The following is an 89269-nucleotide window of genomic DNA, read 5'->3' on the forward strand; positions in this document are numbered from 1 at the left end:
GTCCATATAAAAGTACGTGATCTAACGTTTCTTCACGCATTTTCGCCGCTTCGATAAACACTTCTAAATTATGTTTCGCTTTATCTTGGCCAATATACTGACGGAGCGTCTGTGGCCGTAATGAATACTCTAAATCCGCATCTTCGTATCCAGATTCCCCTGAAAGGAGACGTTCGTCCATTATACTCACCTCTTACCATTTAGTAAAAGACTAAGTGCCTTTTTAATATATTGATCCGTTGTAAGTGATTCTTTTAATAATTCTGGTACAACGCGAGAAACTTCTCTCTCCGCGTAACCAAGTGCTCTTAGTGCTTCAAGCGCCTCATCAAGCTCAGTTGATGAACCTTTCTTCTGATCAAAACTTTCGACATCTGAGAACAGATCAACAAATGCATCTGGCACGACATCTGCTAGTTTTCCTTTTAAGTCTAAAATCATTTGGCGTGCCGTTTTCTTTCCGACACCTGGGAATTTCACTAAAAACTTCTCATCTTCATGTTCAATCGCTTGAACGACCTGTCCTGTTTGACCAGAAGCTAAAATTGCAAGAGCACCTTTCGGTCCAATCCCCGATACACCTAACAATTTTGTAAATAGTAAACGCTCTTCACGTGTTTTAAATCCGTAAAGTGCCATAATATCTTCTCTCACATAATGATATGTATAGACACGAATTTCTTGCTTACTTCTTTGAAATACATACGGATTTGGTGTGAAAATTTGATAGCCAATTCCATTATGATCAATTACGACATATTCCGGTCCTACATACTCCACGTAACCTGTAACATATTCAAACAAAATACGATCTCTCCCTCTCAAATCATGTATTCCATTTTAACATATTTAACAATAGAAAAGCGAGACTACCCCAACAAATGTTCCCTATTTGAAATTTCCGTTTTTTTCTATTGACATAAAGACAGAAAGAACATTACTATACAGATGTCGATAATGATTATCAATACTAATTAAAGGGGTTACATCAGGATGAAACAAAGGCTATTTATTTTATTTACTATTATGCTAGTTGTTCTTTCTATTGTTGGCTGTTCTTCTCAAAATGAAGAATCAAAAGCAAAAGAACAACCAAAAACGAAAGTTGTAAAACACGCTAAAGGGGAAGCGACAATTCCAGTTAATCCAAAGAGAATTGTTGACTTATCTGGATCAACAGAGGAATTATTAATCCTTGGACATAAACCTGTTGGCACAGCAAACACATATAAAGATAAAATCCAAAATCACTTAACAGACAAGCTAGACGGAGTAAAAGCAGTCGGCTGGTACTGGGCGCCTAAAGTTGATTTAGAAGCTGTTACTGCTTTAAAACCAGACTTAATTATTTTAAACAATCGTCAATTGAAAATTTATGATCAACTAGAAAAAGTGGCACCGACAGTTGTTCTAGAAACAAATCTAGAAGACTGGCGCGGTAAGTTTAAAGAAGTAGGTAAACTATTTGGCGAAGAAAAGAAAGCAGACAAATGGATTGCAGACTACGATAAAAAAGCAGACTCTTTATCTAAAAAAATTAAAGAAAAAACAAAAGATGAGAACTTTATGTTCGTTGCAGTAACACCACAAAACTTCCGTGTATACGGTAGCTTCGGGTATGGAGATATCATCTTTAATGATTTAAAGCTTCCAGCAACAAAAGGTACAGATTTAAAACAAACGATGGCACAAGTATCACTAGAAGGTCTTGTTGCATTCCAGCCTGATCAAATGTTTATTGTAAACTTCGGCGGAGAAGCTGATAAAGTATACGAAGACTATAAAAACAGTGCCGTTTGGAAAGATAATAAAGCAGTAAAAAACAATCACGTATATGAAGTATCGAATGAAGTCTTCAATACGAAAGCATTCAATCCAATCGGAAAAGATATGCTAATTGATGAAATCGCAAAAGAGATTTTAGCTAAGAATAAATAAGAAAAAGCAGCTCACCCTGAGCTGCTTTTTTTCTTATTTTGCACTGCGTACTGCTTCATTTTTTCGATTGTCTTTACAAAACCTTCTTTTGATTTTATGCGAATACCACGTTTCAATTCCGCACGCTCATAACTTTCAAGCTTTTTCATATCAATTTGAAAGAAGGAATGGATCGCGTTATCACTTTTCGGTACCCCTTTGAAAATTTGCAATATCCCTTCCTCTGAAACACCAAAATAACCGCTCGTTTTCAGTAAAGGAGAAATATCATCAACTTTCCTTTGTAATACGATTTGCACATCATCACGATCAACAAGTTGCCATTCTTTATACTGCTGCAAAAACTGCTCCAAATTCACTACTTTTTCCGTAAGTATTTCCTCACTTACTTCTCCATCAACATACATACGCTCTAATAAAATTGTAACTTCAGGTTCTTTTTCTGTTACTTCTGCCCTCACATCGGATCCATAAGCTAAGCAAAACATCACAACGAAAGCTTGCACTGCAATTAGCATCCATTTCATTTCCGTTCACCTCTTCTAGGCAAAATCATACTTTCATTTGTAGCTTTTCCGGAAATGGGGGTTTTATCCATATAAACAATTGCATTAAATTTCTAAGGAAAATAAAAAATGCAGATAAGGGTTAATCCTCATCTGCATGTATCATTTACTTTTATATAAAATGAAAGACGCCTGCAAAGCAGGCGTCTTGATGCGTTTACGGCGAGAAACCAGGCGACCACATTCGCGTGTTTAGCACTTAAGCATATCTCTCGTCTTACGTAAATTAGCTCATCGCTTTGCTAATATAACATTAATAGAGTATAAGTGCAACATGTTTATAAAAACATTTCATTTCCTCTTCCATCCAGATAATTTTATGTAAATTATAAATTGATAATTGTAACATATATGTTACAATTAGTATAACAGCGAAATCATAATAAACAGGGGATGGATATTGTGAAAAAAATAAGGGATGAACGTCTCATTCTTCAAACATTAAAAAACATACGTATTGTCTTTATTTTTCAATACATTGGAGTAATTGGAATTTTAGGCTATATCGGATTCACTGAAGGAATGGATCAAATTACGAAATCTCCACTATGGCTATTATTTATTCTTACAAGTATGTTATTTAGTTATTTACAGTTAAGTGTTTCAATAGATGTAGAAGAAAGTGAAAAGGAAATAAAGTTAACTCCTTATTACAAACTTGTCTTACGCTCTCTTATTGTTGGAATTATCATAGCTATTATTTATATCATTTTCAGTCCAGAAAGACCTCTGTTTGAAGCCATTCTAACAGGTAGCATTTTCTTCATATGCTTTTTAGTTTCTTACTCCGTTAGTTATTTTATTAAAAAACGTCGTTTGCAAGACGAAGATGAATAAAGAGGAAGGGCTATCCCTTCCTCTTTGATTTGTTATCGTACTGTACCAGTCAGACCGTAACGAATATCCCGGAACATATTTGTTATGTCACGATTAAAATCGTTTGTAGCTGTACCATTACGTAGACGTGTACTCATTGCGTCGACACGAGTAAACATGTCATTTCTTACAGAAACATATACGTTTCTATTTCCAACTTCATTCGCAACAGCTTGACGAATTTCGTTCGCCATCGCTGTTTCATTTGTCGCTGGATTACGTGGTTTTACCGCAATCGCTACATCGTTTCCATATACAACTGTAGAAACTCGATCTACGTTATTCATACGTTTTACACGATTCGTAATTTTCTCCGCAGTTTTACCATCATTGTTAATGTATGAATTATTCATTGTAATATTACGAGTTGGATGCGGATTAGCAATTTGCCCATTGTAATTTACATCACGGTAATAATTATTATATCCTGTATCGTTACGACCATTTTTATATGTTACATAATCTGTATAACGATCGTTACGCGCTACATTATCACGATACTGGTGTGTATCATTATAAGATGTACGCTCGTAATTATAGTTACGTCCATCCATCGCATTATTATCTTTCGGTGTACCACATGCAGCTAATGCACTGGTAACTAACAAAGAAGCAGCAATCACTTTTACTTTCGTATTCAATACAAAAACCCCCCTTGTTAGAATGAACTTCTCTTTCGAAAAGCTCCCCCTTATGATGAGTAACAAAGAGGGTTTTTACACTGTTAATATTTCACTAGGAATTTTCTAGCACTTAATGTAAATTCACCATATTCCTGACTATCATAAATACAAAAAAGGCGGGAATAACCCCACCTTTTTTAAACTTCCTCTTCGTCCTCTTCTTCTGAAACTGGTTCTCCAAATACATTTGGTGGGTCCGGCTGATAATACATCGTTCCTGGCTGCGGTGCATATGCTGGCTGAGTCGGTTGATAATATAAAGGATTGGCGTATTGTGGTCCACCCGGTTGCGGACTATATAACCTACTCTCTCCTCCGCATCCACAATTTTCTTCCCCTTGCACGAGTGGTGGCATATTATTATCCATTGGCATCATATTTGGATTTGGCATAGAAGTATATTGCGGCGCCATTTGTTGATACGGCATTTGATTGTATGGATTTTGTTGCTGATAATGCGGATATGGTGGCATCATTGGCTGTTGATACGGCATTTGATATGGCATCATATTCGGTGGTTGATTGTTATCCATTATTGGCATCATGTTCGGCATTTGGTTGTTATCCATTATCGGCATCATGTTTGGCATTTGGTTGTTATCCATTATCGGCATCATGTTTGGCATTTGGTTGTTATCCATTATCGGCATCACGTTTGGCATTTGGTTGTTATCCATTATCGGCATCACGTTTGGCATTTGGTTGTTATCCATTATCGGCATCACGTTTGGCATTTGGTTGTTATCCACTATCGGCATCATGTTTGGCATTTGATTATTATCCATTATCGGCATCATGTTCGGCATTTGGTTGTTATCCATTATCGGCATCATGTTCGGCATTTGATTGTTATCCATTATCGGCATCATGTTTGGCATTTGATTGTTATCCATTATCGGCATCATGTTTGGCATTTGGTTGTTATCTATTATTGGCATTATGTTTGGTATTGGATTATTATCCATTATCGGCATCATATTTGGTGGTTGATTATTATCCATTATCGGCATTATGTTTGGTGGCTGGTTATTATCCAACATTGGCATTATGTTTGGCACTTGAATATTTGGCGGTATTACTTGTGGGATAACGACATTTTCTTTTGATACGTTCGGCGATACCATATTCCCTACATTTTCTTTCTTTACTTGTGGCGATACTATATTTCCTACATTTTCTTTCTTTACTTGTGGCGATACTATATTCCCTACATTTTCTTTCTTTACTTGTGGCGATACTATATTCCCTACATTTTCTTTCTTTACTTGCGGCGATACTATATTCCCTACATTTTCTTTCTTTACTTGTGGCGATACTATATTCCCTACATTTTCTTTCTTTACTTGTGGCGATACTATATTCCCTACATTTTCTTTCTTTACTTGTGGCGATACATTTCCTATATTCTCTTTTTTCGTTTGCGGAGAAATGACGTTGTTAGGCTTCATTTTATTAATTTGAGGAGCAATTAACTCGCTTCCCTTTTTTATTACGTCTGAAATTTTATATTCTTTTTTCGATTTAATTGGCGGTTGCGGCGGTTGCGGTAATACATTAATGGAAAACTTAGTATTTTCTTTCGTAGTCGGTTTTAGTTTTTCTACTTTCTCTACAACAGGTGGTTTTTGAATGACAGGCGGCTTTTCAACTGGTTTCTCTTTTTGTACTTCTTTTTGTGGCTGCACCTGTACTTCTTTTTGCGGTTTCACTTGCATTTCTTTTTGTGGTTTTACCTGCATTTCTTTTTGCGGCTTCACCTGTATTTCTTTTTGCGGTTTTACCTGCATTTCTTTTTGCGTTTGTTGCATAGCTGGTTGCTGTGTAATAGGTGCTGATTGGTACATAATTTCATCTTCATCTTCTATTCCAAGTGGAGTTGGTGTTGATGCAAACTCTTTTTGCTGTACCTCTTTTACATATTGTTTCGGGGGCGCTGAACCCGATCCAGTCTGTTGTTTCACATGAACGCTATTCGATGGCACTTTAATTTTCATCCCTGGCATAATTAGGTCTGGATTACTAAGCTGTGTATTTGTTTTTTTTAGCGTTTCAAAATCCACTCCGTACTTTTTTGCAATTTTCCAAAGGGTCTCCCCTTTTTGCACGATATGAATTTTCAAATTTTCCCCCTCCTGTATAACTTATCTATAAGTAAAAAACACTTTGAAGTAACACTTTCTAAACAACATTAACTTCTTTTACTTTTATCACTTCTTCTATTTTCAATATGATTCGAAGTGGAATAAGCATAGAAAAATCGCAATGATTTCCTCAACACAATGTATGCCTCTTTCATTCTTGTTATGATTATATGTACGAAAAAAAGCAACGGAAATTCCGCTGCTTTAAACACGCTCTAACATACGATTTAATGCAAGAACTGCCTCTTCTGTTACTTGATTCTCTACACGAATAACGTTAATTTGTTCTCCTCTTTCTATGTTCTCAAGTGCCCATAACAGGTGAGGTAGGTCAATTCGGTTCATTGTTAAACAAGGACACATAAACGGATTTAGCGAAATAATTTCTTTATCAGGATGTTGCTGAATAATTCGGTTCACTAAATTCATCTCTGTACCAATCGCCCACTTACTTCCCGCTGGAGCAGCTTCAATCATATCAATAATATATTTCGTTGATCCTGCATAGTCAGAAGCGGCAACAACTTCATAACAACATTCAGGGTGAACAATAATATTCATATCCGGATGATTTTTTCGCACATTTTCAATATTTTTCACAGTGAAGTTTTGATGAACAGAACAATGGCCTTTCCATAAAATCACTTGAATTTCTTCTATATCTCCATCGTACTCTAATGAATCTGTATGCGGGTTCCACACTGCCATTTTTTCTAACGGAATACCTAAATCATACGCTGTATTTCTTCCTAAATGTTGGTCTGGTAAAAAGACGAGACGCTCTTTTTGTGTAAACGCCCAAGACACCATTTGTTTTGCGTTAGAAGAGGTTACTGTTGCCCCTCCATTACGACCACAAAACGCTTTGATTGCAGCTGTTGAATTTACATATGTTAATGGAATCATCGTATCCCCAAATAATTTCGTGAGCTCTTTCCACGCTCTTTCTGTTTGTTCAATATCTGCCATATCTGCCATAGAACAGCCGGCACGCATATCTGGTAAGATGACAATTTGATCATCTGTCGTTAACATATCTGCCGTTTCTGCCATAAAGTGCACACCACAAAACACAATATATTTTGCCTCTTTATTATTCGCTGCAACTTGCGCAAGTTGCAGCGAGTCCCCTGCTGCATCTGAAAATTGCACCACTTCATCTTTTTGATAATGATGTCCTGGAATAAATAGTAATGCCCCCATTTTTTCTTTAATTTCACGGACACGCTCTTCCATCTCTAATGTAGACATCGTTTGATAACGCTCTGGTAACATTACTTCGATTGGCTGAACTTTCTCTAAAATACCCATTTATGATTCTCCCCCTCTAAACCACTCTCATTACGCCTCAATATTAAAACTAATATCAAGTGCTTTCACTGAATGTGTTAACGCTCCAAGTGAAATATAATCTACCCCTGTTTTTCCATATTTTGATAAATCTTCAATTGTAATACCACCTGAAGCTTCCGTAACGATGGCACTTGGTACAATTTTTGAAAACTCACGAATCTCTTCTGGCGTACGATTATCGAACATAATAACATCTGCGCCGGCCTCTACCGCTTCTCTTACTTGCGCCTCTGTCTCTGTTTCGACTTCTACTTTCACCATATGTCCCAATCTTTCTTTCACCGATGTAACAGCTTTTGTAATCGAGCCAGCAAAAGCAATATGATTGTCTTTAATCATGACACCATCATATAAACCGAATCTGTGGTTAAATCCACCTCCGCACACTACCGCATATTTATCAAACATACGTAGTCCTGGCATCGTTTTTCTCGTATCACAAATGCGTGTATGACTGCTATCTAAAGCAAAAACCGCCTTACGTGTCATCGTCGCTATCCCGCTCATACGCTGAATAACGTTTAATATAACGCGCTCTGCCGTTAATAATGATGCGATTGGGCCTTGCACGGTTGCAATTATTTCACCTTTTTCTACAAGATCCCCATCTTTTTTATGAAGTTCAACTTCAATTCTCTGATCAATTAATTTAAATCCTTCTTCAATTACTAAGCGCCCTGCAAATACCCCTGTATCCTTTACAAGAAACGTTCCTTTCGCAAGTGCATTATCGGGAAAGATAAGCTGAGATGTTACATCTCTTTCTCCTATATCTTCTAGAAAAAATCGATTTAATGCTTCCTTAACTTTTAACGTATTCATAAAACCCCTCTTCCCCTTATTAAACAAGTTGTAGTTTTCTTCTCACTCGAATAATCTCTTTTTTCACGCTATTTCTTTCTGGATAATCAATGCGATAATGACCACCAATACTTTCTTCTCTTTGCAAAGCTGATACTGTTATAAGCTCACAAACTGTTAACATATTAATAAGCGTTATCTCTTCATTTGTCAGTGCATCGTATTGTAAAATCATATTTCGCACACCGTACCTACCAAACCATCTCTGAGCATATGATAAATTTTTCTCAGTTCGTACAATCCCAACATACTTCATCATGTATTCTTGTATTTCTTCTTTCAACGGTAAATCATTAAGAGCTATAAAACTTTTTTCTCTCTCTTCTGATATACTTTTTCTTTCTTGTGCTGGTTTAGCTAAAATGTATTTTCCTATTCGTCTTCCAAACACAAGACCTTCTAATAATGAATTACTCGCCAATCTATTCGCACCATGAACTCCATTACACGCCACTTCACCGACCGCATATAAGTTTGGAATGGACGTCTCTCCGTCACAATCTGTCTTCACGCCGCCCATATGAAAATGAGCACCCGGTACGACTGGAATAAGGTTTCCTTTTAAATCAACACCATTCTTTGTACATAATGATGAGACGGTCGGAAAACGTTGTTCAAAGTTTTGAATTGTTTCGATGTTTAAGTACACTGTTTCACCCGCAAGAAGTTGTTCATGAATAGCCCTTGCTACTACATCACGCGGTGCGAGATCTTTCCCGGGATGTATATCCATCATAAAACGCTGTCCTTTTGCATTTATAAGGACAGCTCCTTCACCACGGACTGCTTCAGAAACGAGACCACAACATCGCCCGTCCACGTATAACATTGTCGGATGAAATTGTACAAATTCTAAATCAACAAGTTCTCCCCCAGCTCGATATATCATCGCAAGTCCATCGCCTGTAATTGTCTCATCGTTCGACGTAAAGGAGTACAAACCACCAATCCCTCCTGATGCTAACACCGTATTATCAGCATAGTAACGCTTCAGCTTCCCTTCACTATTTCGCGTTAAAGCTCCTATGCATTTATTATTTTCTATAATAAAATCGAGCACCATTTCATGCTCAACGACAGTAACATTCGGAACTACTTCTTGTATTAAATGCTCTAATAAATTTTTACCAGTTGCATCTCCTCCCGCATGTAAAATACGCCGTTTTCGATGCGCTCCTTCTTTACCAAGGTGGAGCCCTTTTTCATCCCCATCAAATTTCATTCCATTTGTAATAAGCTTACTTATTTCTTTCGGCCCCTCTTCAACTAAATAACGAACTGCTTCTTCGTTGTTATAATGGCAACCTGCCACTAATGTATCTTCAAAATGCCCACTCGGATCGTCATATGTAGCAACAGCTGCTGCAATTCCTCCTTGAGCTAAATGTGTATTGTTATTACGTCCTGTTTTTTTTGTGATAATCATCACATTCTTTTCGTGACAAAGCTCTTTCGCAACACGAAGCGCTGCAACGCCACTTCCAATAATCAAGACATCTGCACTTGGCATAATTGTTGCCTCCTACTTTACACTTTTCAACTGTCTTGACACCTATATTTACATAGTTTTAAAATAATGACAAGAGTTTTTTTACAATTCTTATTTTCACTACCATTCTAAAAACGAAAATAAAGTGAAACTTTAATCAGTGGGGCTTTTACGGGCAGCCCGACTCCCACCTAACTTCCTCGCATTCGCCAAATTTTGAGGCGGGAGTCTTACTGCCCGTTAACGCGGGACAAATGTCACTCTTACTGAAGAGAGGAAATTATATGATGATATATCTAGATTATGCAGCGACAACACCTATGAGCGAAGAAGCTTTAGAAACATATGTAGAAGCAGCAAAGAAATATTTCGGAAATGAACAAAGTTTACACGATATCGGCGGAAGCGCATCATCTTTATTACAAGTTTGTAGAGAAACATTTGCAGAAATGATTGGGGGTAAGGAACAAGGTGTATTCTTTACAAGCGGCGGTTCAGAATCTAACTACCTTGCGATTCAATCCCTTCTAAATGCTAGAAATGGAAAGCACATTATTACGACACCTATGGAACACGCATCGATTCGAAGTTATTTTCACTCCTTACAATCGCAAGGTTATACTATTACTGAGATTCCAGTTGATAAAAGCGGGATAATTCATTTAGTAGATTTAGAAGCAGCTATTACGGAAAATACTGTTCTAGCAAGTATACAGCATGGAAACTCTGAAATCGGGACCGTTCAAAACATTGCAGAGATTGGAGCACTTTTAAAAAAATATAATGTTTTATTTCATTCGGATTGTGTTCAAACGTTTGGTAAACTTCCAATAGACGTTACAGCGATGGAGATTGATAGTCTCTCTGTTTCAGCCCATAAAATATACGGACCAAAAGGAGTTGGAGCTTGCTATATAAATCCGCAAGTTCGCTGGGAACAAATATTCCCTGGAACTTCTCATGAAAAAGGCTTTCGCCCTGGTACAGTGAACGTTCCTGGGATCGCTGCTTTTTTAACAGCCGCAGAGCATATATTAAAGAATCAAAAGGAAGAGAGCTTTCGTTTTAAACAATTACGATCTTATTTTTTAAAGCAATTACAAACACTTCCTCTAGAAATTGAAGTGAAAGGACATTCTACTTCTTGTTTACCACATATTATTGGGGTTACAATAAAAGGAATAGAAGGTCAGTATACAATGTTAGAATGTAACCGTCATGGTATAGCCATTTCAACTGGAAGTGCTTGCCAAGTCGGTAAACAAGACCCTTCAAAAACAATGCTTGCAATTGGAAAAACGTATGAAGAGGCAAAACAATATGTCCGCTTTTCTTTCGGACATCACACAACGAAAGAACAAATTGATACAACTATTCATGCACTACACACAATTGGAAATCAATTTTATAGAGGTGTTAAATCATAATGAAACAAAATGATCAAAAAAAGATTTTAGGCGAAGAAAGACGACAACTCATCCTCGAGTGGCTTCTTGCTGCAAATGAACCGTTATCAGGGAATGAGCTATCTAAAAAGACAAACGTAAGTAGGCAAGTTATCGTTCAAGACATTTCCTTACTAAAAGCACGAAATGAACCAATTATTGCAACTGCACAAGGGTATTTATATTTAAAACCACAAACAAGACAACAAGCTTTTGAACGCGTAATCGTATGCCAACATAAACCAGCCGAAGTACGTCAAGAACTTACCATGTTAGTTGACCACGGCGTTACAATTAAAGACGTAAAAGTTGAGCATCCTGTATACGGCGACTTAACAGCATCGATTATGGTAAGTAATCGCTTTGATGTAGAGCAATATTTACAAAAAATCGAAAACACAAACGCTTCCTATCTGTCGCAACTAACAGATGGTATTCACTTACATACAATCGAAGCAGATTCTAAAGAGAAATTAGATGCCGCTTGTGATGCACTAGATCGAGCTGGATTTCTCGTTTATTAATATAAAGCACAGAGTTTTTTATCATACTCTGTGCTTTATTTTTGTAAATGTTATAATATTGTAAACAATTATAAAGGGGATTAAATATGGGAATCGAACTCGTTCACTTTAGCACCGGTAAACCGAAACAAATGAAATATGGCGAAGATAAAGAAATGATTACTGGTATATGTAAAGAACTTACAGAAGAAGCTTTTCTCTCAAAAGACGGCTTCCGTGGTGATGATGTAGCAGATTTAAAGCATCATGGCGGGCCTGATCGTGCTGTTTGTGTGTATCCATATGAACATTACGCACTATGGGAAAAAGAATTTCAAACAACGCTCCCAGCTTCCACATTTGGCGAAAACATTACGGTAACAAATATGTTAGAGCGTGATGTATGCATCGGAGATACATATCAACTAGGCGAAGCAATCATTCAAGTAACACAAGCTCGCGTACCTTGTAGCACAATTTCAAAACGCCTCAGTATTCCTGGCATATTGCCACGTATTGTAGCAACTGGATATACTGGCTACTTATGCCGTGTTCTTCAGGAAGGTACTGTGCGTAAAGATTCTAAAATTACATTACTAGAGCGTCCATCAAACAATGTATCTGTTTTGTTCTCTAACGAAATTTATTTTCATAATAAGAAAGATAAAGATGGCATTGAGAAGATTCTTGCTGTACCAGAACTAGCTGATATTTGGCGTGGTCAGTTAGAGGATCGGCTTGTGAAGTTAAAATAAAAAATCCCACCTTTTATAGGTGGGATTTTATTAATCTATCAATATTGCATCTCTTGCTTCAATAGAATAGACTGCTTGCTCTGCGCCAAACCGATAATACGTTTGGATTAACTTCATACGTAACCGTTTTAAAAGCTTACGTGAAGGTATATTGGCCATTTGTGTTACTGCAATTACTTTTGATAAATGTAATTCCTGAAAACCATACTGAATTATTGCTTGAACAGCTTCTGTTGCATAGCCAGCTCCCCAAAACATCGGCAAAAATTGATAGGATACTTCAATATCCTGATTAACATCATTTAGGTCGAGCGATACTACTCCCAAAAACGCTTTTGTTTTCTTCTCCTTAACAATCCAATACCAACAGTTTTCTTCAGGATGCAACATATCATTCAAAACATCTCTAATCGACTCTTCTTCACGCGGTCCACCAAGATATTTTCTCACTTCTTCATTTAAATATAGTTCTCTTATATTTTCGTAATCTAATTTATGAACTGTGTCTAATAAACAACGTTTCGTTTCAAGCAAGTTTAACAGCCTCCCCGCTTCTTACAACCAATAAGAAGAATAACTCCCCAGCACAGTAACAGAAAAACCGAGTGCTTCAAGTTCCATCGTTACACCTGGCAATAATACGTCATCGTATGCTTTGTCGACATCGATTAAGAAAAAGTAATTTCCAAGACCTGTTTTCATCGGGCGAGATTCGATTTTTGATAAGTTTAATTTTCTCCATGCAAAAGCTGATAACACTTGATATAGCGCTCCTGCATAATCCGCAGGTAACGTTATCATAAGCGTCGTTTTCTCCCCGCGATTTTCTCCGTTGTTCGGGAGTACTGCTTTCTTTTTCTTATGCAGAACAAGGAAACGCGTATGATTGTTTTTGTGCGTATGAATGTCATGCCTTACAATTGTTAATCCGTATTTTTCTGCCGCTGCTTCATTTGCAATGGCGGCGATTTTTTCTTCAGGATGTTCTTTCACATATTGCGCAGCTGCACTGGTTGATGTCATATCTCGGACGGTTATCCCTTTTAATTCTTCATTTAAAAACTTATGACATTGTGCAATAGCATGTGGATGAGAATGCACTGCATATACTTCTTTCCACACTTCTGCATACTGCGGATGCACAAGTAAGTGTTGCTGAATTGGCACTGTAATTTCCCCTACAATAGAAAGCGGCTGCTCATGTACAAGATAATCAACCGTTATATTCACCGAACCTTCTATTGCGTTTTCTAGTGGTACGACTGCATAATCTACACTTTCATTTGCGGCTGCATCTATACAATCAGGAATCGTTCGATACGGTACATGCTCTGCTTCCGGAAAAAAACGACTCACCGCCATATTTGTAAATGTTGCTTCTGGTCCTAAATACCCTACTCGAATCATCGTCTTTTCCCCTCTTTTTCGTTTTCTTACTGTTATACCATACTTTTTTATATTCTTCTATGTAAATTTCGAATATTTAAAAAAGACTAGCATTTGCTAGTCTAAATGTTTCTTATATTCCCTTTGAGCAAAGAAGAAATAAATGGTGCATGCAGCGATATAATACAGAATAAACAAGCCTACTTTTCTTAATGAACCGTCCATAAAGACAGTATTATGAAATGTATATAACGCAACTGCACTATGCATACTTCCTACTATAATTGGCGCAAAAAATAGCATACATAATTGCCAACGAGAAACCTTCCACACTTCTTCCTTCGTCATTCCAAGTTTAGAGAGTGCTCCGTACTGCTTCCGATCCGATGCAATATTATGAAACCATTTAAAATATACGATGCTACATGAAGTAAGGAAGAATAATATACTAATGAACGAGCCTACAAATAGAGTAATATCACCGCCTTCTTTCATATTTACATAGAACTCCATATTACTTCGAAATGCATCATTTGTATCTTGTTTCATATGTTTCCGTAAATCTGCATTTAATTTCTTTGTATTTTCGATATTTGGTAATGTGTAGCCTCTATATATCATTTTTTCAGAATCCGGAATTGTATTTGCTATACTGTTAAAATCTTCATCATTCATGACGAAAAACAGACCATTAATGTATGAAGGGTGATAGTTAAATTGTACCCCTTCTTTCTGACCGTTAAATACGAATTGATACGTTTGATTCATTACTTGCAATTGAATCTCTTTTTGATTATATACATTCGAATGATTGTACATATTATAATAAATAAGTGTGGCTGTTCCTTTTTTAGGATGATACGTTTTCTGTTTTTGTTTTCTTGCCTCTTGATTGTATTCACTTTCCCTTATAAGCGGTGCTATTGTTGCTTCTCCCTTATTGGACTGAAAGGATGCATACACTCCAACAAAACTCATATATTGAAAATCATCATATCCATATTGATGTAATAAGTTTTCAACCTTGTCTTTCTCGAAAACTTCATGAGCAGAAGTACCTTTTTCTATGTATGAAAATGAGTGTACTCCTCCGCCACGCCACATATCTTGCATGCTAGAAAAATATAAGAACACCGTACCTGTCGCCGTAACGACAAACGTTGTTGCCATAGACAACAGAAAGAAAAAGCGACTATTTTCCTTCATTCGATGTGACAATTGATTCACTATAAATAAATACGGATATGTATACATAATCTTTTTATTTCGTTTTATCATTTCTAATATTTGTGTAACACCGTGTGTAAAAGAAAAATACGTTCCAAAAGAGATTAGTATAACAACAGGAAAAAAGTATAATGCTATCGTTGGCATTGTCGTTTGTAGCGCTAACGCATATCCTGTCCCTAAACAAGCGAAACCGAATAAACAAAGCCACTTTGATGTTTTCCTCTCTCGTTTATCTGTTCGAAATTCTTTTAATAACCGAATGATTTTTATATTCCATATACGTAAAGCACTTATAAAAGATAAGACAATAAAAACGACCATATATGTAACAAACGTTACACCAATCGCTCTCACGTCAAACATGACAGGGAGTTCTTTCGGAAGGCGAAGTAACATGCTAAATACCATAAAAAAGAGTTTCAAAAAGATCATGCCAAGCCCAATACCGAAAATATTAGCGGAAATCCCGATTAACATTTGCTCGGTCATAATCACTCCTATTACGTTAGACTTCGTCGCTCCCATTAACATATATAGTCCTAATTCTTTCTTACGTGCTTCTATGAAAATAGAAGTAGAGTACAAAATAAATACGACGAAAAAAGAAATAATTATAACATTACATACGATAAGTCCCCAGCGTACGTTTTGATACCACATCGTCTCTTGCATATACGGATGTACAATTACAGACATATATGCATAAGAAGCAAATATTGCAAAACAACTACTTAAGAAAAATACTTTATAATTACGCCAATTCCCCTTTATATTTTGCATCGCTAGTTGCCTAATGTTCATCTACCGTCCTCCTGTAACTTACTACACACGTAAAAAGCTAGAGGTTTCCCTAGCTTTTTACGTGTTTTAAATATCCTCTTTGAGCGATCATAAAGTAAATGGCAGAAGCTAAAATGTATGCTCCAATTACAATCGCACCTGATTTCCATAAATCAATATAAAGCATTTTCCCTAACGTATGAAGAGCAAATCCACTATGAATCGCACCAATTAAAATTGGGATAAAGAAGATAACACCCATTTGTCGAATTGCAATTTTACGAATTTCTTTATCTGTCATACCAATTCTTTTTAATGACTTAAATTGAATACGATCTTGTTCTTTATCATTAAACCATTTAAAGTATGTCATGCTACAAGCGAAGAAGAAAAACAGTACCGCTACGAAAAAGCCGATGAACATTGTAATTGCTCCACCTTCTCTTATATCTTTATAAGCAAACACTGAGTTTCTCAATTCCCCTTGCTTTTCTGGTGCAATTTCCTTTTTTAAATCTAGCACAAGGTCTTCAGTACTCTTCCAATCTTCAATATAATAACCATAATATTTCGTCTTTTCTTCATCTGGTACGATCTTTTCATATTTCTCAAAATCTTGATCATTTACAACGAGATATTCGCCATCATTAAAAACAGAATACGCCGTTGGCTCATTTAATTGAACAGACTGCTTTTGTCCGTTAATTTTAAATTCATACGGTTCCGTACGATCTATCTTCATAAATTCATTTGCCATATCAACCACAACCATTGTTGCGCTACCTGGTGCATTATGAACCTCTGTAACTTGCTCTCTCTTTTGTTTACGCACTTCCGCATTATATTCTTTTTCTGAAATAATCGTCATTGGTACTTCATGTTCACTGTTTAAGAACGTTACTTTCTGCGTTGCAGGTAGTTTTACGTAAGTTACTTTTCGAGCATCTTCAAACCCGTTTCTTTTTACAATCTCCTGTACTTTTTCTTCATTAATAAGGCTATGCGTATTTAACCCCTTTTCCTCATATGAAATAGCATGCGGCGTAAGCTCTACCGTTTTCGCACTCATATTTTCAAAATATACGTAAAGGGTGCCAACTGCTGAAGAAACAACTGCCGTAATGATAGAAATAACAAATAAAAAACGAGCATTATCTTTCATTTTATAAATAAGATTGCTAAGGACGAACATGTTTGGATATGTATAAAATGATTGTTTTCTTTTTTGCAATGCTTTTAATACGACTGTACTACCTTGTGTAAATAGTAAATACGTTCCTCCAATTGTCAGTCCGACGATTGGTAAGAAATACATTATAAAATTCATAATTGTTACTTGGAAACAAAGGACATACGCCGCAATAATACATCCTATTCCTGCTACACATAACCATGTAAATGCAAACGGCTCTATTTTTTGTTTTCTAGCTTCCCTTAATAAATCAATAATTTGCAAGCGTCCTACTGTCCAAACACTAAACAGCGATAGGATTAAGAAGAGAATAAAGTATATACCCGCTGTAATAAGAACTGCTTTACTATTCCATACGAGCGGAAGTGTTTTGTCAATTTTCAGTAATACACTCAGTGCTTGGAAAAACAGTTTTGAGCAAAGCATTCCAATACCAATACCTACTACAATCGCAATACTACCTAACATCAATTGCTCTAATATAATCATTCGGCCAAGTTGAGATTTCGTTCCGCCTATTAACGTTAATAAGCCGAATTCTTTTTTTCTTGCTCGTAAAAACGTTGAATTCGCATATAAAATAAAGAGTGCTGAGAAGATGACTACAATATAATTCATCGATTCTAACCCTTTTGTAATCATCGTCTTCATACTAATATTACCGCTTACGACATCTGGATGATAAATGAAGGAAGCATACATAAAAAATACGACAATCGATAAACAACTACTAATAAGAAACGCTTTATAATTACGCCAATTTCCTTTTACGTTATTAAGCGCGAGCTGGCGAAAGTTCATGATATTCCCCCCCTAGCATCGCAAGTACGTCTAAAATCTCTTGGAAAAAGGCTTGCTTCGTTCTTCCTTTATGTATTTCTGAGAAAATCTCTCCATCACGTATGAAAAGGATACGTTCGCAATAACTAGCTGCTACTGGATCGTGCGTTACCATTGCAATTGTCACTTTCTTTTGCTCATGTAAATCTTGAAGTGCTCCCATTAATGATTTAGCTGACTTAGAATCTAAGTTTCCAGTTGGCTCATCTGCTAAAATTAACGTCGGTTCATGAATAATCGCCCTTGCAGCAGCTGCACGTTGTTGTTGTCCTCCCGATACTTCGTATACTTTTTTATTTAAAATTTCTTCGATATTTAAAAACTTCGCAATTTCAAGTACTTTCGCATCAATTTCTTTTACAGACTTCTTCGCCATTACAAGCGGCAAAATAATATTTTCTTTAATGGATAACGTATCAAGTAAGTTGAAATCTTGGAAAATGAATCCTAAATGTGTACGGCGAAATTCCGCCAATTTTGCAGCACGCATTTGATTAATTTCTTCACCATTTACAAGCACATGACCTGAAGTTTGCTTATCAATTGTCGCTAATAAATTTAAAAGCGTTGTTTTACCGCTCCCTGAAGGCCCCATAATTCCTACAAATTCGCCTTCTTCAATTTTAAAATTTATATCATTTAAAGCAGTCGTCGCTACTGAACCTTTCGATTGGTACACCTTCGTTAACCCTTTTACTTCAAGAACACTCATTTCTAATCCCCCTATGTGTTTTCTTCTTACATTTACTATAAGAAAAATAAGAAAAAGAAACGAGTGATTTCCCTTACAAAACCATTTGTTATCTTACAATTTTGTCATTTTCCTCATTAATGTATGATATTCTTCATCTTTTGCAAATTGGAACGTAAATGTTGTCCCTTCATCTTCTGTTGATTGTACATAAATTCCATGATGTAAATTACCGCAAATTTCCTTCGTAATATATAAACCCATTCCAGTTGCTTCCCTCGTTTTACGGCCGTTTACTCCCGTAAAGAACGGATCAAATATACGCTTTACATCTTGCTCTGGAATACCGATTCCATTGTCCTTAATATGTAGTAACACCTTTTGATTTTTCTCTTCAATTTGAAATTGAATTTCTTTTTTCTCTGCTTCTGAAATTTTCGTATACTTAATTGCATTTACAACAATTTGACCTATAGCAATACTCAGCCATTTTCTATCAGATGCAACCATACAAGTATCTTCTTCAAACATCACTTTCGGAAATACAGAAGATTGAATGAACGACTTTCTATTTTCATTAATAATGCCTCGAATGACATCTATAACATTTACTACTTCTACTTTATAATCTTTCGAAAACTGATCTAACCTTGCCATATGTAACGCTAAATCTAACCCATTTAAAATACGGTTATTTTCTTCACGAATACTTTCAACCGTTCCCCTTGCTTCACGATGTTCCTTACCATATTTCTGTAGCAATAATTCAATAACAGATACCGGTGTTTTCATTTGATGAATCCATTGGTTCATAAAAATCATTTGCTGCTGCTCTTTCGCATGCTGTTTATGAATTTCATTCATATATTGCTGCCTTAGCAACGTGAACGCTTCAACGACCATTTCTTGCTCTGCCGTATAAGAAGTATCAATAAGTAAAGAGTCGTGTAATGTATTTCCGCCAGCAACATATTTTTCTATTCTATTTAAAAATACACTTCGTTTTCGGTAATCATAAATGAGGTATACAGCAAATACAACTGTCCCTAATAAAAGGCCATATAACCACGTACTCCAGTCGATTGATCTCTTTTCTAAAAGACTTTGCAACTGCAATACGAGCCCAAATAAACAAAGACTTACAATATAAGAAAGGATTAAGGAAAAACGGTCTATGAGGTAGCTTTTAACCTTCATGCCCTTCGCCCCACTCTGTAAGAAGCGCATAACCGTACCCGCGTTTCGTTACAATTGCATTTTTAATGCCTAGCTCCTCTAATTTCTTCCTTACGCGCTTTACATTTACGGTTAATGTATTATCATCAACAAAAGCTACTTCATCCCATAGGGCTTCTAATAGCTCTTCACGTGTTACGTATTGATTCGCTTGTTTCATTAAACATTCTAATAAATAAAATTCATTTTTTGTAAGTTCAGTTTGTTGCCCTTTCCACTCTACTGTGTGCTGTGATGGGAATAATAACAATCCATTAACACCTAAACAGTCACTTTCCGCGGCCAAAGCATATTCACCATACCCACGGCGAAGTGCACTCTTCACCTTTGCCATTACGATATCTAAATGGAACGGCTTTGTAATATAATCATCCCCGCCATTCTCAATCGCCATCACTTGATCCATTTCCCCTGTCCTTGCAGACACGAAAATAATTGGCGCATTCGATACAGTGCGGATTTGGCGGCACCAGTAGAAGCCATCAAAATACGGTAAATTAATATCAAGTAACACAAGATGAGGACTTACTTTTACAAACTCATCTTTTATATGACGTAAATCGCTTACTCTGAAAGATTGATATCCATACCTTTCTAAATGTTCCTCTAATATTTCTGCAATTTTTTCATCATCTTCTACAATTAATATTTTATACATGCTCTTTTACTCCCCATAAAATATTCTTCTAAAATCACTTCTTTTTCTATTATAAATTGAAAATTTAATTAGTGGGGATTTTTTCCTATCTTCACTATTTTTTAACTAGTAGCCCGATTCCCACCTAACTTCTTTGCTTCAGCCGAATTTTGAGGTGGGAGTCTTACTACTCGCAAATAGTGGGATAAAAAAAAAGACCGCCATATTTCGGCAGTCTTAATCGATAAATTCAAATTGATATTCAAGAATTTTCACAATATCTCCGTCTGTTGCACCACGTGCACGAAGGGCTTCATCGATACCCATACCACGCATTTGACGAGCAAATCGACGTACAGATTCATCACGTGAGAAGTCTGTCATCTTGAATGTTTTCTCAATGTCATAACCAGAAATGACAAATGTACCATCACTTTCGCGTGTAATTTCAAAATTAGCTTCAGATTCAAATTTGTACATTACACTTGCTTCAGATTCTTCTACATCATCGTACATTGGGAATTCTGGTGTTGTTTCTAATAAGTTCGCTACTTCAAATAGTAAGTCACGAACACCTTGTTTCGTTACAGCTGAGATTGGGAAAATTTTCACTTCGTCTCCCAATTTCTCTTTAAATGCTTGTAAGTTTTCTTCTGCATCTGGCATATCCATTTTGTTTGCAACAACAACTTGTGGACGCTCAGTTAAACGCATATTGTATTCTTTTAGTTCATTATTGATTGTGACATAATCTTCATATGGCTCACGCCCTTCTAAACCAGACATATCGATAACGTGCACAATTACACGTGTACGTTCGATATGACGTAAGAATTGGTGTCCAAGTCCAACGCCGGAGTGTGCGCCTTCAATTAGTCCAGGAAGGTCAGCCATAACGAAGCTGCGGTTATCACCAGTTTCAACAACACCAAGATTCGGAACGATTGTTGTAAAGTGATATTCTGCAATTTTCGGACGCGCTGATGATACAACAGATAATAATGTAGATTTACCTACACTTGGGAATCCAACAAGTCCAACATCTGCTAGCACTTTAAGTTCTAGCGTGACATCACGTTCTTGACCTGGTTCCCCGTTCTCAGCGATTTCTGGCGCTGGGTTCGTCGCTGTTGCGAAACGTGAGTTACCACGGCCACCACGGCCACCTCTTGCGATTACAGCTGTTTGTTCATGCGTTACTAAATCGGCAAGAATTTCACCTGTTTTTTCATCTTTCACTATTGTTCCTGGTGGAACCTTTACGATTAAATCTTCAGATTTACGGCCGTGCTGACCTTTACTCATTCCGTGCTGACCGCGATCAGCTTTGAAATGACGTTGGTAGCGGAAGTCCATTAATGTACGTAAGCCTTCCTCAACAACAAAAACAACATCTGCACCTTTACCACCGTCGCCACCTGCTGGGCCACCTTTAGGTACATACTTCTCACGTCGATACGCAACCATTCCGTTACCACCGTCGCCGCCTTTTACATATATCTTGACCTGATCTACAAACATTATTTCACCACACTTTTTTCGATTAGTTGTAATATAACTGAGACTTCTTCGTCTCGTACTGTATAAGAAATGGAATACCATTTATTGTTTTGGTTCGCAAGCCAGTTCTGTAGTTCTTCTACATTCGTTAGCTTTCCACGAAAATCAAAAAAGAAACGAGCATTCTCCGCGTCACATTCAATTGTGATACAAACATAATTTTCAACATATACGTCTAAACTATGCTGAAGCATTAAGAAAAACTGATTCGCCCATGTACATACAGTCTCATCTAGATGAGATAAGTTATGTAATTTCCCTAATACTTCGTACTCCAATAAGCACGGTTGCTGTTTCCAATTATATGTTAAAATCCACTCTGAAAATAAAGGCATTGATAGCCCCATCAGATTGGATTCTTGTCTCGCTTCTTGGACAAAACGATCGATGAGCCTATGAATCTCTTCCACTTTTCCAAGGGAAAGATTTCCTTTAACCATCTGCAAACGATTGAGCCAATCATGTCTTGAATGGCGCAACGCATCTATAATTGTCCATTTTTCATTCATTTAGATACCCCTTAATATAGAAAAACTCTAACCTGCACTCAGGTTAGAGTTTTCCGTGAGTTCTTATGCTTCTTGAGCAACAGGATATACGCTCACTTGTTTGCGGTCACGACCAAGACGCTCAAAGCGTACTACGCCGTCAACTTTCGCGTATAAAGTGTCATCGCCACCACGACCAACGTTAACACCTGGATAAATTTTTGTACCGCGTTGACGGTAAAGAATTGAACCACCTGAAACCGTTTGACCATCTGCGCGTTTAGCACCAAGACGTTTTGACTGAGAGTCACGACCGTTCTTTGTACTACCTACACCTTTCTTAGATGCGAAAAACTGAAGATCTAATCTTAACATACGTTACACCTCCTGCACTTTTTCTATTAAACGGATATACTTTCCGTAATCAAGTTCAATCGTCTTAAGCGAAACAACCAATCCTTCTAAAAGTATTTGTGCTTTTTCTGCTGCATGAACGTCTAAATCATTAGGCAATTCATACGTCAAGAATCCGCCATCACTTCCGAGTTCAATAGTTGCCTGCACTTTACAAAGTTCTTCCACTGCATTTATAGAACCAAACACGACCGCTGTAGTTCCAGCACAGACAAGGTCTTGTCCATGTGGCGCATAATTGGCATGTCCAGTCATTTTAAATGATTGGATACTTCCTAGTTTCGTGCGACTTATCGTAATCTTAATCATCTTAACCAGAATTAAGCGTTGATAGCTTCAACTACTAGCTTAGTGTAAGGTTGACGATGACCTTGTTTCTTACGATTGTTCTTTTTCGCTTTGTATTTGAAAACGATGATTTTCTTAGCGCGACCTTGTTTTTCAACTTTCGCAGTAACTGTTGCACCTTCTACAACTGGGCTACCAACTTTCACGTTTTCGCCACCAACGAAAAGAACTTTGTCAAAAGTAACAGTTTCACCAGCTTCAACATCTAATTTTTCAATGTAGATTGCTTGACCAGCTTCAACTTTAATTTGTTTTCCACCTGTTTCGATAATTGCGTACATACTTGCACCTCCTCTTAATTACTAAGACTCGCCAAAAACGAGGTAGACATAAAATGCCTTTAAGGAACCTGTCTTGTGCGGTTGTAGCATATAGCAGTTTAGGTGCTATAAACTATAACATAAAGATGTTACCATGAATCATTAACTATTGTCAATGAATGTTCTGCTAACTATTTTTTCCGTTCTACAATTTCTTTCTTACTTCCAAAACGGATAATAGCGTACTTTTCGATAATATCATCTTTGAAATAAATTTCAAATGGAATATTTTTTTGTAATTCTTTTTGTGAAAATATTTTTTGTACTTTTTTTGAAGCACCAATCAATACAGCTTCATCCTCTATATTACCATAAGTAATAAGCTCTCTCTCTAGCTCATACGCAATTGTTTCATTAGATATAACGTAACCTGTCGCTTTACAAGGCGCACACTCTTCTAATAATACGTCACGTAACGAATGTTTCTTGCGCTTACGCGTCATCTCTAAAATACCTAACTCTGTAAACCCAAGCACTCTTGTATATGTGCGATCATCTCGCATAGCAGCTATGAGGCGTTCTCTTACCTTCTCTTTATCTTCCCGTCTTTTCATATTAATAAAATCAATTAATATCATACCGCCAATATCACGGAGTCTTAATTGACGTGCAATCTCTTCGGCAGCCATTTCATTTGTGCGAAGTACCGTATCTTGTAAGTTTTGTTTTCCAGTAAACTTACCCGTATTCACATCAATTACAGTCATCGTCTCCATTTGTTCCACAATTAGATAGGCACCATTTGGCAGCCAAACAATTTTTTGAAGTGCTTTCTCGATTTCACGCTCTATTCCAAAATGATTAAACATCGAAGATTTTTCATTATAAAAGGATACTCTTTCTTCCCCTACTTTTTCGTCTAATTCTTTTACTATACTTCTCGTATCTACAACTACTTTTTCAATCGTTTCAATTGGGTTCTCCTGAAATACACGATCTAAAAACGTCGCTGGTCGATGAAGTAGTAAAGGTGCCTTCCCTTGATTTTCTTTTCTTTTTACTTCTTCATATAACTGCTGCAACCCTTGCATTTCAGCTTGTATTTCATCGATCGTTCCTTTTTCAGAAGCAGAACGGAAAATGTATCCACCCGTTCCTTCTACTTCAATTTCGAGTAACTGTTGTCTTCTTTTATTATTTTTTATTTTTCGAGAAACAGCGCGCATGTCATCATACGGCATGTAAACGACATATTTTCCGGTAAATTCTATCTTCGCCGTCAATTTTGGCCCCTTCGTATCAATTGCCTCTTTCACAACTTGTACAAGTATCGCCTGTCCTTCATGTATGCGATATGAAGATGGTACATCATCATACGAAAGATATGCATGTTTTTCTAATCCGATATTTACAAAGGCTGCGTTCATTCCAGCAATTGTTCTTACGATACGCCCAACATAAATATGTCCGACAATTTCCTGCTCTTCATTCCGTTTCCATAAAAGCTCGACAACTTTTTGCTTCTCTTCTATCGCAACACGCTTTTCCGAACCAGTATAATTTATATATAACGTCTTCAAAATTATTTCCTCACTTTTCACTTCTTTTCCTTACAATATAAAAGGTTAGTGTCGTCGTCAACACTAACCAATTAATTCTTCAACAGATGAGGTTGTTCGTTTTTCAGCAAAATACGCATACAACAATTCATTTTCATCCAATGTGTAATGCTCTTTATATTCTCCATGGACGATAATAGAATGTTTATATCCTCTGCGAAATTTTGTGAAAATCGTATACAAGCGATCTTCTGTTTTCACCTCAATAGGTGCAATTTTTTCAATATCTCTTTTATTCCCATAATAACGTTCTAATAAAAAACGCATAAATGCGTAACGTCTTTGTTTCCATTCTTGATATAAAGAAATCGCTAGAAAAACGAGTAATACCCACATCATAATGTTATTACTATTCCACAGTAACTGCCATCCTAATATTACACTAAAAAAAACACATGACAATTTCATCATCTTTTCATGTGCTTGTAAATAAGGAAAACGATATGATAATACATTAAATAATACTTTTCCGCCATCAAGTGGCCAAATAGGCAATAAATTAAACCCTAAAATAATGACATTATTCCATACAAAGAAATGGTACAAATCATCAGTTACCCAGCCCGCTTGATACAAAATATAAGCGACCGCAATCATCCATATATGCTGAATTGGTCCAGCTATAACGACAATTAATTCTTCTTTTAATGATTTATTCCCATGCTCTTCCATCTCAACTACGCCACCAAACGGCAAGAGCTGAATTTGTTTAATACGCCAATTATAATATACAGCGGCAAAAGCATGCCCAAGTTCATGAACTAAAACGATACAAAATAGTAATAGTAACTCTTTAAAACGTGCTGTAAAAATACCAATAACGATAATAACCCAAAACAATGGATGTACTGTAATTTTCGTTAAAACATCTCTATATTTAATCAAATGAAATCACCTGAATAGGATCAATAAATTTTTTATTCTTTTTCATCGCAAAATAAAATTTACCGTTTTTATTATTTTCGTCACTATTCACCGTTCCGATTTTTTGTTTTTTCGAAACGTAATCATATAACTTCACTGACATATCGTTTAAATTTCCGTACCAAGACTCCGTACCATCAGCGTGCTGAATTTGAACTGTATTTCCAAGTTCCTCTTTCTTTCCCGCAAAAACAACTATACCCTCATTTACTGACTCCACCGTTGCATTTGTAGCCGTTTGAACAAATACACCTTGACCATTTTTTTGAAATCCTTGCATCACCTTTCCAGAGGCCGGAATCGCATAATCCTTTTGCTGAATAGCCTCTTCTTTTTTCTCATTTGGAGAAAAGAACACGAGAGGTTTTCCAAACTGTTTTTCATACCATTTCGATATAGTAGCAAATTGAAATTCTTCTTGCATAACTTTTTCTGTAACAGCTCTAGTACCATCAAAAGAAGAAGGTGCGTTCTTAAATAAAATAGCAACTGAAAGAACTAATATTGCTGATAGCAAAACTTTGAAGAGAAAAACTTCTTTTCGAAATAGAGGATGAATTTCCTTCTCCCCCTCTTCAATAAAGACCGTTTCACTATCAAAATCTCCTCCCGCAAAATACCGCTCTTCCTCCATCCTTTCTTGCTCTGCTTTCCTTTTCGCAATCCGCTTTTTAATTTCTTCCACACGTCTATTCTTCATACTGTCTCCTTTCTTTAGTTAGCCTTATTCAAATAGAAACAGTTATATACAGTTTGTACATATGTATGAGTTATAGAAGGAAGATATTCATGCGAAGAAAAAAGAAAGCACTCCGCATTTAAGCGAAGTGCTTTTAACGGATTCCAAAGAAATTTTTCATCTTTGTAAATACCGATACTTTTTCTTGTTCAAATGCTTGTAATGGTACATTCTCACCTAACAAGCGTCTTGCAATATTACGATAAGCTATTGCTGCTTTCCCACTAGGTTGCAGTGCTACAGGTTCACCTGTATTCGTAGCACGAATAACTTCATCATCATCCTCGACAACTCCAAGAAGCTCGATTGACAGTGTACGTACGATTTCATCAACATCTAACATATCCTGTTCATGAAGCATATGACTACGCACACGGTTAATGACAAGTTTCGGTGGTTCAATATCCTCTTTCTCTAAAAGCCCGATAATACGATCCGCATCACGCATTGAGGATACTTCTGGTGTTGTTACAACGATTGCTTTATCCGCACCTGCTACAGCATTTTTAAATCCCTGCTCAATCCCCGCAGGACAATCAATTAATATGTAATCATAATCTTGACGTAATACTTGTATTAATTCATCCATTTGTTCAGGTGTTACCGCCGATTTATCGCTCGTTTGTGCTGCAGGTAATAAATAAAGATCATCAAAACGCTTATCTTTAATAAGAGCCTGAGGTAAACGACAACGCCCTTCAACGACATCAACAAGATCAAATACAATACGATTTTCCAGCCCCATTACTACGTCTAAATTGCGTAAACCGATATCTGTATCAATTAAACACACTTTTTTTCCAGATAACGCAAGGGCTGTACCAATGTTCGCAGACGTTGTAGTTTTACCTACTCCGCCTTTTCCAGATGTAATTACTATTGCCTCTCCCACAGCTATACAATTCCCCTTTCTAACTTTGTTAAATTAGGTCTAAGATGAGTGAGAAGTTGCAGGCGATCGACAACAATGTGATTGTTCTCATTAATGTACGCACATTCTGCCGCCTCTGCTCCGTCTTCTTTCTCTTCCGGAGCCCGCATTGTCACATCACTAATTCGGAGTTGCATAGGGTTCATAATAGATGCAGCAATAACAGCTTCTGAATCTCCATCATACCCCGCATGTGCAATTCCTCTTAGTGATCCCACGACAAAAATATTCCCCCCAGCGATAACCGTTCCGCCTGGATTAACATCTCCAATTAATAATAAATTGCCTTTTACATGTAACACTTGTCCAGAGCGAACAATTTTGGAAATAGGGACAATTTCTGTTTCTTCTTTCCAAGCTATTGCTTCTGCTTTTGTTATAACATCACTTTCAATTGATTCCACAACAAGGTTCTTCTTATTGCGAATTAACGTACGAATCTCTTCTTGTTGTACTTCTGTTAAATAGCGATTTCCTACTTTAACACGCACTTCAATTAAAGAACGTCCGTCACTCTCATAGTAATGTGTAGAAAGCTTTTCATCCAATTCTTTTAGTAACTCAGAGAATGAACAGCAATCATCTAAATGAAGTGTTATTCCATCTTTTGTCCCTTTTATCGTTACATTTTGTTGCTTTTTTTCTTCCACTAAAGTTCACCCCACCGATTCAATTCGACATAAAATTAGAAAATCCTTTTTTCTTTTTCTTCTATCGCTTTTGAAAGACGCACTAAATATCGTCTCAGTGGGAAACAAACTATTAATAAGAAAATTCCATTTAGCAATAAAGTAGCAAGGAGACGATCTGTGAAAAAGACAGACGCTGACATGTGAGTACGTCCTAACAAAGTTAAAAACCCATACACATAATACTCTAATGCTGCAATGCTAGCTAATACGATAGAAACAACAATAAATAAATTCAATTGCAATACCTTCATCGCACTATAAACTAAATAAGCTAAAATCGGATAAGCAAAAATATATATTCCGACAAGTTCCGTGTATACGGTATCAAATAAGAAACCAAATAATAGTCCGTAGTAAATCCCTTGAACCGGACTATAGTACACCGTAATAAAACATAACACAATTATAAAGAAATGCGGTGCTGCTATACTGCCTTTCCAAAAGACGTCTGTTGGAACAACAGTAGAGAACATATTTTCAAATAAAAAAACAAAAAGGAGCAAAAGAGGAAGAGCTGCTCTTTTTAAAATCGTCATCATCTCTTCTTCCCCTCCTATTCTAACGGCGCTGTAGGCGTAGCGCGTTTGGCAACCGTAATATGCTCTACGTCATTTAAATCAGCAGCAGGTTTTACATAAGCTGTTTTTGTTAAACCGTATGGATCTGGCTGAACATCAACGATTGTTCCGATCACAAGCCCTTTCGGGAAAATATCCCCAAGCCCAGACGTTACAACTAGTTGATCTTTTGCTACTGGTGCATCAGAGCCAATCTTTGTGAAAAGAAGTAATTGTTTTTCTTTATCATAACCTTCAATCAATCCAAAGATTTTTTCTTGTCCTTGTACAATAGCAGAAACACGGTTTGTTCGGCTCATAGAACTTAACAACTCTACTGATGATGTAAACTGCGATACACTTTTCACTCGTCCAACTAAACCTTGTGAAGTGATTACAGCCATATCTTTTTTAATTCCTTGCTGTGCCCCTTTATCAATTCCAATTAAATCGTACCATTTATCTGGATTACGAGAAACAACAGTAGCTGGAATTTCAGTATAATCGCTATTCAACTCTTTTTTACCAGTTAACTCTTGTAATTTCTTTTTATCATCTTCTAATTGCTTTACGTCACTTGATAACTTTGCATAGTTATCTAACTTTGCTTTTAATTCTTTATTCTCTTCATACGTGCGCTTTACATCTTCTACGTTTTCGAAGAATCCGGCAACATAATTCGCTGGCTTTTGGAATACACGTTCTACAACACCGACAGTATCTTTTATAAACTGCTCTGGCCATGATAAACTGTTCCGTTCTTTCAATGAGATTCCAATCAATGCCACGAGAAGAATAATACTAACTAACAAAACAATTAATCTTTTGTTTAAGAAAAACTGTGGCACGTTCACACCCTCTTAATTTTACTGATTTTTATTTTGCAATATTATCGAGCAGCAGTTTTGAAAAGATCGATATTGTCTAATGCTTTACCCGTTCCAATTGCTACGCAATCTAATGGGTCCTCTGCAACAAGAACTGGCATATTTGTTTCTTCACTAATAACTTTATCTAAGTTACGTAGTAATGCCCCACCACCAGTTAATACGATACCACGGTCCATAATATCTGCTGCTAATTCAGGTGGCGTTTTTTCTAACGTATTTTTAACTGATTCTACAATTGCATCTACTGTATCTTTTAATGCATCTGCAATTTCTTCTGGTTGAATAAGTACTGTTTTTGGTAAACCACTTACTAAATCACGACCGCGAATTTCCATAGGTTCAATACCTTCTGGCTCGCCTGCAGAACCGATTTCTAATTTTAATGCTTCTGCTGTTCTTTCACCGATCATTAAATTGTAGCTTTTCTTAATATACTGAATGATTGAATCATCCATATCATCACCAGCAACACGAACTGATTGACTTGTTACAATACCACCTAAAGAAATAATTGCAACTTCTGTTGTACCACCACCGATATCAACAACCATACTACCAGTCGGCTCCCAAACAGGTAAGTTTGCACCAATTGCTGCTGCAAATGGCTCTTCAATTGGATAAGCATCACGAGCACCAGCTTGACGAGTCGCATCGATTACCGCACGTCTTTCTACAGCTGTAATACCAGATGGTACACATACCATTACGTATGGTTTACGTGAGAAGAATCCATTTGATTTTTGAGCTTGTTGAATGTAGTATTTCATCATTGTTGCTGTTGTTTCATAATCAGCAATTACACCATCTTTCATAGGGCGAAGTGCCACTACGTTTCCTGGTGTACGGCCAATCATTTGTTTTGCATCGCTACCTACCGCAACGATTTGTTTCGTATCAGTTTGTAATGCTACTACTGAAGGTTCACGTAAAACTACACCTTTTCCTTTCACATATACAAGCGTGTTTGCTGTTCCTAAGTCAATTCCAAGATCGCGAGTAAATCCACCAAATCCAAACATATCATTTATCTTCCCTTCTTATTTTCACGGACTCATTTTTCTTACTTTATATTTATAAAAACAGTACGTTTTTTTATATCTGTATCCTTCTTGTAGATAATTTTCTACAAAAAACTCATAAATCACATTATAAAACAAAATAGGTAAAAAGAATAGTCTTAAATATGACCTTTTTCCTTTAAACTCACGAATTTATGGTCACCTATTATGATATGATCAAGCACTTCAATTCCAATAATCCGACCACATTCTACTAGTCGTTTTGTAACTTCAATATCTTCACGGCTCGGCGCCGGATCTCCTGAGGGATGGTTATGAAGACATATAATAGAGGCTGCTGCCCGACGGAAAGCTTCTTTAAAAACTTCCCTTGGGTGCACAATCGACGTATTTAAACTTCCAATAAAAATAGTTTGCCTATGTATAACTTGATTTTTCGTATTCAAATATAAACAAACAAAGTGCTCCTGTTGCAAAAAACGCATCTCTTCCATCATATAACTCGCACAATCTTCTGGACTTCGAATACTATATCTATTTTGATATTCTAAACGTACCATTCTTCTACCTAATTCAAAAGCAGCCATAAGCTGCGACGCCTTTGCAATCCCAATACCATGAATACTCATCAGCTCTTCTAACGTTGCATCCTTTAACATTCGTAAGCCGTCAAAATGATGTAGAATATTATCCGATAACGTTAAAACCGTTTCTTCTTTAGAACCCGTTCTGAGTAAAACTGCAAGAAGTTCTCGATTCGATAAACTTCCTGCTCCTTCTAACAATAAACGCTCCCGTGGCTGTTCTTCTTTCACAACATCACGAATACCGTTCATCTCTTCACCCCTTTTTTACGATTTCTCCTAAAGAAAACCCCATGCAATTTTACGCATGGGTTACATCGCTATCAAACTGTTTTAATTCACGGACAAGACGCGCAATTGGCAAGCCAACTACACTGTAGTAGTCCCCTTGAATATGTTGAACAAAAATAGACCCTTTACCTTGAATTCCGTAGCTTCCTGCCTTATCAAGTGGTTCCTTAGATGCAACGTATACGTCTATTTCCTCTTCTGTTAATTCCCAAAATGTTACTTCTGTACGTTCATAAAAAGTTATCGTTTTTTCTTTCGATATAATTGCAACACCTGTGTATACTTCGTGTGTTTTCCCTGATAATAATTGTAGCATTTCTTTCGCCTCAGCCTCATTAGACGGCTTTCCAAGAATACGTGAATCATATGTAACAATTGTATCTGCACCTAGTACAACGTGTTCACTATGATTTTCTGCCACAGCAGATGCTTTTTGCAAAGCAAGCGACATAACAATATCAGAAGGTGATGAATATGCACCAATCGTCTCTTCTACTTCACTAACAACGATTTCAAATGGCACATCAGCTAATTCAAGCAGTTCCTTCCTCCTAGGTGATCCTGAAGCTAAAATAATTTTCCTCATATTTTCTCCTTCCCTTCTCACATGAAGCAGAATAATTCAAATCAATCGTATCAAAGGAATAGTTTCCCCACAAATTCTAGAAATATCATTTTCTCTAAACAAAATAATAGTTCTTTTTAAATACGATTATATTCTGCCCATACAGAAAGCACTTTGCTCTAAATTCAAAAGAAAAGAAAGAAGTATATGTACTTCTTTCCCCTTCATCATTATCTTATTATTTTACTTTTTGTGAAACCATTTTTTCGTACGAAAGTAATCCATCAATAATAACTTGATTTAATTTAGCTACAGATTCCTTATCGCTCTTCCCTTCCTTGATCGTTTGCACCGCTACTGACGTATACGTATAAAGCTTCTTCGCATCTTCACGCTTCACACCCTTTCCTTCCTTTTCAATAGCTTTCCACTCTTTTTCAATCGCCTCTACATCTTTTGGATTACTTTTCCCACTAGTTTGTACGCTGGACACATACTTTGCTAAATGAGTATATAATGGCTGCACTTTCGCTAAAAACCCACCCACTTCTTTATCCGTTTTGAGCAACGCTTTATCTGTAATATCCCAATTTTTTTTCAAAACCGAAACACCGTCTTGCTTATACTGATCTATTAATTGATTAACAGCCTGTTCATCGCTCGTAATACCAACAACTAACGCATACTTATCACCACTCGGTTTCAAAGCAGCCACGCCTCCGTTACTTTTCCACTCTTCAATAGCAGCCTGTCCTTTTTCTTCAGAGGAATACAGCCCTCCTTGAACAAAAAATAGTTTCATTGGTTCTAATGCAGCTCCTACTTGCGCTTTTTGTTTTTCCTCCTTTGGTGTTGCTGTTTGTTCTACCGTTCCGCCCACCTTTTGTTCCTCATTACCTATCTGCTTCGAAGCCGTTACCTTACCTTGTCCTTTAAGTAAATGCAACATTCCCATTCCAAGCGCCGTACCAATAATAATTGCAATTGCAACGATTGTGATTATTGTATTACTCCATTTCTTTCTGTACTGTTCCATAGGCAGTGTCTTTGTTTTTTTAAAAGGCACAACGTTTTGTGACCTTTCACTTTCTACTACCATCCAGTCAAACTCATCCTTCTTTTTTTCCTCATACTTCGCCTCTGTTCCATTTACTTTCACCGAGATCGTTCGTGATTGCTTGTCCATACACTCACACCTCACCTCTTGTCGTTGTCCGCATCATATCATATTCATTCCACAAAAAAACGAGATATTTGTCAGAGGAATTCGTCAAATAACCCTATATTATTATCTTATATGTATGCATTTGACTTCATTTGTAGAACAAAAAACTAGATAGCAAAGACTATCTAGTTTTTCCCGCGAATATATTTTCTAACTTCGGAAATGAAATACAAAGAACCTGTTATGATAAAGACATCATTTTCTCCAATCATTTCAACCTTTGTATCAATTGCCTCTTTCCAATCTTCAAAAACTAATTTTGACTCTTGTTGTGAATACGAAGCAAGCTTGTCAGCAGAAATAGCACGATCAAAGGCGAATGTTGTAAAAATAATTTCATCTGCAATTGCATCTAGTTGCCCTACCATGTTATGCAATTGTTTATCACCAAGAGCTGTAAATAAAACTATTACATTTTTATCTTTGTAATGTGTCTCTACTGTTTTTACAAGACTTTCAATACCTTCTGGATTATGAGCACCATCTATTATAATATCTGGATTACTTTGTAACTTTTCAAATCGACCAATCCAATAGGCTTCTTGTAAGCCAGCTTTCATTTCCTCTTCATTAATTAAAAATGATAAATATGTTTTTAAATACATTACTGCCATAAGCGCTAGCGCTGCATTGCCTACTTGATGAATACCTTTCATGGAAATCCGAACATTTTCAAACGAGGCGAATGGACAAGCAAAATCAAAATGTTCTCCATCTTCATTAGAATGTTTATGTAATGTTGTAAACTGTTTTCCAAGTTCATATAAGCTTGCATGATTTTCCTTAGCAACCTTTTGAATTACCTGTAATGCTTCTTCATTTTTCACACCAGTAATAACTGGCACACCAGACTTAATAATTCCTGCCTTTTCATATGCAATCTCTCCTAGTGTATTACCTAAAATATGCATATGATCGTGACCGATATTCGTAATAATTGTGAGAACCGGATGAATAACATTTGTAGAATCAAATCGTCCCCCAAGCCCCGTTTCAAATAAAACAACATCACAGAAATTAACTTTACCGAAATAACAAATTGCCATTACTGTAATGATTTCAAACTCAGTCGCTTCTCCTAAGTCCGTCTCATCTAATTTTTCAACGACTGGCTTTACCATATTTACAAGTTCTGCAATCTCTTCATCTGCAATCGGTATTCCGTTTACACTAATACGTTCATTGAATGTTTCTATGTAAGGCGATGTAAACGATCCTACTTTATATTTCGCGTCTTCTAGCATGTAGCGCATATATGTTAAAGTTGAACCTTTTCCATTTGTGCCGGCAAGATGAACACATTTTATATGACGCTCTGGATTTCCGAGTTCTTCTAACATACATTGCATTCTTTCTAGTCCTGGTTTTATCCCAAATTTCAATCGGCTATGAATCCAGCTTATCGCTTCTTCGTATGTATGTATCACGTTTGCTATTCCCCTTTCAAAAGACAAACTTCGTAATTCTATTATACGCAAAGAAAAGAGACTCACCAATATAGTGAGTCTCTGAAAAACATTTTTATTTTTCAAGATCAGCTAGACGTTGACGAACGGCTTCGCGTTTTTCTAGATAATCTTGCTCTTTCGCACGCTCTCCGTCAATAACTTCTGCAGGAGCTTTCGCTACGAATCCTTGGTTTGAAAGTTTCTTCTGTACACGTTCTACTTCTTTATCGAACTTCTCAAGTTCTTTTTCAAGACGCGCTTTCTCTTCATCAAGATTGATAAGATCAGCTAATGGTAAGAATAACTCTGCACCTGATACGATTGCAGTCATCGCTTTTTCTGGCGCTTGTAAATCAATCTTAATTGTTAGTTCACTTGGGTTACAGAAACGCTCAATGTAAGAACTGTTTTTCGTAAGTTGAGCTAGTACTGCCTCATCTTTTGCTTTAATTTGCATTTGAACTTTTTTACTCATTGGTGTATTTACTTCCGCACGGATGTTACGAACAGAGCGAATGATATCAACTAGAAGGTGCATTTCTGCTGCCGCCTCTTTATCTTGTAAATCTTCGCGAACTGTTGGCCAAGCTGCTACTGTAATCGACTCGCCTTCATGCGGTAAATGCTGCCAAATTTTCTCTGTTACGAATGGCATGAATGGATGTAATAGACGCATCGTTTGGTCTAATACGTAAGCTAAAATAGAACGAGTTGTTTTCTTAGCTGCTTCATCTTCACCGTATAGTGGAAGTTTCGCCATCTCAATGTACCAGTCACAGAAATCATCCCAAATGAAGTTGTATAATGAACGACCAGCTTCACCGAACTCATATTTATCCATGTTACGTGTTACACTTTCGATTGTTTCGTTTAAGCGAGTTAAAATCCACTTGTCTGCAACTGATTTTTCACCAGTTAAATCGATTTCTTCATATTTCATGTCATCCATGTTCATTAATACGAAACGTGATGCGTTCCAAATTTTATTAATGAAGTTCCAAGTAGATTCTACTTTCTCCATGCTGAAACGTAAATCTTGGCCTGGTGCACTTCCTGTTGATAAGAAGTAGCGCATTGCATCTGCACCGTACTTCTCGATAACATCCATCGGATCAATACCGTTACCAAGAGATTTACTCATTTTACGTCCTTGCTCATCACGAACTAAACCGTGAATTAATACGTCTTTAAATGGACGCTCTCCTGTAAACTCTAAACCTTGGAAAATCATACGAGATACCCAGAAGAAGATAATGTCATAACCAGTTACTAAAGCATCTGTTGAATAGAACTTTTTAAAGTCTACTGCCTCTTCATTTGGCCAGCCAAGTGTTGAGAATGGCCATAACGCTGAGCTAAACCATGTATCAAGTACGTCGTTATCTTGATTCCAGTTTTCAATATCTGCTGGTGCTTCCGTGCCTACGTATACTTCACCAGTTTCTTTATGATACCAAGCTGGAATGCGGTGACCCCACCATAATTGACGAGAAATACACCAGTCATGAATGTTTTCCATCCAGCGTAAGTATGTGTTTTCAAAACGCTCTGGTACGAACGTTACTTTTTCTTCTTCTTTTTGTTGAAGCTCTACCGCTTTTTCTGCAAGTGGAGCCATTTTTACGAACCATTGTGTTGATAAGTAAGGCTCAACAACTGCACCGCTACGCTCACTATGACCTACTGAGTGCATATGAGGCTCGATTTCTACTAATACGCCAGCTTCTTGTAAGTCTTTCACTAACTCTTTACGGCATTCGAAACGATCCATACCGTTATACTTACCAGCTTTTTCGTTCATCGTTCCATCTTCGTTCATCACTAAAATACGTGGTAAGTCATGACGGTTACCTACTTCAAAGTCATTCGGATCATGAGCTGGTGTAATTTTTACAACGCCTGTTCCAAAGTCTTTTTCTACGTATTCATCAGCAATAATTGGAATCTCACGACCTACGATTGGAAGTGTAACTGTTTTTCCGATTAAATGTTTGTAACGATCATCTTCTGGATGAACTGCTACCGCTGTATCACCAAGCATCGTTTCTGGACGAGTAGTTGCAAGGCGAATGTGACCTGAACCGTCTGTTAACGGATAGTTCATATGGTAGAATGCACCTTGAACTTCTTTATGAATTACTTCAATATCAGAAAGAGCTGTGCGTGTTGCTGGATCCCAGTTGATGATATACTCACCGCGGTAAATTAAGCCTTTTTCATATAATTGAACGAATACTTTATTAACAGCGTTAGATAAACCTTCGTCTAATGTGAAGCGTTCACGAGAATAGTCTAGTCCTAAACCAACTTTCCCCCATTGTTGACGAATGTGAGAAGCGTATTCTTCTTTCCATTCCCAAGCTTTTTCAAGGAATTTCTCACGGCCAAGATCGTAACGTGAAATACCTTCTTCACGAAGTTTTCCTTCTACTTTCGCTTGTGTTGCGATACCAGCATGGTCCATTCCTGGAAGCCATAATACATCGTAACCTTGCATACGCTTTGTACGAGTTAAAATATCTTGAAGCGTCGTATCCCAAGCGTGACCTAAGTGTAACTTACCAGTTACGTTCGGAGGTGGAATTACAATTGTATATGGTTGTTTCTTCTCATCTCCTGTTGCTTCGAAATATTTGCCTTCAAGCCACCACTGATAAAGGCCTTCTTCAACGGACATATGATCATATTTAGTTGGTAAATTATTTTCCGTGTTTGACATTATTTTCCCTCCTTAAAATAAAAAATGCCCCTCATCCAAAAAAGGACGAGGGACATCGCGGTACCACCTTTATTTACAAACAAATTCAGAATTTGCTTATACTCTTAATTTGATAACGGACAAATCCGTCTTTTCCTAATGAGAATCATTCCGTTCAGAAAAGATGCTCCAGGGCTACCTTCTAACATAACTATCTAGAGAACCTCCCAGCCAATGGTTCCCCTCTCTGAAGACGTTTCATGTTATACTCTTCCCCTTCAATGCATTTATGTGATTGTTAATTATTATATACAATAGTGTAAAAAACGAAACCTTATTCGTCAAGATAAATTTGAAACTACGGCTTTTATCTCTTTATGGAATTAATAAAAAAAAGATAAGCAGGGTTCTTCCTACTTATCTTCTTTATCCGTTCCCTTGCTGGGCAGCTTGTAATTGCGTAAGGAAATATTCTGTATTGCTAACGAGCCAATGCGATTGCTGCAGGCTTTTCACCCCGCGGAGCTCATTTTCTTCATTACGACTCTTTCTTCTTTTCGTATACGACTGAATTTGCCGAATAAAACGCGACGGATACGTCATATATGCAAACATAAGAAGCTGCTCCTCTTTCGTAAACGGGAAATTTTTTTGATACATTTGATACCATTCAAAGCGGTCACTCCGTGCAATTGGATATGTGTTTAAAGACCGAGAGTAAAAACCTACTATATCTTGCACAGGCGTTGCAAACTGCGATTTTTCTAAACTAATAAAATAGCCGTTTCGCTCATAATCAAATAAGAAATGATTAAGCGATACATTCCCATGAACGAAAGTAGTACGTGTTGTTTCCTTTTCTTTCATCGCATCATGCCATTCATTTAATTGCTTCGTTGCAAACTCACGCGCTCTCATAACATGGTGATAATACGTACAATATTGTAATTCAAACGGAGACATATACCACTTCGCTTCAGATTCTACAAGAAACTCTTCTAACATCTCGCCATCATTTTCCCAACGGTCGGATATATTCGTATAATGTTTTTCTAAATCTTCTTCTGTATACGTCTCCTCTTTCACCGTTTTTTGATGCAACGTCCCGAGCGTTTGAAACATCTTATGGTATTGATCATTATCTTCGCCATTTCCTTCCGCACGTTCTAACCAAGGCATTAAATAATAACTATACGTCCCATCACTTAAAACATAGTTCCCGTCCGTCGCATGATAGATAGGTACATAATTCGAAAAACCTTTCTCCTTCAAATACTGAATATGGTGCAAAAAATTATTCCGCTCTAATTTTCTATCTTGTATTTTCTTTAACGCATACGGACCTTGATTCGTATAAATTTTCATTACACTTCCGTGCTCTTCCATATGCTGAGTGTCCAATCTATATTGCCTCACAATGGGTTCATAGCGATTTCGTAATTCAATATCCATACGAATAACCCTTTCTTATTCAAAACATAGCTTCTAGGAAAAGAGGTGAGTGAAAAAACTCACTCACTTATTTCACCTTTGCTTTTGAGACAGGAATATATATAATTTGCCCTGTAGTTAAATATATATCTTCTGATTGATTTACACGATATAAGTTTTGTACAGTCGTTTCATAACGTTCTGCAACAGATTCAATTGTATCTCCTTCTTGTACGAAGTACATTCTTAACTTCGTAAATTCTTCTTCTGGTTCTTTCGTAAATAATTTCGTTAAATAAAGTGCATTTTCATCTCGCTGTGAATATGCTTCTTCCTCTGGCTCTTCCTGCTTTTTCGCTTTTTCTTTCTTGAAATTTTTTCGCCCGAACAATTCAAATTGTGGCGTCGTTTCTTTCTCCTCTTCACGCTCCACAAGTTCATGTTCTTCTAATTCCTCTTCTTCTATTTCTTGCTCTTTTCTTTCTTCTAGCTGAAACGGTTCAAATGCATAATCTTCCCATCCATCTGATTCTTTATAGGCTGGTACCTCTTCGTGCGGCGCAGGTCTACTTTCATCCTCTTCAGCTGAATCAGCTTCCAACTCGGCATACACCGTCTCTTCCTCTTCATCCTCGGTTCTTTCCTCGTCACATAAGCCTGTAATAGATATATCCGCTAATAGTTGTAAGCAACCATTTTCCTTTAATTCATAATCAAATTCCTCGATTGATACATATAATTCTTCAATTACTTTCACTCGATTTCTTGGAATTGATATTTCAAGCGGAAAGGAATGGACAAGCTCATTAACCCCATCTGCCCTTGTTTCTACATAATCAATTGCCTTCGCTGGTGATAGCTCTCTTAATGAATAAGCTGAATCATCTTGCCTTGCAACGTACTCTCCCGTTAAATCTAATTGCCCTCTCACGATAACTTCATGATCGAGCTCCTCTATCTCAACGTCTGGATCTAACGAAATTGACAAAAGTTCTTCGACTTCCTGTCCCTTTTGGAACCAAACAGATTCTTTTAATGAAAATCGTAATGAATGATCTGTTGCCACTTCTTTTCCCCCTCCCAAACTATATGTCATTACAGATTTATGTTTCCTAAGGCTACTTTATGAATAAAAAAAATCGCTCCCCTAATGGAAAGCGATTTTCTCTAAGAAATTATGCTTTTAATTTTGACATTGCAATTTCGGCCGCCGCAATTGTCGCCTCAATATCTGCATCACTATGTGCTGTTGATAAGAATAAACCTTCAAATTGAGAAGGTGGTAAAAATACACCTTGTTCTACCATTTCACGATAGTAAGCCGCAAAGAATTCTAAGTTTGAAGATTTTGCTGCATCATAATTAATAACCTGTTCATCTGTAAAGAAAATACCAATCATAGAACCTGCACGATTAATGTGATGCGGGATATTATGCTTTTCAGCTGCCTTACGTAGTCCAGCCTCTAACATTTCTGCTTTACGCTCAAATTCCACATATGATTCTGGCGTTAACTGTACTAACGTTTCATAACCTGCTGTCATTGCAAGTGGATTACCCGATAATGTTCCGGCTTGGTAAATCGGTCCGCTTGGTGCAACTTGACGCATAATCTCTGCCTTACCACCGTACGCTCCTACCGGCAAGCCACCACCGATTACTTTACCTAAACAAGTTAAGTCAGGAATTACGCCGTAGTAACCTTGTCCACAATTATAAGCAACACGGAATCCTGTCATTACTTCATCAAAAATAAGTAGTGCACCGTTTTGCTCTGTCACTTCACGAAGTCCTTCTAAAAATCCTGGTTGTGGGGGAACAACACCCATATTCCCTGCCACTGGTTCTACAATTATACAAGCGATGTCATCACCGAATTGTTCGAAAGCATATTTTACACTTTCTAAATCGTTATACGCTACTGTAATCGTATTTTTCGCTACACCTTCTGGTACACCAGGGCTATCTGGTAAACCTAGCGTCGCCACACCCGAACCTGCTTTAATCAATAAAGAATCACCATGGCCGTGATAACAACCAATGAATTTCAAAATTTTGTTACGGCCAGTGTAACCACGAGCTAAACGCAATGCACTCATTGTCGCCTCTGTTCCAGAGTTAACCATACGCACAATCTCAATTGATGGTACACGCTCGATAACAAGCTGCGCTAATTTATTTTCAATTTCTGTTGGTGCACCAAAGCTTGTTCCTTTTTCAGCAACAGCTTTTAAAGCCTCAACAACACGGTCGTTCGCATGACCATGAATTAAAGGTCCCCACGATAATACGTAATCGATGTATTCATTCCCATCGATATCATATACTTTAGAGCCTTTTCCGCGCTCCATAAACAGCGGATTCATACCAACAGACTTAAAGGCACGAACAGGGCTATTTACGCCTCCAGGCATTAAATCTTGAGCCTCTTCAAACGCCGCAATCGACTTATCAAACTTTTTCATTATTTAGCGCCTCCTTCTTGTAACCATCTTGCTGCATCTTTTGCATGATACGTAATAATCAAGTCTGCTCCTGCACGTTTCATGCTAATTAATTTCTCAAGTACAACTTCTTTTTCATTAATCCAACCATTTTGCGCTGCTGCTTTAATCATCGAATATTCACCACTTACGTTATAAGCAACGACTGGTAAGTTAAAGTTATTTTTCACATCACGAACGATATCTAAATAAGAAAGAGCTGGCTTTACAATTAAGAAGTCGGCCCCTTCCATTACATCTGATTCTGCTTCACGGAATGCCTCCATACGGTTTGCTGGGTCCATTTGATATGTTTTACGATCACCAAACTGCGGTGCACCATGTGCTGCATCACGGAACGGTCCGTAAAATGCTGATGAATATTTCACAGCATACGACATAACTGGTACGTGCGCGAAACCATTTTCATCTAATGCATGGCGAATTGCTGTTACAAATCCGTCCATCATGTTAGATGGTGCAATAATGTCCGCCCCTGCTTTCGCTTGACTTACAGCTGTTTTTGCAAGAGCTGCAAGAGACTCATCATTTAAAATAACGCCATCTTCAATAACACCGCAATGACCATGGCTTGTGAATTGACATAAACATGTATCTGCAACTACTACTAGCTCTGGGAACTCATCCTTAATTTGCTTAATTGCACGCTGTACAATTCCATGCTCACAATATGCCGATGATCCAACTTCGTCCTTTTCAGCAGGTAAACCAAATACAATAACAGAACGAATACCTAAATCAACGACCTCTTGCATTTCAGCTTGCAATAAATCTAAAGACATTTGATATACGCCTGGCATAGAAGGAACTTCATTACGAGTATTTTCTCCTTCTAATACAAAAATAGGGTAAATAAAATCTTCTTTATGTAAAAATGTTTCACGCACAAGTGCACGCATGCCCCCGCTTTGTCTTAGACGACGATGACGATTAAATTGTAAAGAATTCATAGATTTCTATCCCCATTCTTTTATTTTATCCCGCATTAACGGGCAGTAAGACCCCCACCTCAAAATTCGGCTGGAGCAAAGAAGTTAGGTGGGAGATCAACTGCCCGTAAACGCCCGATTGGTTCAACTAATAATCAGTGGGGGATGAACAAAACCCCCACTGATTAAAGTTTCACTTTATAGATTCACAAATGCATCGCAGCAATGCTTCTACAGTGTACTCTTTTGGCACAATAACATGTGGAAAATAAAGGAGCGCCTCTTTTTCCGTAATAGGCCCTATACAAGCAATTGTACATTTTTTCGTCCATTCTCTCCAGTTTGTACCCTCAAGTAAACGAACAAAACTATCAACAATTGAAGGGCTCGTAAATGTAATAATATTTACTTCCCCTAATTTCAATGCTGCTATAAGTTCTTGTTTTTTCTCTACATTCACCTTCGTACCATATACGATTAGCTCATCTAGAAAAACACCAAATCCCCTAAGTTTAACCGGGATTACATCTCTTGCTAAATTCCCTTTCGGAAATAAAATACGTTCGTTTCCACTTAATTTTTTTAGAAACTCTTCGGCAAATGCTTCTGCAACAAATGAGGTCGGAACAAAATGAACTTGATAGCCCCTTTTTTCTAACTCTAATTTTGTTTTCACGCCTACCGCAGCGATTTTAATAGTTAATGGTATTTTTGTTTCTAGACCATCTAGAAAAAAAGCTACACCATTTTTACTCGTAAAAATAACCCAGTCATACGAATGTAGTTGCCTTGTTATACGTTGAATTTGCCTATGAGACGTGCCTTCCATACGCAAAAGCGGAATTTCCAATGGAATTCCGCTCCTTTCTTTCACTGCTACACTCATTTGTTTCGCTTGATGCTGGGCACGTGTAATCAATACTATTTTGCCAGCAAGAGCATCCATATTTATTGTTGCTCCTTATTCGCAGCAAGAATGAGCTCTTTTGCTCCTTGTTTAATTAAACGGTCCGCAGCCTCTAATCCTATTTGCTTCGGATCAGTGCCTACTACTATCTCTTTCAATAAAACAGAACCGTCCATAGAACCGACAAGCGCTGTTAATTCGATTGCATCATTTTCTTTAAGAGTTGCATATCCAGCGATTGGAACTTGGCATCCACCTTCAAGTTTATGAAGAAATACTCGTTCAGCAGCCACTGTTTTTTCTGTTACTGCATCATTAATATGCGCTAACAACTGAAGTAAATCCTTATCGTCTTCACGACATTCAATCGCTAATGCACCTTGTCCTACGGCTGGTACACATAACGTTTCATCTAAATGTTCTGTAATAACTTCCCCGTCCCAGCCCATTCTCTGCAATCCAGCTGTCGCTAAAATAATTGCATCGTAATCTTCATCTTTCAACTTACGTAAGCGTGTATCGATATTCCCGCGAATCCATTTCACTTGTAAATCTGGTCTCGCAGCTAGTAGTTGTGCACTACGTCTCAAACTACTCGTTCCTAAGATCGCGCCTTCTGCTAAGTCTTTAAACGATTCTCCGTTTTTAGAAATAAAAGCATCACGGGGATCAACGCGCTTTGGTGTACAACCAATCGTTAATCCATCTGGAAGTACAGCTGGCATATCTTTCATACTATGTACAGCCATATCAATTTCTTTCGTAAGTAACGCGTGTTCAATTTCCTTTACAAATAAACCTTTTCCGCCTACTTTTGAAAGAGTAACATCTAAAATAACATCACCTTTTGTGACGATTTCTTTCACTTCAAATTCATATGGTAAACCAAGCGCTTTTAATTGATCGATAAACCAATTTGTTTGTGTTAATGCTAGTTTACTCTTTCGTGAACCTACAATAATTTTGCGCATAATTCTCTCTCCTCATTATAAATACCAAAAGTGGAAATTAGATAAACTGCTTAATAGAAAAATGTTAACTAGCATTACGAGAAATGCCCCGATATTCCACTGCACAATTTTCTTACCTTGCAACACATCTGCCGCTCTTAAATATAAGCCCACGCAATATGTAAATAGAACGACAAAAGACCCGATTACTTTCGTATCATACCAATGGAAATTATCCAATTTTGTATATCCCCATATGCATCCTAATATAATTGCTAATAAGAAAAACGGAACAGAAAATAAATTTAATCCGTAAGACATAGATTCAAGCTTCGGCAAATTTCCTAATCTTCTTAATCTCGCATTCCATTTTTTCTTTTTTAATAGCCGATATTGCAATAAATACATAATAGAAAAAATAAACGATACAGTAAACGTTGCATAAGAAATAATCGCCATACCGACATGCACGTATACAAGTTCTGAAACTAATTGCTCTGCAAGTACTGGCGACATCTTTCCGAGCGGTGTAAAAATAGAAAAAGCGCTTACGCCAAATGCTACAACATTTGTAAAAAAGACTAAAAAATCAATGCGCATAAATCGATTAATGACTAATGACATCGTAATCAATAACCAAACATAAAAATAAATCCCTGACAATAAAGTTAAAATAGGATTCGTTTCTGAATCTGTAGCCCTCAGCAACATAAAGATAGACTGCAATACCCATACAATCGAAAGTAACCAAAAAGCAAATCGGTTCGCCTTTCGGTTACTTTGAAAATAATCTATAAAATATAAACTAATGCTACAAGCATATAAAATAATTGCAATATGATAAATAATACTGTTATTTAAAAAACTCATCCGATCATCCTTCCAAGTTATAAAGATGGAACGGATGGTGTCCACGCTCTTTTATGTTCTACTTCTTCCGTATTTCCCGCTTCTTCCACTTCTAAATCAAAAATCTTCGCAAATAAAGCTAATTTTTCACCAGCTCCCTCTTCAACAGCTAATTCTTTAGCTACTAAAATTGGGTCTTTTAACAATTGGTTAATAATACTTTTCGTATGTTTACTAATTACTTTTTTCTCACGATCACTAAGGTTTGGTATTTTTCGCTCAAGACTTTCCATCGTATCACTTTGAATTGCTAGCGCTTTATCACGAAGAGCTGATATTAACGGTACAACACCAAGCGTACTTAACCAAGTTTTAAATAAAACCATTTCCTCTTCAATCATAAATTGAATTTTCTCTGCTTCTTTTAAACGTTCAGCACGGTTTGCTTCAACTACACCTTGCAGATCGTCGATATCATATAAGAAAGAGCCTTCTAATTCATCAATCGCAGGATCAATATCACGTGGTACCGCAATATCAACCATAAATAACGGACGACCAGAGCGCATTCTCTCTACTTTTGTCATCATTTCTTTCGTAATGACATATTCTGATGCACCCGTTGAACTAATTAAAATATCCGCTTCTAATAATGCACATTGCAATTCACTTAAAGGCTTTGCATGTCCCATATATTTCTCAGCCATCACTTCCGCTTTCGTAAGCGTCCTATTCATAACTGTTACTTTACGAGCTCCACTTCCGTATAAGTTTTGCAGTGCAAGTTCACCCATCTTACCCGCACCAAGAATAAGTACATGACAATCTGTTAAATCGCCAAATATTTTCTTTCCGAGCTCAACAGCAGCATAACTAACAGACATCGCACTTTCACCAATCGTTGTTTCTGAGTGCGCACGTTTCGCTAATGTAACCACTTGCTTAAACAACTCATTAAAAATTGTACCTGTCGCTTTTACTTGTTGTGCTTCTAAAAAGCTATCTTTTATTTGACCTAAAATTTGCGTCTCTCCAACAACCATAGAATCTAAACCGCACGTTACGCGGAATAAATGATCTATTGCGCCATCTTGTTCAAAAATAGACAAGTATGGTGCGACTTCTTCTATTTCAAGCTGAAACCAATCAGCTAAAAACTTCTTAATGTAATACCGTCCCGTGTGTAATTGATCGACAACAGCGTAAATCTCAGTGCGATTACAAGTTGATACAATGACATTTTCTAGCACGCTCTTTTGGTTTTGTAATGTAGTCATTGCTTGCTCTAGCTCTGCTGCCTGAAATGTGAGTTTCTCACGAAATTCTACAGGGGCTGTTCGATAATTTACACTAACAACAAGAATATGCACGCAGCATGTCCCCCTTCACCCGTTTTATCACTTTATCTACTATCATAATACAACTTTCCTCTTATGAATCTGACAATCGTGTGAACAACTGATTATTTTTTATTTATTCTCCATATGTAATAAAGGAGCTTCAGTAAGATTAATAAAGAACTCTCTACTTTATAATGATTATAAAATAACAACTCTATTTGTACGTTACCAAAAAAAGTCCTCATAATCAAGTGATGGAAACTATTCCATATTAATTATAACATCATCTTTTCTATCTTCTTTCATCATGAAGGAAAATATGTATGATTGTTCCAAAATATAGTACTCACTTTCTCAATGCAATGCATTTGACATTGTATTTCTTTTTCGGTATATTGGTTTTACAACATTAAATTGTACACAATTTAAAAACACAAGGAGTTGCTTATGAAAGAAAATCCTTTGCATCTAGATAACCAACTTTGTTTTTCTATTTACGCTTGTTCTAGAGAGGTTACCCGTTTTTACCGCCCCTATTTAGAAGAAATGGGCATTACGTATCCCCAGTACATTACTTTACTCGTACTCTGGGAACAAGACGGACTAACAGTAAAAGAAATTGGAGAACGTCTATTTTTAGATTCCGGTACTTTAACACCTATGTTAAAACGGATGGAATCATTAAAACTTGTACAACGTGTTCGTTCAAAAGAAGACGAGCGAAAAGTTTGTATTGAATTAACAGAACAAGGTAAAGATTTAAAAGAAATAGCTTGTTCATTACCAACAACGATGGCTACAAATTTAGGAATTACAGAGCAAGAATATCATTCTTTATTAATCCAATTAAACACATTAATTGAAACAATGAAAAAAATTAATGACAGAAAAGGGGAATAAACATGGATAAATTATATACTGCTTCAGTAACAGCAACAGGTGGAAGAAACGGTAAGGTAGTTTCAGATGATGGCATATTAAATCTTGATGTAAAAATGCCAAAAGCACTAGGTGGCGCAGGCGGAGAGGCAACAAATCCAGAACAATTATTTGCAGCTGGTTATGCAGCTTGCTTTGATAGCGCATTGCAACTTGTAATTCGTACAAAACGTATGAAAGTAGAAAGTACAGAAGTGACTGCACACGTTTCTATCGGTAAAGATACAGATGGTGGTTTCGGACTATCTGCTGTGCTTGACGTACATGTTGCTGGTGTTTCTCATGCCGAAGCACAAGAACTTGTAGAAGCCGCTCACGGTGTATGTCCTTACTCTAAAGCAACAAGAGGAAATATTGAAGTTACATTAAACGTACGCTAAAAGTTTAGTAAATAAAAAAAAACGCGCGACATTCGTCACGCGTTTTTTGTTTTTGTCATTTTATGAATTGCTTTCCATGCTTCTTCTTTTCCAAGTCCTGTTTCAGAAGAGAATAGAACGATTTCATCGCCAATTTCAACAGCAAGCGTTTCTTTTACAACTTTTAAATGCTTTTGCCATTTCCCTTTCGGAATTTTATCGGCTTTCGTTGCAATAATAATTGTTGGGATTTCATAATGCTTTAAGAAATCATACATCATAATGTCATCCTTTGTTGGTTGGTGACGTAAATCAACTACTAATACAGCTGCGTCTAATTGCGTACGTGTTGTAAAGTAAGTCTCAATCATTCTGCCCCATGCCGCGCGCTCTGTTTTAGATACTTTCGCATATCCATAACCTGGAACGTCAACAAAATGCATCATTTCATTGATTAAGAAAAAGTTCAGTGTTTGCGTTTTTCCTGGTTTAGAAGAAATACGTACTAACTTTTTACGATTTAAAATTTTATTAATAAAGGAAGACTTCCCGACATTAGAACGACCTGCTAAGGCAATTTCTGGTAAATCACTGTCTGGATATTGTTCCGGCTTAACGGCACTAATTACAATATCTGCTTTTGTTACTTTCATTGTTTCACTCCTACTAATGCGTGCTCCAATACTTCGTCTAAATGAGATGCAAGCACAAACGTAAGGTTTTCTTTTACGCTCTCTGGAATATCATCTAAATCTTTCTCATTTTCCGCCGGTAAAATAATTTTTGTTAATCCCGCGCGGTGAGCACTTAATGTTTTTTCTTTCAAACCACCAATTGGTAATACACGACCACGAAGTGTAATTTCACCTGTCATACCAACTTCTTTACTTACAGGAATACCTGTTAGTGCAGAAATAAGTGCCGTTGCCATCGTAATACCTGCTGACGGTCCATCTTTTGGAACTGCTCCTTCTGGAACATGAATATGAATATCGTTTTTCTCATGGAAATCCGGATCAATATGAAGTTCTTCTGCACGAGAACGAATATAGCTAAACGCGGCTTGTGCGGATTCTTTCATAACATCCCCAAGTTTCCCTGTTAAAATTAATTTCCCTTTTCCTGGCGCTACAGACACTTCAATTGCAAGTGTATCGCCGCCCGCTGCTGTGTAAGCTAAACCTGTTGCCATACCAACTTGGTCTGTTTTTTCAGCTTGACCATAACGGAATATATGCTTACCAAGTAAATCAACAATATTTTTCTCTGTTACAACAATGCGCTTGCGTTCTGCTGTAACGATAATTTTTGCTGCTTTACGACAAACTTTTGCAATTTGACGCTCTAACGTACGAACACCAGCCTCGCGTGTATAATAACGAATAATTTCAAGAAGCGCTTCATCACGCACTTGCAAATTACCTTTTCGCAAACCGTGCTCTTTTAATTGTTTCGGCAATAAATGCTCACGAGCAATGTGCACCTTTTCAAGTTCTGTATAACCAGCAATCGAAATGATTTCCATACGGTCAAGCAATGGGCCCGGAACACTTGCAAGTGTATTAGCAGTTGCAACGAACATAACTTTCGATAAATCATATGGCTCTTCAATGTAATGATCACTGAAGTTATGGTTTTGTTCTGGATCTAACACTTCAAGTAACGCCGCTGATGGGTCTCCCCTGAAATCGTTAGACATTTTATCAATCTCATCTAATAAGAAGACTGGATTAACTGTTTTCGCCTTTTTCATACCTTGAATAATACGTCCTGGCATCGCTCCTACATATGTACGACGGTGACCACGAATTTCAGATTCATCACGCACACCACCAAGAGAAACACGTACAAAATTACGATTTAACGATGTTGCAATAGAACGTGCTAACGAAGTTTTCCCAACCCCAGGAGGTCCTACTAGACAAAGAATTGGTCCTTTTAATGAATTCGTTAACTTCTGTACAGCTAAATATTCAAGTACTCGCTCTTTCACTTTTTCAAGACCGTAATGATCTTTATTTAAAATTTCTTCCGAATGAGCGAGGTCAATCATATCCTCTGTTGCTGTTGTCCATGGGAGAGCTAATAACCAATCAATATAATTACGAATGACACCACTCTCAGCAGAACTTACAGGTAACTTTTCATAACGATCTAATTCTTTCAGTGCAGCCTTCATTGTTTCTTCAGGCATTCCCGACTGTTCAATTTTCTCACGAAGTTCTTCAACTTCCCCGCCCTTGCCTTCTTTATCACCAAGTTCAGTTTGAATCGCCTTCATTTGCTCACGTAAGAAATATTCTTTTTGCGTGCGCTCCATTGAACGTTTCACTTTTTGTCCAATTTTCTTTTCTAGGCTAAGTAACTCTTGTTCATCTTGAATAATTGAAATAAGTGTATGTAGTCGTTCTTTCACAGATACAATCTCTAAAATCTCTTGTTTCTGCTTCGTTTTAATCGGTAAGTGAGAAGCAATTAAATCAGCTAGTCTTCCGGGTTCTTCTACATCAGCTACCGTTGCAAATGTTTCATTTGAAACTTTTTTCGAAACTTTAATATATTGTTCGAAATGCTCCAGTAACGTACGCATAAGAGCCTTCTCTTCTAAATCATCTTCCACTTCTTCAGTTACCGTTCTAATAGAAACTTGTACTACATTTTCTTCTTCGATAAACTCTACTACTTCTGCTCTATGTAAACCTTCTACAAGGACACGAAGCGTACCGTTCGGCAATTTTAACATTTGCTTCACTTTCGCCACTGTACCTACACTATATATGTCATCTTCTTTCGGATCGTCGATATTCATTTCTTTTTGCATTGCTAAAAAGATGATATTTTCATCCATTGCCGCCTGCTCTAGTGCTTGTATCGATTTATCACGTCCTACATCAAGATGCAGAACCATCGTTGGATATACGAGAATGCCTCTTAATGGTAGGAGGGGCACAATTCTTTCATTCGTATTCATACTAGACATAGCACCTCCATAATAAATTAAACTCCTGTTCAACTATTTTATATTACAATACATCTAGATGCAATTGCAGAGATTCTTCGCAATTGTAAATCCCCTGTTTATTTGTGCCTCACGAAAAGAAAAAAGACTCCGCTTAAGCATACAAACTTAAACGAAGTCTGGCAAATTTTATTATTGTATATTCTCACATTGATTGTGCATCTGTTTCGTCCAAAGCAGTATGTGCATCAAGCTCACGATGCATATTTTCCTGCATAAATGTTAATTCAAATACTTCTTTTAATTTGCGAACAGGAATGATCTCAATTCCCTTTATTGTATACAGAAATGGTTGCATGTTTTCAGCCGGAATGATGACTTTCTTAGCTCCCGCTTTTTTCGCAGCTTTTATTTTTGCGTACACACCACCAATAGGCTTCACTTCTCCGTGGATACTTATCTCACCTGTCATCGCTACTTCATTATTCACATACGTACGATGCACGGCTGAATAGACACCTGTTGCCATAGCAATCCCTGCTGAAGGGCCATCAATCGGGATACCACCAGGAAAATTAATATGTATATCATACCCTTCTGGCAACACATCTAGAGAACGAAGAACCGTCAACACATTATCAACAGAACCTTTCGCCATACTTTTACGGCGGATTGATTTCGTTTGACTACCAATACTTTCCTCTTCTACAATTCCAGTTACATTTACTGAACCTTTATCTTTCGCAGGAATAGCTGTTACCTCAATTTCTAATAACGCACCTGTATTCGGCCCATATACAGCAAGCCCGTTCACAAGACCGATTCTCGGAATTGGATAAATACGTTTTTCGTACTTTGGTGTAAGCTGACTAGAATGAACAACCCACTCAATATCTTCATCTTTAATGAAAGGTCGTTCTTCATTTATCGCCATACCAGTAGAAATTTGCACGAGATTAATTGCTTCTCGTCCATTTCTTGCATACATTCCAATCATTTCGATACCGTTCTCACCTACTTGCATTTCCACTTTGTCAGCTGCATTTTTCGCTACTTTTTGAATTTCTTCTGTATCTAACTCACGGAAGAACACTTCTAAACAACGCGACCTAATTGCAGGAGGAATTTCCTCTGGTGAACGTGTCGTTGCACCAACTAAGCGAAAATCTGCAGGTAAACCTTTTTGAAAAATATCATGTATATACGTTGGAATCATCGAATTTTCTTCACTATAATACGCACTTTCCAAAAACACTTTCCGATCTTCTAACACCTTTAGCATTTTATTCATTTGAATTGGATGTAATTCACCAATCTCATCAATGAACAAAATACCACCATGCGCATCTGTTACAGCCCCTTTTTTCGGTTGCGGGATACCCGCTTGCCCCATTGCACCTGCTCCTTGATAAATAGGATCATGCACTGAACCAATTAATGGATCCGCAATACCACGCTCATCAAACCTAGCTGTCGTTGCATCAAGTTCGATAAATGTTGCATTTGTACGAAATGGAGATTTCGGATTTCGTTTCGCTTCTTCTAATACAAGGCGTGCTGCCGCTGTCTTTCCGACACCTGGCGGACCGTATATGATCACATGTTGCGGATTAGGACCACAAAGAGCCGCTTTTAACGACTTAATCCCGTCTTCTTGCCCTACAATATCTATAAAGGATGTAGGACGTACCTTTTCCGCAAGCGGCTCTGTTAAAGAAACCTCACGCATTTTACGAAGCTGCTCTAATTCTTTTTTCGATTCTCGATCAATTGAAACTTTTTGTGTTCGCTGATTTCGAAGTAAATGCCAAAAATACAATCCGACAATTACGCCAAAAACAAGTTGAACAAGTAAAAATATATTTGTCCAGCTCATAATTCATTTCCTCCCGCTATGTTTTACCTTTTAGTATTTCCTGGGAGGAATAGTGCTAAACATAAAGAAAAACAGCAATTATAAAAATTGCTGTTTCTTCTTCGCATTATGCAGATGTTTTTGTATCAAGTACAGTACCGTCTTGTAACACCAATTTCGGGGGTTCATTATCAGCTACTGTTTCTTTCGTAAGAATACACTTCTCGATATCTTTGCGAGATGGAAGTTCGAACATTACATCAAGCATCAAGCCTTCAATAATAGAACGAAGTCCACGAGCACCTGTTTTACGTTCAATTGCTTTTTTCGCAATCTCAACTAGTGCACCTTCTTCAAACTCTAACTCAACATCGTCAAGCTCCAATAATTTTTGGAATTGCTTAACAAGTGCATTTTTCGGTTTAGTTAAAATATCTACAAGAGCACCTTCATCAAGCGGCTCTAGGTTCGCAATAACTGGAAGACGACCGATAAACTCCGGAATTAAACCGAATCTTAAAAGATCCTCTGGTAAAACGTGAGATAAAACATGCTTCTCATTTACATCAGCATTTTTCTTCTCAGCACCAAATCCAATTACTTTCTCACCAAGGCGACGTTTAATAATAGGCTCGATGCCATCAAACGCTCCACCACAAATGAATAGGATGTTCGTTGTATCAATTTGAATAAACTCTTGATGCGGGTGCTTACGACCACCTTGAGGTGGAACGCTTGCTACAGTACCTTCTAAAATTTTCAGAAGTGCCTGCTGTACGCCTTCACCAGATACATCACGTGTAATTGATGGATTTTCGGACTTACGTGCCACTTTATCAATCTCATCAATATAAATGATTCCTTTTTCCGCTTTCTCTACATCATAATCAGCTGCTTGGATTAATTTTAGTAAGATGTTTTCTACATCTTCCCCTACATATCCAGCTTCTGTTAAAGATGTTGCGTCCGCGATCGCAAATGGAACATTTAAAATACGCGCTAATGTTTGTGCCAATAATGTTTTACCACTACCAGTTGGCCCAATAAGTGAAATATTACTCTTCGCCAATTCTACATCATCAATTTTGCTGTTAGAATTAATGCGTTTGTAATGGTTATATACCGCTACCGCTAGTGCTTTTTTCGCGTTATCTTGTCCGATGACATACTCATCTAAGATTTCACGAATTTCTACCGGTTTCGGTACATCTTTGAATTCTACTTCTTCGTCCTTCGCAAGCTCCTCTTGTACAATTTCAGTACAAAGCTCGATACACTCGTCACAAATGTAAACACCTGGACCTGCAACTAGCTTTCGAACTTGCGTTTGTGTTTTACCACAGAAAGAACATTTTAATTGACCTTTTTCATCATTAAATTTAAACATATTTTCACACCCCTTACAAAGTGCTAATCTCTTGCCTTCGTATGTACACGATAAATGTATCGTATGTAAATACATATTATGTCACTACGTGGCGAGAAATACAAATAATATGACTAGTTATGTACAAATAAAAAAATTTTTAAACTTTTGAAATATGTATATTCGACTTACAAAGGAACTTTTCCTTCTTCATCGAAAAGTTTTATAAATATATTTCTATATTTATAAAACAAGGCACGATTAAAATCGCGCCTTGTTATTTTATTATGCAGCGTTGTCTACTAAGAAGTCTACAGCTTTACGCACTTTAAGATCTTCAGATAAAGCGTCTACGCTTCCAAGAGCTTGCTTGATAGCGTCTACTGGCATACCGTACATTTCAGCCATTTTTTCAACTTCTGCAGTTACTTCTTCTTCAGTAACTTCGATGTTTTCAGCTTCAATGATAGCTTCAAGAACAAGATTGATTCTTACACGTTTTTGTGCATCCTCTTTCATTTGCTCTTTTAATTTGTCAGCGTCAGTACCTGTGAATTGGTAGTAAAGCTCCAGGTTCATACCTTGTTGGCTTAAACGTTGCTCGAATTCACGAACCATACGATCTAACTCAGTGTCGATCATAGCTTCTGGAATGTCGATTTCAGCGTTAGCAGCAGCTAATTCTACTACTTCGTCACGTACTTTGTGCTCAGCTTCGTGCTTTTTGCCTTCTTCTAAGTTTGTACGAAGTTTTGTTTTTAATTCATCAAGAGTTGCAACTTCTTCGTCAGCATCTTTAGCGAACTCGTCGTTTAACTCAGGAAGTTCTTTTGTTTTGATTTCATGAATTGTTACTTTGAATGTTGCTGGTTTACCAGCTAATTCAGCAGCATGGTACTCTTCTGGGAATGATACTTCAACTTCTTTAGAATCACCAGATTTAAGACCAATTACTTGCTCTTCGAAACCTGGGATGAAAGTACCAGAACCGATTGCAAGAGAATAGTTTTCGCCTTTTCCGCCTTCAAATGCTTCGCCATCAACGAAACCCTCGAAGTCGATTACAGCTGTATCACCATCTGCAACAGTTCCTTCTTCTTTAACAACTAGTTCAGCTTGACGCTCTTGTAAAGCTTTTACTTCGTTCTCTACATCCTCGTCAGTTACAGTTGTTTCAACTTTTTCTACTGCTAAACCTTTGTAATCACCTAATTTAACTTCAGGTTTTACAGTAACTTTTGCAGTGAAAATTAAGTTTTGGCCTTTTTCGAATTTCTCGATGTCAATCTCAGGATGAGCAACTGGGAAGATACCAGCTTCATCGATTGCTTCACCGTATGCTTTTGGTAAGATGATATCTAAAGCATCTTGGTATAAAGATTCAATACCAAAGCGTTGTTCGAATAATGGACGAGGCATTTTTCCTTTACGGAAACCTGGTACATTAATTGTTTTTACTACTTTTTTGAATGCAGCGTCGATAGAGTTATTTACTTCTTTAGCGTCAACTTCGATTGTTAAAACGCCAACGTTACCTTCTAATTTTTCCCATTTTGTAGACATTTATTCTTTCCCTCCAACTATAATAATGTATGCACATACCTCTATAGATTAAGATTTTTATTATCTCTTTTTTGAAATAACAAATGTACAAATAATCCTCTAGCAAAAGCTTTCAGATGCAATGTTCCAATCTACTAATTGTCTAAAAGACAACTACGGTATATTTTGTTCGAGACTAATATGAAACATATTAAGTAAGAGAATTATACTCCTCTTCTCTTACAAACAGACAGATTTCTGCCTTTTGCAACCCTTACATTATAACATAGAATGTGCTCGTTTCAATAACTGAACGATTCTTTTTCATAATTATACGGGCAAATACCCTTCTCTTTCAATGCGTAATAACCATTGATAGGCAATATGAAATTCCTCAAACTCAATATTGTACGCGGTCATAAGTTCTTCATCATCAATAGCCAATCCGAAACGCTTTCTTCCAATTCTCTCTAAGACGGCAGCCCAAATTTCTACTTTATCCATTAATAGAGGGAATGGGAAAATGCTAATTTGTAATTCTTTCCAGTATGTAACCATTGTACTAAATATATCTGGATAATTTTGCTCTAATCGGTTTGAGAATTTATGTATAATTTTATCGGATTGCTCCTCATTATGACCTGTAAATGCTGGAATCACCTTTATCGTATTTCCAAACTTCTCTACTTCAATCTCTTCTTCTATTTGATTTTCTACCATTTTATACAAAATAGAAGTTTTTAAATAAGGGTGCTGATCTTCGTCTATTAAAAATTTCTTTAAAGTAGGAAGTGCGAGATCCAGGTCTTTTAACGAAAGTTTCTGGATCACTCTTAGCTTGTGACCAAAGTTTTCTCCAAAAAGCCCATCGGTAAATTCTTCTAATTCAAAATTCGAATCCACTAGCGGTATACCTTCTTCATTCAGCATCCCTTGTGCAAATAAAGCAAGCTGCGCCAATTTTTCCCTTTGCTCTGGAATTATATCTTTCGTTTGCAAAACTTCCTCAACAGTTTCGATGACACCTTCATAATCATTTGTTTGAACTAAAATAGTTACATACGTTTCAAGAATATCACCAAATAATACAGCTCCTGTTTCAAGCAACTGCTCACATTTTTCTTTCGCTTCTTCCATACGTTTTAATTCTAGCAAACAAATAACGGAAGCTAATTCTGTTTGTTCCGTTTCTGCATTATACTGACGTAATATTTCAAAGCAGCGCAATGCATCTTCGAATTCCCGCTCTTTCAACGCTAAAAAACCTTTATCAATATAGCGTTCTGATAGTTGCGGAAACAATACGACCGTATTTTCTTTTTTATCCATACGTCCGCCTCTTTTTCTAGATTTTAATGATCTTCCAAGTAAATATATCAAATGCGTAATGAGAACACAACATTCCAAAATTATTTATTTGAAATATAGGAATATTCGATTTTTATAACAAAAAAGCAACAAACCTTTAAATAAAATTCATTTTTCACAAACAAAAACCCTCAGCAACAGACGCAGAGGATTCATCATTAATGGAAAGCTTTTATAATTGTGGGGTATATAACAAGGGTAATAATTTGGAGAACAATAATTGCCATAACAATCATGCTAAAATAGAAGATTGGCTTACTTCGCTTCATTAAAAACATAATAATAAGTATCGTACAAGCAAACAAACTTAAAAAGAACAAACTTGTTGTCGAACTAAGTATACCACTCGGGACAAAGAACAATAAAACTACACTACAAGTACCTATAATTCCAAATAACCATTCCATTCATTCACTCATTCCCTTTCCCTCTCATGGCAGTTTTTTCTACGCTACTAAATGTTTTACAACATCAATTACATATGTTAACTTTTCATACGCCACAAACCCAAAGGCTACTGTTAAACCCGTTACGATTAATCCTTTCATCATCTCTTCCTCCTCATTTATCGTTGTTATCTTCATTATAGAGGATTAGTAATTTGTTACCATCGAACTTCCTTACACTTACCTTACAGAATTGTAAGATTTCAAAACAAATAAAAAAACACCTCATGTAACTAGAGGTGACTTTATGGAATTTCTCTATAATCACTAGCGAAATTAACTTTTTTCTCTTGGTTATTTTTCGGAGAATCCACTCTTAAACTAATGGATTTATTAAATAATTTAGGATCGAAATAATAACATAAATCAGTTTGAGGACAATATATGCAATACACATCTATTTCTTCTTTATTCACTTCTTTTGTGGCGACTCCATTTGCCATAGAATAACTAGAACGGAATCTCACTTCAAGAATTCCCCTCGAATTCAATTCTCTATATTTCACTTGTATCCTCTTAAACACTCCATCTTTATACACTACAAGATCAAACGGAGAATGTTCTGTTTGCGGTGTTAAAATCATATATCCTTTTTCATACAAATCAACTTGAGCTTTTAAAACCGCCAAATCTCCCTTTGTTTTTGTATGGTGGTGCACTTTTACTCAACACCTTTTTACATATTTTCAAAATAATATTCGTTACTTTTCTTAACTTACCTTCAAATATTTTCGAATTACAAGAAAACAATTTATTGAAATCATGTTAAAATATTTTTGTACAATTAAGATTTTTTTTACAAGGGGGATTATATATGTTCAAAAAAGTAGCTGCTGATGTTTTAGGTTTAAGCGATGTAGGTTCTGTTATTACACCGAAAGATTACGATAAAGTCGATGCTGATGATTACGTGATGCATGAAGATGGAGAAAAAATTTACTTTCTAATTAAATCCAAATCAGATGAATATTGCTTCACAAACAAAGGGTTAATTCACTTAGATGGTAAAAGCGCAACAAGCAAAAAACGTACACTACGCCGCTTTAGTTATAGTAAGTATCAAATTAAAAACGTAGCACTTGAAACTGCAGGTACAATTGATTTAGATGTAGAAATTAAGTTTCAAATGGGAGATGAGTATTACTCAATTGATGTTCATAAAAAACATATTGAAGAATTAAAAGATTTATATAAGGCTTTACTTAAAATCGAAGAAATTTCATACGACAACGATATTACATTGCAGTATGCACATAAAAGTCTAGATATGGCATCTAACGCTTTCAGCCGTATTTCAAACGCACAAGTAAATTTAGCAGAACAATTTAAAGAGATAAACGAGATCGCTTTTAATTGGCTCGTTGATACAAAGAAACAATATAACGTGAAAGATTACGGTTTTGTCTTTGAAAAATTTATTAATAACTAATTTAAGACAAACAAAAAACCTTGTATCAAAAGATAACAAGGTTTTTTTAGCGTCCCAGGAGAGATTCGAACTCCCGACCGTACGCTTAGAAGGCGTATGCTCTATCCGGCTGAGCTACTGGGACATGGAGCGGGTGAAGAGAATCGAACTCTCGACCAGAGCTTGGAAGGCTCTTGTTTTACCACTAAACTACACCCGCATATGTTATTTTATTTTTCATCGTTAGCGCCGTTGCCCTATCGACAATATTTATTATATTCATAACGACTTATAAAGTCAACACTTTTTTAAAAGAGGATAATTTTCCTTATCCTCTTTTAAAAATTGCTTGTTCCACCAGCTGTCCGTCTAATGTTTCAAAACGAACTTCTATATGATTTTCATCCATTTCTAATAAAGCGAAAGTTTTTTCCACACGAGAGCGTGGGAGCAAAATACTTCCTGGATTAATAAATAAAATCCCATCAATTAATTCTGCCCCTAATACATGAGAATGTCCAAAGCATGCTACTTGCGCTCCTACTTCTTCTGCATGATACGCTAACGTTTGTAACGTCATTTTTACATTATGACGATGACCGTGTACAACTAAGAAACGAATTCCATCTACATCAGTTACAATTTCATCTTGAAAGTTAGCATAATCACAATTCCCTTTTACAACATGGAAACCTTGCAGCTCTTCGTGAGCAGGCGTTAGCTCTGAATCACCACAATGAATCATGACATCTACTTTCCCTTCGTAATTCTCTTTTAACTGCTGTAATTCCTTCACAGAGCTATGACTATCGCTTACGATTAAAGCTTTCATCAATCTCTCTCCCTTATTCTTCTAAAAACCATTCTGGGATTTTTTCTTCTAATTTACGAAGAGCACGCCCGCGGTGACTAATCGCATTTTTCTCATCTGAGCTTAGCTCCGCCATCGCTTTTTTATATTCTTCTACATAAAAAATCGGATCGTATCCAAAACCATTTTCCCCGCGGCGCTGTTCTAAGATTTTTCCTTCGCACGTTCCGTTTACAATAACCGGCTCTTTATCAGCTTCAGGGAAAGCAACTGCTAGCGCACAGTAAAAACGAGCTGTACGTTTTTCTAAATCGACGTCGGTTAACCCTTGTAACACCTTATCTATATTCGCCTGATCATCTTTCGGCTCTCCAGCAAAACGAGCTGAATATACACCTGGTTTCCCGTTTAAGGCATCTACAATAAGACCAGAGTCATCCGCAATTACGATGGAATTCAACTGTCTACTAAGACTGTCCGCTTTTAAAATTGCGTTTTCTTCAAATGTTTCACCAGTTTCTTCGACTTCTTCAATATGAGGAAAATCGTGTAAAGATTTCACTTCTAAGTCAAATCTCTCAAATAACTCAGCAAACTCACGTACTTTCCCAAGATTTTTCGTCGCTACAACAACTTGCTTCATATTTTCCACCTCTACTCTATATGAGATACGATGTCACCTAACGCTTCTTTTTGCTTTTCAACAAGTTGGAAAATCCCTTGTTCAGCAGCATCAAGTAGTTCATTTAATTCAGCTCTGCTAAACGTCGCTTCTTCTCCAGTTCCTTGTACTTCAACAAACTGACCTTTTCCAGTCATAATAACGTTCATATCAACGTCTGCTTTAGAATCCTCAGCATAATTTAAATCTAAAACGACACCTTGTTCTTCAACAATGCCTACTGACGTTGCTGCTAAATAATCTTTCACCGGAATTTTAGATACTTTGTCTGCTTGCAATAATTTTTCAAAAGCTAATACCATCGCTACATAAGCACCTGTAATTGAAGCTGTTCTCGTTCCGCCATCCGCTTGAATTACATCACAGTCAATCCAAACCGTTCTTTCGCCAAGCGCTTCTAAATCAACAACCGCACGTAATGCTCGTCCAATTAAACGCTGGATTTCCATTGTGCGCCCTGTTACTTTCCCTTTACTTGATTCCCTTATTGTACGTTGCTCTGTCGCACGTGGAATCATTGAGTATTCTGCTGTTACCCATCCTTTTCCTTCTCCGCGCATAAACGGCGGTACACGCTCTTCAATTGTCGCTGAACAAATTACCTTTGTATCCCCAACTTCAATTAGTACCGATCCCTCTGGATGTTTTAAATAATTTGTATGAATATGTATATGGCGTAGCTCTGCTTTTCCTCTACCATCTACTCGCATAAAAATAACCCCCTCATAACTACTCTTATTAGTATAGCCAAATTTAAATGTACGATATGTATAACAATAAAAGAAGGGGAACTCAAAAAGCAATTCCCCTTTCTTACATAAGTATATCAAATTATTCGCGATTAAAAACTACCTGTATTCACGTTTTGTGGACGATCAACAGGTTTTGTTAACTTTTCACCTTTCTCATCCATAAGATTTGCTTTCCCATTCACTTCAATAGAAACATTTTTCACACCTTGTTTTTCCGTTAAAGATAAGACTAACGATTTCAACACATAATTTGAAATCATATTTTTGTCTGGGTTCACAAATATATTTTCATTAAAGTTTAATGTAATATTTCCGTCCTGCACTTTCGGATTCGTAATAAGCTTAGCTCCTGGATTAAAATCATTTAGTAGCGATCCTTGAATCGGACCCTTTACAAGCTCATCCACAATTGTCGCGTAATCATTTTCTGTTCCTTCTGCAACGCGCCGTGTTACCGGTACGTAATATTGCTGCTTATTATTATTTTGCGCCATAAAGTAAAGTGTAACCGGTTTTGTATGCGTTACATCTGCTACTTGTTCATCATCAAAGTTAATTCCATTCGCACGACTTACACCTTCACCAATCGGTGTACCCGCAACAGGCATCTTCGCTAACTTTTCACCATTTATTTGGAACTGCACTTGTTTTATTTCTGTGAATTGAGTCAAAGTCCACGCTACTGATTCAACAATTTGACGCTCTTCTTCTTTTGAATAATTTTTCATTTCTTTAGAGAAATCAATTACTGCTGTCCCGCCTTTTTTCAAATTCAAGGTCATCGTCGTATTCGCTGGAAGGACTGCTCGAAATCCATTCGGCAATAAATTTGTGACTGGTCCATCTTTCACAAGATACTCTAACGTTTGCTGTACAACTTCATTCGCTTTCGGAGTAGGCATTGCAATAGTTTGCGGTACGACATATCCATTTTTATCAACGAGGTATAACTCTCTATTTACTGTTTGTCCTTGTTTATCTTTTTTAGCTGTTTCTTTCTTTTCACCTTCTGTATACGTAACTTTTTTCGGTGGATCAATTTGTTCTGTCGCTTTCTCTTGATTTAATAAGCCACACCCTGATAATAAAATCACACTCACAGTAGCACCAACAACCCATTTAAAAGTGGATTTAGGCATGCCATTCCCCCCTAAAATCTAAGTTTGTACTATTATGTATACGAGCTGTTTCATGTTTTAGAACAAGCTATGGCTACTTATACAGAAAAAACCCCTGATTTCTCAGGGGTTCTCTTATATGAATCTACTATTATTCTGTTTCTAAATTAATATGCTTCACGTTTTCAATCGGCTGACCGAACCATTTTGATGCAATTTCTTTAAATAAGCCTATTTTACCAGTTGTTAAGAAGAGGTGGTCACTTTGTTCTTCTCCCTCATTTAACATCTTACTATGGTATAAAATCGTACTTACCTCACGAGCTGTTTCATCACCCGAACTAATTAATTGCACTTGATCTCCCATTACCTTTTTTATAACAGGACCTAAAATCGGATAATGTGTACACCCTAAAATAAGCGTATCAATATCAGTACTTTTCAACGGTTGCAATGTTTCTCTTACAACTTCATACGCCATTTCACTTTCAAAATTTCCGCTCTCTACAAGCTCAACGAAAGGTGGACACGCTAAGCTTTCTACCATAACACGGTTATTAATAGACTTTAGCGCCTCTTCATAGGCACCACTTTTTACTGTTCCAATCGTTCCAATAATCCCAACATGATACGTATTTGTCACTTTTAAAGCTGTACGTGACCCTGGATGAATAACTCCAACTACTGGAATTGGCAACTGTTTCTGCATTTCTTCCAACACAACCGCAGTTGCTGTATTACACGCAATAACTAACATTTTGATATTTAAATCTAATAAATGCTCTGTCATTTCCCACGTAAATTGACGCACTTCTTCACGAGAACGCGGGCCATAAGGGCAACGTGCTGTATCTCCTAAATATATAATACGCTCTTTCGGCAACTGACGAATTAATTCCTTCGCTACTGTTAAACCGCCCACTCCTGAATCAATAACACCGATCGCTCTATTCAACTTAATCACCCGTTTTCTCATTCATCATCTTATTTTATCATTATATTTTACACACTTTAAGTTCGCTAACTTAAAATGCCCCTGTATAAAATTTTTCATTTGTACCTGTATAGACCAGGACCTTTTTTTATTTTGCTCCTTTTTTTCATAATTTGCAAGACAGAAAAATAACCGACCTTCTATATGAAAGTCAGTTTCTTCTATATAAAGTGCCCATTCAAAATAAAACTCCCGCTACCTTTATTAATAGCGGGAGTTTTATTTCTATATTTTACTTATCGCGTTCTTTATAGACTTACCTATTTATATATGAAACATTCTTATCATTCATATGGAGCATGAAACAAACAGAAAAATAGCCGACTCTTTGTATAAAAGTCGGCTGCTTTCTTATAGTTCGAGCTCTCCCATGCGAAGAAGCTCAACAACTGCTTGTGAACGTCCTTTAACCCCTAGCTTTTGCATTGCGTTAGATATGTGATTACGTACTGTTTTTTCACTTATAAAAAGTTCACCTGCAATTTCCTTCGTCGTTTTATCTTGAACGAGTAATTCAAACACTTCTCTTTCTCTCTTTGTGAGTAAAGGTTTAGATTGATACGCTTTTTCCTTCAACTGGTATAACCCTCCTTGCTTAAGCCAGAGCTGTATATGTGTAAGTTGGGTGTTTATTTAGTCAAGATATTGTATGAACGAAATGTGCAGGTGGTGAATGAAAATGGGCTTTATTTCTTATGTTATTTTAGACTTTTATACAGTGCGTACACTCGTTTTATCCACTTATTTTGCAGTACGCCATATTTGTTCTAGCAATATACTTACAACAGTACCTACAAACAAACCATTACCAAATATATATTGCATAACAGAAGGCAAAGATTGGAGTGCTACAGACGGTAAAAACATAACGCCGCAGCCAAATAACACCGCAACTCCTAAGATCGTTACATTCCGTTCGCTAAGTGGCACTTGTTTTATATTATGAAATCCAATTCCAATGAGCTGCACGAACGAAGCCATTAAAACCGCAGATGCGACCGCGGATGGCAGAGAGGCTAAGTAGCGGATAATACTTGGAAATAATGACATAACGACTAATAGTACACATGCAAATAAGAATGAACGCATGTACTTTTGATTTGTTAAACGTATGAAACCTGCCGTTGCTGGTAATGGAACGACACCTACAGTTGAAAATACGGAGGAAAGCATATGCGAAATCCCTCCGATCCACGTACCATTTCTCAACTGTTTTTGTTCAATAGTTGCTTTATGAATCGTAGCTTGATTAATCGCTATAATGGCTGCCACTGTATTTGAAACTAAAATACATACCATAACGAAACTTGATACCACCATACCTGTATTCCATTTTGGAAGTCCCCAAGCAAATATATGTGGAAATTGTACAAAATGAGTTACTTGAGATGGAATCGTCACTTTTCCTGCAATGAGAAAAATAATCCAACCGCTAATCAATCCTATTAAAACCGCATAACTTTTAACAAAACCTTTTCCGAAATTGGAGAGTATGACCACGAACAAAAATATGCAAAAAGCGATCAACGCTGTAAATCCATCAATTTGAGAAACAGTAGCTGTAATTCCTAACATCCCTTTTAAAAACACACCACTTAATTGCAAGCATAATAGAAGTAAGAACGTCCCTGTCACGAGCGGCGTAAATAAAAATAAAATACGCCCGATAAACCCCGTTACTCCTAGTCCTATTAAAACAACTCCCGCAACCATCATTCCTAACTCTAAAATTTGCAACGTACTATGTAATTGATCCTGCCCTACAGTTGCATAAGCAAGCACGGTAAATACACCAACCCAAGATCCAGCTGGTCCATCCGCAATCGGAAGCTTATGTCCAAGCCATCCTTGTAAAAAAGAAGATATACCAACTACGAAAAACGTACGCTGCATTAAATAAAACACTTCTTCCGTCGTAAGATGAAATAATCCGCCAACGACAATTGGTAGTGCGATTGAGTTTGCTAATAAAAAAATAAACCATTGCAAAGTTCCCATAATATGATTTTGATTATGTTGATTGTCCAAACTTTTCATCCCTTCTAGCTTCCCTATAAGGAAGTATAACGTTAACCTATTTCTACTAAACAGCAAAGAAGAGTTCTATTTTTACAATTAGAACCCTTCTCAAAACACTTAAACGATTCTTCTATACAAGATTATCTGATTTCACTTGCTCTAAATTCCCTATAACAATATTCCCTTTATACATAACTACACGCTTCTCTGTTTGACGAGCTACTGCCTCAGCGGCGCATGTCGCGTCCGTCAAAACAAAACTCGCCTCATCTCCTACATTTGGCCATACTCGCTTCCCTTCATTATTTAACGTCTCTTTCCCTCCTGTAATAAAGCGAAGAGCTTTCCCTAAAGATCTTTCATCACTCCAACCAAATCGTTCCGCCAATCGATTTGCTTTTTGTAGCATATCACCTGTTCCGAACGGTGACCAATGATCTGTAATACTATCATTTCCTAATGAAACTTTAACACCTTTTTTATCTAATAATGGAATTGGGATTACCTGCTTACCAATTGGAACGGTTGAAGTGATATCAATCTTCAAGGCTGATAGTCTTTCTGCCACTTCTTCAGCTTCTTTATCAGTAACGCCCCCAAGCCCAAGCGCATGACTAATTGTTACACGCCCTTGCCATCCTGCTTCCTCTGTTAGGCTTGCCAATCTCTTCATCGTAAACGTTCCAAGGTTATTCGCATCATGCAAATGAATATCAACATCCGCATTAAATTCTACCGCAATATCCATAATCGTATGTAATGATTTTTCGATGTCATTATCTACTGTAGCTGGGTCTACTCCGCCAACTAATTGTGCTCCCATACGCATCGCATCTTTCACAAGTTGTACAGAATTACTGCGCAATAATCCATGTTGCGGAAATGCGACTATTCTACCAGACAGCCGATCTTTATATGTTTCTAAAGCCGCTAACGTTGCCTCCAAATTACTAAGTCCAATAATCGGATCAACATTACAATGCGTTCTAATATTCGTTGCGCCGTTTCGGAGCAGTAACTCTAACATGTTCTCCGCTCTACGTTGAGCAGTTGCTAATTGCTTTGGCAAAATCGTTTCTTCTTCACTGAAACGTGTAAAAATATTTTCTGCTGGCATACAAGCTTTCCAAGGACCACTATAATACGTTTTATCAATATGAATATGCATCTCTTCGAAAGCTGGTAAAACTAATAAACGATTGGCATCAAAAATTAACATTCCTTCCTCTTGAATGATCCCTGATCTAATTTTTTTAATTATGCCATCCTCAATTAGAAGACTACATACCTCTGTTTCCGTTTGTGAAATTTTCGCTTCTTCATATGTATAACCTGTTTCAAGCTTTACATTAGTCAACCAATACAATGTCATTACCATTTCCCCACCTTATATTAGAAAATACGTCAACGTCACACCCTCATTTTCATTTTAATATCAACTGAAAATTAAGACAATTAATTTGCTATATTGCCCTTTCACAAAAAAATGTAATATAACCTAATAGTCTTCTCATAAATTTCCATATAGAATAAAAGAATACTGTATCACTCATACATAACAGCGGTGATATGAAAAGGAGAGGGTCATTATATGTCGAAGAAATTATGTAAATCCGAAACTGATAAAATGTTATTTGGTATATGCGGTGGTTTAGGAGAATATTTTGATATTAGCTCTACTCTCATCCGTATTATTTGGGTCATTGCTATTCTATGTTTTGGAACGGGTTTTTTAGTTTATCTCATTTGTTTATTACTCATGCCACGTTCTTACTAATATTATCCTGATTAGCAATACTCTTTTCACTATACTTAAGCAGAACATACAAATTGAAAAATCACCTATAGAATTCTTTTCTATAGGTGATTTTTTCATGAAGAATATTTCATCGTTAAATGTAATACCGCCACTTCATCCTCTTCATTTTTATAACTATGTTTCTTATTCGCTTCAAATTGAATCGAATCAAACTCATTTAGCACGTACACATCGTTCTCCACTTGAATAGATACTTTCCCTTTCATTACTGTTACAAGCTCAATTGCTCCTTCATGATGAGCTTCAGGTTCATATATACTATTCGCTCTTAAACAAGCTCGGTGCATTTCCATCCCCGTTTCTTTCGTGTAACGGAACATTGTTTCTAAGCGCCACGCTTGTCCTACATCTACCGCAAATCCTTCTCCGCAGCGCGCAACAGCTACGGGCTCTCCAACAACCATTAACCTCGATAAAGGAATTGATAACCCTTTCGTAATTTTCCAAATGACAGCTAATGTTGGATTCGTTTCGCCTCTTTCAATCTTTCCTAACGTTAATTTACTAACACCTGTTTTTTGTGCTAATTCTTCTAAACTTAATTTTTGTTCATTTCGAATTTGTCTTAATAGCTGACCTACTTGCTGAATGACTTCTTTCGTTTGCATATCTTCATTTTCTTTCATATATAAAAACCACCTTAAAGTATAAAATAGTTTACTTTTATTATATTAAAGTATATTATACTATACATAATAATTTAATTCCAAAAGGAGTGTTATACTTCATGCGCGCAATATTATTAGGTCTTTTATCCTCGGCCTTTTTTTCTGCAACCTTTATTATTAACAGAGCAATGAATGTATCTGGAACAAGCTGGGCTTGGACTGCTTCCTTCCGTTTTTTATTTGCTCTCCCTATTTTATTCCTTATCGTTTTATTTCGCAAAAACTTAGGAGCTTTATGGGAAGAGTTAAAGAAACATCCATTAGCATGGATCGGATGGGGTTCCGTTGCAGGTATTGGTTTCTATTCTTTATTAAGTTTCGCCGCTGTCTTCTCTCCAGCTTGGCTCGTTGCTGGAACTTGGCAAGTTACGATATTAGCAGGTTTACTACTATCACCATTATTTTTCGTTAAAATAGAAACGAAATCAGGTACAAAACTTGTACGTGGAAAAATTCCACTTCGCAGTTTATATGTAGCATTATTTATTTTACTTGGTGTAATTTGTATGCAAGCGACTGCAGCAGGTCATATTACAATGACTCAGTTCATCTCGGGATTTTTACCTGTCGTATTAGCGGCTTTCTTATATCCGTTCGGTAACCGAAAAATGATGGAACTTGTTGATGGGCGCCTCGATACATTCCAACGTGTATTAGGAATGGCAATTGGAAGTCTTCCTATAACGCTTTTACTTGGTATATACGGATTTTCCACTACTGGTATTCCATCATCAAGTCAAATGTTGCAAGGATTTTTATTAGCATTATGTTCCGGAGTCATTGCGACGATGACATTCTTCTTTGCTACTGACTTAGCAAAAGACAATCTTGCTTTACTTGGAGCTGTTGAAGCAACACAAGCTGGAACGATGGTCTTTACCGTGCTTGGTGAGATTATTTTCTTAAATGGCTCATTCCCTAGTGGTCTGTCACTGATTGGGATGATGATTATCATGCTAGGAATGGTTGTAAATAGTGTTTTAAACCGTTCTGTTCCAGTCATTAAACAAAAAAAATCAGCATAAAAATAGATATGGTTCTTCTTCATAGAACCATATCTATTTTTATTGTCCCCCTATTTCGCCTTATCAGAATAGTATTTTATTAGCTGTTTATACTAAAACCTATGTTATAATACGTTTCATGTGCATTAATAGGAGGTAAATTATGTTAAAAAAAGCAATCGCTGAATTTATTGGTACATTTGTACTTGTATTATTCGGAACTGGAGTAGCTGTCATTGGCGGCGGAATTGAAGGAATCGGAACTTTAGGTATCGCTATGGCTTTCGGATTATCTATCGTGGCTATGGCATATAGCATTGGAACAATTTCTGGATGTCATATTAACCCAGCGGTATCAGTAGCTATGTTCATCAACAAAAGAATGAACGCTATGGAACTTTGTTATTATGTATTAGCTCAAATTTTAGGTGGTTTATTAGGAACTGCAACGTTAGTAACAATTTTACGCTCTGCTAAAACACCTTTAGATAATTTAGGACAAAATGGTTTTGGAACTCTTGGTTTATCTGGAGCATTTTTAGTTGAATTTATTTTAACTTTCGTATTTGTTTTAGTTATCGTTGCTGTAACAGGTAAAAAAGGAAGTTCTTCTTTAGCTGGATTAGTAATTGGTTTCACATTAGTTTTAGTTCACTTATTAGGTATTCCGTTAACTGGAACATCTGTTAACCCTGCTCGTAGTATCGCACCAGCTTTATTTGCTGGCGGAGAAGCTCTTTCTCAACTATGGGTGTTCATCGTTGCCCCAATTCTTGGTGGTATCGTAGCAGCTGTTGTAGGAAAGTTTATTTTAAATACTGAAAAATAGAATTTTCAATATTTCCGAATATAAAAAAGCGAGCCCTCATTATGAGGAAGCTCGCTTTTTTATTCTTTAATTTTCGACTTTAAATTTGTAACTAACTGCTGCACCGTTACATTTGCAAGTACGTTTTCCATCGCTTCTTGCGATTGTATTAAAACAATCTCTAATACCGATTGAATATTAGCTCCTACTGGACATTCAATGTTGGGATTTTCATGGAAAGAAAATAGATGTCCTTCTTCTACAACTTCCACAGCTTTATATACATCAAGTAATGTAATTTCATCTAAATCACGAGCAAGTGTCGTACCACCTTTACCAGCTTGTACATCAACAAGTCCCGCTCTCTTCAACATTCCTGTAATGCGACGAATCACAACTGGATTTGTATTCACACTACCAGCAATCCATTCAGAGGTACAGCGAGAGTTTCGATCTATTGCAAGTAACGTTAACATATGAACACCTACTGTAAAACGACTACTAATTCCCATCTGCACACCCTCCTTTTTATTCATTCTATTAAAAGACGACTCTTGTTATTATATACTATTTTTAATTTATACATAAAGAAAAAGCATGATTCCATTAGAAAATCATACTTTTCTCCCATTATTGACGCTTTATAAATTTCGCCAAATCTTTAAACTTCACTTTATCAGAGTAATTCATTACACCATTTACATAGATACGGCTTGTAATAGCATTTAATATACCAATCGTCGCCAATAAAACTACTAATGTTATCGTAATCTCTAACATACCTGCTTCACCAGCTACAATCCGCGAGAAGGTAACCATCGGTGTAAAAAACGGAACATACGAACTTACAACAACAATAGTGCTATTTGGATCACTTAATGATTTAATACTAATGAAGAATGCAGCCATGATCAAAATCATTACTGGGAAAGATACAGCTTGTAAATCCTCTGTCTTAGAAACAACAGCTCCAGCCGCAGCGTACATCATTGCATAAAGTAAATACCCCGTAATGAAATAAACAAGAAACATACTTATAACCTTTGCATCTAATTTTGTAAAGTCAATTGGAACACCAAATAATGAGGCACTTTCTAAATCGACCCAACCTAACAAATAAGGAATAAGATAGCCACATGCCAATATTACAAGTTGTAATAACGCCGTTGAAACAACCGCCAAAATTTTCGCATACATCATCGTAAGAGGCTTTACTTTCGGAAGCATTACTTCCATTACACGCGACGCCTTTTCAGATGCAATATTCATTGCGATTGTATTTCCGAAAGCTACAATAAACATATACAAAGCAAATGTAAAGAAATATGCAATTCCGAAAGAAGATGTGCGATCTTTTATCGCTTCTTGCTTCACTTGAATTTCTGCCTGTAATTGCTGCGCAATTTCTGGTGAAACATTATTTTTTGCAATCGTCACCATCGTATATTGTTGTTTTAAATAACCCGCCATAATCGCAGAAGTTGCTTGGCTTGGAAATCCATTATACATATATGTAACTGCTGGAGCCCCATCCTTTTCCGTCACATGGAATAGACCGTCTAAATCGCCCTCTTCTACTTGCTTATGCAGTTTATCAAAATCACCCTTTGAACCGACCGTTATTTTTGCTGATGGCAATAACTTATTTAGCTCTTCTTTTTGTACTTTGTATGTGGAACTCTCTACTACAACTGCAATTTTATCTTTATCCTTATTTTTATCATCGCCTGAAGTAAAATGATTAAATGCAAAAATCCCAAACACAACCAAAAATAAAATCGCACTCGTAATTAATGATTTTTTAGATAAAAACGCTTCCCTAAAATAAAATGAAAATACATGATAAAATTTACGCATCTTTATTTCGCCCTCTCTACAAAGATTTCGTTCAACGTTGGCTCTAGCATTTTAAATTGTCGTAAGCTAATACCTTGTTCTTGCAATTGTTGCAAAATCTTTAGAGCTTCTGCATCATCTTGTACTTTTACATAAAGAAGGCCTTGTTGTTTTTCATACGGGACATGTATAGCTTCTAATCCCTTTTCATTCTCTGCTATATCTTCAATCGTTAAATTACGAAAACCGTATTCTTTCTTAATATCACTTAACTGTCCTTCTACAACTGCTTCGCCTTTTTTCAAAATACATACATGTTGGCAAAACGCCTCTACTTGCTCCATACGGTGACTTGATAAAATAATTGTCTTTCCGCTCTGTACTTGTTCTCCAATAATACTAGCTAGCATTCCAGCATTAACTGGATCAAGTCCGCTAAATGGTTCATCCAAAATAAGGAGTTCTGGATCGTGAAGAAGAGCAGCTATTAATTGAATTTTTTGCTGATTCCCTTTTGAAAGTTCTCCAGCCGTTTTAAATTTATATTCTGGAATTGCTAAGCGCTCTAACCAGCGATCAATTGCAAGATCCACTTCTTTTTTCGTCATTCCTTCTAATCTACCAAAATATCGCAACTGATCTATTACTCTACTTTTTGTATATAGTCCTCTTTCTTCTGGTAAATATCCAATTGTTACCCCGCTATCACCAAATGATTTTCCATCCCACGTAATAGAACCTTCATTTGGCGTTAATAAACCTAGTAACATTTTAATTGTCGTTGTTTTCCCTGCACCATTTCGGCCAAGTAACCCTAGCACTTCCCCTTTTGGTAAAGAGATTTGCAAACCATTAACTGCCTTTGATTCCCCAAATCGTTTCGTTAAGTTTTGAATTTGTAAACTCAAAGTATAAAGCCTCCCCTTTAGTATCATTCGTACTCTCTATTAAAGACTATGATTGTTCGAAATAAAATATAGTACTATATTTCAATCTTTTATACGTATCATGATCCCCCATCCACCATTTGTTTTATTTAGTTAAAATTGTAAATAATAAAGATGCGTTTGTCAATTATAATTGTCACTTTGACAATAAAATACGTCAAATCACTTTTTGTTATTTTTCCCATCTTTCTAATATAGGACATACTACTATATATACAAAAGACAATATGCAAATGTTCATAAAAAAATTTTTATATTTTAATATATAATATAAGATGATTTTCTAACATCGAGGAGGATACATATGAAGATGAAGAGGGGTATTACCACTTTATTATCTGTAGCCGTTCTTTCCACATCGCTTGTAGCATGTTCAGGAACAGCTGAGAAAACAGTGGCGAAAGAAGAAAAAGTAAAATTAACAGACCAGCAATTGATGGCTGATTTATGGTATCAAACAGCTGGCGAAACGAAAGCACTTTATTACCAAGGATACAATATTGGTCAATTAAAGCTTGATGCAGCTCTTGCAAAAGGGACAGGCAAAAAACCTGCTATCGTACTTGATTTAGATGAAACTGTTTTAGATAACAGTCCTCATCAAGCAATGAGTGTAAAAACAGGAAAAGGCTATCCTTATAAATGGGACGATTGGATTAATAAGGCTGAAGCTGACGCTCTTCCAGGCGCTATTGATTTCTTAAAATATGCAGAGTCTAAAGGTGTAGATATTTACTACATCTCAAATCGTAAAACGAATCAACTAGATGCAACAATTAAAAACCTTGAGCGCGTAGGGGCTCCTCAAGCAACGAAAGAACATATATTACTACAGGACCCGAAAGAAAAAGGGAAAGAAAAGCGTCGTGAACTTGTTTCTCAAACACATGACATCGTCCTATTCTTCGGTGACAACTTATCTGATTTCACTGGTTTTGATGGGAAATCTGTAAAAGATCGCAATGAAACAGTAGCAGAATCAAAAGCACAATTTGGTGAGAAATTCATCATTTTCCCTAATCCAATGTACGGTGATTGGGAAGGTGCTCTATATGACTATAATTTCAAAAAATCAGATGCAGAAAAAGACAAAATCCGTCGTGACAATTTAAAATCATTTGATGCAAAATAAAAGAGGATGGCTTTCGCCATCCTCTTTTATTGCATATTTCTTGTTAAAGGCAAGATAAACACTTCAACACGTCTATTTTTTGCTTTTCCTTCTTGTGTATCATTTGGAGCAATTGAACGGTATTCTCCGTAACCAACTGCACTAAATTTTTCTGGTTGCAATTCTTTATTTTGGAGTAACACCTGCATAAAATTAACTGCACGCTGTGTACTTAACTCCCAGTTTGATGCAAACTGAGCATTTGCGATAGGAACCGTATCTGTATGACCCGACACTGTAATTTCACGAGGTGATGCGGAAACAAGTAGGTTAGACATCTCTTTTGCAATCCCTAACGATTCCAACTTCACATCTGCTTTCCCTGAATCAAATAGTACATTTTCTAATATTGTTACCATTAAACCCTTTTCAGTTAAATCCGTTTTAAAAGAAGAAGATAATTGCTTTTCCTCAATATACTTATCGATACCTTTTTGTACCGCTTTTAATTCATTCATTTCTTGCTGTTTCACTTCAGCTTCAGCATCCTTTTTAATCTTCTCAGATTCTAAACTATTTGCTGACAACTCTTTCTCTTCATTCGGTTTCTGATCACTTAAAAATTCTTTATTTCCTGTTCCACCGGCTAACTCACTTCGAAAAGCAACTGCCATCTGTTTAAACTTCGCAGCATCTATACTACTCATTGCGAATAATACGATGAACAATGCAAATAACAACGTTAACATATCAGAATACGGAATTAACCAAGTTTCATCGATATGCTCATCATGTTTTTTCTTTTTGCCTCTTCTATTTTTCTTACTCCGCATTTTTTTCTGCTCCTTTTTCTAGCTTTTTACGCTCAGTTGCAGAAAGCGCACCTAAAATGCGGTTTTTCATAATAAACGGATATGTACCTTCTTGTAACATTAATAAACAATCAATAATTAAACGTTTCTTCTCTAATTCAGCAGCAGACTTTTGCTTCAATTTATTTGCAAATGGATGCCATAATACGTAACCTGAAAAAATACCGAAAATCGTTGCAATAAACGCACCTGAAATAGCATGCCCTAGCTTTTCAATATCAGTTAAATTTCCAAGTGCAGCTACAAGACCAATAACAGCACCTAAAACCCCTAATGTAGGTGCATATGTACCAGCTTGCGAAAAAATAGCAGCCCCTTTTGCATGTCTCTCTTCAATCGCTTCTAATTCGGCTTCTAAAATTTGTTCTAAATCCTCTGCAGATACACCATCAATAACAAATTTCATACCACGCAAAAGAAATTCATCTTCAATTTTATCTAATTGTTGCTCTAAAGACAAAATACCGTATTTTCTACTCTCAGATGTCCAATGAACAAATAATTCTAGCGATTGTTCATAACTTAAATCTTTTTTATTTGAACCAAAAAGAACTTTAAATAATTTTGGAACTCTTTTTAGTTGATTCATCGGAAATGCAATACACACTGCAGCAAATGTACCGACGAAAATAATTAGTGCTGCCGCAGGATTTAGTAAGGCTGTTATGTCAGCGCCCTTGACGACCATCCCTACGACTACCGCTAATACTCCTAAAATGATTCCAATAATTGTTGCAAAATCCATTCCCATTCACTCCTAGTCTATACAAGAAGTCCTTTATTCCCAATAATCGCTACATCTTTTTATATACATATATTACATAAAAAATGAACTTCATGAAAGATAAGAAATGAATTATATGAAAAAATACTACATTTTCACACATTTTCTGACATTTTCTTTGCATTTCTATTACGTTACGACTCTTATATTTCTTTTTCAACAAACTAGACTTATAATAAAAACGATACATATTTCATTAAGAAAGGACTGTGATTACAGGGCATCATGAAAAAAATAATAATTATTTCTGCCGCTTCTATTGTAATCGGTATCACATCTTTCGCTTACTTTGGTTCTAAATCACCACTACAAAATGAGGCGAAAGCTGTCGAAAGTCAAAAACATAGTAACCATCCAAAAGAAGAGATTCCTGCTTTTCCAAAAGCTAATCATAATGCAAAGAAACTAGATGATAATTTTTCCGTTGTAACAAATCCAGATTCTGCTCTTGTATTAGTCAATAAACATCGTAAATTACCAGATGGGTACATTCCAGAAGATTTAACGAAACCGAACGTACCATTTACTAGTCCAAAAGATAAAGAGAAAACATTGCTTCGCAAAGATGCTGCAGACGCTCTTGAAAAAATGTTCCAAGCAGCCAAAAAAGAAGGTCTAGAACTTACAGCAGTTTCAGGTTACCGTTCTTACAAACGCCAACAGTCATTACATAATACATATATTAAACGCCAAGGAAAAGCTGAGGCTGATTCGGTAAGTGCAATTCCTGGAACAAGCGAGCATCAAACTGGTCTAGCAATGGATATTAGCTCAAAATCTGCTAAATTCCAATTAGAACCAATCTTCGGAGAGACAGCAGAAGGAAAATGGGTTGCAGAACATGCCCATGAGTTCGGATTTGTCATTCGTTATTTAGAGGATAAAACAGAGACAACAGAGTATTCATACGAACCGTGGCACTTACGCTACGTTGGCAATCCATATGCCGCATACATATATAAGCACCATCTAACATTAGAAGAGGCAACGAAGGACAAAAAATAAGAGAGCGAATCGCTCTCTTATTTTTCTTTTATTCTATTATTGTAATAATTTCTTCCATTCCTCAGGCCACGGTTCGCCTCTTCCAGTTTTTTTCGATGCTTGGACCATCATACCGCGTCCAACTAAACAAACTTCTCCTTCTGCGTTTTTGACCATATAGTGTAAATCTAAAGAGGAGTTCCCAACCGCTCCTGCCTTTACATATATTTTCAACTGCTCATCAAAATAAATTTGTTTAATAAAATTGCATTGTAAATCTGCAACAACGATCATCGTTTTTGATGATTCATGTGTCCATTCTTGCATAAATCCAAGTTCTTTAAACAATGCGATACGAGCTTCTTCAAAATATGTAAAAGCAACGACATTATTTACATGTCCAAACATATCTACTTCACCAAAACGAACTTTGACAGGATTATAAAATGAAAAACCACTTTCCCATTGCTCAAAGTCTTCAATATAAGAAATTCTCTTCATCGTTCCCTCTCCTTTTCGCCTTTAAAATAAACAGAATAAACAGAAATATAAAGTTATAAATATTGCCTCTTCAACACGAAGAGGCAATATTTATTAATAGTTATTGTCGCTACCAAAGAAATCTTTGAACGATTGAATTGTTGTATCACGGTTTAATGCTGCGATTGAAGTTGTTAATGGAATACCTTTCGGACATGATTGCACACAGTTTTGAGAGTTACCACAGTTTGCAAGTCCTCCATCACCCATAATTGCACGCAAGCGATCTGCTTTATGCATTTCACCAGTTGGATGCGAGTTGAATAAACGCGCTTGTGAAAGCGGTGCTGGTCCAATAAAATCAGATTTACTGTTTACGTTCGGACATGACTCTAAGCAAACACCACATGTCATACATTTTGAAAGTTCATATGCCCATTGACGCTTTTTCTCTGGCATTCTTGGACCTGGTCCTAGGTCGTACGTACCGTCGATTGGAATCCAAGCTTTAACACGTTTTAACGCATTAAACATACGACTACGGTCAACTTGTAAGTCACGTACAATCGGGAATGTCTTCATCGGCTTTAAGCGGATGGGTTGTTCTAACTGGTCAATAAGAGCTGTACATGATTGACGTGGTTTTCCGTTAATCACCATCGAACAAGCACCACATACTTCTTCTAAACAGTTCATATCCCATGCAATCGGAGTCGTCTGGTTTCCTTTTGAATCAACAGGATTACGACGAATTTCCATCAGTGCCGAAATGATGTTCATATTTGGACGATATGGAATTTCAAACTCTTGATCAAACTCTTGTGCATCTGGTCCATCTTGTCTCGTAATAATGAGGCGGATTGTTTTCTCAGACATGTTGCTTATCCCCCTTCTCTTCACCCTTAGCAGCTACATCATGTTTTGAGGAATAGTCACGTTTACGTGGTTTAATTAATGAAACATCCACTTCTTCGTAATGGAATGCTGGTGCATTTCCTTCTCCCTCAAATTTCGCCATCGTAGTTTTTAAGAAGTTTGCATCATCACGATTTGGGAATTCTGGTTTGTAATGTGCTCCGCGGCTTTCATTACGGTTATATGCGCCAATTGTAATAACACGTGCTAACTCGAACATATTTGCAAGTTGGCGTGTAAATGAAGCACCTTGGTTACTCCATCTCGCTGTATCGTTAATGTTAATGCGTTTGTAACGCGCCATTAACTCTTCAATTTTCGCATCAGTTTCTATTAACTTTTTATTTTCACGAACTACTGTAACGTTATCTGTCATCCATTCTCCAAGCTCTTTATGAAGAACATATGCATTTTCATTACCATCAAGCGTTAAAATATTGTTAAATTTCTCTGTTTCGATTAATTCATTTTGCTCATATACAGTAGATGAAACAGCATCAGATGATTTAGAAAGACCTTTCATATACTCAATCGCGTTCGGTCCTGCTACCATACCACCGTAAATTGCTGATAATAGTGAGTTTGCACCAAGGCGGTTACCACCGTGCATAGAATAATCACACTCACCTGCTGCAAATAAACCTGGAATACTTGTCATTTGCTTATAATCAACCCATAATCCGCCCATTGAATAGTGAACCGCTGGGAAGATTTTCATTGGTAGTTTACGAGGATCATCACCTGTAAATTTCTCATAGATTTCAATAATTCCACCAAGTTTAATATCTAGTTCTTTCGGATCTTTATGAGAAAGATCTAAGTACACCATGTTTTCACCGTTAATACCTAGTTTTTGCTCTACGCAAACATCAAAGATTTCACGCGTTGCAATATCACGAGGTACAAGGTTTCCGTAAGCTGGATATTTTTCTTCTAAGAAATACCATGGCTTACCATCTTTATACGTCCAAACACGTCCACCTTCACCACGTGCAGATTCACTCATAAGACGTAACTTATCGTCTCCAGGAATTGCCGTTGGATGGATTTGAATGAACTCACCATTCGCATAATATGCACCTTGTTGATATACAGCAGACGCTGCTGTACCTGTATTAATAATAGAGTTTGTTGATTTTCCAAAGATGATACCAGGGCCCCCTGTTGCCATAATCACGGCATCAGCTTGGAAACTTTTTATCTCCATAGTTTGTAAGTCTTGCGCGACGATTCCTCGGCACACACCTTCATCATCCACAACAGCTCGTAAGAAATCCCAACCTTCATATTTCGTTACAAGTCCTGCTACTTCATGACGACGTACTTGCTCATCTAATGCATATAGTAATTGTTGACCAGTTGTTGCGCCAGCAAATGCTGTACGATGATGTTGTGTTCCACCGAAACGACGGAAATCAAGAAGTCCTTCTTCCGTACGGTTGAACATAACACCCATGCGGTCCATTAAATGAATAATACCAGGTGCTGCATCACACATCGCTTTAACTGGTGGTTGGTTCGCTAAGAAGTCCCCACCATAAATTGTATCGTCAAAGTGGATCCATGGAGAATCCCCTTCACCTTTTGTATTTACGGCACCGTTAATTCCACCTTGGGCACATACAGAATGTGAACGTTTTACTGGTACTAAAGAAAATAGTTCAACATTTACTCCTGCTTCTGCCGCTTTAATCGTTGCCATTAAGCCGGCCAAGCCACCGCCGACTACTATAAGTTTCCCTTTCATGCTCTCCCACTCCTTACTGGTTTGCTAGCTGTGGATCGATGAACGCTAATAATGCACTCACACCTACATAAGATAGACCTAAGAAAATAGCTAATGTTACATAAGTAGAGATTCTTTGTGAACGTGGAGATACTGTAATTCCCCAGCTTATGCAGAATGTCCATAGTCCATTTGCAAAGTGGAAAATTGTTGAAACAACACCAACTAAATAGAAACCAAACATAAATGGGTTGTTTAAAATATCTGCCATCATATCATAGTTTACCTCTTTACCTAACAATGCTTGAATACGAGTTTCCCAGACGTGCCAAGAAATGAAGATCAGCGTAACGATACCTGAAATTCGTTGGAAGACGAACATCCAGTTACGGAAATAGCCGTAAGATACCGCATTGTTCTTAGCTGTAAATGCAATATATAAGCCATATATAGCATGGTACAGTATAGGTAAAAAGATGATGAAAATTTCTAGCGCATACCGGAATGGAAGGAGCTCCATAAAGCCTGCAGCTTTGTTAAAAGCCTCTGCTCCTCTTGTTGCAAAGTTGTTTACAATTAAATGTTGCGTCAAAAAGACACCAACCGGGATGACCCCCATTAATGAGTGCCACTTACGAAACGTATACTCGCGGCCTTTCATGTCCCCATTACCCCCTTGAATGTTTGACTGCTGTTTTCAGATTAATTTACAACAATAATGTTTTTTCACTATTGGCATAAGAAAAACTGAAAAAATTATTCGAAATATTTCAGCATAATTTGATTCCAAGTTCATTTTACCCCTATTTTTGTCGAAGCGTCAAGAAAACGTATACATAATTTGCATATAATTTGCCAATTCTTTTTTTTTCTTATATATTCAGATTTCCCCAAAGAAAAATCTGTTTTTATAAATGAAAAATGTTATATAATAATCCCTATAGAAAGAGGGGAATATTGTGAGCAAAAATACAATCGATATAACATCTTTAGAAGATGTTTCATTGAACGCCTTCGCTTATGAATTGCTACGTGAAGAATTGCTACCTGATTTAATTGGTAACGATTTAGATGGTATTTTATACTGGGCCGGTAGAAACCTTGCTAGAAAATATCCGCTAGAAACAATTGAAGAAGTCATTCAGTTTTTTGAAAAAGCTGGTTGGGGCACTTTAAGCATCATTGAACATAAACGTCGTGAAATGCAGTTTCAACTTAAAGGTGCACTTATTACTGAGCGTCAAAAACAAAAAAGACATTCATCTTATCAATTAGAAGCTGGATTTATCGCCGAGCAAATTCAAAAACAAAGAAACGTCGTTGCAGAGTCCTACGAAGAACAGAAAAAACGTTCAGACTCTATTACATTTCTTGTTAAATGGGATATTAAAGATCTCATTGAAGTGTAGTATCTACCTACAGTCAACTAGACATATAAGTTTAGTTGACTTTTTTGTATATTCATTCAGGTACGTTTATTTTAAATCTTCAGAAATTATACCAAAAAACAGAAGACGTTGTAAACTACAACGTCTTCTTATCTGTTAAATAAGTATAAATTGTCTCCGCGACATTTTTCGGCATACCCGCTTCGACAAATTCCGATACAGAAGCTTCTTTCATCTTTTTTAATGAACCAAAATGTTTTAGCAATACCTTTTTCCGTTTATCACCGATTCCCGGAATTTCATCCAATGCGGATTGAATAACAGATTTTCCGTGTAATTGACGATGGAATGTAATTGCAAATCGATGTACTTCATCTTGAATGCGCTGCAATAAATAAAATTCTTGGCTATTCCTCGCAAGCATAACAGGCTCAGGCGGATCCCCAATAATTAAATGTGATGTTTTATGTTTTTCATCTTTTACAAGCCCAGCCATTGGAATATATAATCCAAGCTCGTTTTCAAGAACATCACTTGTAGCCGTGAGATGTCCTTTTCCCCCATCGATAATTATTAAATCTGGCAAAGGTGAATTTTCCTTTAATGCTCTCGTATAACGGCGTCTCACAACTTCCCTCATAGACTCGTAATCATCTGGCCCTTGGACCGTTTTAATTTTATATTTCCGATATTCTTTCTTCGCTGGTTTCCCATCGATAAAAGCAATCATTGCTGAAACAGGATTTGTTCCTTGAATATTTGAATTATCAAACGCTTCAATACGATATGGTGTTTCAATCCCTAGTTGCTTCCCTAGATTATCAACAGCTTTAATCGTCCGTTCTTCATCACGTTCAATTAAGTGGAATTTCTCTTCTAGTGCAATTTTTGCATTTTTATTTGCTAATTCCACAAGATCTTTTTTCTTCCCACGCTTCGGCTGTGTCGCTTCAACTTCTAAAAAGCGCTCTACTAATTCTGAATCTATACTTCCTGGAACAACAATTTCCTTCGGCTTGAAATGACTACTGTTTTCATAAAATTGACCGATAAAAGTTAAAAATCCCTCTTCTGGTTCATCATAAATCGGGAACATAGAAACATCACGTTCAATTAGCTTTCCTTTTCGAACGAAGAAAACTTGAACACACATCCACCCTTTATCAACTGCATATCCAAACACATCACGATCCACTAAATCACTCATAATCATCTTTTGCTTTTCCATAATTGCATCAATATGAGCAATTTGATCTCGCAACTCTTTCGCCCGTTCAAATTCTAGTTTCTCTGAAGCCTCATACATCTTCGTTTCTAATTCTGAACGAATTTCTTTATGCCCACCGTTTAAGAATTTAATAATTTCATCAACAATTTCTTTGTTTTGCTCATCCGTTACTTCTTTCACACAGGGTGCTAAACATTGACCCATATGATAATACAAGCAAACTTTATCTGGCATATTTGAACATTTACGAAGTGGATACATACGATCTAATAATTTCTTTGTTTCATGTGCCGATTGCGCATTTGGATAAGGCCCAAAGTACTTTCCTTTATCCTTTTTTACATTTCGCGTAATGAGTAAGCGCGGCTGTTTTTCAGCTGTAATTTTAATGAAAGGATATGTTTTATCATCTTTTAATTGAATATTATATTTTGGATCATATTTTTTTATTAAATTTAACTCTAAAATAAGAGCCTCCAAATTTGAGGAAGTCACAATATATTCAAAATCAACAATTTCTCCAACAAGCCGAAGTGTTTTCCCATCATGTGAACCAGTAAAGTACGAGCGCACACGATTTTTGAGTACCTTTGCTTTTCCGACATATATAACCGTTCCCTGCTTATCCTTCATTAAATAACAACCAGGTTGATCGGGCAAAATTGCTAACTTCTCTTTTAAATGCTCGTGCACTCGTCTCCCTCCATTTCTACATGCTTATCATTTTTATTTTCACATAAAAACATACTATACCAAAACACCCAACATACGTTCTTTTATTGTAACGGAAAGGTTGTAAAAAAGAAAATAAAAAAAGCTACCAAATGGCAGCTTCTTTATTTTAGAAGTGTTTAGAAACTAATTCTACTAATGCTTCTTTCGGTTTGTAACCTAACGCTTGATCAACCACTTTACCGTCTTTTAATACGAAAAGAGCTGGAATGCTCATTACTTCGAATTGACGAGCAGTTTCTTGGTTTTCATCAACGTCCACTTTTACTACTTTTACTTTCTCGCCTAACTCTGAATCGATTTCCTCTAATACAGGAGCGATCATTTTACAAGGTCCGCACCAAGGCGCCCAGAAATCTAATAATACAACACCTTCGCTAGTTTCAGCTGCGAAGCTTTGGTCATTTGCATTTACAATTGCCATTTTATTTCCTCCTTCAAGTATATTCTACCAAGAGTATATCATTAACTTTTATACGTGGCGAATATTATGTATCGTTATGTATTGTAACAAAAAAATGTTCCTTTATACTATATAAAAATATGGATGAAATACTAAAAAGATGAGAGACAGGGATCTCTCACCTTTTTCTATATATAGGGGTACTTCACTTGGAACTCAAGGGTACTCAAATCATGAATGTACTTTTAATTTTTTAAACTCTTCTGTTAAAAGAGGTAATACTTCAAATAGATCACCGACAATACCGTAGTCAGCTACTTTGAAGATACTTGCTTCTGGATCTTTGTTAATCGCAACGATTATTTTTGAGTTAGACATACCAGCTAAATGCTGAATCGCACCAGAAATTCCGCATGCAATGTATAAGTCTGGTGTAACAACTTTACCTGTTTGACCAATTTGTAATGAGTAATCACAATACTCAGCGTCACAAGCACCACGAGATGCTCCAACAGCGCCGCCTAGTACGTCAGCTAACTCTTTCAATGGTTTAAATCCTTCTTCACTCTTCACACCGCGTCCGCCAGCGATAATAACTTTCGCTTCAGAAAGATCAACACCTTCTGCCGTTTTACGGACAACGTCTTGAATGATTGTACGTAAGTCTTTCACATCAACTGTAATAGAAGACGCTTCACCTGTGCGAGATTCATCTTTTTCAAGAGTTGCGATATTATTTGGACGCACTGTCGCAAATAATATACCATCTGTTACAATCTTCTTCTCGAATGCTTTACCAGAGTAAATTGGACGAGTGAAGATAACATTTCCACCTTCAACTTCTAAAGCCGTCACGTCAGAAACCAAACCTGCTTCTAATTTCGCTGCTAATTTTGGTGATAAATCTTTACCAAGTGCTGTATGTCCAAATACAATACCTTCTGGCTTTTCTTCGGCATATACAGCTAAAAACGCTTGTGCATAACCATCAGATGTATATGATTTCAATTTATCATTTTCAACTGTCACAACGCGATCTGCACCGTAATGAATCAATTCATTTGCAAAAGAGGCAACGCTGTCTCCAACTAGAAGACCTATCACTTCACCGCCTTCTGCAATTGTTTTTGCTGCTGCTACCGCTTCAAACGAAACGTTACGTAGCGATCCATCACGAACTTCACCCATTACTAATACTTTACGAGCCATAGATTTTCCCTCCTGCATATATAATTTCGTATTTTATTAGATTACTTTCGCTTCTGTGTGGAGCAACGATACAAGTTCTTTTACTTGATCTTGCAGCTCGCCTTGTAACACTTTTCCTGCATCTTTCTTAGGAGGCAAATAGATTTCGATTGTTTTTGTTTTTGCTTCCACATCATCTTCTTCTAAATCTAAATCATCTAATTCTACTGCTTCTAGTGGCTTTTTCTTCGCTTTCATAATACCTGGAAGCGATGGATAACGAGGTTCATTTAAACCTTGTTGCGCTGTTACTAGAAGAGGTAATGATGTTTCAATTACTTCTGTATCCCCTTCAACATCACGCTCAATCTTCACATTTGTACCATCAATTTCAAGCTTCGTAATCGTCGTTACGTATGGGATATTTAACGCTTCAGCTACTCGTGGACCAACTTGTCCAGATGCACCGTCAATCGCAACGTTCCCGCCTAAAATTAAATCTATTTCTTTATCTTTTAAATATTCAGCAAGCACTTTTGCTGTTGTAAATTGGTCACCATTCTCAACATCATCTTCAATGTTAATTAGTACCGCTTTATCACAGCCCATCGCTAATGCTGTGCGAAGTTCTTTTTCACTATCCTCGCCACCAACTGTTATAACGGTAACTTCTCCACCTTGTGCATCTCTTACTTGAATTGCTTCTTCAATCGCATATTCATCGTAAGGGTTGATGATGAATTCCGCTTCGCCATCGTAAATTGCACCGTTTTTAATTACGATTTTTTCTTCTGTATCAAATGTTCGTTTCATGAGTACGTAGATGTTCATTTCATTTACCCCCTTATTTTTCAGAAAGATTCTATCAATTTTAAAATTCTGTTAATTTTTATTAAAAAAATAATTGGACTACCTACCACTAAATGAAGGCTTACGTTTTTCTAAAAACGCTGCTACACCTTCTCTTCCATCTTCACTCGTAAATACTTCACCAAAAATCTGTGATTCACGCTGTACACCTTCATAATAATGAGACGATTTTGTCGTTTGTAATAACTCTAGCACAGCACGAGTTGTTGCTGGGCTTTTTCCAGCAATCTGTTTTGCAATTTTAAGTGTATCTTCTAAAATGGATTCTTCAGAAAACACTCCGTTAACAAGTCCCCATTGTAATGCTTCTGCACCAGTAATTGGTGTACTTGTTAACATCATTTCACAAGCTTTCGCTTTACCAACATAACGTGGTAAGCGCTGTGTACCTGCAAAACCAGGGATTAATCCAAGTGTTAATTCAGGTAAACCAAGCTTTGTACTTTCAGTTACAAAGCGCATGTGGCAAGACATAGCAAACTCAAGGCCACCGCCAAGTGCCGCTCCATGAATTGCCGCAATAACTGGTTTTGAGCATTTTTCAACACGCTCAAACGTAACTTGTCCAAGCTGTGCTAACTCTGTTGCTTGCTTCGCTTCAGTAACAGATGTAAATTCTTTAATATCTGCTCCCGCTGAGAAAAAGCGCCCTTCACCATGTAGAACAACAACACGAATGTTATCATCCTTTTCCACTTGATCGATTAATTCAGTAACGTCATGCATAACTTGTGAAGACATCGCATTAGCTGGCGCATGATTTAACGTCGCCACCGCAATATGATCTTCAACTCTTACAGATAGGAATTTCAACATGATCCCTCCCATTATTGACGATAACCACAAGCTGCAATAAGTAGCCCATGTACCGTTTTTGAAAGTGCGACCAGATCATACTTATGATCGCTCATTACCCAATTGGTCACAACTTCATCTACTGTTCCAAAGATCATTTGTCTTGCCACGCGAACATTTAAATCCGCCTGAAATTCACCTTGCTTTATACCTGTCTCTAAAATCTCATCCATAACTTGTAAGTAGCCTTTTAATACTTCATTTATTTTAAGGCGCAAGTCTTGATTGGACTGCCTTAGCTCTAATTGCGTAACGATAGCAAGAGGATCATTTTGTGACAACAGCAAGAAGTGCGTTTCTACCAACATGAATAACTTCGCTACAGCGCTTTCAATTCCTGCTATTTTTTGACGAATTGTTTCAACAAATTCTCCCATCTTCTCTTGGAATAAGGATATTAATATATCTTCTTTATTTTTAAAATATAAATAAATCGTGCCATCAGCTACCCCAGCTTGCTTTGCAATTTTAGAAACTTGCGCTTGATGGTATCCATTCTCCGCAATCACAATGACTGCTGCATCAATAATTTGATTGTATTTCGGTCTATTTTTCTTCACTTTACTGTCCCCTTCAAGAAGATGACTGAATGAATAGTCATTCATATTCTTATAATACTGACTATTTAGAAAAGTGTCAATCCTATTTTTTCAAAAAGAAAGGGCCTTAGCCCGTTTGCTCATCCTCGTTCTTTCTCTTCTCTTCATCTATTAGGACACGGCGTAAAATTTTTCCGACCGTCGTCTTCGGCAACTCACTTCTAAACTCATATACCTTCGGGACTTTATACGCTGCTAAATATTTACGTGCAAACTGATCTAATTCTTCTTCAGAACACTCAGCGCCTTCTTTCAAAACAACAAATGCTTTTACAGTTTCTCCTCGATACGGATCAGGGACACCAATTGTTACCACTTCTTGCACCTTTTCGTTTTCATATAACACCTCTTCTACTTCACGAGGATATACGTTAAAACCGCTAGCAACGATCATATCTTTCTTACGATCTTTCACATAGAAAAAGCCGTCTTCATCCATGTATCCTACATCACCTGTATGGAGCCAGCCATCTTGCAGTACAGCTGCCGTTTCTTCTGGCTTATTCCAATACCCTTTCATAATTTGTGGGCCCTTTACAACAATTTCACCAATTTCCCCTGGAGGTAATGCCTCTCCTGTTTCAAGTGACATGATAATTGCCTCTGTATCTGGCCACGGTACCCCAATACTTCCCGGCACTCGTTTTTCCCACAAAAAATTCCCATGTGTAACTGGTGATGACTCAGTTAATCCATAACCTTCTACTAATTTACCACCTGTAACTCTCTCAAACTCCTCCTGTACTTCTACAGGAAGCGGTGCAGAACCACTAATACAAGCCTGAATTGAAGAAATATCATATTCTTTTAAAAGAGGACTATTTAATAGAGCAATATAAATGGTTGGTGCTCCTGGAAATAGTGTGACTTTATGTTTCTTAATTGCTTCAAAAACCATTTTCATATCAAACTTCGGAATAAGCACCATTTTATATCCTTGCATAATACTTAAATTCATTACAGCTGTCATCCCGTACACATGAAAAAACGGAAGGACACCAAGGATTACTTCTTCCCCTTCTTTACAATTATATAACCAATGTGCTCCCATTAAAGTGTTCGAAACGAGGTTTTTATGCGTCAACATAACCCCTTTTGGAAATCCTGTCGTTCCCCCTGTATACTGCAAAAGAGCTAGATCATTTGCAGGATCACATGGAACTTCAACATCAGCATTACTTTCCCTTTCTACTGATTTCCATAGATGAATCGTTTCGCTTTCCGATACATTCACAACAAGATTTGCCTGCTTTTTTTGCACAAATGGATAAAGTAAGTTTTTAGGAAATGGTAAAAAATCTGCAATACGGGTTACGATAATGTGCTCAAGCTTTGTAGCAGTTTGAACATTAGTAACTCTCGGAAACACTAGATCAAGGCAAAGAATGACTTTTGCTCCTGAGTCATGAAGTTGGTACTCAAGCTCTCTTTCTGTATAAAGAGGATTCGTTTGTACAACAATACCACCCGCAAGCAAAGTACCATAATAACCAATTACAGATTGTGGACAATTTGGTAACATAATCGCAACTCTATCACCTTTTTCAATACCAAGCCTTTGAAGGTAATTCGCAAACTTCTTTACCTTGTCATGGAAATCTGAAAATGTAACATCTTTACCTAAAAAGTGAAGCGCTTTCTTTTCTGGATAACGAGCAGCCATTTTCTCTAAATATCCATGAAGTGGCTGAATATCATAAGAAATTGTTCCTGGAATTTCATCTGGATAGCTCTGCAGCCAAGGTTTTTCCACTCTCATTCCCCCTTCTAATACTTGTGAAAATAAATGAATGTTCATTCATGATGGTTGTTTTCATTATATTATAGTCATAACAGCGTTACAATCATAATATTCTGACTTTTATGTAACTATGCTTTACTTCGTTAACTTCTTAATTATATGTATAAACTCTCTTAATTTTAAAAGAATAAGAGAGTTCACGTTACTTAGCTTAATCTTATAATCGTTAAAACTGCACCAGGTGTAGTCGTTGATAATGTTGCAACAGCTAACAATCCAAACAACTGCAAACTAATTGCACTCCCCGCCGCAAGAGTCGTAATAATTGTTGCACTAAATGAAGTCGTTGCTAAAGCAGGAGAGTTGATAGTCCCAGCAAGCGGTGCACCATTAATTGTAATTCGCGAACTAACTAATAATGAAGCCGTTATATTAATTGTATATGAAATATAATAATTCCCCGCATTTGCGACCGTAAATACTGTGTTCCCCCCAGATACTGTAATTCCAGGTCCTATATTTTGATTATTCGGAAGTGTGACATTTGTCCCACCAAGTAATACTGATATTGCCGTACCCGACGTATTATTCGCAAATGCATACGTCGCAGTTATACTTGTACCTGTTACTCCGGTTGCTCCCGTTTCACCTGTTACTCCGGTTGCTCCTGTTGCCCCTGTTGCTCCTGTTGCTCCTGTTGCTCCGGTTGCTCCCGTTGCTTCCGTTGCTCCCGTTGCCCCTGTTGCTCCTGTTGCTCCTGTTGCTCCTGTTGCTCCCGTTGCCCCCGTTGCCCCTGTTGCTCCTGTTACTCCTGTTGCTCCTGTTGCTCCCGTTGCTCCTGTTGCTCCCGTTGCTCCCGTTGCCCCTGTTGCTCCTGTTGCTCCTGTTGCTCCCGTTGCTCCTGTCGCTCCTGTTGCTCCCGTTATCCC

At 36.9% G+C, this 89269-nt stretch carries 88 protein-coding genes, 2 tRNA genes, 1 pseudogene and 2 other annotated features (1 of these 93 running past the window's edge); of the genes and pseudogenes, 14 read left to right on the forward strand and 77 right to left on the reverse strand.

The window, feature by feature from the left end:
- On the reverse strand, window positions 1-181 hold the 5' portion of the coding sequence (gene ruvB / locus BWGOE10_RS22135) for a Holliday junction branch migration DNA helicase RuvB (RefSeq protein ID WP_000344470.1). Its footprint begins 821 nt before the window's first position; only the first 181 of its 1002 coding nucleotides appear in the window; its start codon is at window positions 179-181; its stop codon lies off the left edge, out of view.
- Window positions 182-186: 5 nt separating this feature from the next.
- On the reverse strand, window positions 187-804 hold the full coding sequence (ruvA, locus tag BWGOE10_RS22140; protein ID WP_002122732.1) for a Holliday junction DNA helicase RuvA: 618 nt from the start codon (window positions 802-804) through the stop codon (window positions 187-189).
- Between the two features lie 189 nt (window positions 805-993).
- On the opposite strand from ruvA, the gene BWGOE10_RS22145 reads away from it, so the two are divergent.
- Window positions 994-1938, forward strand: a complete 945-nt coding sequence (locus BWGOE10_RS22145; protein ID WP_070144973.1) for an iron-hydroxamate ABC transporter substrate-binding protein — start codon at window positions 994-996, stop codon at window positions 1936-1938.
- Between the two features lie 11 nt (window positions 1939-1949).
- On the opposite strand, the gene BWGOE10_RS22150 is transcribed toward BWGOE10_RS22145, so the two are convergent.
- Window positions 1950-2465, reverse strand: coding sequence for a BofC C-terminal domain-containing protein (locus BWGOE10_RS22150; protein ID WP_070144974.1), 516 nt, complete (start codon window positions 2463-2465; stop codon window positions 1950-1952).
- Window positions 2466-2897: 432 nt separating this feature from the next.
- Between BWGOE10_RS22150 and BWGOE10_RS22155 the strand changes: the two genes are divergently transcribed.
- Window positions 2898-3341, forward strand: coding sequence for a branched-chain amino acid ABC transporter substrate-binding protein (locus BWGOE10_RS22155; protein ID WP_081338198.1), 444 nt, complete (start codon window positions 2898-2900; stop codon window positions 3339-3341).
- 32 nt (window positions 3342-3373) lie between these two features.
- On the opposite strand, the gene BWGOE10_RS22160 is transcribed toward BWGOE10_RS22155, so the two are convergent.
- The 5 genes and pseudogenes from BWGOE10_RS22160 to nadB all read right to left on the reverse strand — a co-directional run bounded on the left by BWGOE10_RS22160 (window position 3374) and on the right by nadB (window position 9928).
- Window positions 3374-4021: a YhcN/YlaJ family sporulation lipoprotein gene (locus BWGOE10_RS22160; RefSeq protein WP_070144976.1), complete on the reverse strand. Its 648-nt coding sequence runs from the start codon at window positions 4019-4021 to the stop codon at window positions 3374-3376.
- Window positions 4022-6026: 2005 nt separating this feature from the next.
- Window positions 6027-6183, reverse strand: a pseudogene (safA, locus tag BWGOE10_RS34090) (SafA/ExsA family spore coat assembly protein); the annotation flags it as partial.
- Window positions 6184-6408: 225 nt separating this feature from the next.
- On the reverse strand, window positions 6409-7515 hold the full coding sequence (nadA, locus tag BWGOE10_RS22170; RefSeq protein WP_070144978.1) for a quinolinate synthase NadA: 1107 nt from the start codon (window positions 7513-7515) through the stop codon (window positions 6409-6411).
- A 30-nt stretch (window positions 7516-7545) separates the two neighbouring features.
- The gene (gene nadC / locus BWGOE10_RS22175) at window positions 7546-8379 is read right to left on the reverse strand and encodes a carboxylating nicotinate-nucleotide diphosphorylase (RefSeq protein ID WP_002112024.1); all 834 of its coding nucleotides are present in this window, start codon (window positions 8377-8379) and stop codon (window positions 7546-7548) included.
- Between the two features lie 19 nt (window positions 8380-8398).
- The gene (gene nadB, locus BWGOE10_RS22180; protein ID WP_070144979.1) at window positions 8399-9928 is read right to left on the reverse strand and encodes an L-aspartate oxidase; all 1530 of its coding nucleotides are present in this window, start codon (window positions 9926-9928) and stop codon (window positions 8399-8401) included.
- A 263-nt stretch (window positions 9929-10191) separates the two neighbouring features.
- On the opposite strand from nadB, the gene BWGOE10_RS22185 reads away from it, so the two are divergent.
- The 3 genes from BWGOE10_RS22185 (at window position 10192) to BWGOE10_RS22195 (ending at window position 12610) form a co-directional block, all read left to right on the forward strand.
- Window positions 10192-11334 carry an IscS subfamily cysteine desulfurase gene (locus tag BWGOE10_RS22185; RefSeq protein WP_070144980.1) on the forward strand — a complete coding sequence of 381 codons (1143 nt, stop codon included), beginning with the start codon at window positions 10192-10194 and terminating at the stop codon, window positions 11332-11334.
- Complete coding sequence (locus tag BWGOE10_RS22190; RefSeq protein ID WP_002122754.1) at window positions 11334-11876, forward strand: transcription repressor NadR; 543 nt, start codon at window positions 11334-11336, stop codon at window positions 11874-11876. Before BWGOE10_RS22185 ends, BWGOE10_RS22190 begins: the two co-directional genes overlap by 1 nt.
- 86 nt (window positions 11877-11962) lie before the next feature.
- Window positions 11963-12610, forward strand: a complete 648-nt coding sequence (locus BWGOE10_RS22195; RefSeq protein ID WP_070144981.1) for an MOSC domain-containing protein — start codon at window positions 11963-11965, stop codon at window positions 12608-12610.
- A gap of 30 nt (window positions 12611-12640) precedes the next feature.
- Here BWGOE10_RS22195 and BWGOE10_RS22200 read toward each other — a convergent pair whose 3' ends face one another.
- From BWGOE10_RS22200 to hemA, 33 genes are all read right to left on the reverse strand, one after another.
- Window positions 12641-13144 (reverse strand): GNAT family N-acetyltransferase, encoded by a 504-nt coding sequence (locus BWGOE10_RS22200; protein WP_070144982.1) that lies wholly within the window; start codon window positions 13142-13144, stop codon window positions 12641-12643.
- Between the two features lie 21 nt (window positions 13145-13165).
- Window positions 13166-14017: a prephenate dehydratase gene (pheA, locus tag BWGOE10_RS22205; RefSeq protein ID WP_070144983.1), complete on the reverse strand. Its 852-nt coding sequence runs from the start codon at window positions 14015-14017 to the stop codon at window positions 13166-13168.
- Between the two features lie 96 nt (window positions 14018-14113).
- Entirely contained in the window at window positions 14114-16027 is a 1914-nt protein-coding gene (locus BWGOE10_RS22210; RefSeq protein WP_070144984.1) for an ABC transporter permease, read from the reverse strand.
- A 49-nt stretch (window positions 16028-16076) separates the two neighbouring features.
- Complete coding sequence (locus BWGOE10_RS22215) at window positions 16077-17999, reverse strand: ABC transporter permease (RefSeq protein ID WP_070144985.1); 1923 nt, start codon at window positions 17997-17999, stop codon at window positions 16077-16079.
- Window positions 17974-18750: an ABC transporter ATP-binding protein gene (locus BWGOE10_RS22220; protein WP_070144986.1), complete on the reverse strand. Its 777-nt coding sequence runs from the start codon at window positions 18748-18750 to the stop codon at window positions 17974-17976. Before BWGOE10_RS22220 ends, BWGOE10_RS22215 begins: the two co-directional genes overlap by 26 nt.
- Window positions 18751-18843: 93 nt before the next feature.
- Window positions 18844-19926, reverse strand: a complete 1083-nt coding sequence (locus BWGOE10_RS22225; RefSeq protein WP_070144987.1) for a HAMP domain-containing histidine kinase — start codon at window positions 19924-19926, stop codon at window positions 18844-18846.
- Window positions 19916-20623: a response regulator transcription factor gene (locus BWGOE10_RS22230; protein WP_002034150.1), complete on the reverse strand. Its 708-nt coding sequence runs from the start codon at window positions 20621-20623 to the stop codon at window positions 19916-19918. Before BWGOE10_RS22230 ends, BWGOE10_RS22225 begins: the two co-directional genes overlap by 11 nt.
- A gap of 216 nt (window positions 20624-20839) precedes the next feature.
- The gene (obgE, locus tag BWGOE10_RS22235; protein ID WP_070144988.1) at window positions 20840-22123 is read right to left on the reverse strand and encodes a GTPase ObgE; all 1284 of its coding nucleotides are present in this window, start codon (window positions 22121-22123) and stop codon (window positions 20840-20842) included.
- Window positions 22123-22671 carry a sporulation initiation phosphotransferase B gene (locus BWGOE10_RS22240; RefSeq protein WP_070144989.1) on the reverse strand — a complete coding sequence of 183 codons (549 nt, stop codon included), beginning with the start codon at window positions 22669-22671 and terminating at the stop codon, window positions 22123-22125. The genes obgE and BWGOE10_RS22240 overlap by 1 nt, the downstream gene beginning before the upstream one ends.
- Window positions 22672-22734: 63 nt before the next feature.
- Window positions 22735-23025, reverse strand: coding sequence for a 50S ribosomal protein L27 (gene rpmA / locus BWGOE10_RS22245; RefSeq protein WP_000944957.1), 291 nt, complete (start codon window positions 23023-23025; stop codon window positions 22735-22737).
- A gap of 3 nt (window positions 23026-23028) precedes the next feature.
- The gene (locus BWGOE10_RS22250; protein ID WP_070144990.1) at window positions 23029-23373 is read right to left on the reverse strand and encodes a ribosomal-processing cysteine protease Prp; all 345 of its coding nucleotides are present in this window, start codon (window positions 23371-23373) and stop codon (window positions 23029-23031) included.
- 11 nt (window positions 23374-23384) lie between these two features.
- Window positions 23385-23693 (reverse strand): 50S ribosomal protein L21, encoded by a 309-nt coding sequence (gene rplU, locus BWGOE10_RS22255; RefSeq protein WP_000270907.1) that lies wholly within the window; start codon window positions 23691-23693, stop codon window positions 23385-23387.
- Window positions 23694-23707: 14 nt separating this feature from the next.
- Window positions 23708-23786, reverse strand: a sequence feature (ribosomal protein L21 leader region).
- A gap of 77 nt (window positions 23787-23863) precedes the next feature.
- Window positions 23864-25252 carry an Rne/Rng family ribonuclease gene (locus BWGOE10_RS22260; RefSeq protein WP_070145036.1) on the reverse strand — a complete coding sequence of 463 codons (1389 nt, stop codon included), beginning with the start codon at window positions 25250-25252 and terminating at the stop codon, window positions 23864-23866.
- A 63-nt stretch (window positions 25253-25315) separates the two neighbouring features.
- A complete protein-coding gene (locus BWGOE10_RS22265; RefSeq protein ID WP_070144991.1) occupies window positions 25316-26176 on the reverse strand; it encodes a M50 family metallopeptidase in 861 nt (286 codons plus the stop codon).
- Window positions 26169-26915, reverse strand: coding sequence for a M23 family metallopeptidase (locus BWGOE10_RS22270; RefSeq protein ID WP_070144992.1), 747 nt, complete (start codon window positions 26913-26915; stop codon window positions 26169-26171). The genes BWGOE10_RS22265 and BWGOE10_RS22270 overlap by 8 nt, the downstream gene beginning before the upstream one ends.
- Window positions 26916-27048: 133 nt before the next feature.
- Window positions 27049-27846, reverse strand: coding sequence for a septum site-determining protein MinD (minD, locus tag BWGOE10_RS22275; protein ID WP_000503308.1), 798 nt, complete (start codon window positions 27844-27846; stop codon window positions 27049-27051).
- A 2-nt stretch (window positions 27847-27848) separates the two neighbouring features.
- A complete protein-coding gene (gene minC, locus BWGOE10_RS22280) occupies window positions 27849-28535 on the reverse strand; it encodes a septum site-determining protein MinC (protein ID WP_070144993.1) in 687 nt (228 codons plus the stop codon).
- A 35-nt stretch (window positions 28536-28570) separates the two neighbouring features.
- Window positions 28571-29116 carry a rod shape-determining protein MreD gene (gene mreD / locus BWGOE10_RS22285; protein WP_070144994.1) on the reverse strand — a complete coding sequence of 182 codons (546 nt, stop codon included), beginning with the start codon at window positions 29114-29116 and terminating at the stop codon, window positions 28571-28573.
- A gap of 14 nt (window positions 29117-29130) precedes the next feature.
- A complete protein-coding gene (gene mreC / locus BWGOE10_RS22290; protein ID WP_070144995.1) occupies window positions 29131-29982 on the reverse strand; it encodes a rod shape-determining protein MreC in 852 nt (283 codons plus the stop codon).
- Between the two features lie 41 nt (window positions 29983-30023).
- Window positions 30024-31043 carry a cell shape-determining protein MreB gene (gene mreB, locus BWGOE10_RS22295; protein ID WP_000466737.1) on the reverse strand — a complete coding sequence of 340 codons (1020 nt, stop codon included), beginning with the start codon at window positions 31041-31043 and terminating at the stop codon, window positions 30024-30026.
- A 158-nt stretch (window positions 31044-31201) separates the two neighbouring features.
- Complete coding sequence (gene radC, locus BWGOE10_RS22300) at window positions 31202-31879, reverse strand: DNA repair protein RadC (protein ID WP_070144996.1); 678 nt, start codon at window positions 31877-31879, stop codon at window positions 31202-31204.
- Between the two features lie 49 nt (window positions 31880-31928).
- On the reverse strand, window positions 31929-32504 hold the full coding sequence (locus tag BWGOE10_RS22305) for a Maf family protein (protein ID WP_070144997.1): 576 nt from the start codon (window positions 32502-32504) through the stop codon (window positions 31929-31931).
- A gap of 217 nt (window positions 32505-32721) precedes the next feature.
- Window positions 32722-33669 carry a stage II sporulation protein B gene (locus BWGOE10_RS22310; protein ID WP_070144998.1) on the reverse strand — a complete coding sequence of 316 codons (948 nt, stop codon included), beginning with the start codon at window positions 33667-33669 and terminating at the stop codon, window positions 32722-32724.
- Window positions 33670-33833: 164 nt separating this feature from the next.
- Entirely contained in the window at window positions 33834-35135 is a 1302-nt protein-coding gene (locus BWGOE10_RS22315; RefSeq protein ID WP_070144999.1) for a bifunctional folylpolyglutamate synthase/dihydrofolate synthase, read from the reverse strand.
- Between the two features lie 94 nt (window positions 35136-35229).
- Window positions 35230-37875: a valine--tRNA ligase gene (locus tag BWGOE10_RS22320; protein ID WP_070145000.1), complete on the reverse strand. Its 2646-nt coding sequence runs from the start codon at window positions 37873-37875 to the stop codon at window positions 35230-35232.
- A gap of 38 nt (window positions 37876-37913) precedes the next feature.
- Window positions 37914-38145: a binding site (T-box leader), on the reverse strand.
- Between the two features lie 135 nt (window positions 38146-38280).
- The gene (gene ysxE / locus BWGOE10_RS22325; protein ID WP_070145001.1) at window positions 38281-39306 is read right to left on the reverse strand and encodes a spore coat protein YsxE; all 1026 of its coding nucleotides are present in this window, start codon (window positions 39304-39306) and stop codon (window positions 38281-38283) included.
- Window positions 39307-39373: 67 nt separating this feature from the next.
- On the reverse strand, window positions 39374-40381 hold the full coding sequence (gene spoVID, locus BWGOE10_RS22330; RefSeq protein WP_171903135.1) for a stage VI sporulation protein D: 1008 nt from the start codon (window positions 40379-40381) through the stop codon (window positions 39374-39376).
- Window positions 40382-40460: 79 nt separating this feature from the next.
- Window positions 40461-41750 (reverse strand): glutamate-1-semialdehyde 2,1-aminomutase, encoded by a 1290-nt coding sequence (gene hemL / locus BWGOE10_RS22335; RefSeq protein WP_070145003.1) that lies wholly within the window; start codon window positions 41748-41750, stop codon window positions 40461-40463.
- On the reverse strand, window positions 41750-42739 hold the full coding sequence (gene hemB / locus BWGOE10_RS22340; RefSeq protein ID WP_070145004.1) for a porphobilinogen synthase: 990 nt from the start codon (window positions 42737-42739) through the stop codon (window positions 41750-41752). The genes hemL and hemB overlap by 1 nt, the downstream gene beginning before the upstream one ends.
- A gap of 172 nt (window positions 42740-42911) precedes the next feature.
- On the reverse strand, window positions 42912-43664 hold the full coding sequence (gene hemD, locus BWGOE10_RS22345) for a uroporphyrinogen-III synthase (protein WP_070145005.1): 753 nt from the start codon (window positions 43662-43664) through the stop codon (window positions 42912-42914).
- 2 nt (window positions 43665-43666) lie between these two features.
- Window positions 43667-44596, reverse strand: coding sequence for a hydroxymethylbilane synthase (hemC, locus tag BWGOE10_RS22350; protein WP_070145006.1), 930 nt, complete (start codon window positions 44594-44596; stop codon window positions 43667-43669).
- Window positions 44597-44611: 15 nt separating this feature from the next.
- The gene (locus tag BWGOE10_RS22355) at window positions 44612-45445 is read right to left on the reverse strand and encodes a cytochrome c biogenesis protein (protein WP_070145007.1); all 834 of its coding nucleotides are present in this window, start codon (window positions 45443-45445) and stop codon (window positions 44612-44614) included.
- Between the two features lie 17 nt (window positions 45446-45462).
- The gene (hemA, locus tag BWGOE10_RS22360; protein ID WP_002034196.1) at window positions 45463-46794 is read right to left on the reverse strand and encodes a glutamyl-tRNA reductase; all 1332 of its coding nucleotides are present in this window, start codon (window positions 46792-46794) and stop codon (window positions 45463-45465) included.
- 417 nt (window positions 46795-47211) lie between these two features.
- Between hemA and BWGOE10_RS22365 the strand changes: the two genes are divergently transcribed.
- Both BWGOE10_RS22365 and BWGOE10_RS22370 read left to right on the forward strand, forming a co-directional pair.
- Window positions 47212-47664, forward strand: coding sequence for a MarR family winged helix-turn-helix transcriptional regulator (locus BWGOE10_RS22365; RefSeq protein ID WP_002015350.1), 453 nt, complete (start codon window positions 47212-47214; stop codon window positions 47662-47664).
- Window positions 47665-47666: 2 nt separating this feature from the next.
- Window positions 47667-48083 (forward strand): organic hydroperoxide resistance protein, encoded by a 417-nt coding sequence (locus BWGOE10_RS22370; protein ID WP_002015349.1) that lies wholly within the window; start codon window positions 47667-47669, stop codon window positions 48081-48083.
- Window positions 48084-48118: 35 nt separating this feature from the next.
- Here the strand turns inward: BWGOE10_RS22370 and yihA are convergent, their stop codons facing one another.
- The 8 genes from yihA to BWGOE10_RS22405 all read right to left on the reverse strand — a co-directional run bounded on the left by yihA (window position 48119) and on the right by BWGOE10_RS22405 (window position 58257).
- On the reverse strand, window positions 48119-48715 hold the full coding sequence (gene yihA, locus BWGOE10_RS22375) for a ribosome biogenesis GTP-binding protein YihA/YsxC (RefSeq protein ID WP_002088829.1): 597 nt from the start codon (window positions 48713-48715) through the stop codon (window positions 48119-48121).
- Entirely contained in the window at window positions 48712-51042 is a 2331-nt protein-coding gene (gene lon / locus BWGOE10_RS22380; RefSeq protein ID WP_070145008.1) for an endopeptidase La, read from the reverse strand. The genes yihA and lon overlap by 4 nt, the downstream gene beginning before the upstream one ends.
- Window positions 51043-51226: 184 nt before the next feature.
- Entirely contained in the window at window positions 51227-52897 is a 1671-nt protein-coding gene (gene lonB / locus BWGOE10_RS22385) for an ATP-dependent protease LonB (RefSeq protein WP_070145009.1), read from the reverse strand.
- A gap of 106 nt (window positions 52898-53003) precedes the next feature.
- Window positions 53004-54263, reverse strand: coding sequence for an ATP-dependent protease ATP-binding subunit ClpX (clpX, locus tag BWGOE10_RS22390; RefSeq protein ID WP_070145010.1), 1260 nt, complete (start codon window positions 54261-54263; stop codon window positions 53004-53006).
- A gap of 264 nt (window positions 54264-54527) precedes the next feature.
- On the reverse strand, window positions 54528-55805 hold the full coding sequence (gene tig, locus BWGOE10_RS22395) for a trigger factor (RefSeq protein ID WP_002112071.1): 1278 nt from the start codon (window positions 55803-55805) through the stop codon (window positions 54528-54530).
- A gap of 309 nt (window positions 55806-56114) precedes the next feature.
- Complete coding sequence (locus BWGOE10_RS22400) at window positions 56115-57113, reverse strand: hypothetical protein (RefSeq protein ID WP_070145011.1); 999 nt, start codon at window positions 57111-57113, stop codon at window positions 56115-56117.
- A gap of 197 nt (window positions 57114-57310) precedes the next feature.
- A complete protein-coding gene (locus BWGOE10_RS30480; protein ID WP_081338199.1) occupies window positions 57311-57559 on the reverse strand; it encodes a hypothetical protein in 249 nt (82 codons plus the stop codon).
- Between the two features lie 284 nt (window positions 57560-57843).
- Window positions 57844-58257 carry a group I intron-associated PD-(D/E)XK endonuclease gene (locus BWGOE10_RS22405; protein WP_070145012.1) on the reverse strand — a complete coding sequence of 138 codons (414 nt, stop codon included), beginning with the start codon at window positions 58255-58257 and terminating at the stop codon, window positions 57844-57846.
- 155 nt (window positions 58258-58412) lie between these two features.
- Between BWGOE10_RS22405 and BWGOE10_RS22410 the strand changes: the two genes are divergently transcribed.
- Window positions 58413-59027 carry a PH domain-containing protein gene (locus BWGOE10_RS22410; protein ID WP_070145013.1) on the forward strand — a complete coding sequence of 205 codons (615 nt, stop codon included), beginning with the start codon at window positions 58413-58415 and terminating at the stop codon, window positions 59025-59027.
- A gap of 50 nt (window positions 59028-59077) precedes the next feature.
- Here the strand turns inward: BWGOE10_RS22410 and BWGOE10_RS22415 are convergent.
- The 10 genes from BWGOE10_RS22415 to BWGOE10_RS22460 form a co-directional block, all read right to left on the reverse strand.
- A tRNA-Arg gene (locus BWGOE10_RS22415) sits at window positions 59078-59151 on the reverse strand.
- A gap of 1 nt (window position 59152) precedes the next feature.
- Window positions 59153-59226 (reverse strand) — tRNA-Gly (locus BWGOE10_RS22420).
- Window positions 59227-59334: 108 nt separating this feature from the next.
- Window positions 59335-59838, reverse strand: coding sequence for a metallophosphoesterase (locus tag BWGOE10_RS22425; RefSeq protein WP_070145014.1), 504 nt, complete (start codon window positions 59836-59838; stop codon window positions 59335-59337).
- A gap of 13 nt (window positions 59839-59851) precedes the next feature.
- On the reverse strand, window positions 59852-60460 hold the full coding sequence (locus BWGOE10_RS22430; protein ID WP_061674627.1) for an XTP/dITP diphosphatase: 609 nt from the start codon (window positions 60458-60460) through the stop codon (window positions 59852-59854).
- 11 nt (window positions 60461-60471) lie between these two features.
- A complete protein-coding gene (gene rph / locus BWGOE10_RS22435; RefSeq protein WP_002145515.1) occupies window positions 60472-61209 on the reverse strand; it encodes a ribonuclease PH in 738 nt (245 codons plus the stop codon).
- Window positions 61210-61340: 131 nt separating this feature from the next.
- Window positions 61341-62390, reverse strand: coding sequence for a GerMN domain-containing protein (locus BWGOE10_RS22440; protein WP_070145015.1), 1050 nt, complete (start codon window positions 62388-62390; stop codon window positions 61341-61343).
- A gap of 130 nt (window positions 62391-62520) precedes the next feature.
- The gene (gene racE / locus BWGOE10_RS22445; RefSeq protein WP_002015338.1) at window positions 62521-63333 is read right to left on the reverse strand and encodes a glutamate racemase; all 813 of its coding nucleotides are present in this window, start codon (window positions 63331-63333) and stop codon (window positions 62521-62523) included.
- A gap of 381 nt (window positions 63334-63714) precedes the next feature.
- On the reverse strand, window positions 63715-63939 hold the full coding sequence (gerE, locus tag BWGOE10_RS22450) for a spore germination transcription factor GerE (RefSeq protein ID WP_000659484.1): 225 nt from the start codon (window positions 63937-63939) through the stop codon (window positions 63715-63717).
- Window positions 63940-64104: 165 nt separating this feature from the next.
- Entirely contained in the window at window positions 64105-65400 is a 1296-nt protein-coding gene (locus BWGOE10_RS22455) for a purine/pyrimidine permease (protein WP_070145016.1), read from the reverse strand.
- A 112-nt stretch (window positions 65401-65512) separates the two neighbouring features.
- Window positions 65513-66754 carry an amidohydrolase family protein gene (locus BWGOE10_RS22460; RefSeq protein WP_070145017.1) on the reverse strand — a complete coding sequence of 414 codons (1242 nt, stop codon included), beginning with the start codon at window positions 66752-66754 and terminating at the stop codon, window positions 65513-65515.
- A gap of 219 nt (window positions 66755-66973) precedes the next feature.
- On the opposite strand from BWGOE10_RS22460, the gene BWGOE10_RS22465 reads away from it, so the two are divergent.
- Entirely contained in the window at window positions 66974-67159 is a 186-nt protein-coding gene (locus tag BWGOE10_RS22465) for a PspC domain-containing protein (RefSeq protein ID WP_002160323.1), read from the forward strand.
- 95 nt (window positions 67160-67254) lie between these two features.
- Here the strand turns inward: BWGOE10_RS22465 and BWGOE10_RS22470 are convergent, their stop codons facing one another.
- A complete protein-coding gene (locus BWGOE10_RS22470) occupies window positions 67255-67827 on the reverse strand; it encodes a helix-turn-helix domain-containing protein (RefSeq protein ID WP_070145018.1) in 573 nt (190 codons plus the stop codon).
- 101 nt (window positions 67828-67928) lie between these two features.
- Here BWGOE10_RS22470 and BWGOE10_RS22475 point away from each other — a divergent pair, with 101 nt between their 5' ends.
- Together BWGOE10_RS22475 and BWGOE10_RS22480 are read left to right on the forward strand one after the other, a co-directional pair.
- The gene (locus BWGOE10_RS22475) at window positions 67929-68894 is read left to right on the forward strand and encodes a multidrug resistance efflux transporter family protein (protein ID WP_070145019.1); all 966 of its coding nucleotides are present in this window, start codon (window positions 67929-67931) and stop codon (window positions 68892-68894) included.
- Window positions 68895-69036: 142 nt separating this feature from the next.
- Window positions 69037-69702: an MIP/aquaporin family protein gene (locus BWGOE10_RS22480; protein WP_070145020.1), complete on the forward strand. Its 666-nt coding sequence runs from the start codon at window positions 69037-69039 to the stop codon at window positions 69700-69702.
- A gap of 59 nt (window positions 69703-69761) precedes the next feature.
- Here BWGOE10_RS22480 and BWGOE10_RS22485 read toward each other — a convergent pair whose 3' ends face one another.
- The 3 genes from BWGOE10_RS22485 to BWGOE10_RS22495 form a co-directional block, all read right to left on the reverse strand.
- Window positions 69762-70193: an Rrf2 family transcriptional regulator gene (locus BWGOE10_RS22485; protein WP_002112095.1), complete on the reverse strand. Its 432-nt coding sequence runs from the start codon at window positions 70191-70193 to the stop codon at window positions 69762-69764.
- A 118-nt stretch (window positions 70194-70311) separates the two neighbouring features.
- Window positions 70312-71538: an ABC transporter permease gene (locus BWGOE10_RS22490; RefSeq protein ID WP_070145021.1), complete on the reverse strand. Its 1227-nt coding sequence runs from the start codon at window positions 71536-71538 to the stop codon at window positions 70312-70314.
- Window positions 71539-71540: 2 nt separating this feature from the next.
- Window positions 71541-72425 carry an ABC transporter ATP-binding protein gene (locus BWGOE10_RS22495; RefSeq protein WP_070145022.1) on the reverse strand — a complete coding sequence of 295 codons (885 nt, stop codon included), beginning with the start codon at window positions 72423-72425 and terminating at the stop codon, window positions 71541-71543.
- Between the two features lie 343 nt (window positions 72426-72768).
- Here BWGOE10_RS22495 and BWGOE10_RS22500 point away from each other — a divergent pair, with 343 nt between their 5' ends.
- Window positions 72769-73596, forward strand: a complete 828-nt coding sequence (locus tag BWGOE10_RS22500; protein WP_070145023.1) for a 5'-nucleotidase, lipoprotein e(P4) family — start codon at window positions 72769-72771, stop codon at window positions 73594-73596.
- Between the two features lie 26 nt (window positions 73597-73622).
- On the opposite strand, the gene motB is transcribed toward BWGOE10_RS22500, so the two are convergent.
- Window positions 73623-74408: a flagellar motor protein MotB gene (motB, locus tag BWGOE10_RS22505; RefSeq protein ID WP_070145024.1), complete on the reverse strand. Its 786-nt coding sequence runs from the start codon at window positions 74406-74408 to the stop codon at window positions 73623-73625.
- Entirely contained in the window at window positions 74398-75192 is a 795-nt protein-coding gene (motA, locus tag BWGOE10_RS22510) for a flagellar motor stator protein MotA (RefSeq protein WP_070145025.1), read from the reverse strand. The genes motB and motA overlap by 11 nt, the downstream gene beginning before the upstream one ends.
- Before the next feature lie 264 nt (window positions 75193-75456).
- Here motA and BWGOE10_RS22515 point away from each other — a divergent pair, with 264 nt between their 5' ends.
- Window positions 75457-76236 (forward strand): D-alanyl-D-alanine carboxypeptidase family protein, encoded by a 780-nt coding sequence (locus BWGOE10_RS22515; RefSeq protein ID WP_070145026.1) that lies wholly within the window; start codon window positions 75457-75459, stop codon window positions 76234-76236.
- Between the two features lie 36 nt (window positions 76237-76272).
- Here the strand turns inward: BWGOE10_RS22515 and BWGOE10_RS22520 are convergent, their stop codons facing one another.
- The 4 genes from BWGOE10_RS22520 to sdhC form a co-directional block, all read right to left on the reverse strand.
- The gene (locus BWGOE10_RS22520; protein WP_070145027.1) at window positions 76273-76716 is read right to left on the reverse strand and encodes an acyl-CoA thioesterase; all 444 of its coding nucleotides are present in this window, start codon (window positions 76714-76716) and stop codon (window positions 76273-76275) included.
- Between the two features lie 93 nt (window positions 76717-76809).
- On the reverse strand, window positions 76810-77571 hold the full coding sequence (sdhB, locus tag BWGOE10_RS22525) for a succinate dehydrogenase iron-sulfur subunit (protein WP_002088861.1): 762 nt from the start codon (window positions 77569-77571) through the stop codon (window positions 76810-76812).
- Entirely contained in the window at window positions 77564-79357 is a 1794-nt protein-coding gene (gene sdhA / locus BWGOE10_RS22530; protein ID WP_070145028.1) for a succinate dehydrogenase flavoprotein subunit, read from the reverse strand. Before sdhA ends, sdhB begins: the two co-directional genes overlap by 8 nt.
- Window positions 79358-79370: 13 nt before the next feature.
- The gene (gene sdhC / locus BWGOE10_RS22535; RefSeq protein WP_002015407.1) at window positions 79371-79997 is read right to left on the reverse strand and encodes a succinate dehydrogenase cytochrome B558; all 627 of its coding nucleotides are present in this window, start codon (window positions 79995-79997) and stop codon (window positions 79371-79373) included.
- A gap of 298 nt (window positions 79998-80295) precedes the next feature.
- On the opposite strand from sdhC, the gene BWGOE10_RS22540 reads away from it, so the two are divergent.
- Window positions 80296-80745, forward strand: coding sequence for a YslB family protein (locus BWGOE10_RS22540; protein ID WP_070145029.1), 450 nt, complete (start codon window positions 80296-80298; stop codon window positions 80743-80745).
- 115 nt (window positions 80746-80860) lie between these two features.
- On the opposite strand, the gene uvrC is transcribed toward BWGOE10_RS22540, so the two are convergent.
- From uvrC to BWGOE10_RS22580, 8 genes are all read right to left on the reverse strand, one after another.
- On the reverse strand, window positions 80861-82645 hold the full coding sequence (gene uvrC / locus BWGOE10_RS22545; RefSeq protein WP_070145030.1) for an excinuclease ABC subunit C: 1785 nt from the start codon (window positions 82643-82645) through the stop codon (window positions 80861-80863).
- Window positions 82646-82793: 148 nt separating this feature from the next.
- Entirely contained in the window at window positions 82794-83108 is a 315-nt protein-coding gene (trxA, locus tag BWGOE10_RS22550) for a thioredoxin (RefSeq protein ID WP_070145031.1), read from the reverse strand.
- A 210-nt stretch (window positions 83109-83318) separates the two neighbouring features.
- Window positions 83319-84296 carry an electron transfer flavoprotein subunit alpha gene (gene etfA, locus BWGOE10_RS22555; protein ID WP_070145032.1) on the reverse strand — a complete coding sequence of 326 codons (978 nt, stop codon included), beginning with the start codon at window positions 84294-84296 and terminating at the stop codon, window positions 83319-83321.
- Between the two features lie 36 nt (window positions 84297-84332).
- Complete coding sequence (gene etfB, locus BWGOE10_RS22560) at window positions 84333-85106, reverse strand: electron transfer flavoprotein subunit beta (RefSeq protein ID WP_002138523.1); 774 nt, start codon at window positions 85104-85106, stop codon at window positions 84333-84335.
- A gap of 78 nt (window positions 85107-85184) precedes the next feature.
- Entirely contained in the window at window positions 85185-85961 is a 777-nt protein-coding gene (locus tag BWGOE10_RS22565) for an enoyl-CoA hydratase (RefSeq protein WP_070145033.1), read from the reverse strand.
- Between the two features lie 11 nt (window positions 85962-85972).
- Window positions 85973-86605 carry a TetR/AcrR family transcriptional regulator gene (locus tag BWGOE10_RS22570; RefSeq protein ID WP_002015398.1) on the reverse strand — a complete coding sequence of 211 codons (633 nt, stop codon included), beginning with the start codon at window positions 86603-86605 and terminating at the stop codon, window positions 85973-85975.
- Window positions 86606-86666: 61 nt separating this feature from the next.
- Window positions 86667-88352 (reverse strand): long-chain-fatty-acid--CoA ligase, encoded by a 1686-nt coding sequence (locus BWGOE10_RS22575; protein WP_070145034.1) that lies wholly within the window; start codon window positions 88350-88352, stop codon window positions 86667-86669.
- A 194-nt stretch (window positions 88353-88546) separates the two neighbouring features.
- The coding region (locus BWGOE10_RS22580) for a BclA C-terminal domain-containing protein (protein WP_415858227.1) at window positions 88547-89269 on the reverse strand (723 nt) is incomplete at its 5' end.

Source organism: Bacillus mycoides (assembly GCF_001757995.1).
Lineage (GTDB): Bacteria > Bacillota > Bacilli > Bacillales > Bacillaceae_G > Bacillus_A > Bacillus_A mycoides_B.

Coding starts and splice junctions, on each gene's coding strand:
- BWGOE10_RS22145 (WP_070144973.1), top strand. CDS start 994: ATGAAACAAAGGCTATTTATTTTATTTACTATTATGCTAGTTGTTCTT.
- BWGOE10_RS22150 (WP_070144974.1), bottom strand. CDS start 2,465: ATGAAATGGATGCTAATTGCAGTGCAAGCTTTCGTTGTGATGTTTTGC.
- BWGOE10_RS22155 (WP_081338198.1), top strand. CDS start 2,898: ATGGATATTGTGAAAAAAATAAGGGATGAACGTCTCATTCTTCAAACA.
- nadA (WP_070144978.1), bottom strand. CDS start 7,515: ATGGGTATTTTAGAGAAAGTTCAGCCAATCGAAGTAATGTTACCAGAG.
- nadC (WP_002112024.1), bottom strand. CDS start 8,379: ATGAATACGTTAAAAGTTAAGGAAGCATTAAATCGATTTTTTCTAGAA.
- nadB (WP_070144979.1), bottom strand. CDS start 9,928: ATGCCAAGTGCAGATGTCTTGATTATTGGAAGTGGCGTTGCAGCGCTT.
- BWGOE10_RS22185 (WP_070144980.1), top strand. CDS start 10,192: ATGATGATATATCTAGATTATGCAGCGACAACACCTATGAGCGAAGAA.
- BWGOE10_RS22190 (WP_002122754.1), top strand. CDS start 11,334: ATGAAACAAAATGATCAAAAAAAGATTTTAGGCGAAGAAAGACGACAA.
- BWGOE10_RS22195 (WP_070144981.1), top strand. CDS start 11,963: ATGGGAATCGAACTCGTTCACTTTAGCACCGGTAAACCGAAACAAATG.
- pheA (WP_070144983.1), bottom strand. CDS start 14,017: ATGATTCGAGTAGGGTATTTAGGACCAGAAGCAACATTTACAAATATG.
- BWGOE10_RS22210 (WP_070144984.1), bottom strand. CDS start 16,027: ATGAACATTAGGCAACTAGCGATGCAAAATATAAAGGGGAATTGGCGT.
- BWGOE10_RS22215 (WP_070144985.1), bottom strand. CDS start 17,999: ATGAACTTTCGCCAGCTCGCGCTTAATAACGTAAAAGGAAATTGGCGT.
- BWGOE10_RS22220 (WP_070144986.1), bottom strand. CDS start 18,750: ATGAGTGTTCTTGAAGTAAAAGGGTTAACGAAGGTGTACCAATCGAAA.
- BWGOE10_RS22225 (WP_070144987.1), bottom strand. CDS start 19,926: ATGAAGGTTAAAAGCTACCTCATAGACCGTTTTTCCTTAATCCTTTCT.
- BWGOE10_RS22230 (WP_002034150.1), bottom strand. CDS start 20,623: ATGTATAAAATATTAATTGTAGAAGATGATGAAAAAATTGCAGAAATA.
- obgE (WP_070144988.1), bottom strand. CDS start 22,123: ATGTTTGTAGATCAGGTCAAGATATATGTAAAAGGCGGCGACGGTGGT.
- BWGOE10_RS22240 (WP_070144989.1), bottom strand. CDS start 22,671: ATGAATGAAAAATGGACAATTATAGATGCGTTGCGCCATTCAAGACAT.
- rpmA (WP_000944957.1), bottom strand. CDS start 23,025: ATGTTAAGATTAGATCTTCAGTTTTTCGCATCTAAGAAAGGTGTAGGT.
- BWGOE10_RS22250 (WP_070144990.1), bottom strand. CDS start 23,373: ATGATTAAGATTACGATAAGTCGCACGAAACTAGGAAGTATCCAATCA.
- rplU (WP_000270907.1), bottom strand. CDS start 23,693: ATGTACGCAATTATCGAAACAGGTGGAAAACAAATTAAAGTTGAAGCT.
- BWGOE10_RS22270 (WP_070144992.1), bottom strand. CDS start 26,915: ATGAAGAATAGACGTGTGGAAGAAATTAAAAAGCGGATTGCGAAAAGG.
- mreD (WP_070144994.1), bottom strand. CDS start 29,116: ATGATGACGATTTTAAAAAGAGCAGCTCTTCCTCTTTTGCTCCTTTTT.
- mreB (WP_000466737.1), bottom strand. CDS start 31,043: ATGTTTGGATTTGGTGGATTTACTCGCGATCTTGGAATTGACTTAGGA.
- radC (WP_070144996.1), bottom strand. CDS start 31,879: ATGAACGGTATTCGTGATGTTGTGAAAGAAGAACAGCCACGGGAGCGT.
- BWGOE10_RS22305 (WP_070144997.1), bottom strand. CDS start 32,504: ATGAGGAAAATTATTTTAGCTTCAGGATCACCTAGGAGGAAGGAACTG.
- BWGOE10_RS22310 (WP_070144998.1), bottom strand. CDS start 33,669: ATGGACAAGCAATCACGAACGATCTCGGTGAAAGTAAATGGAACAGAG.
- BWGOE10_RS22320 (WP_070145000.1), bottom strand. CDS start 37,875: ATGTCAAACACGGAAAATAATTTACCAACTAAATATGATCATATGTCC.
- ysxE (WP_070145001.1), bottom strand. CDS start 39,306: ATGGATATTGAATTACGAAATCGCTATGAACCCATTGTGAGGCAATAT.
- spoVID (WP_171903135.1), bottom strand. CDS start 40,381: ATGACATATAGTTTGGGAGGGGGAAAAGAAGTGGCAACAGATCATTCA.
- hemL (WP_070145003.1), bottom strand. CDS start 41,750: ATGAAAAAGTTTGATAAGTCGATTGCGGCGTTTGAAGAGGCTCAAGAT.
- hemB (WP_070145004.1), bottom strand. CDS start 42,739: ATGAATTCTTTACAATTTAATCGTCATCGTCGTCTAAGACAAAGCGGG.
- hemD (WP_070145005.1), bottom strand. CDS start 43,664: ATGGATGCTCTTGCTGGCAAAATAGTATTGATTACACGTGCCCAGCAT.
- hemC (WP_070145006.1), bottom strand. CDS start 44,596: ATGCGCAAAATTATTGTAGGTTCACGAAAGAGTAAACTAGCATTAACA.
- BWGOE10_RS22355 (WP_070145007.1), bottom strand. CDS start 45,445: ATGAGTTTTTTAAATAACAGTATTATTTATCATATTGCAATTATTTTA.
- BWGOE10_RS22365 (WP_002015350.1), top strand. CDS start 47,212: ATGAAAGAAAATCCTTTGCATCTAGATAACCAACTTTGTTTTTCTATT.
- BWGOE10_RS22370 (WP_002015349.1), top strand. CDS start 47,667: ATGGATAAATTATATACTGCTTCAGTAACAGCAACAGGTGGAAGAAAC.
- yihA (WP_002088829.1), bottom strand. CDS start 48,715: ATGAAAGTAACAAAAGCAGATATTGTAATTAGTGCCGTTAAGCCGGAA.
- lon (WP_070145008.1), bottom strand. CDS start 51,042: ATGTCTAGTATGAATACGAATGAAAGAATTGTGCCCCTCCTACCATTA.
- lonB (WP_070145009.1), bottom strand. CDS start 52,897: ATGAGCTGGACAAATATATTTTTACTTGTTCAACTTGTTTTTGGCGTA.
- clpX (WP_070145010.1), bottom strand. CDS start 54,263: ATGTTTAAATTTAATGATGAAAAAGGTCAATTAAAATGTTCTTTCTGT.
- tig (WP_002112071.1), bottom strand. CDS start 55,805: ATGTCTACAAAATGGGAAAAATTAGAAGGTAACGTTGGCGTTTTAACA.
- BWGOE10_RS22400 (WP_070145011.1), bottom strand. CDS start 57,113: ATGGATAAAAAAGAAAATACGGTCGTATTGTTTCCGCAACTATCAGAA.
- BWGOE10_RS30480 (WP_081338199.1), bottom strand. CDS start 57,559: ATGGAATGGTTATTTGGAATTATAGGTACTTGTAGTGTAGTTTTATTG.
- BWGOE10_RS22410 (WP_070145013.1), top strand. CDS start 58,413: ATGTTCAAAAAAGTAGCTGCTGATGTTTTAGGTTTAAGCGATGTAGGT.
- BWGOE10_RS22425 (WP_070145014.1), bottom strand. CDS start 59,838: ATGAAAGCTTTAATCGTAAGCGATAGTCATAGCTCTGTGAAGGAATTA.
- BWGOE10_RS22430 (WP_061674627.1), bottom strand. CDS start 60,460: ATGAAGCAAGTTGTTGTAGCGACGAAAAATCTTGGGAAAGTACGTGAG.
- rph (WP_002145515.1), bottom strand. CDS start 61,209: ATGCGAGTAGATGGTAGAGGAAAAGCAGAGCTACGCCATATACATATT.
- BWGOE10_RS22440 (WP_070145015.1), bottom strand. CDS start 62,390: ATGCCTAAATCCACTTTTAAATGGGTTGTTGGTGCTACTGTGAGTGTG.
- BWGOE10_RS22455 (WP_070145016.1), bottom strand. CDS start 65,400: ATGAAAAGTTTGGACAATCAACATAATCAAAATCATATTATGGGAACT.
- BWGOE10_RS22460 (WP_070145017.1), bottom strand. CDS start 66,754: ATGACATTGTATTGGTTGACTAATGTAAAGCTTGAAACAGGTTATACA.
- BWGOE10_RS22465 (WP_002160323.1), top strand. CDS start 66,974: ATGTCGAAGAAATTATGTAAATCCGAAACTGATAAAATGTTATTTGGT.
- BWGOE10_RS22470 (WP_070145018.1), bottom strand. CDS start 67,827: ATGAAAGAAAATGAAGATATGCAAACGAAAGAAGTCATTCAGCAAGTA.
- BWGOE10_RS22475 (WP_070145019.1), top strand. CDS start 67,929: ATGCGCGCAATATTATTAGGTCTTTTATCCTCGGCCTTTTTTTCTGCA.
- BWGOE10_RS22480 (WP_070145020.1), top strand. CDS start 69,037: ATGTTAAAAAAAGCAATCGCTGAATTTATTGGTACATTTGTACTTGTA.
- BWGOE10_RS22485 (WP_002112095.1), bottom strand. CDS start 70,193: ATGGGAATTAGTAGTCGTTTTACAGTAGGTGTTCATATGTTAACGTTA.
- BWGOE10_RS22490 (WP_070145021.1), bottom strand. CDS start 71,538: ATGCGTAAATTTTATCATGTATTTTCATTTTATTTTAGGGAAGCGTTT.
- BWGOE10_RS22500 (WP_070145023.1), top strand. CDS start 72,769: ATGAAGATGAAGAGGGGTATTACCACTTTATTATCTGTAGCCGTTCTT.
- motB (WP_070145024.1), bottom strand. CDS start 74,408: ATGCGGAGTAAGAAAAATAGAAGAGGCAAAAAGAAAAAACATGATGAG.
- motA (WP_070145025.1), bottom strand. CDS start 75,192: ATGGATTTTGCAACAATTATTGGAATCATTTTAGGAGTATTAGCGGTA.
- BWGOE10_RS22515 (WP_070145026.1), top strand. CDS start 75,457: ATGAAAAAAATAATAATTATTTCTGCCGCTTCTATTGTAATCGGTATC.
- BWGOE10_RS22520 (WP_070145027.1), bottom strand. CDS start 76,716: ATGAAGAGAATTTCTTATATTGAAGACTTTGAGCAATGGGAAAGTGGT.
- sdhB (WP_002088861.1), bottom strand. CDS start 77,571: ATGTCTGAGAAAACAATCCGCCTCATTATTACGAGACAAGATGGACCA.
- sdhA (WP_070145028.1), bottom strand. CDS start 79,357: ATGAAAGGGAAACTTATAGTAGTCGGCGGTGGCTTGGCCGGCTTAATG.
- sdhC (WP_002015407.1), bottom strand. CDS start 79,997: ATGAAAGGCCGCGAGTATACGTTTCGTAAGTGGCACTCATTAATGGGG.
- trxA (WP_070145031.1), bottom strand. CDS start 83,108: ATGGCAATTGTAAATGCAAATGACCAAAGCTTCGCAGCTGAAACTAGC.
- etfA (WP_070145032.1), bottom strand. CDS start 84,296: ATGGCTCGTAAAGTATTAGTAATGGGTGAAGTTCGTGATGGATCGCTA.
- etfB (WP_002138523.1), bottom strand. CDS start 85,106: ATGAACATCTACGTACTCATGAAACGAACATTTGATACAGAAGAAAAA.
- BWGOE10_RS22565 (WP_070145033.1), bottom strand. CDS start 85,961: ATGTTGAAATTCCTATCTGTAAGAGTTGAAGATCATATTGCGGTGGCG.
- BWGOE10_RS22570 (WP_002015398.1), bottom strand. CDS start 86,605: ATGAATGACTATTCATTCAGTCATCTTCTTGAAGGGGACAGTAAAGTG.